General features: G+C 72.4%; 73 protein-coding genes and 4 pseudogenes (1 of these 77 cut by a window edge). 31 read left to right on the top strand and 46 right to left on the bottom strand.

Annotated features, from left to right (window positions below):
- Both ABD299_RS14260 and ABD299_RS14255 read right to left on the bottom strand, forming a co-directional pair.
- Positions 1 to 805, bottom strand: a pseudogene (locus ABD299_RS14260) (hypothetical protein); the annotation flags it as partial.
- Between the two features lie 73 nt (positions 806 to 878).
- On the bottom strand, positions 879 to 2,684 hold the full coding sequence (locus ABD299_RS14255) for a gamma-glutamyltransferase family protein (RefSeq protein WP_344262198.1): 1,806 nt from the start codon (positions 2,682 to 2,684) through the stop codon (positions 879 to 881).
- 39 nt (positions 2,685 to 2,723) lie between these two features.
- Between ABD299_RS14255 and ABD299_RS14250 the strand changes: the two are divergent.
- From ABD299_RS14250 to ABD299_RS14235, 4 genes and pseudogenes are all read left to right on the top strand, one after another.
- A pseudogene (locus ABD299_RS14250) lies at positions 2,724 to 2,876 on the top strand (NAD-dependent deacetylase); the annotation flags it as partial.
- 78 nt (positions 2,877 to 2,954) lie between these two features.
- A complete protein-coding gene (locus ABD299_RS14245; protein WP_344262196.1) occupies positions 2,955 to 3,698 on the top strand; it encodes a hypothetical protein in 744 nt (247 codons plus the stop codon).
- 59 nt (positions 3,699 to 3,757) lie between these two features.
- Positions 3,758 to 4,345 (top strand): GntR family transcriptional regulator, encoded by a 588-nt coding sequence (locus ABD299_RS14240; RefSeq protein ID WP_344262194.1) that lies wholly within the window; start codon positions 3,758 to 3,760, stop codon positions 4,343 to 4,345.
- Entirely contained in the window at positions 4,324 to 4,524 is a 201-nt protein-coding gene (locus ABD299_RS14235) for a UTRA domain-containing protein (protein ID WP_344262192.1), read from the top strand. Before ABD299_RS14240 ends, ABD299_RS14235 begins: the two co-directional genes overlap by 22 nt.
- A 23-nt stretch (positions 4,525 to 4,547) precedes the next feature.
- Here the strand turns inward: ABD299_RS14235 and ABD299_RS14230 are convergent, their stop codons facing one another.
- The 3 genes from ABD299_RS14230 to ABD299_RS14220 are packed head-to-tail and all read right to left on the bottom strand — an operon-like array spanning position 4,548 to position 6,485.
- The gene (locus ABD299_RS14230; protein ID WP_344262190.1) at positions 4,548 to 4,973 is read right to left on the bottom strand and encodes a DUF6278 family protein; all 426 of its coding nucleotides are present in this window, start codon (positions 4,971 to 4,973) and stop codon (positions 4,548 to 4,550) included.
- Positions 4,974 to 5,022: 49 nt separating this feature from the next.
- Positions 5,023 to 5,802 (bottom strand): exodeoxyribonuclease III, encoded by a 780-nt coding sequence (locus ABD299_RS14225; RefSeq protein ID WP_344262188.1) that lies wholly within the window; start codon positions 5,800 to 5,802, stop codon positions 5,023 to 5,025.
- A 38-nt stretch (positions 5,803 to 5,840) separates the two neighbouring features.
- Positions 5,841 to 6,485 (bottom strand): MBL fold metallo-hydrolase, encoded by a 645-nt coding sequence (locus tag ABD299_RS14220; RefSeq protein WP_344262186.1) that lies wholly within the window; start codon positions 6,483 to 6,485, stop codon positions 5,841 to 5,843.
- A gap of 226 nt (positions 6,486 to 6,711) precedes the next feature.
- On the opposite strand from ABD299_RS14220, the gene ABD299_RS14215 reads away from it, so the two are divergent.
- From ABD299_RS14215 to ABD299_RS14195, 5 genes are read left to right on the top strand one after another with little or no spacing between them, the layout of a single operon-like run.
- Positions 6,712 to 7,527: an ABC transporter ATP-binding protein gene (locus ABD299_RS14215; protein WP_344262184.1), complete on the top strand. Its 816-nt coding sequence runs from the start codon at positions 6,712 to 6,714 to the stop codon at positions 7,525 to 7,527.
- A complete protein-coding gene (locus ABD299_RS14210; RefSeq protein WP_344262182.1) occupies positions 7,524 to 8,339 on the top strand; it encodes an ABC transporter ATP-binding protein in 816 nt (271 codons plus the stop codon). Before ABD299_RS14215 ends, ABD299_RS14210 begins: the two co-directional genes overlap by 4 nt.
- Entirely contained in the window at positions 8,336 to 9,226 is an 891-nt protein-coding gene (locus ABD299_RS14205; RefSeq protein ID WP_344262180.1) for a branched-chain amino acid ABC transporter permease, read from the top strand. Before ABD299_RS14210 ends, ABD299_RS14205 begins: the two co-directional genes overlap by 4 nt.
- 4 nt (positions 9,227 to 9,230) lie before the next feature.
- Complete coding sequence (locus ABD299_RS14200) at positions 9,231 to 10,376, top strand: branched-chain amino acid ABC transporter permease (protein ID WP_425581334.1); 1,146 nt, start codon at positions 9,231 to 9,233, stop codon at positions 10,374 to 10,376.
- Complete coding sequence (locus ABD299_RS14195; protein WP_344262178.1) at positions 10,373 to 11,647, top strand: ABC transporter substrate-binding protein; 1,275 nt, start codon at positions 10,373 to 10,375, stop codon at positions 11,645 to 11,647. Before ABD299_RS14200 ends, ABD299_RS14195 begins: the two co-directional genes overlap by 4 nt.
- 462 nt (positions 11,648 to 12,109) lie before the next feature.
- Here ABD299_RS14195 and pssA read toward each other — a convergent pair whose 3' ends face one another.
- The 10 genes from pssA to ABD299_RS14145 form a co-directional block, all read right to left on the bottom strand.
- Positions 12,110 to 12,952, bottom strand: a complete 843-nt coding sequence (gene pssA / locus ABD299_RS14190) for a CDP-diacylglycerol--serine O-phosphatidyltransferase (RefSeq protein ID WP_344262176.1) — start codon at positions 12,950 to 12,952, stop codon at positions 12,110 to 12,112.
- Complete coding sequence (locus ABD299_RS14185) at positions 12,939 to 13,586, bottom strand: phosphatidylserine decarboxylase (protein WP_344262174.1); 648 nt, start codon at positions 13,584 to 13,586, stop codon at positions 12,939 to 12,941. Before ABD299_RS14185 ends, pssA begins: the two co-directional genes overlap by 14 nt.
- Positions 13,587 to 13,753: 167 nt before the next feature.
- The gene (locus ABD299_RS14180) at positions 13,754 to 14,965 is read right to left on the bottom strand and encodes an acyl-CoA dehydrogenase family protein (RefSeq protein WP_344262172.1); all 1,212 of its coding nucleotides are present in this window, start codon (positions 14,963 to 14,965) and stop codon (positions 13,754 to 13,756) included.
- A 1-nt stretch (position 14,966) separates the two neighbouring features.
- Positions 14,967 to 15,488, bottom strand: a complete 522-nt coding sequence (locus ABD299_RS14175) for a MaoC family dehydratase (protein WP_344262170.1) — start codon at positions 15,486 to 15,488, stop codon at positions 14,967 to 14,969.
- A 44-nt stretch (positions 15,489 to 15,532) separates the two neighbouring features.
- Positions 15,533 to 16,492, bottom strand: coding sequence for an HpcH/HpaI aldolase/citrate lyase family protein (locus ABD299_RS14170; protein WP_344262168.1), 960 nt, complete (start codon positions 16,490 to 16,492; stop codon positions 15,533 to 15,535).
- Positions 16,489 to 18,501: a protein meaA gene (locus ABD299_RS14165; RefSeq protein ID WP_344262166.1), complete on the bottom strand. Its 2,013-nt coding sequence runs from the start codon at positions 18,499 to 18,501 to the stop codon at positions 16,489 to 16,491. Before ABD299_RS14165 ends, ABD299_RS14170 begins: the two co-directional genes overlap by 4 nt.
- A complete protein-coding gene (gene ccrA / locus ABD299_RS14160) occupies positions 18,494 to 19,870 on the bottom strand; it encodes a crotonyl-CoA carboxylase/reductase (protein ID WP_344262203.1) in 1,377 nt (458 codons plus the stop codon). The genes ABD299_RS14165 and ccrA overlap by 8 nt, the downstream gene beginning before the upstream one ends.
- A 445-nt stretch (positions 19,871 to 20,315) precedes the next feature.
- Positions 20,316 to 21,098, bottom strand: a complete 783-nt coding sequence (locus tag ABD299_RS14155) for a TetR family transcriptional regulator (protein WP_425581331.1) — start codon at positions 21,096 to 21,098, stop codon at positions 20,316 to 20,318.
- 3 nt (positions 21,099 to 21,101) lie between these two features.
- Positions 21,102 to 22,904 carry a 3-hydroxyacyl-CoA dehydrogenase family protein gene (locus tag ABD299_RS14150; protein ID WP_344262162.1) on the bottom strand — a complete coding sequence of 601 codons (1,803 nt, stop codon included), beginning with the start codon at positions 22,902 to 22,904 and terminating at the stop codon, positions 21,102 to 21,104.
- Positions 22,905 to 23,182: 278 nt separating this feature from the next.
- On the bottom strand, positions 23,183 to 23,866 hold the full coding sequence (locus ABD299_RS14145) for a TetR family transcriptional regulator (RefSeq protein WP_344262160.1): 684 nt from the start codon (positions 23,864 to 23,866) through the stop codon (positions 23,183 to 23,185).
- Positions 23,867 to 23,947: 81 nt separating this feature from the next.
- On the opposite strand from ABD299_RS14145, the gene ABD299_RS14140 reads away from it, so the two are divergent.
- Genes ABD299_RS14140 through ABD299_RS14120 form a run of 5 tightly spaced genes read left to right on the top strand, consistent with a single transcriptional unit; the run spans position 23,948 to position 30,533 of the window.
- Complete coding sequence (locus ABD299_RS14140) at positions 23,948 to 25,675, top strand: ABC transporter ATP-binding protein (protein WP_344262158.1); 1,728 nt, start codon at positions 23,948 to 23,950, stop codon at positions 25,673 to 25,675.
- Positions 25,672 to 27,504: an ABC transporter ATP-binding protein gene (locus ABD299_RS14135; RefSeq protein WP_344262156.1), complete on the top strand. Its 1,833-nt coding sequence runs from the start codon at positions 25,672 to 25,674 to the stop codon at positions 27,502 to 27,504. The genes ABD299_RS14140 and ABD299_RS14135 overlap by 4 nt, the downstream gene beginning before the upstream one ends.
- A 53-nt stretch (positions 27,505 to 27,557) precedes the next feature.
- Positions 27,558 to 28,082 carry a MerR family transcriptional regulator gene (locus ABD299_RS14130; RefSeq protein ID WP_344262154.1) on the top strand — a complete coding sequence of 175 codons (525 nt, stop codon included), beginning with the start codon at positions 27,558 to 27,560 and terminating at the stop codon, positions 28,080 to 28,082.
- Positions 28,079 to 29,677, top strand: coding sequence for a peptide chain release factor 3 (locus ABD299_RS14125; protein ID WP_344262152.1), 1,599 nt, complete (start codon positions 28,079 to 28,081; stop codon positions 29,675 to 29,677). The genes ABD299_RS14130 and ABD299_RS14125 overlap by 4 nt, the downstream gene beginning before the upstream one ends.
- Before the next feature lie 25 nt (positions 29,678 to 29,702).
- Entirely contained in the window at positions 29,703 to 30,533 is an 831-nt protein-coding gene (locus ABD299_RS14120) for a flagellar biosynthesis protein FlhF (RefSeq protein ID WP_344262150.1), read from the top strand.
- A gap of 156 nt (positions 30,534 to 30,689) precedes the next feature.
- On the opposite strand, the gene ABD299_RS14115 is transcribed toward ABD299_RS14120, so the two are convergent.
- Complete coding sequence (locus tag ABD299_RS14115) at positions 30,690 to 31,070, bottom strand: MerR family transcriptional regulator (RefSeq protein WP_344262201.1); 381 nt, start codon at positions 31,068 to 31,070, stop codon at positions 30,690 to 30,692.
- 408 nt (positions 31,071 to 31,478) lie between these two features.
- Between ABD299_RS14115 and ABD299_RS14110 the strand changes: the two genes are divergently transcribed.
- The 4 genes from ABD299_RS14110 to ABD299_RS14095 all read left to right on the top strand — a co-directional run bounded on the left by ABD299_RS14110 (position 31,479) and on the right by ABD299_RS14095 (position 35,810).
- The gene (locus tag ABD299_RS14110; protein WP_344262148.1) at positions 31,479 to 32,984 is read left to right on the top strand and encodes a SulP family inorganic anion transporter; all 1,506 of its coding nucleotides are present in this window, start codon (positions 31,479 to 31,481) and stop codon (positions 32,982 to 32,984) included.
- Positions 32,985 to 33,189: 205 nt separating this feature from the next.
- A complete protein-coding gene (locus ABD299_RS14105) occupies positions 33,190 to 34,404 on the top strand; it encodes an MFS transporter (protein WP_344262146.1) in 1,215 nt (404 codons plus the stop codon).
- Positions 34,405 to 34,560: 156 nt separating this feature from the next.
- Positions 34,561 to 35,196, top strand: coding sequence for a hypothetical protein (locus tag ABD299_RS14100; protein WP_344262144.1), 636 nt, complete (start codon positions 34,561 to 34,563; stop codon positions 35,194 to 35,196).
- Positions 35,193 to 35,810: a hypothetical protein gene (locus ABD299_RS14095; protein ID WP_344262142.1), complete on the top strand. Its 618-nt coding sequence runs from the start codon at positions 35,193 to 35,195 to the stop codon at positions 35,808 to 35,810. Before ABD299_RS14100 ends, ABD299_RS14095 begins: the two co-directional genes overlap by 4 nt.
- A gap of 118 nt (positions 35,811 to 35,928) precedes the next feature.
- Here the strand turns inward: ABD299_RS14095 and ABD299_RS14090 are convergent, their stop codons facing one another.
- Positions 35,929 to 36,954 (bottom strand): Rv2578c family radical SAM protein, encoded by a 1,026-nt coding sequence (locus ABD299_RS14090; protein ID WP_344262140.1) that lies wholly within the window; start codon positions 36,952 to 36,954, stop codon positions 35,929 to 35,931.
- Positions 36,955 to 37,188: 234 nt separating this feature from the next.
- Between ABD299_RS14090 and ABD299_RS14085 the strand changes: the two genes are divergently transcribed.
- The 7 genes and pseudogenes from ABD299_RS14085 (at position 37,189) to ABD299_RS14055 (ending at position 45,290) form a co-directional block, all read left to right on the top strand.
- The gene (locus ABD299_RS14085; protein WP_344262138.1) at positions 37,189 to 38,406 is read left to right on the top strand and encodes an MSCRAMM family protein; all 1,218 of its coding nucleotides are present in this window, start codon (positions 37,189 to 37,191) and stop codon (positions 38,404 to 38,406) included.
- A 112-nt stretch (positions 38,407 to 38,518) separates the two neighbouring features.
- Positions 38,519 to 39,352, top strand: coding sequence for a M55 family metallopeptidase (locus tag ABD299_RS14080; protein ID WP_344262136.1), 834 nt, complete (start codon positions 38,519 to 38,521; stop codon positions 39,350 to 39,352).
- Entirely contained in the window at positions 39,345 to 40,718 is a 1,374-nt protein-coding gene (locus ABD299_RS14075; protein ID WP_344262134.1) for a M20/M25/M40 family metallo-hydrolase, read from the top strand. Before ABD299_RS14080 ends, ABD299_RS14075 begins: the two co-directional genes overlap by 8 nt.
- Before the next feature lie 61 nt (positions 40,719 to 40,779).
- Complete coding sequence (locus ABD299_RS14070; protein WP_344262132.1) at positions 40,780 to 42,783, top strand: S9 family peptidase; 2,004 nt, start codon at positions 40,780 to 40,782, stop codon at positions 42,781 to 42,783.
- 54 nt (positions 42,784 to 42,837) lie between these two features.
- A complete protein-coding gene (locus ABD299_RS14065; protein ID WP_344262130.1) occupies positions 42,838 to 43,794 on the top strand; it encodes a S66 peptidase family protein in 957 nt (318 codons plus the stop codon).
- Positions 43,795 to 43,970: 176 nt separating this feature from the next.
- Positions 43,971 to 44,393, top strand: coding sequence for a CBS domain-containing protein (locus ABD299_RS14060; protein ID WP_344262128.1), 423 nt, complete (start codon positions 43,971 to 43,973; stop codon positions 44,391 to 44,393).
- 164 nt (positions 44,394 to 44,557) lie between these two features.
- Positions 44,558 to 45,290, top strand: a pseudogene (locus tag ABD299_RS14055) (NADP-dependent oxidoreductase).
- A gap of 1 nt (position 45,291) precedes the next feature.
- Here ABD299_RS14055 and ABD299_RS14050 read toward each other — a convergent pair.
- On the bottom strand, positions 45,292 to 45,990 hold the full coding sequence (locus ABD299_RS14050; protein ID WP_344262126.1) for a DedA family protein: 699 nt from the start codon (positions 45,988 to 45,990) through the stop codon (positions 45,292 to 45,294).
- Positions 45,987 to 46,763, bottom strand: a complete 777-nt coding sequence (locus ABD299_RS14045) for an MBL fold metallo-hydrolase (RefSeq protein WP_344262124.1) — start codon at positions 46,761 to 46,763, stop codon at positions 45,987 to 45,989. The genes ABD299_RS14050 and ABD299_RS14045 overlap by 4 nt, the downstream gene beginning before the upstream one ends.
- Before the next feature lie 217 nt (positions 46,764 to 46,980).
- On the opposite strand from ABD299_RS14045, the pseudogene ABD299_RS14040 reads away from it, so the two are divergent.
- A pseudogene (locus ABD299_RS14040) lies at positions 46,981 to 49,069 on the top strand (phage holin family protein).
- Between the two features lie 58 nt (positions 49,070 to 49,127).
- On the top strand, positions 49,128 to 49,433 hold the full coding sequence (locus ABD299_RS14035; RefSeq protein ID WP_344262123.1) for a 4a-hydroxytetrahydrobiopterin dehydratase: 306 nt from the start codon (positions 49,128 to 49,130) through the stop codon (positions 49,431 to 49,433).
- A gap of 41 nt (positions 49,434 to 49,474) precedes the next feature.
- Here ABD299_RS14035 and ABD299_RS14030 read toward each other — a convergent pair whose 3' ends face one another.
- The 6 genes from ABD299_RS14030 to ABD299_RS14005 all read right to left on the bottom strand — a co-directional run bounded on the left by ABD299_RS14030 (position 49,475) and on the right by ABD299_RS14005 (position 56,992).
- Entirely contained in the window at positions 49,475 to 50,632 is a 1,158-nt protein-coding gene (locus tag ABD299_RS14030) for a S1 family peptidase (RefSeq protein ID WP_344262121.1), read from the bottom strand.
- Between the two features lie 147 nt (positions 50,633 to 50,779).
- Positions 50,780 to 51,739, bottom strand: a complete 960-nt coding sequence (locus ABD299_RS14025; protein ID WP_344262119.1) for a LysR family transcriptional regulator — start codon at positions 51,737 to 51,739, stop codon at positions 50,780 to 50,782.
- Positions 51,740 to 51,974: 235 nt separating this feature from the next.
- Positions 51,975 to 53,354 (bottom strand): carbohydrate-binding protein, encoded by a 1,380-nt coding sequence (locus tag ABD299_RS14020; protein WP_344262117.1) that lies wholly within the window; start codon positions 53,352 to 53,354, stop codon positions 51,975 to 51,977.
- Positions 53,355 to 53,442: 88 nt separating this feature from the next.
- A complete protein-coding gene (locus tag ABD299_RS14015; protein WP_344262115.1) occupies positions 53,443 to 54,402 on the bottom strand; it encodes a LysR family transcriptional regulator in 960 nt (319 codons plus the stop codon).
- A 94-nt stretch (positions 54,403 to 54,496) separates the two neighbouring features.
- The gene (locus ABD299_RS14010; RefSeq protein ID WP_344262113.1) at positions 54,497 to 55,900 is read right to left on the bottom strand and encodes a cryptochrome/photolyase family protein; all 1,404 of its coding nucleotides are present in this window, start codon (positions 55,898 to 55,900) and stop codon (positions 54,497 to 54,499) included.
- Between the two features lie 303 nt (positions 55,901 to 56,203).
- Positions 56,204 to 56,992: an aldo/keto reductase gene (locus ABD299_RS14005; protein WP_425581333.1), complete on the bottom strand. Its 789-nt coding sequence runs from the start codon at positions 56,990 to 56,992 to the stop codon at positions 56,204 to 56,206.
- A 144-nt stretch (positions 56,993 to 57,136) separates the two neighbouring features.
- Here ABD299_RS14005 and ABD299_RS14000 point away from each other — a divergent pair, with 144 nt between their 5' ends.
- Positions 57,137 to 58,144, top strand: a complete 1,008-nt coding sequence (locus ABD299_RS14000; protein WP_344262109.1) for a bile acid:sodium symporter family protein — start codon at positions 57,137 to 57,139, stop codon at positions 58,142 to 58,144.
- On the opposite strand, the gene fdhD is transcribed toward ABD299_RS14000, so the two are convergent.
- Together fdhD and ABD299_RS13990 are read right to left on the bottom strand one after the other, a co-directional pair.
- Positions 58,108 to 58,947: a formate dehydrogenase accessory sulfurtransferase FdhD gene (gene fdhD, locus ABD299_RS13995; RefSeq protein WP_344262107.1), complete on the bottom strand. Its 840-nt coding sequence runs from the start codon at positions 58,945 to 58,947 to the stop codon at positions 58,108 to 58,110. The two genes, ABD299_RS14000 and fdhD, sit on opposite strands and share 37 nt — an antisense overlap.
- Before the next feature lie 130 nt (positions 58,948 to 59,077).
- Positions 59,078 to 59,674, bottom strand: a complete 597-nt coding sequence (locus ABD299_RS13990) for a TetR/AcrR family transcriptional regulator (protein ID WP_344262105.1) — start codon at positions 59,672 to 59,674, stop codon at positions 59,078 to 59,080.
- Between the two features lie 118 nt (positions 59,675 to 59,792).
- Between ABD299_RS13990 and ABD299_RS13985 the strand changes: the two genes are divergently transcribed.
- Positions 59,793 to 60,644 carry a class I SAM-dependent methyltransferase gene (locus tag ABD299_RS13985; RefSeq protein ID WP_344262103.1) on the top strand — a complete coding sequence of 284 codons (852 nt, stop codon included), beginning with the start codon at positions 59,793 to 59,795 and terminating at the stop codon, positions 60,642 to 60,644.
- Between the two features lie 74 nt (positions 60,645 to 60,718).
- On the opposite strand, the gene ABD299_RS13980 is transcribed toward ABD299_RS13985, so the two are convergent.
- The 5 genes from ABD299_RS13980 to ABD299_RS13960 all read right to left on the bottom strand — a co-directional run bounded on the left by ABD299_RS13980 (position 60,719) and on the right by ABD299_RS13960 (position 66,702).
- On the bottom strand, positions 60,719 to 61,582 hold the full coding sequence (locus ABD299_RS13980) for a YihY/virulence factor BrkB family protein (protein WP_344262101.1): 864 nt from the start codon (positions 61,580 to 61,582) through the stop codon (positions 60,719 to 60,721).
- A 257-nt stretch (positions 61,583 to 61,839) separates the two neighbouring features.
- Positions 61,840 to 63,297, bottom strand: coding sequence for a GH1 family beta-glucosidase (locus ABD299_RS13975; protein WP_344262099.1), 1,458 nt, complete (start codon positions 63,295 to 63,297; stop codon positions 61,840 to 61,842).
- Between the two features lie 70 nt (positions 63,298 to 63,367).
- Positions 63,368 to 64,294: a carbohydrate ABC transporter permease gene (locus tag ABD299_RS13970; RefSeq protein WP_344262097.1), complete on the bottom strand. Its 927-nt coding sequence runs from the start codon at positions 64,292 to 64,294 to the stop codon at positions 63,368 to 63,370.
- Between the two features lie 3 nt (positions 64,295 to 64,297).
- Positions 64,298 to 65,317, bottom strand: a complete 1,020-nt coding sequence (locus ABD299_RS13965; RefSeq protein WP_344262095.1) for a carbohydrate ABC transporter permease — start codon at positions 65,315 to 65,317, stop codon at positions 64,298 to 64,300.
- 77 nt (positions 65,318 to 65,394) lie between these two features.
- On the bottom strand, positions 65,395 to 66,702 hold the full coding sequence (locus ABD299_RS13960) for an ABC transporter substrate-binding protein (RefSeq protein WP_344262093.1): 1,308 nt from the start codon (positions 66,700 to 66,702) through the stop codon (positions 65,395 to 65,397).
- Between the two features lie 304 nt (positions 66,703 to 67,006).
- Here ABD299_RS13960 and ABD299_RS13955 point away from each other — a divergent pair, with 304 nt between their 5' ends.
- Complete coding sequence (locus ABD299_RS13955) at positions 67,007 to 68,023, top strand: LacI family DNA-binding transcriptional regulator (protein ID WP_344262091.1); 1,017 nt, start codon at positions 67,007 to 67,009, stop codon at positions 68,021 to 68,023.
- Positions 68,024 to 68,047: 24 nt separating this feature from the next.
- Here ABD299_RS13955 and ABD299_RS13950 read toward each other — a convergent pair whose 3' ends face one another.
- The 7 genes from ABD299_RS13950 to ABD299_RS13920 all read right to left on the bottom strand — a co-directional run bounded on the left by ABD299_RS13950 (position 68,048) and on the right by ABD299_RS13920 (position 76,222).
- Positions 68,048 to 68,743, bottom strand: a complete 696-nt coding sequence (locus ABD299_RS13950) for a DUF4389 domain-containing protein (protein ID WP_344262089.1) — start codon at positions 68,741 to 68,743, stop codon at positions 68,048 to 68,050.
- 46 nt (positions 68,744 to 68,789) lie between these two features.
- Positions 68,790 to 69,524 (bottom strand): hypothetical protein, encoded by a 735-nt coding sequence (locus ABD299_RS13945; RefSeq protein ID WP_344262087.1) that lies wholly within the window; start codon positions 69,522 to 69,524, stop codon positions 68,790 to 68,792.
- A 102-nt stretch (positions 69,525 to 69,626) separates the two neighbouring features.
- Entirely contained in the window at positions 69,627 to 70,511 is an 885-nt protein-coding gene (locus tag ABD299_RS13940) for an SAM-dependent methyltransferase (RefSeq protein ID WP_344262085.1), read from the bottom strand.
- 71 nt (positions 70,512 to 70,582) lie between these two features.
- Complete coding sequence (locus ABD299_RS13935; protein WP_344262083.1) at positions 70,583 to 73,501, bottom strand: FAD-binding and (Fe-S)-binding domain-containing protein; 2,919 nt, start codon at positions 73,499 to 73,501, stop codon at positions 70,583 to 70,585.
- Between the two features lie 63 nt (positions 73,502 to 73,564).
- Complete coding sequence (locus tag ABD299_RS13930) at positions 73,565 to 74,038, bottom strand: FmdB family zinc ribbon protein (RefSeq protein ID WP_344262081.1); 474 nt, start codon at positions 74,036 to 74,038, stop codon at positions 73,565 to 73,567.
- Between the two features lie 24 nt (positions 74,039 to 74,062).
- Positions 74,063 to 75,352 carry a hydroxyacid-oxoacid transhydrogenase gene (locus tag ABD299_RS13925; RefSeq protein ID WP_344262079.1) on the bottom strand — a complete coding sequence of 430 codons (1,290 nt, stop codon included), beginning with the start codon at positions 75,350 to 75,352 and terminating at the stop codon, positions 74,063 to 74,065.
- A gap of 60 nt (positions 75,353 to 75,412) precedes the next feature.
- A complete protein-coding gene (locus ABD299_RS13920; RefSeq protein WP_344262077.1) occupies positions 75,413 to 76,222 on the bottom strand; it encodes an N-acyl homoserine lactonase family protein in 810 nt (269 codons plus the stop codon).
- Between the two features lie 239 nt (positions 76,223 to 76,461).
- On the opposite strand from ABD299_RS13920, the gene ABD299_RS13915 reads away from it, so the two are divergent.
- Entirely contained in the window at positions 76,462 to 77,184 is a 723-nt protein-coding gene (locus tag ABD299_RS13915; protein ID WP_344262075.1) for a GntR family transcriptional regulator, read from the top strand.
- 53 nt (positions 77,185 to 77,237) lie between these two features.
- Here the strand turns inward: ABD299_RS13915 and ABD299_RS13910 are convergent, their stop codons facing one another.
- From ABD299_RS13910 to ABD299_RS13880, 7 genes are all read right to left on the bottom strand, one after another.
- On the bottom strand, positions 77,238 to 78,581 hold the full coding sequence (locus ABD299_RS13910; RefSeq protein WP_344262073.1) for a glycosyltransferase: 1,344 nt from the start codon (positions 78,579 to 78,581) through the stop codon (positions 77,238 to 77,240).
- Positions 78,582 to 78,693: 112 nt separating this feature from the next.
- The gene (locus ABD299_RS13905) at positions 78,694 to 80,043 is read right to left on the bottom strand and encodes a glycosyltransferase 87 family protein (protein ID WP_344262071.1); all 1,350 of its coding nucleotides are present in this window, start codon (positions 80,041 to 80,043) and stop codon (positions 78,694 to 78,696) included.
- A gap of 68 nt (positions 80,044 to 80,111) precedes the next feature.
- A complete protein-coding gene (locus ABD299_RS13900) occupies positions 80,112 to 80,798 on the bottom strand; it encodes a transglutaminase-like domain-containing protein (protein WP_344262069.1) in 687 nt (228 codons plus the stop codon).
- A gap of 12 nt (positions 80,799 to 80,810) precedes the next feature.
- Positions 80,811 to 81,950, bottom strand: coding sequence for an acyl-CoA dehydrogenase family protein (locus tag ABD299_RS13895; protein WP_344262067.1), 1,140 nt, complete (start codon positions 81,948 to 81,950; stop codon positions 80,811 to 80,813).
- A 38-nt stretch (positions 81,951 to 81,988) separates the two neighbouring features.
- A complete protein-coding gene (locus tag ABD299_RS13890) occupies positions 81,989 to 83,467 on the bottom strand; it encodes an AMP-binding protein (RefSeq protein WP_344262065.1) in 1,479 nt (492 codons plus the stop codon).
- A gap of 82 nt (positions 83,468 to 83,549) precedes the next feature.
- Positions 83,550 to 84,347 carry a maleate cis-trans isomerase family protein gene (locus ABD299_RS13885; RefSeq protein ID WP_344262063.1) on the bottom strand — a complete coding sequence of 266 codons (798 nt, stop codon included), beginning with the start codon at positions 84,345 to 84,347 and terminating at the stop codon, positions 83,550 to 83,552.
- On the bottom strand, positions 84,344 to 85,380 hold the 3' portion of the coding sequence (locus ABD299_RS13880; RefSeq protein WP_344262061.1) for an MFS transporter. 400 nt of this gene lie beyond the right edge of the window; the window shows 1,037 of its 1,437 coding nt (coding positions 401–1,437); its start codon lies off the right edge, out of view — the gene reads right to left on this strand; the stop codon is at positions 84,344 to 84,346. The genes ABD299_RS13885 and ABD299_RS13880 overlap by 4 nt, the downstream gene beginning before the upstream one ends.

Genomic DNA, 85,380 nt, shown 5'->3' with positions numbered 1-85,380 from the left:
CCGGGCCGGGGTCCGCGGCGGCCGGGGCCGGCGGGCCCGGCTCGGCCGGCGGCTCCTCCTCCAGTCCGGCGAACCGTGCGCCGCCGCGCGGCCGTTTCCGCCCGGGGCGGGGTGCGGCGGCGGGCGGAGCCTGCGCCTGCGGTGCGGGCGTGGACGCCGCCACAGCAGCCGGAGCGGTACGGCCGTGTCCGGCCGCCCTTCCTGCCCCGCCTCCGTTGTCCGGCCGGCCCGCCACGGAGGCGGGCCCGGAACGTACGGCGCCTGTCGGCGCGGCAGCCGGGACGGGTGCTGCCGCCCGCAGGCGGGCCAGCCGGGCCGTGAGCTCCGCGTGCCTGCCGCGGGCCCGCTCCCGGTCGTCCACCGCCCACAGCCGTTCGGTGGCCAGCCGCTGCTCCTCCTCGGCGTCCCCGGCCTGACGGGCGGCCCGCATCGCGGAGACCAGCTGCCGCTCGTGCCGGGCGGCGGCCTCCTCGGCGCGTTCCAGCGAACGGAGCTGCCCGGCCAGCCGTCCCGGGGCGTCCTCCCGGGCGTCCAGCGCGGCCACCGCCTCGTCGTAGCGGGCCCGCACCTCCCGCCCGGCCCGCTCGGCCGCGGCCGGACCGCGCAGTGCGGTCAGGTCGTGCAGCAGATCGGCGATGACGTCCCAGTGCGGCAGCTCCCGGCCGGTCAGCCAGGACTCCAGGCCGGCCCGGTCGCGACGTGCGAAGGCGGCATACCATCCGGCGGCCGGATCGAGCGCCTCGGTCACGGCACGCAGCCCGTCCGTGAGGGATCGCACCCGCGCCGCCAACTCGCTCTCTGCCATCCCGCTACTGAACCGAAGCCGTGTTACCGATCGTGTTACGGGAGTGCTACAGGGAGTTTTCCCCTCAACATCTTCACCTGCCGACCGCGTATCCCTGCATTCCCCGGGGGTTCGCGGCGGCGGACAGCACACCGGTCTCCGGGTCGCGGGCGACCGCGCACAGCCGCCCCTCCGTCCACGCCCCGCCGACGGTGACGTCGTGGCCGCGCCGGCGCAGCGCCGCCACGGTCTCCTCGCCCACCCGGGACTCCACGGTCACGCTGCCGGGCCGCATCCCGCGCGGGTAGAACGAACTGGGGAAACTGTCCTGGTGCCAGCCGGGCGCGTCGATGGCCCCCTGGAGGTCCGGCCCGCCGCGCACCGCGGGCCGCAGCGCGGCGGCGAGGAAGAAGTGCGTCTGCCACTGGTCCTGCTGGTCCCCGCCGGGAGTGCCGAAGGCGAGGACCGGCTCCCCGCCGCGCAGCGCGAGGGAGGGGGAGAGCGTGGTGCGCGGGCGCCGGCCGGGGACCAGCGAGGCGGGCAGCCCGGGCTCCAGCCAGGTCATCTGCAGTCTGGTGCCCAGCGGGAAACCCAGTTCCGGGACGACCGGACTGGACTGCAGCCAGCCGCCGCTGGGCGTGGCGCTGATCATGTTCCCCCAGCGGTCCACGATGTCCAGGTGGCAGGTGTCCCCGCGCGTCTCGCCGGACCGGTCCACGGTGGGCTCGCCCGCGCCGGCACCGGCCGGGTCCTCCGGCAGCGCGCCGGAAGCGGCGGCCAGCGCGTGCGCGCTCAGCCGCGGTGTGCGGCCGCCGGGGCTGCCCGGGCGCAGCTCCGGGGAGGCCGCCGGGCCGACCAGCGTGCGCCGCGAGGCGTTGTAGGACGCCGACAGCAGGGTGTCCAGCGGAACGGTGCCCGGCTCGGCGTCCCCGTACCACGCCTCCCTGTCGGCCATCGCGAGCTTGCTGATCTCCAGCAGGGTGTGCAGGCCGTCGGGGCTGTTCAGGTCGTCGGCCCCGAACCCGTCGTCGAGCAGCGCGAGCTGCTGCAGCAGCACCGGGCCCTGGGACCACGGGCCGGGCTTGCACACCGTCCAGCCGCGCCAGTCGAAGGTCACCGGGTCCTCGTAGCCGGCCGACCAGCCGGTGAGGTCGTCCCCGGCGAGGGGGGAGGCGTGGCGGCGGCCGGAGGAGTCCATCGCCGGGCGCGCGGCGTGCGCGGTCAGTGCCTCGCCGATGAAGCCCTCACGCCACACCCGTCGGGCCGCCTCGATCTGGGTCTCGCGGTCCGGCCCGGCCGCCTCGGACTCGGCCAGCAGCCGCCGCCAGGTGGCCGCCAGGGCGGGGTTGCGCAGCAGCGCGCCCGCGCCCGGAGCCCGGCCCCCGGGCAGGTAGACCTCGGCGGACGCGGTCCATTCGTTCTCGAAGAGTTCCCGCACCCGCTCCACGGTCCGCCCGATCTGCTCGACGGCGGGGTGGCCGTGGGCGGCGTAACCGATGGCGTAACGCAGCACCTCGGCCGGCCGCCTGGTGCCGTGGTCCCGCAGCAGCACCATCCAGGCGTCGAAGGCGCCGGGCACCACGGCGGCCAGCGGCCCGGTGCCGGGCACCACGTCGAGGCCCAGCGAGGTGTAGTGGCCGATCGTGGCACCGGCGGGCGCCGGGCCCTGCCCGCACAGCACCCGGACCTGCCCGCCGGCGGGGGCCAGGATGATGGGCACGTCCCCGGCCGGCCCGTTCAGGTGAGGCTCGGTCACGTGCAGCACGAAAGCGGCGGCGACTGCGGCGTCGTAGGCGTTGCCGCCCTCCTCCAGCACGGCCATCGCGGTCTGCGAGGCGAGCCAGTGGGTGCTGGAGACCATTCCGAAGGTGCCCTGGAGTGTGGGCCGAGTGGTGAACATGCGCCGCAGCCTAAGGGCCGGCCCGTCTGCCCGGTCGATCAGCCCGGGGCCTCGCCGGCGGCCACCGCCGCCGAGCACGGAGCCCGGCTGGTGATCGTCAACGCGGAGCCGACGCCCTACGACGCGCCGGCCGACGAGGTGCTGCGCGAGCCGGTCGGCCGGGCCCTGCCCCTGGCGCGGGGCGGCGGCTGAACGGCCGCCCCCGGCAGGAGGAAGGCGGCCCGGGACCGGCTCTCGGCAAGGAGCCTCGCCGCCGGTAGGGTCCCCGCCATGAACGAAGACGTCTCTCTTCTCGTCATGGCCGTGGCGTCGGCCGCGGCAGCCGCCTCGGCGCTGGGGTGGTTCGTCCGGGGCTGGGTGCTGGAACGGGCCCTGCGCCGCAAGCAGTTCTTCTTCGGGCTGCCCGACAACTCCGAGTGCGCCGTGGTGGTCAGCCGGGACGCCGGTACTGACGGGGCGGTGGCGCGCAACGACGTCTTCGCGCTGCTGGAACTCGCCGCCGTGATCAAGAACTGCCGTGCGCACGCCCAGATCGTCTCGGGGGAGATACCGCAGCAGGGGTTCGGCGAGCGCACCGAGTTCTGCATCGGCGGCCCGGTGTCCAACCGGCGGACGGCGGCGCACCTGCACAGCCTGCTGCCCGGAGTCTCGGTGAACACCGACGCCGAACCCGGCCCGGACCGCGGCTCGTTCCGGATCGGCAGCGAGCGCTACCGGCTGGAGAACGGCTCGGTCGAGCACGTGCTGCTGGCCCGGCTGACGGCGGGCCAGCAGGGCCGGCCGGTGTTCCTGGCCTGCGGGCAGCGGTCCATCACCAACCAGGCGGCCGCCCGGTATCTGGCCAAGCACCACGTCAGGCTGGCCCGCAAGTACGGCTCCGGCGGCAACTTCTGCCTGCTGCTGAAGGTGGTCAACTCCCAGGCGTACGGCCCGGACGTGGTCGAGCTGGTGGGCGACGTCACCAAGGCCGCCACCTCACCGCAGCCCAAGCTCACCGCGCGTGATGATCTTTGACCCCCACGTGACGTAATCTGAACCGCCAGCGGCATCGGCTGTGCGAAGAGGAGAGCAGCATGGGGGATACCCGTCCGGTGTACCAGCGGATCGCCGACGACCTGCGACAGCAGATCGACGAGGGAGCCCTCGCGGTGGGGGCGCGTATCCCCTCCCGGGCCGAGCTCAAGCGGACGTATGCGGCCAGTGACCAGACGGTGGACCGCGCGGTGCGCGTCCTGAAGGCAGCCGGTTATGCCCGCGGGCAGTTCGGGCGGGGAGTGTTCGTCAGTGACCGGATGCCGATCGGGGCGCTGGTGCGCTCCACCGGCGCGGTGGACTCCCCGCTCGCGGCGGACATCGCGATGGACGGCGACGGCCCGGTGCCGGAACCGTCGCTGGCGTGGGAGGCGGCCTCGACCGTGACGGTGGCCCCGCCGCAGATCGCCGCACGTCTCGCGGTGAACACCGGGGACCGGGTGGTGTGCACCCAGTACGAGTACCTCGCCGACTGCCGGCCGCTCCAGCTGTCCACCAGCTGGGAGCCGCTGGCGCTCACCGAGGGCACCGACATCGCCTTTCCGGAGGAGGGACCCTTCGCCCGCCGGGGGTGCGCGGCCGGTACGCCGCCATCGGCGTCCGGGTCGTGCGGGCCACCGAGGCGGTGAGCTCGCGCCCGGCCACCACCGCCGAGGCCGAGGCCCTGGGCTGTTCACCGGGCCAGTGCGTGACCGCGGTCGAGCGCACCCACTACGACGACGCCGGCCGCCCGGTGGAGACCTCGGACACGGTGCTGCGGGGGGACCGCTGGCGACTGGAGTACCGCGTCACCTTCGGCACCGGCTGAGCCCCGGACCGCCGGCGGGCGGGTCAGGACTCCGAGGCCTCCGCGTAGACCTGCGACAGCTCGGGGGATCCGCCGGCGGCCCACTGCTGGCCGGTCGCGACGACATCCATCCGGCGGCCGGAGCCCAGCACCACGACCGGGCCGCCGTCGTGTCCCGGTTCCCACCGGGCGCCGGGCAGCGTCCGCACGAGGACCGTGCCCAGGTAGAGCCCCGCGTCGTTCCCCAGCCGCACCCGCTCCTCCGGGTCCTCGCGCCAGACCGGCAGCAACTGGTCGAGGTCCTCCAGGGATCGCGGACTGCCGTCCAGCTCGATGCCCGTCAGATGGGCGCGGGCCCGCAGCAGTTCGCAGTCCGACAGCAGCTGAGCCACCCCTTCGGGATCGGCCCAGGCCGTGCCGGACGCGGGACGGGGGCCCTTGCGCCAGTTGTCCAGGAAAGGGAGGTTCATGTCTCCCAGGGTCGCACCCCGGACCCGCGCCGGGCCACCGGCACGCGGGTCACAGATCGAGGTCCACCACTACCGGGGCATGGTCCGAGGGGCCCTTGCCCTTGCGTTCCTCGCGGTCGACGAAGGCGTCCGTGACGGCCTTGCCGAAGGGCTCGTTCCCGTAGACCAGATCGATCCGCATGCCGCGGTTCTTGGGGAAGCACAGCTGCCGGTAATCCCAGTAGGTGAACGGACGGTCGTACTTCAGCGGGCGCGGCACCACGTCCGACAGGCCGGTCTCGCGCAGGGCGGCCAGCGCGAGGCGCTCGGCTTCGGTGATGTGCGTGGCGCCCTCGAACTGCGTGATGTCCCAGACGTCCTCGTCGGCCGGGGCGATGTTGAAGTCGCCCAGCACGGCGAACGGCAGCGGACCGGGGGAGTCCGGGGCGACGGCCTCCCGCAGCGCCTGAAGCCAGCGGAGCTTGTAGGCGTAGTGCGGGTGGTCCACCTCGCGGCCGTTGGGCACGTAGACCGACCAGACCCGCACTCCGCCGCAGGTGGCCGCTATCGCCCGCGGCTCGGCCACGCCCTCGTACTCGGGGCCGCCGGGGAGCCCGGTGACAACGTTCTCCAGGCCGGACCGCGAGACCACCGCGACGCCGTTCCACCGGCCGGTGCCGTGCACCGCCGACTCGTATCCCAGTTCCTTGAGCTCATCGGCGGGGAACGCCCCGGCGTCGCACTTGGTCTCCTGGAGACACAGCACGTCGGTGCCGCTGCTCTCCAGCCAGGCCAGCAGCCGGGGCAGCCGGACGCCGATCGAGTTGATGTTCCAGGTGGCGATGCGCATGCGCGGGGCCTTTCGCGGTGGGGACGGAGCCGGGGCGGTCACAGGGAGACGGAGTCGCCCGGGGCCGGCCGGGCGTACTCCGCGCCGCCCAGCCCCGGCCCCTGCGGCCCCAGGTTGCGGCCGTAGACCGCGTGCCCGGCCTCGGAGAGCAGACCGTCGTGCACGGCCAGCGCCCGGGCCGGGGCCACCTCGCGGACGTAGTCGACGATCTCGGAGAACTTGTTCCACGGGGCGTGCACAGGCAGCAGCAAGGTGTCCACGGGCCGGCCGGGAACGGTCAGCGCGTCCCCCGGGTGGAAGACCGCGCCGTCCACCAGGAAGCCGATGTTGGTGACCCGGGGCATGTCCGGGTGGATCACCGCGTGCAGCTCACCGTGCACCTCGATGCCGAAGCCCGCCGCGGTGAACGTGTCACCGTGGCCGACGGTGCGGACCCGGCCGGGGAAGGCGGCCGACAGCTGTCCCGCGACGGCCGGCAGGGTCCAGACCTCCACGGCGGGATCGGCGTCCAGCGCGGCACGCAGCCGCCCCTCGTGGAAGTGGTCGGGGTGCTCGTGCGTGACCAGCAGGGCGTCGGCGCCGACGGCGGCGTCCTCCTCGCTGAAGGCGCCAGGGTCGATGACCAGGGTGCCCCCGTCCCCGGTGAGCCGGACGCAGGCATGACCCTTCTTCGTGAGCTCCATGGGGGCCATTGTGCTACGCGCCGGTGACAGTCCGGCGCATCGCCCGGCGCCCGGACCGGTGACCCACAGCATGCCCGCGGACCCGCACAGGTCAAGGCCCCTGTGCACCGGCACAACGGGGTTGGCTACTCGTTGGTCACCAGCAGCGATTCGCCCATTGACCATGGACGACGGTCCGGCGCGGTGTTGGGGTGGCCCTCACTTCCCGGCGAAAGGGGGACGGTCAATGGTGGCCGCCGTATTGCAGGTGCGGGAGCTGCGTGCCGACTACGGTCCGGTGCGGGCTCTGGCCGCCGTATCGGTCGATGTGCCGCAGGGCGCGGTGACGGCCGTGCTCGGTGGCAACGGGGCAGGCAAGTCGACGCTGCTCCGGGCGATCTCCGGCACGATGCGCTTTCACGGAGGCGCGGTCACGGCCGGCAGCATCACGTTCGGAGAGCAGCGGCTGACCGGCCGCACCCCGGCCCAGATCGTGGCCGCGGGTGTGGTGCAGGTGCCCGAGGGCCGGCAGGTCTTCGCCCGGATGACCGTGGCGGACAATCTGCGGGCCGGGCTGCTCGGTGCGGCCGGCGGCCGCGGTGCCGCGCAGAAGTCGCTCGCCCGGGTCCACGAGCTCTTCCCGGTGCTGGCCGACCGGGCCCACCAGCGGGCCGGACTGCTGTCCGGTGGTGAGCAGCAGATGCTCGCCATGGGCCGGGCACTGATGGCCCGCCCCAAGCTGCTGCTGCTGGACGAGCCGTCGCTGGGGCTGGCACCGATGATGGCGGCGCGGATCGCCGACACCATCCGGGAGATCAACGCCCAGGGCACCTCGGTGCTGCTGGTCGAGCAGAACGCCGCCCTGGCGCTGCGCCTGGCGAGCACCGCCTGTGTGCTGGAGACCGGCACGGTGGCCGTCGCCGGCGACGCGGCGGAGCTGGCCGCCTCCGACGAGGTGCGCCGGCGCTACCTGGGCGTGGCCGACGAGGACGCCGCCGCGGACGCGGAGGCGGGCATCGCGGAGGAAGCCGAGCGTCCGGTGCTGCGGAGGTGGGTCGCTTGACCACCACCGAACAGCGCACCGCCCCGGCACCGCAGCCGCTGGAGGTCAGGGATCTCACGGTGCGGTTCGCCGGCCTGACGGCCCTGGACAAGGTCTCCTTCACCGTCGCCCCGGGCTCCATCCACGCCGTGATCGGCCCCAACGGGGCCGGCAAGTCCACCTGCTTCAACGTGCTGTCCGGCGTGTACCGGGCGAGCGAGGGCAGCGTGCGACTGGGCGAGCAGGAGCTGACCCGGTGCAGTTCGAACGCGATCGCCGACCTCGGGGTCGCCCGGACCTTCCAGAACATCGCCCTGTCCGCGCACGTCACCGTGGCCGACACCCTGCTGCTGGGCCGTCACCGGCTCACCACGTCGGGCTTTGTGGCCACCGGACTGCGGCTGCCGTCCGCCAGGCGGGAGGAGGCACTGCACCGGGACCGGATGCGGGAGATCGCCGCCTTCCTCGGCCTGGAGCCGTACCTGGCCCACCCGGCCGGAGTGCTGCCCTACGGGCTGCAGAAGCTGGTGGAGCTCGGCCGGGCGCTGTGCATGGAGCCCGAGCTGCTGCTGCTGGACGAGCCGATCGCCGGCATGACGCCGAGCGAGCGCCAGCACACCGCCGGGGTGATCTCCTCGGTCCGCGACAGCCTGGGCATCTCGGTGCTGCTGGTGGAGCACGACATGGGTGTGGTGATGCGGCTCGCCGACACCGTCACCGTACTGGATTTCGGCCGCAAGATCGCTGAGGGAACTCCCGCGCAGGTGCAGAACGACCCCGATGTGGTGCGCGCGTACCTCGGTGAGAACGGAGAGACGGGGCATATCTCATGACGACCTTCCTGGAACTGCTGCTGGTCGGCGTTTCGCTCGGATCGGTCTACGCACTGATCGCACTGGGTTTTGTGATCATCTTCAAGTCCACCGAGGTGGTGAACTTCGCCCACGCCTCGCTGCTGCTGGCCGGCGGGTACTTCGCCGTCGTCGCGCAGGACACCGTGGGCTTCTGGGGCGGACTGCTGGTGGGCATCGCCGGCGCGGCCGCCCTGGGCGTGGCCCTGGAGTACCTGGTGATCCGGCGGTACCGGGGCCATGACCACAGCGTCCTGGCGATCGTGACCATCGGTGTGGACATCTTCCTGCTCACCGAACTGGCCCGCCGCATCGGCCCGCGGATCTTCAGCTACGGCGACCCGTGGGGCAACCAGATGGTGACCATCGGTTCGCTCACCGTCCCGCAGACACGGTTCGCGGCGCTGGTCACGGCCGCCGCGCTGATCGGCCTCTTCCTGCTGGCCTTCCGCTACACGAGCTGGGGCGTGGCCATGCGGGCCGCGGCCGAGAACCGGGAGACCGCGGCGCTGATGGGCGTGCGGCTCGGTGTCGTGTCGGCCTCGGCGTGGGCGGTGGCCGGTGCCCTCGCGGCGGTGGCCGCGCTCTTCCTGTCGATCTTCCCCACCGCGGGGCTGGACCGGGACACCGGCGAGGTCGCCCTGAAGGCGTTCCCCGCGGCGATCATCGGCGGCCTGGACTCGACGACCGGTGCGCTGGTCGGCGGGCTGATCGTCGGCATCACCGAGGCGATGGCCACCGGCTACTCGAGCGAGTTGTCCTTCATGGGCAACGGTGTCGGCGAGATGGCCCCGTATCTGGTGATGATCCTGGTCCTGCTGGCACGGCCGGCCGGGCTGTTCGGAACGAGGGAGCTGTCCCGTGTCTGAGCCCATGACACTGTCCTCCCTGCGGAGCCCGCAGGGCCTGGTGGCCTACCTGCGCAGCCCGCAGGGCATGAAGGCGGCGGCCTGGCTGGGCCTCAGCGTCCTGCTGCTGATCCTCCCCTTCTACCTGGAGCGGTTCTGGCTGCAGGCCGGGCTGTTCGCGATGGCCGCGGCCATCGGCGCCATCGGACTGAACCTGCTGACCGGATCCACCGGCCAGCTGTCCCTGGGCCACGCCTTCTTCCTGGCCCTGGGCGCCTACGGGTACTGCGTCTTCGCCGGCGACCCGGACAGTCAGCTGGTCGGCTGGGGCCTGCCGCCCCTCGTGGCGATCGTCATGGCCGTGCTGCTCGCCGGCGCGGCGGGCGGACTGTTCTCCCCGATCGCCGGGCGGCTGCGCGGCGCCTACCTGGGCATCGCCACGCTGGCCCTGATCTTCATCGGCCAGCACGTGCTGTTCAACGCCCACGACCTGACCGGCGGCTACAACGGCCGGTCGGTGCCGACCCTGGAGGTCTTCGGCCTCAGCTTCGACAACACCCGGGTGCTGGTCGGCGGAGTGCCGTTCCAGGCGATGGAGAAGCTCTGGTACGTCGGACTGGTGATGCTGGCGCTGGGCGCGCTGTTCGCCCGCGGCGTGCTGGCCGGGCGTCCCGGCCGGGCGATGAACGCGATCCGCGACCACCGCATCGCCGCCGGCGTGATGGGGGTCCCGGTGGCCCGGTACCGGGGATGGGTGTTCGTGCTCTCCTCGATGTACGCGGGGCTGGCCGGGGTGCTGCTGGCGCTGGTCTTCCAGCGCACCGTGCCGAGCTACTTCGGCATCATCCTGGCCCTGGAATACCTGGCCATGATCGTCATCGGCGGTCTCGGGTCGGTCGGCGGTGCCATGCTGGGTGCGTTCTTCGTGTCCCTGCTGCCGCAGGTGCTGACCAAGTACAGCGAGGCACTTCCGCTCGTCTCCCAGCCGGGGACCGGCGGGGGACTGGCGCCCGGAGAGGCGTCCCGATATCTCTACGGTGCCGCCGTGGTAACGGCGGTGCTGTTCCTGCCGGGCGGACTGGTACGCCTGCCGGCCGTCCTTCGCGCGCGAAGAGCGGCACGAATCAAAGCCAGAGCAGAATCGTCGAGGAACATGGAGGTTCCGACGTGATCAGACAGCGCAAGTCCACGACAGCCGCGGTGGCGACAGCCACTGCTCTGGCCCTGGCTCTGACCGCCTGCAGCAGCAAGGCGGAGGAGACCGGCAAGGGCGACGGCGGCGGCGGTGACGAGGGCGGTATCGCCACCGACATCGGCGTCACCGACGACACCATCACCCTGGGCTCGCTGACCGACATGACCGGTCCGTACGCCACGCTCGGCGCCAGCATCACGCAGGCCCAGCAGCTGTACGTCAAGGAGACCAACGAGGCCGGCGGCATCTGCGACCGTCAGCTGAAGCTGGAGGTCCGGGACCACGGTTACGAGGCCGAGAAGGCGATATCCGCCTACACCGAGCTGGAGCCCTCGGTGCTGGCCTTCGTCCAGTTCATCGGCTCGCCCTACGTCACCGCGGTGAAGGAGCGCATCGACGAGCAGGACGAGGTCGTGGTCCTGCCGCAGGCGTGGTCCGCCTCGCTGCTGGGCAGCAAGTACATCCACATGATCGGCACCACCTACGACTACGAGACGATCAACGCCATCGACTTCCTGATGACGGAGAAGGGCATCGAAGAAGGCGACACCATCGGTCACATCTACTTCGAGGGCGACTACGGCGAGAACGCCCTGGAGGGCTCCCGGCACGCCGCCGAGGAGGCCGGGCTCACCGTGGTCGAGCAGATGATCAAGCCCACCGACGAGGACATGACCGCCCAGGTCGGTGCCCTCGGCCGGGCAGGCGCGTCGGCGATCATCGTCAGCGCCGGCCCGCGTCAGGCGGCCTCGGTCGCCGGTGTCGCCGCGGCGGGTGGCCTGAACGTGCCGATCATCGGCAACAACTCGGCCTTCGCCCCGCAGCTGCTGGCGACGGACGTCGGCCCCGCGCTGATGAACGAGTTCTACATCGCCATCCCGGCGCTCCCGATCGGATCGGAGGAGGACGGTCCCCAGGCGCTGTCCGAGACCTACTCCGCCGAGTACCCCGACGCCGTGCTGGACAGCGGTGTGGTCGCCGGCTACAACGCCATCTCGCTGTTCGGCGAGGCCCTGCAGGTCGCCTGCGACAACGAGGACCTCACCCGTGAGGGCATCGCCGACGCGATGCTGTCGCAGGAGAGCGTGGACAACGGCTTCGGCATCGTGCACAACTTCTCCGACCCGGAGGCGCCGTCCTCCCTGGAGAGCTTCATCACCAAGCCGGACGACTCGGTGCCCGGCGGCACCGTCGTCGTGCGGGAGGCGTTCGCCTCGGACATGACCGGCAGCTTCAGCCGGGAGTGACCGCGCGGATTCCGTGAGACCCGGCCGGGCCGGGGGGTGTGCGTCCCCCGGCCCGGCCGTTCCCGTGCCCGTGGGCCTTCCGGCTCGCGGGCCTTCCGGCTGCCGGGGCCCGTCGGCTGCCCGGGGCCTTCCGGGGGCCACGACGAGCCGGGGAACAGCCGCCGTGGCCGGCAGTCCGGTCCCGGCGAGGGCACCCCGGGCCGTGGCCGGCCGTGCAGGGGGTCCGCCCCGGCTCAGGAGGGGAACGGCTCCGGGGGCCCGCCTCCTCCCTCGCCGGCTGCCCGCCGGACCCGGTGCGCGGACCTCCTCGGGACACGGGGGCGGGTGGCCGGGGCCGCGGCGGTCCCGGGAAGCGGCGGCCTGGGGGAGACGGGCGCCCGGGGGTCCCCGGACGCACCGCGTCCCCGCCACCGGGGGGTGGCGGGGACGCGGGATGGCTGTCCGGGGCGGGCCCGGGACGTGTCAGGACTGGGCGGCGGCGCGGGCCTCGCGGCGGTGGCCGCGGAACGCGTTCACCCGCCGGGCGGTGGCGAACAGCGGGATCACCGCACCGAGCACGACCTGCAGGGAGCAGCCGGTCTGGAGCATCAGCTCGCCGCCGGGCGCGTCGAACGCCCAGGCCGTCAGCATGCCCATGCTGATCACGATCCAGCCGAGCATCGCGATGGCCAGGGTGCCCCGCGGCTTGGGATATTCCACCCGGCTCACCATCAGCCAGGCGACACCGAGAATGGCCAGCAGGGTCGGGACGAACGGCAGCTCCAGCAGCACGATCGACACGACCGTGAGGGCACCGAAGGGGCTCGGCATGCCCTGGAAGATGCCGTCGCGCAGGGTGACGCAGGAGAACCGCGCCAGCCGCAGCACGACCGCCAGCAGTACCACGATGGCGGCGAGCGCCGAGAGCGGCTCGTGCACGCTCCCCACCACCATGCCCCAGACCAGCACGAAGTAGGCGGGGGCCAGGCCGAAGCTGATCAGGTCGGAGAGGTTGTCCAGCTCGGCACCCATCGGCGAGCTGCGCAGCTTGCGCGCCACCAGCCCGTCGAACAGGTCGAAGACCGAGGCCAGCAGCATCAGCAGCACGGCGGTCGCGGCGTTGTTGCGCACCACGCCGACGTCCCCGCTGCCGGTCAGGTGCGGGATGAGCACCCCGGTCGTCGTGAAGTAGACGGCCAGGAAGCCGCAGGTGGCGTTCGCGAGGGTGAGGGTGTCCGCTATCGACAGCCGCATGGACAGCGGCATCTCGTCGTCGTCCTCGGCCTCGTCCACCCAGCTCCGGGTGTTCCGGTCAATCACGGTCAAGGCGTGTCACCCCTGCGGTCGTGGTCTGCCCCACCTCGACGTCCGGCTCGATGCCCTCGGGGAGGTAGACGTCCACCCGCGAGCCGAACCGGATGAGACCGATCCGCTCGCCCTGCTCGACCTTGCAGCCCTGGGGCACGTAGGGAACGATGCGCCGGGCCACCGCGCCGGCGATCTGGATCATCTCCAGGTCGCCCAGCTCGCTGTCGAAGCGCCACACGACGCGCTCGTTGTGCTCGCTCTCCTTGTTGAACGCCGGTACGTACCCGCCGGGGATGTGCTCGACGGAGCTGACCGTGCCCGCCACCGGGGCGCGGTTCACGTGGACGTTCAGCGGGCTCATGAAGATCGCGACCCGGGTGCGGCCGTCGTGCCAGGGCATGATCGACTGCACCACGCCGTCGGCCGGGGAGATGACCCGGCCCCGGCCGAGGTCCCGGTCGGGGTCGCGGAAGAACCACAGCATGCCCGCCGCCAGCGCGGTGGCGGGAACGGCGGCAGCGGCCCAGCGTCCGGAGCGGCGAGCCTTCACCAGACTCACGGCCGCGGTCGCGACGGTCGGCAGCAGCCAGGGGGACGCACCGCGCGCAAGACGGACTCGGCCTTGTGTTTCGGGAGAGGAGCGGTGGGGCATGGAAGACCTTCGTAGCGGAGGAAGCCGCACCTGCACAGTGGTGCGGCTACCAGGAATGCTATCGGCTTTCGGCGGCAATTCGGCAAGACAGCAGGCGGGTCGGGTTCCCGCACCTCGTCCGGGCGGTGTTTTCCCCGCGGGCGGGTGTCCCCCCGAAGGGGGACATGTCACGCTTGCTCGCGGTACTCCTCCAGCAGTCGCCGCCCGATGATCATTTTCTGGATCTCCGCGGTTCCTTCACCGATCAGCAGCATCGGGGCCTCCCGGTACAGCCGCTCGATCTCGTACTCCTTGGAGAAGCCGTAGCCGCCGTGGATGCGGAACGCGTCCTCGACGACCTCCTTGCAGTACTCGGACGCCAGGTACTTCGCCATCCCGGCCTCCAGGTCGTTGCGCTGACCGGAGTCCTTCTTCCGCGCCGCGCCGACCATCAGGGCGTGCGCCGCCTCGACCTTGGTGGCCATCTCGGCCAGCTTGAACTGGATGGCCTGGTGCTGGGCGATCGGCTTGCCGAAGGTGTGCCGCTGCTGGGCGTAGCTGACACCGAGCTCGAAGGCGCGCTGGGCCACGCCGCAGCCGCGGGCGGCGACGTTCACGCGGCCGACCTCCACGCCGTCCATCATCTGGTAGAAGCCCCGCCCGGTGGTCCCGCCGAGCACCCGGTCGGCCGGCAGCCGCAGACCGTCCATGATCAGCTCGGTGGTGTCGACCCCCTTGTAGCCCATCTTGTCGATCTTGCCGGGAATCGTCAGGCCTTCCCGGACCTGCCCGAAGCCGGGCTCCTTCTCGATCAGGAAGGTGGTCATCGACTTGTGCGGGGCGGTGCCCTCGGGGTGGCCCTCGTCGGTGCGGCAGAGCACCGCCACCAGGGTGGAGGAGCCGCCGTTGGTGAGCCACATCTTCTGGCCGGTGAGCACGTACTCGCCGGTCCGCTCGTCGCGCACGCCCTTGGAGGTGATGGCGGAGACGTCCGACCCCAGGCCCGGCTCGGACATGGAGAACGCGCCACGGACCTCGCCGGTGGCCATCCGGGGCAGGAAGTGGTCCTTCTGCTCCTGGGTCCCGTGCTTCTGGAGCATGTACGCCACGATGAAGTGCGTGTTGATGATGCCCGACACGCTCATCCAGCCGCGGGCGATCTCCTCCACGCACAGGGCGTAGGTCAGCAGCGACTCGCCCAGGCCGCCGTACTCCTCGGGGATCATCAGGCCGAACAGCCCGAGATCCCGCAGTCCGGCCACGATGTCGCTGGGGTACTCGTCCCGGTGCTCCAGCTCGGTGGCGACCGGCAGGATCTCCTTGTCGACAAACGCACGGACGGTGCTCAGGATCTCCCGCTGGATCTCCGTGAGCCCTTCGGTCTGCGCCAGACGGCCCATGTCACTTCTCCTTCTGCCGGGCTTCGCGCGGCTCCGGGCGGCCGGGCTGCTCGCCGCCGCGCTCCTCGATGTAGCTGGCGGTGGGCACCATCACCTTGCGCCGGAAGACGCAGACCACGGTGCCGTCCTGCTTGTATCCGCGGGTCTCCACGTACACGATGCCGCGGTCGGACTTCGACCGGGAGGGCGTCTTGTCGAGCACGGTGGTCTCGCCGTAGAGGGTGTCGCCGTGGAAGGTCGGCGCGATGTGCCGCAGCGACTCGATCTCCAGGTTGGCGATGGCCTTGCCGGAGACGTCGGGCACCGACATGCCCAGCAGCAGGGAGTACACGTAGTTGCCGACGACGACGTTCTTGCCGAAGTCGGTGGTCCGCTCCGCGTAGTTCGTGTCCAGGTGGAGCGGGTGGTGGTTCATGGTGAGCAGGCAGAAGAGGTGGTCGTCGTACTCGGTGACCGTCTTTCCGGGCCAGTGCTTGTACACGTCACCGACGGTGAACTCTTCATAGGTGCGGCCGAATTGCATGGATCGACTCCGGGGCGAAAGAAACGGACGGGGCGGGGGCGGGCTCAGTCGGCGGGCGGCTCGAACTTCGTGGTCCGCTTCAGGCCCGCGGCGCGCCCCTTGCCGGCGACGACCAGCGCCATCTTGCGGCTGGCCTCGTCGATCATCTCGTCGCCGAGCATCGCCGAGCCCTTCTTGCCGCCCTCCTCGGAGGTGAACCAGGCGTAGGCGTCCAGGATCAGCTCGGCGTGGTCGTAGTCCTCCTGGGAGGGGGAGAAGATCTCGTTGGAGGCCTCCACCTGCCCGGGGTGCAGCACCCACTTGCCGTCGAAGCCCAGCGCCGCTGCGCGCCCGGCGACCTCGCGGTAGCCGTCCACGTTGCGGATCTGCAGGTACGGGCCGTCGATCGCCTGCAGGTCGTGGCTGCGGGCGGCCATCAGAATGCGCATCAGGATGTAGTGGTAGGCGTCCGCCGGGTAGCCGGGCGGCTGCTCGCCCACGACCAGGGACTTCATGTTGATCGAGGCCATGAAGTCGGCCGGGCCGAAGATGATGGTCTCCAGCCGGGGCGAGGCCGCCGCGATGGCGTCCACGTTCACCAGGCCCTTGGCGTTCTCGATCTGCGCCTCGATACCGATCCGCCCGACCTCGAAGCCCATCGTGGTCTCGATCTGCGTGAGCAGCATGTCCAGGGCCTGCACCTGCTGGGCGTCCTGCACCTTGGGCAGCATGATGCAGTCCAGGTTCGGACCGGCGCCCTCCACCACGGTGATCACGTCGCGGTAGGTCCAGTGCGTGGTCCAGTCGTTCACCCGCACGACCCGGGTCTTGCCCGTCCAGTCGCCCTCGTTCAGCGCCTCCACGATGGTGTGCCGGGCGCCCTCCTTGGCCAGCGGGGCGCAGGCGTCCTCCAGGTCCAGGAAGACCTGGTCCGCGGGGAGCTGCTGAGCCTTCTCCAGGAAGCGCGGGTTGCTGCCGGGAACGGCCAGGCAGGAGCGGCGGGGGCGCAGCCGGTTGACGGTCATGCGGTGACCTCCAGGGGGTCGAGCTTGTTCGCGAGGCGGATCTCGTCGACGATACGGCCGATGATCTCCGTGATACCGAAGTCCTTGGGCGTGAAGACGGCCGCCACTCCGGCGGCGCGCAGCGCCCGGGCGTCGGCGGGGGGGATGATGCCGCCGACGATGACGGGGATGTCGCCCGCGCCGGCCGCCCGCAGCCGGTCGAGGACGTCGGGGACCAGCTCTGCGTGCGAGCCGGAGAGGATGGACAGCCCCACACAGTGCACATCCTCGGCCACGGCGGCCGAGACGATCTGCTCGGGGGTCAGCCGGATGCCCTGGTAGACGACCTCGAAGCCGGCGTCCCGGGCCCGCACGGCGATCTGCTCGGCGCCGTTGCTGTGGCCGTCCAGACCGGGCTTGCCCACCAGCAGCCGCAGCTTGCCGGAACCGATCTCCTCGGCGGTGGCCCGCACCCGCTGCCGGACGTCCGCCAGCGGGCCGCCGTCCTCGGCGGAGACCGCGACCGGTGCGCCGCCGACCCCGGTGGGGGCCCGGTACTCGCCGAAGACCTCCCGCAGGGCCCAGGCCCACTCGCCGGTGGTGACGCCTGCCCGGGCGCACTCCAGGGTGGGCGCCATCAGGTTGGTGTCACCGGCGGCGGCCTTCTTCAGGTCGCCCAGTGCCTGGTGCACGCGCGCCTCGTCCCGGCCGTCGCGCCAGCGGCCCAGCGCGGCGACGACGGCGGCCTCGGTGGCCGGGTCCACCGTCATCACGGCGGTGTCCAGGTCCGCGGTGAGCGGGCTGGGCTCGGTCGACTCGTAGCAGTTGACCCCGACGATCTTCTCCTCGCCGGATTCGATCCTGGCCCGTCGGCGGGCGTGCGAGGCGACCAGCTCGGACTTCAGGTAGCCGGACTCGACGGCGGCCATGGCGCCGCCCATCTCCTCGATGCGCTCCATCTCGGCCAGTGCCGAGGAGGTCAGCGACTCGACTTCGGCCTCGATGACGTGCGAGCCGGCGAAGATGTCCTCGTACTCCAGCAGGTCGCTCTCGTGCGCCAGGACCTGCTGGATGCGCAGCGACCACTGCTGGTCCCAGGGCCGGGGCAGGCCCAGCGCCTCGTTCCAGGCCGGCAGCTGCACGGCGCGGGCGCGGGCGTCCTTTGACAGCGTGACGGCCAGCATCTCCAGCACGATGCGCTGCACGTTGTTCTCCGGCTGCGCTTCGGTCAGCCCGAGGGAGTTGACCTGCACGCCGTAGCGGAAGCGGCGCTGCCGGGGGTCGGTCACGCCGTAGCGCTCCCGGGTGAGGTCGTCCCAGATGCGGGTGAAGGCCCGCATCTTGCACATCTCCTCGACGAATCGCACGCCGGCGTTGACGAAGAACGAGATGCGCCCGACGACGTCGCCCATCCGCTCCGGCTCCACCTGCCCGCTGTCGCGCACCGCGTCCAGCACCGCGACGGCGGTGGACATGGCGTAGGCGATCTCCTGGACCGGCGTGGCGCCGGCCTCCTGCAGGTGGTAGCTGCAGATGTTGATCGGGTTCCACTTGGGGACGTGGTTCACCGTGTAGGCGATCATGTCCGTGGTCAGCCGCAGCGACGGGCCGGGCGGGAAGACGTGCGTGCCCCGGGAGAGGTACTCCTTGACGATGTCGTTCTGGGTGGTGCCCTGCAGCTTGCCCGGGTCGGCGCCCTGCTCCTCGGCGACCACCTGGTAGAGCGCCAGCAGCCACATGGCCGTGGCGTTGATGGTCATCGAGGTGTTCATCTTCTCGACCGGGATGTCCTGCAGCAGCCGCCGCATGTCGCCCAGGTGGGAGACGGGGACCCCGACCCGGCCGACCTCGCCGCGGGCGAGGACGTGGTCGGGGTCGTAGCCGGTCTGCGTGGGCAGGTCGAAGGCGATGGACAGCCCGGTCTGGCCCTTGGCGAGGTTGCGCCGGTACAGCTCGTTGGACGCCTCGGCCGTGGAGTGGCCGGCGTAGGTCCGCATGAGCCAGGGGCGGTCCTTCCGGCGGTCACCCACGGGTGGCCTCGCCGGTGGCGCCGTCCTCGGTGGCACGGAACCGGTTGATGGCGTCCAGGTGCTTGGCGCGCATCTCCGGGTCGCTGACGCCCATGCCCTCGCGGGGTGCCAGGCCGAGGACGCCGACCTTGCCCTGGTGGAGATTCTTGTGCACGTCGTAGGCGGCCTGGCCGGTCTCCTCCAGGCTGTAGGTCTTCGACAGCGTGGGGTGGATCTTGCCCTTGGCGATGAGGCGGTTGGCCTCCCAGGCCTCGCGGTAGTTGGCGAAGTGCGAGCCGATGATCCGCTTCAGGCTCATCCACAGGTAGCGGTTGTCGTACTGGTGCATGTAGCCGGAGGTGGAGGCGCAGGTGACGATGGTGCCGCCCTTGCGGGTGACGTAGACGGAGGCACCGAAGGTCTCGCGGCCGGGGTGCTCGAAGACGATGTCGACGTCCTCGCCGCCGGTGAGCTCGCGGATGCGCTTGCCGAAGCGCTTCCACTCGCGCGGGTCCTGGGTGTTCTCGTCCTTCCAGAACTTGTAGCCCTCGGCGTTGCGGTCGATGATGGCCTCGGCGCCCATGTCCCGGCAGATCTGGGCCTTGGAGTCGCTTGAGACGACGCAGATCGGGTTGGCGCCGCCGGCCAGCGCGAACTGGGTGGCGTACGAGCCCAGGCCGCCGCTGGCGCCCCAGATCAGCACGTTGTCGCCCTGCTTCATGCCGGCGCCGTTGCGGGAGACCAGCTGCCGGTAGGCGGTGGAGTTCACCAGCCCGGGGGCGGCCGCCTCCTCCCAGGTGAGGTGCCTGGGCTTGGGCATCAGCTGGTTGGTCTTCACCAGGGCGATCTCGGCGAGGCCGCCGAAGTTGGTCTCGAAGCCCCAGATCCGCTGCTCGGGGTCGAGCATGGTGTCGTTGTGGCCGTCGGAGGACTCCAGCTCCACGGACAGGCAGTGCGCGACGACCTCGTCGCCGGGCTGCCAGGCGTTGACGCCCTCACCGGTGCGCAGCACGACACCGGCCAGGTCGGAGCCGATGACGTGGTAGGGCAGGTCGTGGCGCTTGGCGAGCGGGGAGAGACGGCCGTAGCGCTCCAGGAAGCCGAAGGTGGGCACCGGCTCGAAGATGGAGGTCCACACCGAGTTGTAGTTGACCGAGCTGGCCATCACGGCGACCAGGGCCTCACCCGGGCCGAGCTCGGGCACCGGCACCTCGTCCAGGTGCAGCGACTTGCGGGGGTCCTTCTCGCGGCTGGGAAGGCCCTGGAACATCTCGGCCTCGTCCTTGTGCACCGTCACGGCCCGGTAGGACTCGGGCAGCGACAGTGCGGTGATGTCCTGCGGTGTGCTGTCCGGCGAGGTGATCGCATCCAGGATGTGCTTCACGGTGATGCCTCCGGCGAGGTGCGGTGCGCGGAAAGCGCTGAGGGACGACAGGTCGGGTACGGAACTGCTGTGCCGTCGGTCCGGCGGCGGTACGCGGCTGCGCGCGGTAGCGCGGGTGCCTGTGACGCAGGCATCCGGAACGCCCGGGGGGAACCCGGTGGGACAGCGCCCGGATGCCGCACACGTTATGGCACGGCGTGCCAGCCCGCAAGACACTCAGTGCCAACAATTTCGCTCAGCTGTCATCTCGTCGACACGGATGAGCGCGGAAGGTGCGGCAGGTCACCCGCCTGCCCGCGCGGCAATGGCCCAGCTCACACGGGANCTCCCCGGGTGCTGGGGAGCCCCCGTCGGTGCAGGCGTCTGCGGGGAGCGGCGGGTCGGAGCGTGCGGCCGCCGTCCGGCACCGGGTGCCGTGGGGCCGGGGCGGTGTCCGGAACGCCGGGCGGGGTCAGGAGCGGGGCTGGGCCTCGGGGCGCAGCGCCTGCTCGATGGTGTGCAGCACGCTCTCCAGCGGAGCGTCGGTGCGGGCCACCGTCACCACCACCTCGCCGCCCGTGCCGGGGGCGCCCGGCCCGCCCCCGGGCGGCGCCGGGAGCGAGCCGAAGGTGCGCCGGACGATGGCGAAGGCCCGGTCCAGCTCCGCCTCCACGTCGCCCTTCCCGCCGCCGCGCAGCCAGCGCCGCAGCACATGGTTGTGCGCGGTCACCACCGCCGACGCGGCGACCTCGGCGAGCAGCGGTTCGTCCCCGTTGTGCGGGGAGTGTTCGTCGAACTGGCCCAGCAGGTACCGGGTGAACAGCCGCTCGTAGCGGGCGACCGAGGCGATCTCCCGCTCCCGCAGGGCGGGCACCTCCCGGGTCAGCTGGTAGCGCTCCACCGAGACCGCGGGGGAGGCCGCGTACATCCGCATGACCTCCTTGATCCCGCGGCACACGGTGTCCACCGGGTTCTCGTGCGGCGGGGCGGCCTCCAGGACCGCCTCGGCGCGCACCAGGGTGTCGTCGTGGTCGGGGAAGATCGCCTCCTCCTTGGACCGGAAGTGCCGGAAGAAGGTCCGGCGGGCCACGCCGGCCGCGGCGGCGATCTCGTCCACCGTCGTGGCGGCGTAGCCCTTGGTCGCGAACAGTTCCATTGCGGCCGCCGCGAGTTGGCGGCGGACCTTCAGGCGCTGCGAGGAGGGCTGGGGGCGGGCGGTCTTCATGGGCGAGGCCATGGAGGGAACGTAACGCATGCCTCAGCGACGGGCATACTCACGGAAACCCCTGCCGGTCTTGCGGCCCAGGCATCCGGCGTCGACCAGCTGGCGCAGCAGCGGGGCGGGCGCCAGCGACTCGTCGCGGAACTCCTTGTGCAGCACGTCCTCGATGGCCAGTGACACGTCCAGGCCGACCACGTCGAGCAGTTCGAAGGGGCCCATCGGGTAGCCGGCGCCCAGCTTCATCGCGGTGTCGATGACGTCGGGCGTCGCGTAGTGCTCCTGCACCATCTTCACCGCGTTGTTGAGGTACGGGAACAGCAGCGCGTTGACGATGAAGCCCGCCCGGTCGCCGCAGTCCACCGCGTGCTTGCGGATCTTCGCGCAGACCGCGTGCACGGTGGCGTGTGCCTCGTCGCCGGTGCGCACGGTCCGCACCACCTCGACGAGCTTCATCGCCGGGGCGGGGTTGAAGAAGTGCATGCCGATGACGTCCTCGGGGCGGGAGGTCGCCGTGGCGCAGGCGATCACCGGCAGCGAGGAGGTGGTGGTGGCCAGCACCGCACCGGGCTTGCACACCCGGTCCAGGTTGGCGAACAGCTCCTGCTTGATCGCCAGGTCCTCGGCGATGGCCTCGACGACCAGATCCACCTCGGCCAGGGCGTCCTGGCTGTCGGCCGGGGTGATGCGCTCCATCGTGGCGTCCCGGTCCTCGGCCCGCATCCTGCCCTTGGCGACGGCCCGGTCCAGCGAACCGGCGATCCGCTTGCGGGCCGTCCCGGCCTTCTCCAGGCTCCGCGCGACCAGCACCACCCGGTGTCCCGAGGCGGCGAAGACCTGGGCGATGCCGGAGGCCATCGTGCCGGAGCCGACCACGCCCACGAGCTCCACCGGCCGTGCTCCGGCCGGCTGCCGGCCCGCGTCCGGGGTGAGCTCGTCGGGCACGACCTGTGCCTGGTCGGACCCGCTGTCCCCGGCGTAGGTGTAGAAGCCCCGGCCGGCCTTGCGGCCGGTCATCCCGGCCTCGCTGAGCTGTTTCAGGATCGGCGCGGGGGCGTGCAGGCGGTCCCCGGAGCGCTCGTAGAGGGCGTCCAGGACGGTGCGCGCGGTGTCGATGCCGATCATGTCGAGCAGGGCCAGCGGACCCATCGGCAGGCCGCAGCCCAGCCGCATCGCCGCGTCGATGTCCTCGCGGGTGGCGTAGCGGGCCTCGTACATCGCGGCGGCCTGGTTGAGGTAGCCGAACAGCAGCCCGTCCACGAGGAACCCGGGCCGGTCGCCGGTGGCCAGCGGCTCCTTGCCGAGGTCGCGGACCAGTTCGGTGACGGAGTCGACGACCTGCGGCGAGGTCAGCACCGAGGAGACGATCTCCACGAGCTTCATGACCGGGACAGGGTGGAAGAACTGCAGGCCCACCACGCGCTCGGGGTGGGCCGTCTCCGCGGCGAGCCGGGTGACCGGCAGCGCGTTGGTGCCGGTCGCCAGCACGGCCGTCGGCGCCACGATCTTGTCCAGCGCGGTGAGGACCTCCAGCTTGAGCGCGTAGTCCTCGGGCACGGCCTCGATGACCAGGTCGGCCTGCGCGGCGGCCTGCAGGTCGGTGAAGGTCCGGAAGCGGGTGAGGATCTCCTGCTGCTGCTGGGTGGTGATCTTCTGGCGCTCGACGGCGTGGGCGGTGGATGCCTCCAGCGCGGCGGTGGCCCGCCGGGCGGCGGCGTCGCTGGTGTCGATGCCGATGACCTCACGGCCGGAACGGGCGAGAACTTCGGCGATGCCGGTGCCCAGGGTGCCGAGACCGATCACGGCGACAGTGGGGAGAACGGGGAACGAGGGACGGTCCATCACGGGACTCCAGGGGTGACGTCAGCAGTGGCCGCGCACACGGGCGCGAGCCGGTTGGTGCGGCGGACCCTGTCCCCGGGGTCCTGCCGTGCTGTACGAGGAGCGCCGGACCGACGGCACTCCGGGCGGCTGCGTCACCAGGCCGCCTGAGCGGGATTCCGCTCTGATGAGCAGAGTAACCCGCCGGTAATCCTCTGGCCATCCCCCTGCCCGCTCCCGGCGTGTGTCACGCGTCACGGCCCTGCCGCCTCGCGCGCTGCGGCTCAAGGAGGCGTGGCTCAGAGCGCCGGGGGCGGGCGGTGCACGGTGTCTGCGGTGAGGGCCACGGCGGCGGGGAGGGCGTCGAAGGCCTCCTCGATCCGGCGGACCAGCTCGGGCCGCCCGCCGTGGCCCGGGCGGTTGCCGTGGCCGTGTCCCCGGCTGGCGACCCAGTTGCGGACCCCGCAGCGCCAGGCCGCGAGCGCGAACTCGCCCAGCATCCGGAGCCGGACGTCCTCCCGGCCGTCCGCGCCGAGGCGCTCCTCCAGGGCCTCGACGACGCGGGACTGCGCTGCGTACCAGCTCAGCGTCGAGTGGTCGCGCAGTCCGGGAGTCCGCGCGGCCAGGTAGCGGCCCGCGATGAAACGCTCCTCCCAGGAGGAGCTCTGCTCCTCGATGGCGGCGATCAGGGACGCGCGCAGCACGCCGAGGAGCGGCCCTTCGGCCGCCGCCGCCGCGAGCCGGCGGGCGAAGGCCTCCTGCAGTTCGGCCTCCGCGTGCAGTGCCACGTCCTCCTTGGACGCGAAGTAGCGGAAGAAGGTCCGCTTGGAGACCTCCGCCTCGGCGCAGAGCCGGTCGAGCGTCACCTCCGCGAAGCCGTGCTGCCGGAACAGCCGCAGGGCCGTGCCGACCAGGGTGTGGCGGGTGCGCCACTTCTTGCGCTCGCGCAACGGGAGGCCGGCGGGCGGGGTGTCGGTCGTCACACCGGCCAGCCTAGCCAGCCGGAAGGCGGGAGAAAACGCTACTCGTTGCCAACTGCCACTGAGGCGCGTAATACTGCCCGGGTGCTGATCCGCTTACTTCGCACCCGGCTCCGCCCGTACACGGGCCAGATCCTCGCTGTCCTGCTGCTCCAGCTTCTCCAGACCCTCACCACCCTCTGGCTGCCGACTCTCAACGCCGGCCTCATCGACCACGGCGTCGCCCGGGGTGACACCGGGTACGTGATCGGGACCGGCGCCGTGATGCTCACAGTCACCGCCGTGCAGGTGCTCTCCACCCTGGCGGCGGTGTTCTGGAGCGCACGGATCGCCGCGGCGCTCTCCCGGGACCTGCGCGCGGAAGTCTTCGGCGCCGCCCAGCGCCTGTCCGTCCACCAGCTGGCACGCTTCGGCCCGGCTTCCCTGCTGACCCGGACCATCCACGACGTCCAGCAGATCCAGTCGCTGGTCCTGCTCGTCCTCACCGTGATGGTCACCGCCCCGGTGATGGGCGTCGGCGGCGTCCTGCTGGCCCTGCGTCAGGACGCCCCGATGTCCCTCCTGCTGATCGCCGTGCTGCCGCTGCTGGTCGGGACGCTCGCCGTCGTCATGGTGCGGATGGCCCCGCTCTCCCGGGCCCTTCAGCTCCGCGTCGACGGCATCACCCGGCTCGCCCGGGAGCAGATCACCGGACAACGGGTCATCCGCGCGTTCGCCCGCGAGCCGTACGAGCAACGCCGGTTCGCCGACGCCAACGACGAACTCACGGACACCGCGCTGCGGCTGGGACGGCTGGCGGCACTCATGAAGCCGCTGATGATGCTCTTCCTGGACGGGGCCGCGGTGCTCGCGCTCTGGTTCGCCGCGCACCGGATCGACGCCGCCGCGATGCAGCCCGGCTCGCTGATCGCTTTTTTGCACTACCTGATGCAGATCCTCCAGGCCGTCGTGCTCGCCCAGCTGGCCCTGCTCATGGTCCCGCGGGCGGCCGTCGCCGCCCAGCGGATCTCGCAGGTCATGGACACCGAACCGGCCCTCCCCGCGCCCTCCGCCCCGGTCACCCGCATGCCGGAACCCGGGCACCTGGAGGTGCGCGGAGTGGGCTTCTCCCATCCCGGCGCGGCACGGCCGGTGCTGCACGGGGTGGACCTCACGGCCCGGCCGGGCCGGATCACCGCGGTCATCGGGCCCACCGGGGCGGGCAAGACCACCCTGCTCGACCTGGTCGTCCGGTTCGCCGACCCCACCGGCGGCACGGTCCGGGTGGGCGGTGTGGACGTCCGGGAACTCGACCCGGCGGTCCTGGCGGCGACCGTCGGCTACGTCCCCCAGAGGGCCCATCTGTTCTCCGGAACGATCGCCTCCAATCTGCGCACCGCCCGCCCAGGCGCCACCGACCGGGAGCTGTGGCAGGCCCTGGAGACCGCGCAGGCACGCGAGTTCGTCGCCGCCGCAGGCGGCCTGCACGCCTCCGTCACCCAGGGCGGCGGCAACCTGTCCGGCGGGCAGCGGCAGCGGCTGGCCGTCGCCCGGATGCTGGTCGCCCGCCCCGCGATCTGCCTCTTCGACGATCCCTTCTCCGCGCTCGACGCCACCACCGAGGCCGCTCTGCGCGACGCCCTGGCGGACGCGCTGTGCGGTGCCTCCGTGGTCGTCGTGGCCCAGCGCGTCCACACGGTGCGGCACGCGGACCGGATCCTCGTGCTCGACCGCGGGCGGGTCGTCGGCTCCGGCACCCACGCACAGCTTCTGGCGGACAACGCCGTCTACCGGGAGATCGCCCGGTCCCAGAACGTCGAGGAGACACCATGAGCGCAGACGGCACGCGCACCCGACCGGATGCCCTCTCGCGCCCTCGTGGCGGAACGGTCCGGTGGCTGCTGCGCGAGATGCGGCAGGAGCGGTGGGCTCTCGCGGCCGTGGTGGCCACAGGCGTTGCGACCGTCGGGCTGACGCTGCTGGTTCCCCTGCTGCTGGGCGCGGTGACCGACCGGATTCTCACCGGCGCGCGGGGCCAGGGAGTGGATTACCCCGCCGTGGCCCGGGCGCTGCTGGTGGTGAGCGGCCTGGTGGCGACGTCCGTGTTCCTTGCCTTCCTCCGGGGCCGGCTCACCGTGCGGGTGGCGCAGCACACCGCCCGCCGTTTCCGCGGGCGCTGCGCCGCCAAGCTCACCCGGCTGCCGGTGCGGGACCTCGGCCGGCAGTCCCGCGGCGACGTCCTGTCGCGGATCACCAATGACATCGACAATCTCGCCCAGGCCCTGCAGCAGGCGCTGGGCGGACTGATCGCCGCGGTGCTCACCGTGCTGGGCGCGATGGCCGCGATGCTGTGGATCTCGCCGCTGCTCACCCTGGTCGCCCTCGGCACGGTCGTCCTGTCCGCCGTGGTCATCCGGGTGCTCGGCCGGCGCGCACAGCCGCGGTTCGCCGAGCAGTGGGAGGCCACCGGACGGCTGGGCGCGCATGCCGAGGAGATGTACACCGGCCATGCCCTGGTGGTGCTCCACCGCCGGCAGCGCGAGGCGGCCGAGGTCTTCGCCGGGCACAACGAGGCCGTCCGCCGGGCCGGTTTCGCCGCACAGTTCCGTTCCGGGATCATCGAGCCGGCGGCCACCTTCCTCGGCCACACCGGCTATGTGCTGATCGCCGTGCTGGGCGGGCTGCGGATCGCCTCGGGGACCATGACGGTGGGCGGCATCCAGGCGTTCGTCCAGTACACCCTCCAGGTCAACCAGCCCGTCGCGCAGCTGGCCGCCTACGCCGACCTGGTGCAGTCCGGCGTGGCCTCGGCCCGGCGGATCTCCGAGCTGCTCGGTGCCCCGGAGGAGCGGCCCGGCCCCGTCCCCGCCGGCCGGCCCGCGACGGTGCGCGGACACGTCCGGTTCGAGGACGTCTCCTTCCGCTACGACCCGGACGTGCCGCTGATCGAAGGGGTCCGCGCGACGCTCGCCCCCGGCCGCACACTGGCCGTGGTCGGGCCGACCGGAGCCGGCAAGTCCACCCTGGCCCACCTGCTCCTGCGCTTCGAGGAGCCGTCCGGCGGCCGGATCACTCTGGACGGCACGGACATCGGCACCATGTCCCGGACGGAGCTGCGCCGCCACATCGGGGTGGTCTCCCAGGACACCTGGCTGTTCGCCGGGACCGTGGCCGAGAACATCGGCTACGGCGCCGAGGGCGCCTCGCGCGAGGACATTGTCGCGGCGGCGCGGTCCGCCTGCGCCGACCCCTTCATCCGCACCCTTCCGGACGGCTACGACACGGAGCTGGACGAGGACGGCGGCGGGCTCAGTGCGGGGGAGAAACAGCTGCTGACCATCGCGCGGGCTTTCCTGGCCCGGCCGGCCGTCCTCGTCCTGGACGAGGCGACCAGCTCGGTGGACACCCGCACCGAGCTCCTCGTGCAGCAGGCCATGACAGCGCTGCGCCGGGACCGCGCCTGCCTGGTGATCGCACACCGGCTGTCCACCGTCCGGGAGGCCGACGAGATCGTGGTCATGGAGACGGGGCGCGTCACCGAGCGCGGCACTCACCCCGAACTGCTGGCCGCGGGGGGCACCTACGCCCGGCTGTGCCGCTCGGCCCTCTCCGGCCCGGTCCCCGCTCCCGCGCCCTCCGGCCCGGCGGCGGCTCCGGCCTGACCGCCGTCGCCCCGGAGGCGGGGAAGGCGAATCCGTGTCCGTACCGTCCGGGCGTGCAAACCTCTCGTGACGAGAGGGTAGATTCACAGCAGGCGGCGGAGCCGGCCGGGGCCCGGTGCTCCCGACAGGACGGCGTGGTGGTCATGGGGCGGATACTGATGCGGATCGGTGAGGTGGCGGAGTGCACCGGGCTGTCGCCGCGGACCATCCGGCACTATGAAGAGGCCGGCCTGACCGGGCCGGGAGGAGATGCCGGGGACGGCGGCACCAGGCTGTACACGGAGACAGAGGTGCGCCGGCCGGCACTGGCCCGCCGGATGCGGTCGCTGGGGTTCCGGACTGCCGATGTCCGGTCCCTGGCCGGACTGCTGGACCGGCTGCCCGAGGCCGGCGACGACCGGCGTGCGTACGAGGAATTGGTGGCGAGGTTGCGAGAGTTCTGGCAGGAAACGGACGCGCGGTGCGAGGAGATGCGCCGTGAGCTTCAGGAGGCGGAGGACTTCGCCCGGACCCTGCACCGGCACCTGGCCCGCCTGACCGGGGCCCCGGCGGCACCGCGGAGCGGGGGTGCGCGATGAGTGCGCGGGCTGTGACGGAGGCCGCCAGGCGCCGCACGTTCGCGGTGATCAGCCACCCCGACGCGGGCAAGTCGACACTGACCGAGGCCTTGGCGCTGCACGCGCGGGCCATCACCTCGGCGGGCGCTGTGCACGGCAAGGGCGACCGGCGCGGCGTGGCGTCGGACTGGATGGAGATGGAGAAGGCCCGCGGCATCTCGGTGACCTCCGCGGTGCTGCAGTTCTCCCACCGCGACCAGGTGCTGAACCTGCTGGACACGCCGGGGCACGCGGACTTCTCCGAGGACACCTACCGGGTGCTGGCGGCCGTGGACTGCGCGGTGATGCTCATCGACGCGGCCAAGGGCCTGGAGGAGCAGACCCGCAAGCTCTTCGACGTGTGCCGGCACCGGGGCATCCCGGTCATCACCTTCGTCAACAAATGGGACCGCCCGGGCCGGGAGGCCCTGGAGCTGATGGACGAGATCGAGTCCGAGTTCCGGCTCCGCCCGACCCCCGTCACCTGGCCGGTGGGCATCGCGGGCGACCTGCGCGGGCTGATCGATGTGCGGGACCCGGAGCACATGCTGCGCTACACCCGGATGCCGGGCGGCAGCAAGGAGGCGGCGGAGGAGACCGTGCCTGCCGCCCGCGCCGCGGCCGAGGAGGGCGAGGACTGGGAGCGTGCCTCCGAGGAGCTGGAACTGCTCGGCGAGAGCGGGGGCCTGCACGACCCGGAGGCGTTCCTGGCCGGGAAGTCCACTCCGGTCTTCTTCGGTGCGGCGCTGTCCAACATCGGCGTCCGGCTGCTGCTGGACGCGGTAGTGGATCTGGCCCCGGCTCCGGCCGCCCGCGAGCTGGCCGACGGCGGCCGGCAGCCGGTGGACGCGCCGTTCTCCGGTCTGGTGTTCAAGATGCAGGCCAACATGGACCGTTCGCACCGCGACCGGATCGCGTTCGTGCGCGTGTGCTCCGGTGTCTTCGAGCGCGGCATGACGGTCACCCGGGCGGCCAGCGGACGGCCGTTCGCCACCAAGTACGCCCACAGCGTCTTCGGCCAGGACCGCTCCTCGGTGGAGACCGCCTACCCAGGGGACGTGGTCGGGCTCGTCAACGCCGCCTCCCTGCGGGTGGGGGACACCCTGTACGACGGGCCGCGGGTGGAGTTCCCGCCGATGCCGACCTTCGCGCCGGAACACTTCTCGGTGGTGCGGCCGGTGGACATCGGCCGGTCCAAGCAGTTCCGGCGCGGCATCGCCCAGCTCGACGAGGAAGGGGTCGTGCAGGTGCTCGTCTCCGATGTGCGCGGCGAGCAGGCACCGGTGCTTGCGGCGGTCGGTCCCATGCAGTTCGACGTGGTGCAGCACCGCATGGAGTTCGAGTTCTCCGCACCGGTGAAGCTGGAGCCGCTGGCCTACAGCGTGGCCCGTGCGACCGACACCGCCGGCGGCGAGGCGCTGAACCGGTCCCGGCTGGTGCACGGTGAGGCCATGGTGCGGGTCAAGGACCAGGTGGTGCTGGCACTTTTCCCCAGCCGCTGGCATGTCAGCTCCTTCGAGCGGGAGTTCCCCGACCATCCGCTGGAGCCGCTGATCGCCGCCCACGAGACCGGCTGAACCGCCGGGAGGAGAGAGGATCGCGATGGCGCACGCCCTGACCTGTCCGTCCTGCGGGGAGACTGAAGAACTGCACGGCGAGCCGCACGAGGGCGACATCCGGGTGCGCTGCGCACGTTGCGGCGCGGTGTGGATGCGCGGCGAGCCGGTCTGCGCGACCTGCGGCGGCGCGGAGATCGTGGAGCGGCCGCAGGCCATGACCCGGCACTCGCGCGGCACCCAGCTGTCCATCATCGGCTGGAGGCAGTTGCCGCTGTGCCGGACATGTGATGCCGAGGCCCTGCGGGCCTCCATCACCGAGAACGTCGCGGTGCCGGACAGCTATGTGTCCGCCGCCCTGCACGCGCCCGGCAGCGCCTCCGGCCCGGCGGGGAGTGCGAGGGACGAGGAGGACGCCGGGGCTCCTGCGCCTTCTGCCGGGCCCCGTCCCCCGGCGAAGGGACGGACACCCTCCACCGTGAAGCCGGAGGCGCGCTCCGCCGTATCCGCGCAGCGGCCTTCCGGAACGGCCAAGGCCCCGGCGGCGAAGAGGCCGGTGCGCCGCGGGCGTCCCCAGCCGGCGCCGACGGCCGTGCCCACCGTGCGGCAGGCGATCCAGGCCTTCCTGTCCGAGGGGTCGGGCGATCTCGACCACACGGCGATGCTGCTGCTGGGCACGCATCTGGGGTCCTACCAGCGGCTCGATGTGCTGGAGGGCGAGCGGGCCCGCGAGGCTCTCACCGAGTGGTTCGCCGGCCACTGGGGCGAGCCCGGGACTCCGGCCGAGCAGGGTGCCCGTGCGACGGTCTGCAGGGCGATGGACTTCTGGGGAGCCCGCGGCTGGCTGAGCAGCGATCCGGCGGCCGGCCTGCGCTGAGCGGCCACCGGACGCGGTCGCCGGGGCCGGCGTCCGGACACTGGCGACACTGCCGTTGCGTGAGAGTGGTCTCGCTGCTCGCCGACGTGTGTCGGCCTGCTTCCGAAGCGCCTTCCGTGGGCTTGTGGCGTCGGTTCACCGCCCCGGAGGGCGCACTCAGTCCTTGGCGTCGAGCCTGTGGCGCAGCGTCGCGGCGAAATCCTCGGCCGCGAGAAGCTGGGCACGCAGCTTTTCGCAGCGGGCCTCGGCCACTTGGTGAAAGGCGCGCAACTGCTGCCGCAGCTGTTCGCGCTCCGCGTCCGAGCCGCCGCCGGACGACAGTTCGTCGAGGACGGTGAGCAGATTCCGCATCTCCTCCAGGGAGAAATCAAGCGGCTTCATGCGGCGCACGACCATCAGCCGGTCGACATCCGCCCGGGTGTAGAGCCGGAATCCGCCCTTGCTTCGCGCCGACGGTGTGACCAGGCCCATCTCCTCGTAGTGCCGGATGGTGCGCAGCGAGAGCCCGGTCCGCTCGGCGACCTGGCCGATCTGCATGTGTCGCTCGTCTGCCACCGTCAGCACCCTCCAGGTGTTCGGCTCTTGTTGTGCCGGAGTTCCGGGCCCAATTCGGATTCGTAAACGCCAGCCTAGCCCGTGAGATGAATCACAGGGGTGCGGCAGGAGTTTTCCTGCAATTCACAGAACAGCGGCGCAGGTCACCCCTTACGTCAGGGTAGAGTCGTCCTCATGGGCGGAACGCTCCGCCCGGCTCCCCGGCCTCACCGGCCGCGGCGCAACCGGACTTCCGGGCAATGATGCCCGACCGGTGGCCCGAGGCGGCCACCGCCCCCGGCGGCACACCGTCAAGGATGACGGCTCGCACGTCGCCGGATTCCCCCGCTCCCCGGAGCCGCACACCTTGTGCGCGCGGTCGTGTCCGCGTGCCTGAACGGAAACGGATGCATGTCCGCTGATACCTCCGCCGCCTCGCGGCGGTTCCCGAAGCTGTCCCGGCCCGACTGGCTCTCCTCCGTGCGTACGTTCCGTACCGAGGTTCTGGCGGGACTGGTGGTGGCCCTTGCCCTGATCCCCGAGGCGATCTCCTTCTCGATCATCGCCGGCGTGGACCCCAGCGTCGGCCTGTTCGCGTCGTTCACGATGGCCGTGGTGATCTCCTTCGTCGGCGGACGCAAGGCGATGATCTCGGCAGCCACCGGCGCGATGGCGCTGGTCATCGCGCCGCTCAACCACCAGTACGGCCTCGGCTACCTGGTGGGTGCGGTGATCCTGGGCGGCCTGATGCAGATCGCCATGGGGGCCATCGGAGTCGCCCGGCTGATGCGCTTCGTGCCGCGCAGCGTGATGGTGGGCTTCGTCAACGCCCTGGCCGTGCTGATCTTCATGGCCCAGGTGCCGGAGCTGCGGGATGTCCCCTGGGCGGTCTATCCGCTGGTGGTCGCGGGCCTGACGATGATGGTGCTCTTCCCCCGGATCACCAGGGCCGTGCCGGCGCCGCTGGTCTCGATCGCCGTGCTCACCGTGATCACCGTGGCGGCGGGCATCGCCGTCCCGACTGTCGGCGACAAGGGCGAACTGCCCTCGTCGCTGCCGGTGCCCGGCCTGCCCGACGTGCCGCTCACCATGGAGGCGCTGGCCATCATCGCCCCCTATGCCTTCGCCTTCGCGCTGGTGGGCCTGATGGAGTCGCTGATGACCGCCAAGCTGGTGGACGACATCACCGACACCCACTCCAACAAGACCCGGGAGTCCGTCGGCCAGGGCATCGCCAACGTGGTCACCGGCTTCTTCGGCGGCATGGGCGGCTGCGCCATGATCGGCCAGACCATGATCAACGTGAAGGTGAGCGGGGCCCGGACCCGGCTGTCCACTTTCCTGGCGGGTGTCTTCCTGCTCGTCCTGGTCATCGTCTTCGGACCGGTGGTCTCGGCGATGCCGATGGCCGCCCTGGTCGCGGTGATGATCATGGTGGCCGTGGCCACCTTCGACTGGCACTCGGTCCAGCCGTCGACGCTGCGCCGGATGCCGAGGAGCGAGACCGTGGTCATGGTCACGACCGTGCTGGTGGTGGTGGTCACCCACAACCTGGCGATCGGGGTCGTCGTGGGCGTGATCGTCGCCATGATCGCCTTCGCGCGGCGGGTGGCGCACCTGGCGCAGGTGTCGGGCGTGGTGGACCCGGACGGCAATCAGGTGGTCTACGCGGTCACCGGGGAGCTCTTCTTCGCCTCCTCCAACGATCTGGTCTACCAGTTCGACTACTCGGGCGACCCGGAGGACGTGGTCATCGACCTGACCGACGCCCACATCTGGGACGCCTCCTCGGTCGCGGCGCTGGACGCCATCGAGACCAAGTACGCGGCACGCGGCAAGCGGGTCACGGTCATCGGCCTGGACAAGCCCAGCGCCGAGATGCGCGAACGGCTCGCCGGCCGGCTGGTCAGTCACTGACACGGGACTGTCCGGCGGGCGGAATGGACGTGCACGGGGAGCGGGTCACCGGCAGGATGTCAGTGGCCCGCGCCCGACTGTCCGCCCTCTCCCGGAGGCCGTCCTGAGCAAGCCCACCGCTCCCCTCACGACCACCGGTGACGGCGGTCCGGCCCCCGTCCCCGGGAAGAAGACCTCCGCAGGAGGGTTCCACGGCTGGCGCATCGTGGCGTTCAGCGCCGTGGTGATGGCGATGACCGCCCCGGGCCAGACGCACGGCGTCTCGGTGATCATCGACCCGCTCATGGCGGACCTGGACATCACCCGGACCCAGATCTCCACCGCCTACATGACGGGCACCCTGGTCGGAGCCTGCGCCATGCCGCTGGTCGGCCGGGCCATCGACCGGTACGGGCCCCGCGCGGTCATGGCCGTGGTGGGCGCCGTGTTCGGAGGAATCCTGCTCGCGCTCACCCTGGTGACCGGCATCGTCGGCCTGACGGCCGGCTTCGTGGGCATCAGGATGGCGGGGCAGGGCGCGCTCTCGCTCGTCGCCACCACGACCGTCGCCTACTGGTTCGAGCGGCGGCGCGGCTTCGCCCTCGGCATCGTCGGCGCGCTCGGCACCGCCGGTATCTCCATGGCTCCGCTGCTGTTCGAGCGGCTGGTGTCCGCTACCGGCTGGCGCGAGGCGTGGGCGATCCAGGGTCTGCTGGTGTGGGCCGTGGTCCTGCCCATCGCGTTCTGGGGCATCCGCAACCGGCCCGCCGACATCGGCCAGCATGTCGACGGCGTCGCCCCGGCCGACGGTTCCCCGGACACCGGCGAGCTGACCGGCTGGCCGCTGCGCGCGGCGATGCGCACCGGGATGTTCTGGGTCCTGCTGGCCTGCATGTCGGCCGCCAGCATGCTGGGCACCGGCCTCGCCTTCCACCAGATCGACCTCCTCGGCGAACGCGGCCTGAGCGCCACCGAGGCCGCCGCCAACTTCCTTCCGCAGACGGCCGCGGTCCTGCTGGTCACCGTCGGAGCGGGAGCACTGCTGGACCGGATCTCACCGAAGTTCGTGCTGTGCGGCGCCATGCTCACCCTGGCCGCGGGCATCATGGCCGCGGGCGTGGTCGCCCCCGGCTGGAGCGCCCTGGGGTACGGCCTGGTCATGGGAACCTCGGGCGGCATGATGCGGGCGGTGGAATCCGCCGCCGTGCCCCGCTACTTCGGGACCGCCCACCTCGGGGCGATCCGCGGCACCGCCTATACGGCGGTGGTCGCCGCCAGCGCGTTCGGGCCGGTGGCCGTCTCCCTCGGCCGCGACCTGAGCGGTGACTACGCCACCGCGCTGCCGTTCCTGGCCGCGATCCCGGTGCTGGTGGCGGTCACGGCCGCGCTGACCCGCGAACCCCGCCCGGCCGGGCGGGACTTGCTGCCGCCAGGAAGGTGAGGCGGTGTCAGGTGGTGCCGGCCGGGGCGGATCCGGGGCACGTCGCGGAAACGCGCCCGGGGCACGCCCGCGATGACTTCGCGTTTGCGCTGAACCGTTCGGGTAACCCGCAGTGTTGACAGCCTCGCACGAGGGGACTTCTGCGAAAGGCAGCACATGTCCACAGACGCGATCATTATCTTCGGCGTGGCGGTCGCCATCATCCTCGGTCTCATCTTCTTCCTGCCGCGGATGCAAGGTGGCGGCGGCAACGTGGAACGTCGTTTCGGACCCGAGTACGACCGGACCGTGGCCCGGCACGACGGCGACACCAAGGCCGCGCGCAAGGATCTGTCCGACCGGCTGCGCCGGCACCGGGACCTGCGGACCCGGCGCCTCTCGGAGCGCGAACGCGACCAGTACGCCGCCCAGTGGGCCGCGATCCAGGAGCAGTTCGTGGACTCTCCGGCTGCCGCGGTCGCCGAGGCCGACCACCTGCTGACCCGGCTGGTCCACGACCGTGGGTTCCCGTCCGACGAGTACGACGAGCAGATCTCCGCGCTTTCCGTGCACCACCCGAAGCGGGTCGACGGCTATCGCCGTCTGCATGCCGTCGCGGGCCAGGAGCACCCCGGCGGCACCGACACCGAAGAGCTGCGTGCGGTGATGATCGAGGCCCGTGAGCTCTTCGAGGACCTGCTGACGAGCGAGCCGGACCGGCCCCGCGGGAAGCGGCTCCGGCTCAGCGAGCGCCTGCACGTGCCCGGGATGAGGAACCGTCATCAGCCCACCACTTCGGGAGGCGGAGCATGACCGACCACCGACTCGACCACCGGAACGACACCGGCCACGACCCGCTCCTGGCCCCCACCGCCGACGAGAGGGACCGGCAGGGGACGGCGGACGGACACGGCGGAGCCGCACAGACGGACCACGGGCAGGCACTGAGCCATGACCCCGACCGCCGAGGGGCCGGCCAGGACCACGGCGACAGCCGGCACGGCAACGGTCAGTACGACGTCGGGAACGGCCAGTACACCGGCGGCCAGTACGGCGACGGCCAGTACGGCGAGAGCCAGTACAGCGACGGGCCGCAGGCCGACGGCCGGCATGCCAGGGAGCAGCGGTACACCGACGGCACCGGACCGTTCATCGCGGAGGGCAGGGCGGAGCAGCTCGCGCTGCGTCTCCAGCACACGGTGAGCGGCTTCGTGGACGCCCCCCGGAAGTCCGTCGAGGAGGCGGATGCCCTGCTCCAGGAGGCGGCCTCCGTGTTCACCGACTCCATCGCCGAGCGCCGGCGCAACCTGCGGGCCGGCTGGAACGGCAACGCCGAGGACGGCGGAGCCGCCGCCGCGGACACCGAGGAGCTGCGCACCGTGCTGCGCGACTACCGCGACCTGATGGACCGTCTGCTCAAGACCTGACGACGGTCCCCCTCACCGGCCCTCGCGGCCACCAGCGGACCCCGCCTGTCCCGTGTCCCACGGGAGCACGCGGGGCTCCGTGCTGTCCGCTGCCGGTGCCCGGCCGCGCACGGTGGCCTCACATGAGGGTGAGCTGGGTGGCCGCCGTCTCCGGCTCGCCGGCCGGCGAGCCGGGCAGGTTCCGGGCGGTTCCCCGGCGGGCGGGGCCGATGCCGTACTCGGCGGCCAGCTCGTGCACCTGGCCGGTGATCCGGCGCTGGTACCACCTGGGGGCGTAGGCGCCATCCGCGTAGAGGGTCCGGTAGTGGCGGACCAGGCCGGGGTGGTGGCGGTGGAGCCATTGCATGAACCATTCCCGGGCGCCGGGCCGCAGGTGCAGGGCGAGCGGGGTGACGGACGTGGCCCCGGCCGCGGCGATCGCCCGCACGGTGCTCCGCAGCCGGTCCGGGCTGTCGCCCAGGAACGGGATCACCGGCGCCATCAGCACTCCGCAGGGGATGCCGTGGGCGGTGAGGGTGCGGACCACGTCGAGCCGGCGGGCGGGTGCCGGGGTACCGGGTTCGACCGTGCGCCACAGCGACTCGTCGAGGAAGCCGACCGAGACCGACACCCCGACATCGGTGACGGCCGCGGCCTCCCGGAGCAGACCGAGGTCGCGCAGCACCAGGGTGCCCTTGGTCAGGATGGAGAACGGGTTGGCGTAGTCGCGCAGCGCGGCCAGGATGCCGGGCATCAGCCGGTAGCGGCCCTCGGCTCGCTGGTAGCAGTCGACATTGGTGCCCATCGCCACGTGCTCGCCCTGCCATCGCCGGGCCCCCAGCTCGCGCCGCAGAAGTTCCGGTGCGTTCACCTTGACCACGATCTGGGTGTCGAAGCCGGTGCCGGTGTCCAGGTCCAGATAGCTGTGGGTGTTGCGGGCGAAGCAGTAGACGCAGGCGTGGGTGCAGCCTCGGTACGGGTTCACCGTCCATTCGAACGGCATCCGTGAGGCCCCGGGCACCCGGTTGAGGATCGAGCGTGCCCGGACCTCGTGGAAGGTGATGCCGCGGAACTCGGGGGAGTCGATCGTCCGGGTGACGGCATCGGTGCCGAAGAGGGCGGGGGCGGCGTCGGTGCCGTCCTCGCCCAGAGTGTTCCAGCGCATGGCGGGCCTCCTTGCTCGTCGCCCCAAGAATAGAACACGCGTTCGACCATCGCGGTCAACCGGTATCCCGGGCGCGCCGGAAGAGGGTCGGTGGGGGGAACGCGTGTGCTCACACTCACCGGTCCGGGTGGTTTGTCCGCCGGGCGGTTTCCTGCGGAGCGTCCGCTTGCCCTCGGTTGCCGCCGGTGGGAGAAAGACGCCGGTAGCACAGCGGCGGGCGAGGGAGCGAGCGGGATGAACGGCAGCACGCCGAGAGGTCCGGACACCGGAGGAACGCCCTTCGGCGGCACCCGTACGGCGGTCCCGGCCCCCGGAGCCGCGGCAGAGGCCCGGGCCGGGCGCGTGACCGTGCCGCGTGCCCGGGCGACCGGGACCCCCGGACGCACCGGCGCCGCCCGGAGCGCCCCCGCCCGGCCCGGCCCCGTCCCGCGGAAAGCGGAGCGGATCTCCGCGGCAACGGCCGTGCCCGCACCGCGGCCCCGGCTGCGGCGGGCACGCGCCGGAGTGACCGCACTGCTGCCGCTGCCGCTGCTCGCCGCCGGCGCACCGGCCGGCGCACTGCCGCAGCTCGCGCCGGCCCTCGCGCTCGGCGTGCTGCTCGCCTTCCTTCCCGAGGAGAAGACCCAGGTGACCGACAATCCCCCCGTCCCCCAGGCCCGCAGCGGCGGGGCCCCCGTTCCCGCCCAGGTGTCCGTGCGCGGCAGCGTCCGGCACGGGGACGGTGCCGGCGTCCCGCACGCGACACTCACCCTCATCGACGCGGGTGGAGGGCAGAGCGCGCGCGGCACCACCGCGGAGGACGGCCGGTACGCCCTGACCGCGCCCGGGCCGGGCTCCTACACGCTGATCGCCGCGGCCTGCGGGCACCAGCCGCGCGCCGTCGGCGTGCTGGCGGGCGACGGACCGGTCGAACTCGACGTCCTGCTCGGCGGCACCGGCCTGCTGGCCGGGCGGGTCCTGGCCGCCGACGGCTCCGGGGTGCCCGGGGCGACGGTGACCCTCACCGACGGACAGGGCCGGGTGACGGCCACCACCCGCTCCCAGGACACCGGCGGCTACCGCTTCGAGGCGCTGGTGGCAGGCCGCTACACCCTTGCCGCTACCGCGCCGGGCCGCCGTCCGGCCGCCGTGCCGGTCACCGTCGGGGACGACCTGCCGACCCGTCAGAACATCGAACTGGCCGGGGGAGCGGTGCTCACCGGAACCGTGCGCACCGAAGGGGACCGCCCGGTTCCGGAGGCCCGGGTCACGCTGCTCGACGCCGACGGCCGGGTACTCGGCACCGCCCTGACCCGCCCCGACGGCCACTACTCCTTCACCGGCCTCGCGTCCGGCGAGTACACGGTCGTCGCGGCCGGCCTCCCCCCGTCCGCCCGGGCGCTCAGAGTGGAGGGCGACCGGCCCGCCGAGCACGACCTCCGGCTGGTCCACGAGGAGGCCCGTCCGGTCTGACGCCCGCCCAGGGCTCGCCGGTGGGCCGTTCGAGGTGCGGCAGAGGACTGGACCTGTGCCGTTGTCCCCGGGTCTTTCACCCGCCCGCCGACGGCGCGTAACGTGGCGCGCCATGAAGATCCTCATCAGCGCGGACATGGAGGGGGCCACCGGGGTCACCTGGCCCGCCGACTGCCTGCCGGGGACCCCCGAGTGGCAGCGCTGCCGGCCCCTGTTCACCTCCGACGTGGCCGCCGCGGTCAGCGGGTTCTTCGACGGGGGAGCCGATGAGGTCCTGGTCAACGAGGCGCACATGACGATGCGCAACCTGCTGCTGGAGCAGCTGGACGACCGCGCCCGGCTGCTCACCGGCCGGCACAAGGCGCTCAGCATGGTCGAGGGCGTCCAGCACGGTGACGTGGACGGCATCGCGTTCGTCGGCTACCACACCGGGGCCGGTGACGAGGGCGTGCTGGCCCACACCTACCTGGGCAACTCGCTGACCGGCGTGTGGGTCGACGGGGTGCGGGCGAGCGAGGGGCTGCTCAACTCCCTGGTCGCCGCCGAGTACGGCACCCCCGTGGTGCTCGTCACCGGGGACGACCGCGCCTGCCGGGACGCCCGGGGATACGCGCCGCGGGCGCGGACGGTGGCCGTGAAGGACTACGTCTCCCGATACGCGGCGGTCTGCCGCACGCCGGCCCGCACCGCCGCCGACATCCGGGCCGCCGCGGCCGGAGCGGTGGCGCTCGCCGTCCGGCACACGCCGGCGCCGCCCCGGGCGCGCACGGTGGAGATCGAGTTCGACGCCGAGCATCTGGTGGGGGCGGCCACCGTCGTCCCCGGTGTCGAGGAGGCCGGCCCACGGCGCGTGACGTTCACCGCGCCGGACATGTACGAGGGAATCCGCTGCTTCAAGGCGGTCACGACGGTCGTCTCGGCGGCGGTGGAGGAATGGTATGGCTGATCACCCGAGCACCCGAGTCCTTCCGGGCGGGCACGTGGACGACCGGGCGCTGGAGGAGGTCGTCCGCTACACCTCCGAGCTGATCCGCATCGACACCACCAACCGCGGGCAGGGCGACGGCGTCGAACGGCCCGCGGCGGAATACGTGGCGGAGCGCCTGACGGAGGTGGGCATCGAGCCGGTCCTGCTGGAGAAGGCCGCCGGCCGCACCAACGTGGTGGCCCGCCTGGAGGGCACCGACCCGGGCGCCGACGCCCTGCTCGTCCACGGCCATCTGGACGTCGTCCCGGCCGACCCCGCCGAGTGGAGCGTGCACCCCTTCGCCGGGGAGATCCGCGACGGCGTGGTGTGGGGCCGCGGCGCCGTCGACATGAAGAACGCCGATGCCATGGTGCTGGCCGTGGTGCGCGCCTGGGCGAGGGCGGGGATCCGGCCGCGCCGGGACATCGTGCTGGCCTTCACCGCCGACGAGGAGGACACCGCCGAGTACGGCGCCGGCTTCTTGGTGGCCGACTGCCCCGAGCTGTTCGAGGGCTGCACCGAGGGCATCAGCGAGTCGGGGGCCTTCACCTTCCATCCCGGCGACGGAAAGCGCATCTACCCCGTCGCGGCCGGCGAGCGGGGCACGGCCTGGCTGCGGCTGACGGCCCGCGGCCGGGCCGGTCACGGCTCGAAGGTCAACGACGCCAACGCGGTCAGCCGGCTGTCCGGCGCGGTCTCCAGGATCGGCGACCACCGCTGGCCGGTCCGCCTCACCCCCACCGTGCGCGCCGCCCTCGCCGGTCTGAGCGAGATCTACGGCCTGCCGGTGCCCGATCTGGCCAACCCGGACGCCGACGAGCTGGCGCGGGACGTCGACGCGCTCCTCGACAAGCTCGGGCCTGCCGCGAGCCTGGTCGCCGCCACCATCCGCAACAGCACCAACCCCACGATGCTGTCGGCCGGCTACAAGGTGAACGTGATCCCCGGCAGCGCCACCGCGGGGGTCGACGGCCGGATGCTGCCCGGCGCCGAGGAGGAGTTCACCGCCACCCTGGACCGGCTCACCGGGCCGCACGTGGACTGGGAGTTCCAGCACCGCGAGGTGCCGCTGCAGGCCCCGGTGGACTCGCGGACCTTCGCCGTGCTGCGCGAGGCGCTGGAGCACTTCGACCCGCAGGCGCACGTCGTGCCGTTCTGCATGTCGGGAGGCACCGACGCCAAGCAGTTCTCCCGCCTGGGCATTACCGGTTACGGCTTCACCCCGCTGCGGCTGCCCGTGGAGTTCGACTACCAGGCGATGTTCCACGGGGTCGACGAACGGGTGCCGGTCGATGCCCTGCACTTCGGCACCCGGGCACTGGACCGGGCCCTGCTCGCCCTGTAGGCCCGGACCCGCCGCTCACGTTCCGTCCCGCACGCTTCCCCCGACCCGAGGAGACGGCACCTTGGCCCGCATTGTGTCCCCTTACGGAACCTGGCCGTCCCCGGTGGACGCCGCGCTGGTCGCCGCGCACGACGGCAAGCCGGAGTATCCCGGAGCGGTGGGGGAGGAGCTGTGGTGGACCGAGCCCCGTCCCGGTGAGGGCGGGCGACGGGCGCTGATGCGCCGGAAGGCGGACGGCGGGCCCGCGAGGGCGGCGCTGCCGGCGCCGTGGAACGTGCGCAACCGGGTGCTGGAGTACGGCGGTCATCCGTGGGCCGGGGTGCCCCGGCCGGCCGGGGGGCCGCTGATCGTCTTCACGCACGCGGGCGATCAGCGGATGTACGCCTTCGAACCGGACGCTCCGGGCGGCCCCTCGCCGGTACCGCTCACCCCGGTGGGCACCGTCGGCGACGGCCTGCGCTGGTGCGACCTGCGGGTCCTGCCCGGACGCGGTGTGGTGTGGGCGGTACTGGAGGAGTCCACCGGCCCGGGCCCGGCCGACGTGCGCCGGGTGCCGGTGGCCGTCCCGCTGGACGGCTCGGCGGCCGGGGACCGCTCGGCCGTCGTCGAACTCACCGACGACCGTCACCGGTTCGTCACCGGTCCCCGGATCTCCCCGGACGGCCGCCGGGCGGTCTGGCTCGCCTGGGACCACCCCCGCATGCCGTGGGACGGCACTGAGCTCAAGATCGCGGCCGTCACCCCGGAGGGCCTGCCGGCCGATGTCCGCACCCTGGCAGGCGGGCCGGGGGAGGCCATCGCCCAGGCCGAGTGGGCGGCGGACGGAAGCCTGCTGGTGGTCACCGACCGCAGCGGCTGGTGGAATCTCCACCGCATCGACCCGGAGACCGGCGAGGCGGTGAACCTCTGCCCGCGCGAGGAGGAGTTCGCCGACGCCCTGTGGAAGATCGGCACCCGCTGGTTCGCCCCGCTCCCCGACGGGCTGGTGGCCGTGACGCACGGACAGGGGTCGTTGCGGCTGGGCATCCTGGATCCGGTCACCTGCGAGCTGACCGATGCTCCGGGGCCATGGACGGAGTGGGCACCGGCGCTGGCCGTGCAGGACACCCGGATCACCGGCGTCGCCGGCGGCCCGGAGCGCGGGTGGGAGGTCGTCCAACTGGACACCGCCACCGGCCACACCCTGGTCGTGGGGGCCGGCCACCGTGATCCGGTGGCCCCGGCCTACTGCTCCCCTCCTGCCGAGCGGGTCTTCGCCGGGCCCGGAGGCAGGGAGGTCTTCGCCCGCGTGTATCCGCCGTGCCACCCGGAGCGCACCGCACCGGACGGTGAGCTGCCGCCGTACGTGGTGTGGGCGCACGGCGGCCCCACCGGGCGCTTCGCCGCGGTGTGGAGCCTGGAGACCGCCTTCCTCACCTCCCGCGGGATCGGCGTGGTCACCGTCGACTACGGGGGCTCCACCGGGTACGGCCGTGCCTACCGGGAGCGGCTGCGCGGGCAGTGGGGGGTGGTGGACGTGGAGGACTGCGCGGCGGTGGCCCGTGCCCTGGTGGCGGAGGGCGCGGCCGACCCGGCCCGGCTGGCGATCCGCGGCGGGAGCGCCGGCGGGTGGACCGCGGCGGCATCCCTGGTCTCGGAAGCGGCCGGGGACCTGTACGCCTGCGCGGCCATCAGCTATCCGGTTCTCGACCTGGCCGGCTGGACCGCGGGGAGCACCCATGACTTCGAGTCGCACTACCTGGAGACGCTGATCGGGCCTCCCGAGGAGGTTCCCGGACGCGGTGCGGAGCGCTCTCCGGTGAACCGGGCCGACCGGGTGCGTGCGCCCTTTGTGCTGCTGCAGGGGCTGGAGGACGCCATCTGCCCTCCGGAGCAGTGCGAGCGGTTCCTGGCCGCGGTGGCCGGGCGGGGGGTGCCGCACGCCTGTCTCACCTTCGAGGGGGAGGGCCACGGCTTCCGCCGCGCGGAGACCATCGAGCGGGCCCTTCAGGCCGAACTGGCGCTGTACGCGCAGACCTTCGGCCTGGAACGGAACGATGTCCCGCATCTGGACCTGCGGCCCTGACCGTTCGGGCCACCGCCCGGTGCCGCCCCCGCCCGCGACAGAAAGGCTCCCGCTGTGACCCCGATATCCGTACCGGACCAGGATGTGCGTACCCCGGTCCGTCCCCCGCGGCTGCGGCCCGGTGACCGGGTCGTCGTCGTCGCCCCGAGCGGTCCGGTGGAGCCCGCGCACCTGGAGGCCGGCATCGCGGTGCTGCGCGGCTGGGGTCTGGACGTCGTCCCCGGGCGGCACGTTCTGGACCGTCATCCGGAGCTGGACCACCTGGCGGGCCGGGACGTGGACCGCGCCCGGGATCTCCAGCAGGCGTGGTGCGATCCGTCGGTGGCCGCGGTGATCTGTGCGCGGGGCGGATACGGCGCGCAGCGGATCACCGGCCTGCTGGACTGGGACGCGATGCGGGCGGCCGGTCCCAAGGTTTTCGTCGGCTACAGCGACATCACCGTGCTGCATGAGGCGATCGCCACCCGGCTCGGGCTGGCCACCGTCCACGGGCCGATGCCGGGCACCGCGGCGTTCGCCCGGGAGCCGCGCGCCCAGGACCACCTGCGGCGCACCCTGTTCGAGCCGGAGACGGTCCGCGAGATCTCCTCGGACGCCGCCGCCGGACTGGTGCCGGGGCGGGCGCGCGGGGTGACGATCGGCGGCTGCGTCAGCCTGCTCGCCGCCGACCTGGGCAGCCCGGCCGCCCGCCCGTCGGCGGCCGGGGGGATCCTGCTGCTGGAGAACGTGCACGTCGAGCCCTACCGGCTGGACCGTTCGCTGACCCAGTTGCTGAACTCCGGCTGGCTGGACGGGGTCGCCGGGGTGGCCTGCGGTTCCTGGCACGACAGCGGGCCCTACGAGCCGCTGCGGGCGGTGCTGCGCGACCGGCTGGCCCCGCTGGGGGTCCCGGTGGTGGAGGAACTGGGCTTCGGTCACTGCCCGGAACCGCTGACGGTGCCGCTGGGGGTTCCGGCGGTTCTGGACGCCGGAGCCGCCACCTTGACCTTCGAGGTCCCCGCCCTGGCCTGAGGCCGCGGCCCGGCGCCCGGGCACGGCGGCTCCTCGCCGCCGGACACTCGGGACTTTCCGGGGCGAATCCGTGTGTGTCTCCCCGGGGCCCGGGTACGCGGGACATCTGCCGTTGACCAGGAGGCCGCGGGCGTTTCCCCGCGTCCGCGGCGGCTCGACCACAGGAGGCACAGACCATGACCACTGCCGCAGACATCATGCACCCGGGAGCACAGTGGATTCCCGCCCACGAGACCCTCGACCGCGCCGCGCAGCTGATGCGGCAGCTCGATGTGGGGGCGCTGCCGGTCAGCGATGCGAACGAACGCATGTGCGGCATCGTGACGGACCGCGACATCGTGATCGACTGCGTCGCGCTCGGCCACGACCCCTCGAAGACCACCTGTGAGTCGCTGTGCGAGGGGACGCCGCGATGGGTGACGACCGACACCGACATCGACCAGGTGCTCCAGGAGATGGAGCAGCACCAGATCCGCCGGCTGCCGGTGATCGACGGTGACAAGCGGCTCGTCGGGATGATCAGCGAGGCCGACATCGCCCGGCACCTCAGCGAGGACCAGATCGCAGCCTTCGTCGAGAAGGTCTACGCGACTCGCTGAGGCCGTGTCCGCGGGCCCCGGTGACGGGAGCGCACGCCCCTGACCCAGCCCCGCCCGGTTCCGTGCCCGGGCGGGGCGGTCCGCTGCGCGGGAGACATGCGTGTGCGCCGACGGCCGGGCCGCTCCGGGGGATCAACCGGTGGGATACCGGTCACGCGGGCGGCATGAAGGCTATCGCGATGAGCAAGTACGGCGGCCCCGAGGACCTGGAGCTCATGGAGCTGCCGGGGCCGCCTGTCGGGCCGGACAGCGTCCGGGTCCGGGTGCGGACGGAGCTGGTTCCCGCCCCGGTGCGGACCCTGGCCCGCAAGCCGGAGGCGCTGAGCCGGGAACAGGCCGCGGGGCTGTCGCTGGCCGGACTCACCGCGCGGCAGTGTCTCAAGCGGCTGGGCCTGGCGGAGATGGCCCGGGACAAGGTGATCCTCGTGCACGCGGCGTCCGGCGGGGTCGGTTCGATGGCCGTCCAGCTCGCCGCGGCGCTCGGCGCCCGGGTCATCGGCACGGCCAGTGAGCACAACCACGGCTACCTGCGAGGGCTGGGAGCCGAACCGGTCACCTACGGCGAAGGGCTGGCGGACCGGGTCGGGGAGCCGGCACCCGACGGCGTGGACGCCGCGCTGGACTTCGTCGGCGGCGACGCCGTGGAGGTCTCCCAGGAGATGCTGAAGAACCCCGGCCGGGTGGTGTCCGTCGTCGACAAGGAGGTGAAGGAGAAGGGCGGGGAGTACCTCTTCGTCCGTCCCGACCCCGAGGACCTCGCCGCGCTGGCAGGTCTCGCCCTCGACGGCGAGACTCACCGTGCACGTGGACCGGGCGCTGCCGCTGGCCGAGGCCGCCGAGGCGTGGCGGCTCAGCCGGTCCGGTCGGACGCGCGGAAAGGTGGTCCTGACCGTCTGACTCAGCCGGACCCCGGGTCGCCGGCGCCGACCGGCAGCCGCTTCCCGCGCGGAGCCCGCGGGGAGCGGCGCAGCCGCCGCCACAGGGCCGGCACCGCCGAGAGCAGCAGCGCCAGGGCGACCGCCGCGGCCAGGCCCTGCCAGGGGTGGGGGAACAGCGAACCGCCCAGCACACCGATCAGCTGGTAGGCCGCCGCCCAGGCCAGCACCGCCGGGACGTTGCCGCGCAGATAGCGGGCGGTCGGCAGCCGTGCCATCAGACAGGCCAGCATGACGGGTATCCGCCCGGCCGGGACCAGCCGCGAGACGATCAGGACCAGCGTCCCGTGCCGCGCCAGCCGTTCCCGGGCCCTGGCGAGCTGGTCGGGCTCCGCCTGCTCCCGCATCCGGGTCAGCCACCGGGAGCCGCTGCGGGAGCGGGCCCCGCGGCGGCCGAGCCAGTACAGCAGCGCGTCCCCGGTGAACGCCGCCAGGGAAGCCACCGCGAAGACCAGCAGCGAGGACACCACCGGGTTGTCCTGGTGCAGTGCCACCACGGCCGCCGAGCTCACCACCGCACCGGTCGGCACGATGGGCATCAGCGCACCCAGCACCACCAGCAGGAACAGCGACGGATAGCCGATGGCCTGCTGCGTGGTGTCCGGCGGGATCTCGGGGGAGAGGGAAAGGGCATGCAGCCACTCGCCGCCCACGCCGGTCACCGGGCCACCGCCAGCCGCACGCTCTCGCCGTGTCCGAGACGGCACACCCGCACTCCCGGTGCGTACCGGGCCGCCTGCCGCGCGAACTCCACGCCCGGGGAGAAGAACGCGTACGGCCGGACCGCGGCCATGCCCACCGGCCAGAACGTGCCGTAGTGCACCGGCACCGCGAGACCCGGGCGCAGCTCCGCGAGCGCGAGGGCGGCCCGCGCGGGATCCAGATGCCCCGGCCCCAGGGTGGGGCCCCAGCCGCCGACCGGCAGCAGCACGGTGTCCACCGGGCCGGTCTCCCGCGCCATCGAGGGGAACAGGCCGGTGTCCCCGGCGTAGTAGGTGCGCGCCTCGCCCTCCAGGACGAACCCGAGTGCCCGCGACGGCTGCGGGCCGAAGGGCACCCGGCGGCCGTCGTGCAGGGCGGGCACCGCTCGCACCGTCAGACCGCCTGCCCGCAGGCGGTCCCCGGGCTCCACCTCGTACACCTCCAGCCAGGCCGCCAGCCTCCGCAGGCCGGGCACCGCCCGCAGCGCCCCGCGCGGGACCACCACCGGGGTGCCCGGCAGCAGCCGGGCCAGCGAACCCAGGTGCAGATGATCGGCGTGCAGATGGGAGACGACCACGACATCGGCCACCGCCGCCCACGGCGGGGGCACCGGGCCGCCGCGCCGGTACAGATGCCCCAGGCGCTGGACCAGCAGCGGATCGGTGAGCACGGTGGTGCCGGAGTCGCGCACCGTGGCGGTGGCATGCCCCCACCATGTGATCTCCACCGGCACCGCGACTCCTCTCACCGGCCCGCCTGTCCGCACCCCCGTGCGGCACGGGCCGCTTGCAGGAAGCCTACGTGCGTCCAGCCCCGCAGGTAGCCCTCGCTGCGGACCGGAAGCCGGGGTGGACAATTGACAGCTCCGGACGCACCGGGCCGGAAACGGCCCGCGGGGGTGGAAAATCGGCGCGAGCACAGCGGGGACACAGCGGGAACGAGGAGCGGACGTGGCCGGAACAGTGTGGCGTGGGCGCGGCGCGGCGGTGCTGCGGGTGCTCACGGTGTGGGCCGTCACCACCGTCGTCATGATCGCGCTGGCGCTGGTGCTGCCCCGGTTCCGTCTCCAGTCCGCCGACGGGGACAGCTTCACCCGGGTCGGCATCACCGCGGCCCTCGGCGCCGGGGCCTTCGGGCTGCTCAACGCCCTGGTGTGGCCCTGGCTGGTGCGGGCGCTGCTGCTCGTTCCGTCCCTGGCGCTCGGTCTGCTGGTCTTCCTGCTGAACGGTTCCCTTCTGCTGCTGGCCCTCAGCCTCATCCCGGACCGCGGCGCGGCGGGCCCGGGCACGGCGGTCGTCGTCGCCACCGTGATGTCGGCGGCCTCCTCGGCCACCAGTACCCTGCTCGCCGTCCGCCACAGCGGCGCGCAGCGCCGGCGGCTGCAACGCCTGGCCGGGCGGCACCTGCGGCGCGCGGTGCCGGCCCAGCGCTCCCACCCGTCCCCCGGGACCGTCATCCTCCAGCTCGACGGTGTCGGACACGACGTCCTGCGCGAGGCCGTGCGGGGCCCCGACCCCCTGATGCCCACGGTCGCCCGGCTGTGCCGGGAAAGCCACCGGCTCGTCCCCTGGCACACCGACTGGTCCAGCCAGACCGGGGCCGCGCAGCTGGGCATCCTGCACGGCAGCAACGAGGACGTGCCGGCGTTCCGCTGGTACGAGAAGGAGACCGGGGAGCTGGTCATCAGCAACCGCCCGTCCTCCGCGGCCGAGCTCCAGCGCCGCGCCGTCGCACGGACCGGCTCTCCCGGGCTGCTGGCCGGGGACGGCGCCAGCCGCGGCAATCTCTTCAGCGGCGGCGCGGCGCAGGCAGCGCTGGTGCTCTCGGTGGCCGCCCGGCGCGGCCGCCGGGAACGCTCCCGGGCCGGATACTTCGCCTACTTCTCCGACCCCGGGCACGCCGGGCGGACGCTGGGCTCCTTTGCCGTGGAGGTCGCCCGGGAAATCGGCCAGTCGCTGCGTTCCCGGCTGCGCGGCGACCGGCCGCGGGTCAAGCGGGGCGGTCTGTACCCGCTGATCCGGGCTTTCGCCACGGTCGTCCAGCGCGACGTGGTGGTGGCCTCCGTCACCGGCGACGTGCTCAACGGCCGCACGGTGGTGTACGCCGACCNCGTCCCCCCACCACTCCGGGCCGCGCAGCCCTGACGCCCGTCAGGTGCTGGCACGCCTGGACCGCTGCGTCGCCGACATCCTCGGCGCCACCGGCTACGCCCCGCGCCCCTACCACCTGGTGCTGCTGTCGGACCACGGGCAGAGTCCGGGAGAGCCGTTCGCGGACGCCTTCGGGGAACGCCTGGAGGATGTCGTCCAGCGCGGCTGCGGGCGGCCTGTGCCGCGGCAGATCCGGCACCCGGAGACGGGTGCGGAGGCCCGGGGAACCGCCCGCGCCGCGCTGCACCGGCCCGAGGAGCCCCCGGTGCCGGAGCCCGCGGGCGCCCAGGGCGCCGGACGCCGGGCGCCGGTGGTGCTCGGGTCGGGCAACCTGGGGCTGGTCTCCTTCCCGGAGATCCAGGGACGGGCGAGCCGGGAGACGCTGGAGGGCAGCTACCCGCAGCTGCTGCGCACCCTCACCGGCCATCCCGGGATCGGCTTCGTCCTGGTGCACAGCCGAGTCCACGGGCCGGTGGTGCTGGGGCCGGGAGGCAGCGAGCACCGGCTGAGGACCGGCGAGGTCCTCGGCCCGGACCCGCTGGCGCCGTTCGGGCCGTACGCGGCGGCGGTGGTGCGCCGCACCGCGGGTTTCCGGAACGTGCCGGACCTGATGGTCAACTCGGCGGTGGATCCGGCCACCGGTGCGGTGCACGCCTTCGAGGACCAGATCGGCTCGCACGGCGGCCTGGGCGGTGAGCAGAGCCGGGCGTTCCTGCTGTCGCCGCTCGCCCTGTCCGAGGCGGACGCCGAAGGGCCGCTGACCGGCGCGGAGTCGGTGCACCGGATGCTGCGGCGGTGGCTGCGCGAGGCGGCCGAGGAGCCACGGGAACGGGACACGCCGTGGGCGGACGGCGCCGCCTCACCGGCCGGACCGTCCCCTCATGCCTAGTCTTGGGGCCCGGACCAGTACCCCGGCATATGCCGGACTGACGCCAGGAGGCCGCTCGATGGCACCTCAGCCGCTGACGGAGACGGACATCGCGGAGGCCCTCAGCGGGCTTCCGGGCTGGACACTGGAGGAGAACCGGCTGGTCCGCAGCTACGGCTTCGACGGTCATCTGCCGGCGGTGGCGATGCTGGTGCACATCGCGGCCATCCACGAGGAGATGGACCACCACGCCGATCTGGCGCTGGGCTACAACCGGCTGGGCGTGGCGGTCCACACGCACAGTGCAGGCGGCCGGGTGACCGAGCTGGACACGCGACTGGCCCGCCGGATCGAGGAGATCGCGGCGGGCCATGGTGCGAGATGACGCCGGGCCGATGACTCAGCCGGTCACCACCTGACGAGAGGTCAGCTGCGGACCAGGGTCAGGCCGTACTGCGAGAGGATCGGGTTGATCGGCTGGTGGTAGGTGGTGCCGCCGGTGCGGCAGTTGCCGGAGCCGCCGGAGGTCACGCCCTGGGCCTGGCTGCCGGAGATGTAGGAGCCGCCGGAGTCACCGGGCTCGGCGCAGACCGAGGTGCGGGTCACACCGGTGATGGTGCCCTCCGGGTAGGTCACCGAGGTGTTGTGCTGCTGGATGGTGCCGCAGTGCCAGCCGGTGGTCGAGCCGGAGCGGCAGATCGAGGCGCCGACGGGCTGCTGGGTCGAGCCGGTGACCCGCACGCCGGTGGTGGAGGAGACGCGGACCCAGGAGGTCGGGGTCCAGTTGCTGTTCACGGCGACCCAGGCCATGTCACGGCCGGGGAACCAGGAGCCGCGGAAGGTGCCCTGGGACACGCGGTTGTAGCCCTGGGTGGAGGCGCCCACGCTGCCGCAGTGGCCGGCGGTGGCGAAGCCGGGCGTGGAGCCCTGGTAGACGGAGAAGCCGACCGAGCAGCGGCCGGAGCTGTTGATGTAGTACGCGTCGCCGCCGATCAGGCTGTAGAGCGGCTTGGGCTGCTCCTTCGACTTGACGACCTTGACGGTCTTGGCGTCCACGCCGCTGGCCTTGACGAAGGCCTTGCCGGCCGCGACGTCGGTCGCCTGGACGACAACGGTGTTGGAGGTGACGTCGACGTACCAGACCGGGACATCGGTGTTGGGGTTGTCCTGGGCGGCGGCGTCCAGGGTGGCCTGGACGCTCTCCAGCTCGGCCAGCGAGTGCTCGACGACCTGGACCTTGGCGCCGGCGGCGCGGATCTCCGCGGCCTCGGCGCGGTCGGCGGTGGCGACCACCAGGTCGGTGGTGCCCTCGGCCAGCCAGCCGCCGGCGTAGCTGTCGAGGTCCGCGAGGGCCTCGTTGGTGAGGGCGGCTTCCTGCTCTTCGGCGACGCGGACCTTGGCCTCGGACGCGGACAGGCCGAGGTCGCGCTCCATGGCCTTGAGCATGCCGGCGGGCATCTCGACGGCCTTGTCGGCACTGACGGAGGAGGGGGCCTCGGCTGCCGCGATCGACGGGATCGCCGTCAGGGTCAGGGCAGTGGCTGCCAGAACGGAACCGATGGCCACACGGCGTCTGTGACGCATGAGCTTCTCCTTGGTGTCGTGGGGGATACGCGAGAGAAGCTAGTGGGTGACGTGAGTGTGTGTGTACCTGTCAATCCTTACCTCTCGTGATGCGATGGAAAGCGCCTGCGCCGTGCCGCGGCCGTCCGGGTGCGGACGGTTGAAGGGTCAGGAAGCGGTTCCGAACTGGGCATTGGCGGCAAGCCACTTGGCGTACCAGGGGTTGCGCTGGGCGGCGTCCCGGTGGATCTGCCGGGCGTGCAGCAGGACGGCCGGGGCCACCCCGGCGGCCTTCGACGCCGGGTGCCACCCGATGAGGTGCCGCCAGCTCAGCGGGGCGCCGGCCAGCGGCAGTGTGACGATGCCGGGGGTGGGCGGAAAAGTGGCGCGGCACAGCGCCACGGCGCGGCCGTTCTGCACCAGGTGCACGCCGCCGCCGGTGTCCATCTCGAACATCGCCTTCGGGGTGAACCCGGCCCGGGAGCAGGCGGCGTAGAAGCAGTCGCCGAAACAGCCGTCGCCGGGGGCGTTGACCCAGCGCTCGCCGGCCAGCCAGTCGAGTTCGAGTTCGTGCTCGCCGGCCAGCGGATGGTCCTCCGCGAGCATGATGAACACCGGGTCGCGGCCCACTGTCCGCCAGCTGAGCTGGTCCGCGGCAGGCGGGGCACTCTCCCCGCAGGTGCCGGCCAGGGCGAAGTCCAGGCGGCCGGAGGCCACCTGCTCGCTGATCTGCTCGACCGACCAGGCCGTGTAGGTGCTGATGGAGGCGGCCGGGTGCACGGTGGCCAGCTGGTCCACCAGGGCTCCCAGCATCGGGCCGTGCGTGCCCCCGATCCGGAACCGCGGCAGGCCTTCCAGGCTGTTGGCGAACCGGACGGCCTCCTCCTGGAGTTCGCGCATGGCCGGCAGCAGCACTCGCGCCCGGTCCAGGACCAGCTCGCCCAGCGGGGTCGGGCTGGCCCCGTGCCGGCCGCGGTCGAAAAGAGGGCCTCCGAGGGCCCGTTCGATTCGTTTGAGCTGTGCGCTGAGCGCGGACTGGGCCAGGCCCAGAGAGGTTGCCGCACGGGTGAGGCTGCCCGCTTCATCGATCGCCTTGATGATCTTGAGATGTCGCAACTCGAGATCCATAGGCGGACGGTACGTGCGCCCCCCGGAGGAGACAAGGGCGGAGCGGCCGCGGGCCCGCCGCGAGGGGGAGCTCGCGACGGGCCCGGTATGCGCGGCCGGTGGGCGCGGGGATGAGGCCGCGCACCGGCAGGGGAGGGCGCCGGTGCGGCCGTCCGGCCCGCCACCGGTGCCCCGGGGCCAGGTGCCCCTCCCCGCCGTGTCTCAGATCACGCGGGCTGTCCGCCACGCGGACCGGTCACAGCCGCTCCCACAGCGCGGGGGTGACCGGAGGCTCCCATCCTCGCTGCGCGGTGTGCCCCTGCAGGCAGCGGTATTCGGCGCCTCCGTAGGTGACCCGGTCGCCCGCCCGGTAGGTGGTGCCTGCCGACCAGGTGCCGCCCGGCTCACCGGGCTCACCGGGCTCACCGGGCTCACCGGGACCGCTGCCGGTGGTCACCAGCGTCAGCCCCCACTGGGAGAGCAGCGGGTTGATCGGCTGGTGGTAGGTGGTGCCGCCGGTGCGGCAGTTGCCGGAGCCGCCGGAGGTGACGCCCTGGGCCTGGTTGCCGGAGATGTAGGAGCCGCCGGAGTCACCGGGCTCGGCGCAGACCGAGGTGCGGGTCACACCGGTGATGGTGCCCTCCGGGTAGGTCACCGAGGTGTTGTGCTGCTGGATGGTGCCGCAGTGCCAGCCGGTGGTCGAACCGGACCGGCAGACGGCGGCGCCTACCGGTGCCTGGGTCGAGCCGGCCACCTGGACACTGGCACCTCCCGCGCCCCGCACCGTCGAGGTCGGGGTCCAGTTGCTGTTGACGGCCACCCAGGCCATGTCCCGCCCGGGGAAGACCGATCCCTGGAAGCTGCCCTGGGCGACCCGGTTGTGGCCCTGGGTGGAGGCGCCCTGCCGGCCGCAGTGCCCCGCGGTGGCGAAGCCGGGGGTGGTGCCACGCCGGACGGAGAACCCGACCGAGCAGCGGCCGGAGTTGTTGATGTAGTACGCCTCACCGCCCCGCAGGTCGTACAGCGGGCGCGGCTGCTCGGCGGAGGGAACGACACGCACAGCAGCCGGGTCCACGCCCGCCGCGGCGACGAACTCCCGCGCGGCGCCCCTGTCCTGGGCATGCAGGACGACGCTGTTGGCGGTCACGTCCACGTACCAGACCGGTGCCTCGGTGCTCCCGTGCTCATCGGCGGCCGTGTCCAGCGCGTCCTTGACGGCCTCCAGTTCGTCCAGGCTGTGGTCCACCACCCGGGCCCGCGCACCGGCCGCCTCGATGGCGGCGGTATCGCCGGACTCGGTGGTGGCCACCACGAGCTGCCCGGAGGTGGTTCCGGTGGTCCAGGCCCCGGCCCAGGAGGCACGGAGCCCGCTCCGCAGCGTCTCCTGGAGCTTCGCGGCCCGGTACTCGTTGACGATCCGGGTCCCGGCCTGCTCCGGGCCGAGCCCCAGATCGCGCTCCAGGGCGTGCAGCATGCCGGCCGGCAGCCCGGCGGCCACCCGCTCGGCGGCGCTCGGTTCCGCTGCGGCCGGTGACCCGGGATCCGTGCCGGTACCGGCCGTCGCGGGGGCGGCGGAAAGGATGAGGGCGGCGCTCGCGATCGTGCTCGCGACGGCCACCGCGCGTCTGCGGTGCATGAGGGGTCTCCTCGCTGTCGGGGGTTGCCCGAAAACGTAGCCACGCCCCCCCAACCCCCGGCACTGTCAGATGCGTTGTGCCGCCGTGTTATGACGCCGTCCCGAAGCCCGGGTGACCGGGCAGCCAGCTCGCGTACTCCGCGCTGCGCGCCACCGCTTGAGCGTAGGAGGCCCGGGCGTGACGCAGTACCCCGGCCGCGGTGGCCGCCGCGTGGGACCCGGGGTGCCACCCCAGCAGATGACGCCAGCTCAGCGGTGCCCCGGTCAACGGGCGCACCGCGACACCCGCGGTCGGCGGAAAGGTCGCCCGGCACAGCCCGACCGCGTCGCCCGCCTGCGCGAGCTGCACGCACGCCGCGACATCCGCCTCGTAGAGCGTCAGCGGAGCGAACCCGGCGGCCGAGCAGGCGGCGCGGAAACAGTCGGCGAAGCAGCCGTCCCCCGGCACACCGGCCCAGCGCTCGCCGGCCAGCAGACCCAGCTCCAGCTCGCGCCGCCCGGCCGCCGGGTGGTTCTCCGGGAGCATTACGAAGACCGGGTCCCGGCCGAGCACTTCCCAGACCAGCCGGTCTCCGGCCGGCGGCGGGCTCTGCCCGCAGACTCCGGCCAGGACGAAGTCCAGCCTGCCCTCGACCACCAGTCCGCTCAGCTCGCTCACCGACCAGGCGGTGTGCAGATCCACCACGGACTGCGCGTGCTCGCCCGCCAGCCGGCCGACCAGCGTCCCCGGCAGTGTCCCGTGTGTGCCCCCGATCCGCAGCCGCCGCGGCCCCGGCTCCCGGTTGGCGAACCGCACGGCCTCCTCCCGCAGCTGCTGCACGGCCGGCAGCAGCACCCGGGCCCGGTCCAGGACGAGTTCACCCAGCGGAGTGAGATGTGCGCCCTTCCGGTCCCGCCGGAAGAGAGGGCCGCCCAGCACCCGCTCGATGCGCCTCAGCTGGGTGCTCAGTGCCGGCTGCGCGACGCCGAGCAGGCCGGCGGCCTTGTTCAGGCTGCCGGCTTCCGCGATCGCCCGAACGGTCCTCAAGTGCCGCAACTCCAGGTCCATACCAATGGAACGTAGGGTGCCGCCGCCCGGGCGGCAAGACACGTGACGTCTCCCGTGCCCGGAGGGCTTCACCCTTCCGCGGGGTGCGGCCGGCTCAGCCGGCCTCCCGGGCCCTGGCGAAGCGGCCCCGGGCGGCGGACAGGTCGACCATCGGCTCCGGGTAGCCGAGCCCGGCGCGCTCGCCGGCCGGCAGCCGCCACGGCTGGTGCACCGCCGCGCCGGGCACTCCCCCCAGTTCCGGAACCCACCGGCGCACATAGTCACCGTCCGGATCGAACCTGCGGGCCTGGGACAGCGGGTTGAGCACCCGGTTGGGCCGGGTGTCCGTCCCGGTGCCGGCCACCCACTGCCAGTTCAGCTGGTTGTTCGCCACATCACCATCCACCAGCAGGTCCGAGAAGTGCCGGGCCCCCACCCGCCAGTCGGTGTACAGCGTCTTGGTGAGAAAGCTCGCCACCAGCAGCCGGCCCCGGTTGTGCATCCAACCCTCGTGGGCCAGCTGCCGCATCGCCGCGTCCACCACCGGATAGCCGGTGAGCCCTGCCCGCCAGGCGGCGACCTCCCGCTCGTCGTGGCGCCACCGGTCGCCCCGCGGCCGGTAGTCGTGTCCGGCCGCCCGCGGCCGGGCCGCCAGCACCTGATGGTGGAAGTCCCGCCAGGCCAGCTGACGCACGAACGCCTCCGCTCCCGGGCCGCCCGCCCTCGTGGCACGGTGCACCACCTCGGCCGCCGACAGGCACCCGAAGTGGAGAAACGGCGAGAGCCGGGAGGTGGCGTCCCCCGCGAGATCGTCGTGCCGGTCGTCGTACCGGGTGATGCCGTCGCGCAGCCAGGCGGTCAGCCGCCTGCGCCCGGTGCTCTCCCCGCCGACCGGGATCCCCGGGGAGACGCCCCGCACCTCGGCCCGGCCGGGCAGCGGCACCCCGGTCACGCCTGCCCCCGCGATCCGGCGGGGTGCGGCCAGCGGCTCCCGCACGCCCACGGCCCGCCACCGGCGGAAGTACGGCGTGAAGACCGCGAAGTGGTCCTTGCCGCCCGGGACCACCGCGCCCGGAGGCAGTGCCGTGACCACCCCGTCGTGCACCCGCAGCGCGCACCGCGCGGACGTGAGGGCCGCACGCAGCCGCTCCTCACGGCGCACCGCGTACCCGCTCACCCCCGCCGCGACATGCACCTCGCGCGCCCCGGTCTCCGCCAGCACCCGGCACACCTCCCGGACCACCTCGCCGCGGCGCACCACCAGAGCGCCCCCGCGCTCGCGCAGCGCGGCGTCGAGGTCGGCCAGGCAGTCGGCGAGGAACGCCCGCCGGTTGGGTGCGTCGAAACCGGCTGCCCGCACCCCGCTGTCCAGGACGAACAGCGGGACCACCGCCGAGCCGGGACCCGCTCCGGCCAGCGCCGCCCGCAGCACGGGGTTGTCGTGCACCCGCAGGTCCGAGGTGAACAGCGCGACCCGCACCTCGCGCGCTGCCGGCCCGCTGCCGTCGTCGTCAGGCATCGCGGACCTCCCTCCCACGAGGCCGCACACGGAGCGGGGGCCGGTGCCGGCAGTGGAGCGGAGCAAGGGGCATGGGTACCTCCCGGGGAGCGGCGGACATGACCTCATCGTCACCGCCGAAGCACTCGGCGGGGCGGGCGCCGTCCGCCATTCGGAGCCGTTCCGGGCGCTTCGTGCTCCCCGGACCGGTCCGTTTTCCGCCGCACGCCCCAGGTCCCCGCCTCATCGTGACGGCCCGGTGGTTCTCACCCCGAAGGGTGAGGGCCACCGGGCCGTCGCGGGAGGATCGGCCACCGGTCCGGATCAGCGCGTGTTCATCTCGTCCGGGTCCGGGCCGATCCGGGTGCCGTTGTCCAGCCCGGCGATGAGCTGCATGTCCTCCGGGGCCAGCTCGAAGTCGGTCACGGCGAAGTTCTCCCGGATGCGGGAGGGGGTGACGGACTTCGGGATGACCACGTTGCCCAGCTGCAGGTGCCAGCGCAGGACCACCTGGGCCGCGGTCCGGCCGTGCTTCTCGCCCAGCTGCGTCAGCACCGGGTTGTCCAGCAGCTTGCCCTGGCCCAGCGGCGACCACGCCTCGGTGGCGATGTGGTGCTCGGCGTGCAGCGCTCTCGCCTCGGCCTGCGGGAAGCTGGGGTGCAGCTCGATCTGGTTCAGCGCCGGCACCACGTCGCAGGTGTCCAGAAGCCGGCGCAGGTGGGCGGGCTTGAAGTTGGACACCCCGATCGACCGGGCGCGGCCGTCGGCCAGGAGCTTCTCCAGTGCCCGCCAGGTCTCCAGGTAGAGGTCCTGCTCCGGCACCGGCCAGTGGATGAGGTACAGGTCGACGTACTCCAGCCTCAGCCTGGCCAGCGAGGCGTCGAAGGCCCGCAGCGCGGCGTCGTGACCGTGGTGGTTGTTCCACACCTTCGTGGTGACGAACACGTCCTCCCGGGGCAGCCCGGAGGCCGCCAGGCCCTTGCCGGTGCCCTCCTCGTTTCCGTAGATCGCCGCGGTGTCGATGCTGCGGTAACCCGCCTGCAGGGCGAGGCGCACGGTCTCGGACGCCTGCTCGTCGGGCACCTGCCAGACGCCGAAGCCCAGCTGGGGCATCTCGACACCATTGTTGAGAGTCACAAGGGGGGCGCTGCTCACGTGCGAATCGGTCCTTCTCTGTTGATTCCGGTTCGGAATTCTCTCGCTTCCCGTCGTCAACGATCTACCCCGCCACCGCATTCCCTCACCCCGGGGGAGAGAATGGCCCGCGTGCGCAGACTGGCCGGCCTGATCGACCCCTACATCCTGCTGCTGCTGGCCGTGGTCGGGCTGGCGGCCCTGCTCCCCGCCCGGGGAGCCGCCGCCGACGCCGCGCAGGGCGCCGCCACCGGCGCGATCGCCCTGCTCTTCTTCCTCTACGGGGCGCGGCTGTCCACCGCCGAAGCGCTCGCCGGACTCCGCCACTGGCGGCTCCACCTCACCATCGTGGCCTGCACCTTCGCCGTCTTCCCGCTGCTGGGCCTGGCCGCCCGCGGACTGGTGCCCTGGCTGCTGCCCCCCGAGCTCTACGCCGGGCTGCTCTTCCTGTGCCTGGTGCCCTCCACCGTGCAGTCCTCGATCGCGATGACCTCCATCGCCCGCGGCAACGTGGCCGCCGCCATCGCCGCGGGCTCCTTCTCCAGCCTCCTCGGCATTCTGCTCACCCCGCTGCTCACCGCCGCGCTCATCGGCGGCACCGGCATCTTCAGCCCCGACGCCCTGCTGCGCATCGGGGCCCAGCTGGCCCTGCCGTTCGCCCTCGGCCAGCTGCTGCGCCGCTGGGTCGGCGGCTTCGTCACCCGGCACCGCGCTGTCCTGTCGCTCGTCGACCGGGGATCCATCCTGATCGTCGTCTACGCCGCCTTCAGCCAGGGCGTCACCGCCGGGATCTGGAGCCAGGTCAGCTGGCAGCGGCTCGTGGCCCTGACCGGTGTCGCCGCGGTCCTGCTCGCGGTCATGCTGGTGCTCACCCACTACGGCGCGGTGAAGTTCGGCTTCGACCGCGGAGACCGGATCGCCATCGTCTTCGCCGGGTCGAACAAGTCCCTGGCCGCGGGCCTGCCCATGGCGAGTGTGCTGTTCGGGGCCCAGGCCGCGATGGCCGTCCTGCCGCTGATGATCTACCACCAGCTGCAGCTCGTCGTCTGCGCGGTGCTCGCCCGCCGGATGGCCCGGGAACCGGGACAGGGAGGTCAGTCCGCCCCCGGCGACGGCAGCCCCAGCCGCTGAGCACCGGTGTAGACGTTCATCGAGGCGCCGCGCAGAAAACCCACCAGCGTCAGCCCGGCGTCCTCGGCCAGGTCCACCGCCAGCGACGACGGCGCGGAGACCGCCGCCAGTACGGGGATGCCCGCCATCACGGCCTTCTGGACCAGTTCGAACGAGGCGCGGCCCGAGACCAGCAGCACCGTCCCGGCCAGCGGCAGCGCGTCCCGCTGCAGCGCCCGCCCCACCACCTTGTCCACCGCGTTGTGCCGGCCCACGTCCTCACGCACGTCCAGCAGTTCCCCGTCCGCCGAGCACAGCGCCGCCGCGTGCAGCCCGCCGGTGCGCTCGAACACCCGCTGCGCCGCGCGCAGCCGGTCCGGCAGCCCGGCCAGTACCCGGGGAGTGAGCAGAGGCCCTTCGGTCAGCGGCCAGCGCGCGGTTGTCCGCACCGCCTCCAGCGTGGCCTTTCCGCACAGCCCGCAGGAGGAGGTCGTGTAGACGTGGCGCCGCGCAGAGAAGCCGGGTACCGGCACCCCGTCCGCGAGCCGGACGTCCACCACGTTGTAGGTGTTGCGGCCGTCCTCGTCGGTCCCCGCGCAGTACGCCATCCGGGCCAGTTCGGCGGCCCGCCCCACCACGCCCTCGCTCACCAGGAATCCCGCCGCCAGCGCGAAGTCGTCGCCCGGCGTGCGCATGGTGACGGCCAGCGACTCGCCGTTCACCCGGATCTCCAGCGGCTCCTCCCCGGCGAGGGTGTCGACCCGCTCCACGGCGGCACCGTCCCGGATGCGCACCACCCGCCGTCGTCCGGTGACCCGTCCCACCGCCGATCACCTCCGCTTCCCGGCCGCCCGCACCTGCAGACCCCCACCCTACGGCGGCCCCGTCCGGCGGCCCCGGCAGCCCGGCGGACGGCCGCGAGGGAGAGGCCGTGAAGGCGGGGGAGACGTGTCGTCACGCCGCGGTGGCAGGGCCGATCACCGCTGCCACCAGATGCTCCACCAGCTGTGTGTCCTGCGACGGGCGGGAGCCGCGGGTCATCAGCAGGTGGTGGACGGTGCCGGCGACGGCCAGGGCGAGAGCGGGGCAGTCGGCGTGGGGAACGACACGGCCCAGCCTCTGCTCCGCCTCCAGGTAGTGGGACATGGCCTGCTCGGCCGTGGCGGGGCCCGGTTCCCCTTCGGCCCAGGCGTGGCGGATCCGCTCGGTGACCTTGGGCCGGGAAAGTGCGGCTGCGGCGATCGCGGGTCCGTGCGAGCCGAGAAGGGCCAGCGCGGCGGTCGTCATGTTCCCGGTCACCGATCCCGAACCCGCCCGCGCGGGCAGCGGACCGACCTCGCCGGCGATCGACCGGAACCGGTTGAGGACGAGCTGGGCCACGAAGTCGTCGAGGTCGGTGAAGTGGCTGTGGATCAGCCCTTTTGCGCAGTCGGCCTCCTGAGTGATGGCCCGGTTGGTGAGTCCGGCCGGCCCCTCGCGGACCAGTACGCGCTCGGCGGCGGCGAACAGCCGCTCGCGGACGTCGGGGATTGCTACGCCGCGGGGCGCCATCGAGAACTCCTCCGGGAGGGCTTGTCAGTATGGGCGTTCGCCCATACTCTATGGGCGTTCGCCCATACTAGCTGTGCGTCCGCCGTCGGCTCTCAACGGAACCCCCTGGAGTGGCCCCATGAACACCCTCGTCAACACCGCACAGTCCCAGGCATGGAACGGCAGTGAAGGCCGGCACTGGAGCGATCACCACGAGCGCTGGAACGCGGTCAACGAAGGGTTCGACGCGCCGCTGCTGGAAGCGGCGGGAATCGGCGCGGGGGACCGGGTGCTCGACATCGGGTGCGGCACCGGACAGACCACCCGCCTCGCCGCTCGCCTCGCGGCCCCGGGGGCGGTCCTCGGCCTCGACCTCTCCGAGCCGATGCTGGCCCGGGCCCGCACCCTGTCCGCCGCGGAGGGGCTGACCGGAGTCGTCTTCCGGCAGGGCGACGCTCAGGTTCACCCCTTCGCACCGGGAAGCTTCGATGCCGCGATCAGCCGTTTCGGGATCATGTTCTTCGAGGACCCGATCGCCGCCTTCACCAATATCCGCTCAGCCCTCCGTCCGGGCGGCAGGCTCGCCTTCGTCTGCATGTCCGATCCCGGCCTCTGCGAATGGACAGGGCTGTTCGGCGCCCTTCACGGCACGGATGAAGAGCATCCCTCCTCCCCCGCAGAGGCCTCCGCGGAGCCGGGGATGTTCTCGCTGGCCGACCCCGGGGAGGTGCGCCGCGTTCTCACAGCGGCCGGTTTCGAGTGCATCGGACTGCGTCCGGTGGAGTACCGGGGCCGCTGGGGGGCCGATGTCGCCGCCACCGTCGGGTTCCTGCTGTCCTCCGGCCCCGTCCGCCACATGCTCGACCACATGGACCCGGTCGCAACCGAGCGGGCGCGGCAGGACTTCACCGACAGGCTGCGGGAGCACGCCCGACCGTCCGGGGTGTACATGCGGACGGCCGCCTGGCTGGTCACCGCGGTCCGGCCCTGAGCACCACCGGCATGCCGCGGCGCACGGGAACTCCCGGTGGGTCCGGTGTCACGTCCCCTGCCCGGGCCGACGGCTCATCGGCCGGGCGGGGAAGAGGGGCGCAGCGGGGGCCTGACGAGTTCGGTGTTGAACTGGGCGCCGGCCAGCAGGGCCAGGTTCGACACCCACAGCCACACCAGGAAGACGATGATCCCGGCCAGCGACCCGTACAGCCGGTTGTAGGTCGTCACCTGCGAGGCGTACAGCGCGAAGCCGGCCGACGCCACCAGCCACAGCACCACCGCGAGTGCTCCGCCGGGCGCGCCGCGCCACACCCGGCGCGCCTGCGGCGGCCCGGTCCGGAAGAGGATCAGCACCAGCCCGGTCACCAGCGCCAGCAGCAGCGGCCACTTCGCCGCGTTCCACGCGGCCACCGCGAGCCCGGCGATGTCCAGCAGGCGCCCGATGGCCCGCACCGCCTCCTCCGTCAGCACCAGTACGGCCGCGCTGGTCACCAGCAGCAACAGCAGCCCCAGGGCGGTCAGCGCCGTCCGCGGCACCGCGCGGCGCGCCGGCCGGCGGTCCGGGATGTCGTGCATCAGGTGCAGCACTCGCCGGAACACGGTCAGATAGCTGTAGGAGGACACCAGCGCACTGGCCGTGCCCACGCCGATCAGCAGCCACGCGGCCGACGACTGGTCCGCCATCTCGCGCAGCACCGACCGCAGATCGCCCCGCGAACCGGCCGGCACCACGGCGGTCACCTGGTCGATGAGGTCCCGGGCCGCGGACGGGAACGCCAGCCCGATCACCGACACCGCCACCAGCAGCGCCGGGAAGACGGCGAGTACCGAGTAGTACGTAAGGGCCGCCGCCCAGTGATCGACGTCGTCCCGCCACAGGGCCACCGGGGTGCGCCGCAGCGCCCGCCGCCACTGCGCGGGTGGCGGCGCGGGCACCTTCGGGTGTGTCGCCGGAGGCGAGTCCACTGTGCCCACCAGGCCCTTTCCGCACGAGAACCCCGGCATCCGCCGGGGCCGTCATTCCTTCCCGTGATCCTAGGCGCGATGCGTACCCGGTGGGGGCGCCCGGGGGCGCCCCCACCCCTCCCGGGGGCGCACCCTGCCGCCCCCGCGCCCCCGGGTGTGTCACGGCGTCACCGCGAAGCCACCGTGACACACCCGGGGAGCCTTCCCCCGCTGTTTCCCCGGCGGGTTCAGCCCCGCTCGGCCGCCGGCGGCAGTACGCCGCCGCGCGCCACACGGGCGTACCAGCGGGCACTCGACTTCGGGATACGGCGCTGCGTCGGGTAGTCCACGTACACCGTCCCGAAGCGCTTGCTGTAGCCGTAACCCCACTCGAAGTTGTCGAGCAGGGACCACAGGAAGTAGCCCCGCACGTCCGCGCCGTCCTGGATGGCCCGGTGCACCGCCGAGAGATGTCCGTGCAGGTAGGCGATCCGCTCCGGGTCCCGGACCTCGCCCTCGGGGCTGACGTAGTCGTCGAACGCCGCCCCGTTCTCCGTGATCATCACCGGAAGCCGCGGGAAGTCCTGCTTCACCCGCATCAGCAGCTCGTACAGCCCGCTGGGGTCGACCGCCCAGCCCATCGCCGTGGTCGGTCCCTGCGGAACGTGGAAGGCCACGTCGTCACCGCCGGGCCAGGGGCTGAACTCGCTCGCACCGTGTCCGTCCGACCGCTTCGACCCCTCGCCCGAGGCGGCCGACACCAGGGTCGGCGAGTAGTAGTTGACACCCAGGAAGTCCAGCGGCTGCCGGATCGTGCCGGTGTCGCCGTCCTGCACGAACGCCCAGTCCGTCAGATGCGCGGTGTCCCGCAGGACATCCTCCGGGTACGCGCCCCGCAGCATCGGGCCGGTGAACACCCGGTTGGCCACCCCGTCGATCCGACGCGCCGCGTCCACATCCTGGGACCGGTCCGTCAGAGCGCGTACGTGATGCAGATTGAGGGTCACCGACACCTTCGCGTCGGCCGGCAACTGCGCCCGCAGCGCCTGGACGGCCATGCCGTGCCCCAGGTTCAGATGGTGCGCGGCACGCAGCGACGCCACCTGGTCGGTGCGTCCCGGCGCGTGCACCCCCGAGGCGTAGCCGAGGAACGCGCTGCACCACGGTTCGTTCAGGGTGATCCAGGTCCGTACCCGGTCGCCCAGCGCCTCTGCCGCCAGGGCGGCGTACTCGGAGAAGCGGAGCGCCGTCTCGCGTTCCGGCCAGCCGCCCGCGTCCTCCAGCTCCTGCGGAAGGTCCCAGTGGTAGAGGGTGGCCACCGGCTGGATGCCCTTGGCCAGCAGCTCGTCGGCCAGGCGGCGGTAGAAGTCCAGGCCCTTCTGTACCGACGGGCCCCGTCCGGTGGGCTGCACCCGCGGCCAGGAGAGGGAGAACCGGTAGGCGCCGACCCCGAGGTCGGCCATGATCCGGACGTCCTCGCGCCAGCGGTGGTAGTGGTCGGTGGCGATGTCCCCGGTGTCCCCGTTGCGGACCTTGCCGGGCGTGCGGGAGAAGGTGTCCCAGATGGAGGGAGTGCGGCCGTCGGTGTCCGCGGCCCCCTCGATCTGGTAGGCGGCGGTCGCCGTCCCCCACAGGAAGTCCTGAGGGAAGACGCGCTCGGTGGAGTCCGCGCCCGCGGGCGCGACGGTGTCGGATGCGGTGGCCACGAAGGTCCTTCCGGAAGTGGGGCAGGAATGGATTCGGGGGAGTGGGGGGAGGTCCGCGCGGGGCGGTCCCTCAGCCCTTGACCGCTCCCTGCATGATGCCGCCGACTATCTGGCGGCCGAACACGACGAACATGACCAGCAGCGGCAGGGTGCCGAGCAGCGCGCCGGCCATGATCACCGACTGGTCGCGCACATAACCGGCGCTCAGCTGGGTCAGGGCGACCGGAACCGTCGGATTGCTCATGTCCAGGGCGATGAACGGCCAGAAGAAGTCGTTCCACGCGTGGACGAAGGTGATCATGAACAGCACGGCCATCGCCGGTCTGGCGACCGGCAGCACGATGCTCCAGAAGATCCGCAGCGAGTGTGCTCCGTCGACCCGGCCGGCCTCGACGAGTTCGTCCGGCAGGGCCTCCTTGAGGTACTGCCGCATGAAGAACACGCCGACGGCGCTCACCAGCGTGGGGAAGATGACCGACGGCAGTCGCTGACCCCAGCCGAGTTCGGACATCATCATGAACAGCGGCACCACACCCAGCTGGGGCGGCACCATCATCGTGCCGATGACCAGCATCATCAGGATGTTGCGGCCCTTGAAACGCAGCTTGGCGAAGGCGAAGCCGGCCAGGGTCGCGAACAGCACGGTGGACAGCGCGATGGTGCCCGCGACGATCAGGCTGTTGATCATCGCCTTGCCCATCGCGGCGTCCTGCCAGGCCGTCGCGAGGTTGGAGAACAGGTTGGGGCCGGGGAGGAACGGCGGAGGCGTCTGGGTCACCCGGGTGTTGTCCGTCGACGCCGCCACCATCGTGAAGTAGAGCGGGAAGAGGGACAGCAGCGAGATGAGGATCAGCAGCCCGTAGGCGACCGGACCGGCGTGGTGCTGGCGCCCCGCTCCCGGACGCAGGGACAGCCGCGGCCGGCGGCCGGCGGGGGAGTCGTCCTCCAGGGGCCGCGCTCCGGCGGCCGCCCCGGCCCGGACGGTATCGGTGGACATGGCTTACCGCTCCTGTCGGGACGAGATCCGCGCGAACACGCGCTGGAGGACGAAGACGAGGATGAGCAGCAGGAACATCGCCCAGGCGACGGTCGCGGCGCGGCCCATCTGGTAGTTGCGCCAGCCCTCCTCGTACAGCAGCAGCCCGAGCGTCTGGTACTGGTTCTCCGCTCCGCCGGTGATGCCGTTCGGGCCCTGGCCGAAGATCAGCGGCTCACCGAACAGCTGGGTGGCGCCGATGGTCGACAGCACGATGGTGAAGACGATCGTGGTCTTGATGCCGGGGATGGTGACCTGCCGGAACTGCTGCCAGCGCGAGGCACCGTCGATCGCCGCGGCCTCGTACCGGTCCTTGGGGATCGCCTGCATCGCGGCCAGGTACAGCAGCGCGTTGTAGCCGGTCCACCGCCAGATCACGATGCAGGAAATGGCGATCTGGGCAGGCCACTTGTTGGCCTCCCAGTCGATGGTGTCCACACCGAACAGACTCAGGAACCAGTTGATCATTCCGAAGTCGCGCTCGAAGATCATGGTGAACACCAGCGCGGCCGCACCGACCGAGGTGGCGTACGGCGTGAGCGCGGCGACCCGGAAGAACGCCGAACCCTTCAGGTGGTAGTTGAGAAGGTGCGCCAGGCCCAGCGCCATCAGCAGCTGCGGAACGGTGGAGATCACACCGATGGTGAAGGTGTTCAGCAGGGCGTTCCAGAACTGCTCGTCCTGCCACAGCCGGACGTAGTTCGCGAACCCGAGCCACTCCCGGGAGTGCAGCGTCGCGAGTTCCACCCGGTGCAGCGAGATCCACGAGGTGTACAGCAGCGGATAGAAGCTGAAGGCGGCGAAGATGACGAAGAACGGCGCGATGAAGGTGTAGGGCGCCGCTCCGAGATCCAGCCGGTGCAGCAGGTTGCGCCACTTCTGCCGTGGACGGTCACCGTCACGGCCGGTGCGGCGGCCCCCCGGCGGGCCGGCCGCGGCATGCTTGGGCCCGGCGGCCTCGGGTGGCGAGGTGGAGGTGGCCACGAGGAGGGCTTCCTTCCCTGAGACGCGTGAATCGNGCCGCCGGCACGGCGGCCACTCGCTCCTCAGGGGCGGCTGGTTCAGCCGACGGCCTTCTCGATGCGGTCGTCCGTGGTGTCCCACGCCTCGTCCGCGCTCCTGCCCTGCGACTCGATCAGCTGCAGGCCCTGGGAGAACAGGTCCTTGATGGTGCCGTCCTTGCGGCCGAGCACCTGCTCGTCGGGGATCTCCTGGGCGGCGGCGCCGAAGATCTCACCGATGGGGGCGTCACTGAAGTACTCGGAGGTCGCACCCGTCACCGCGTCCGACTGCAGGGCCTCCTGGGAGGACGGGAAGTTGCCCAGCTCGCCGAAGAGGTACTCCTGCTGCTCCGGCGCGGTCAGCCAGGCCACCAGCTTCTTGGCCTCCTCCTGCACCGGGCTGTCCTCCATCACGCCGAGGAAGGAACCGCCCCAGTTGGCGCCCTTCGGGGCCTTGGCGACATCCCACTTGCCCGCGTTGTCCGGGCCGGCCTTCTCGCTGATGTGGCCGAGCATCCACGCCGGGCAGACGGTGGTGGCGAAGGTGCTGTTGGCCAGTCCCGGGTCCCAGCCGGGCTGGAACTGCCGCAGCGCGGCGGTCATTCCGGAGGAGGCCGCCTGGGAGGCCAGCTCCCACGCGTCCTGGATGACCGGGTTCTCCTGGTGGATCAGTTCGCCGTCACGGTCGTAGAACTGCTCGGAGTGGCCGTAGATCATGGCGTTGAACAGGCCGGTGGAGGAGTCGATGTAGGAGGCGTCGCCGTCGTAGTTGGCCTGGAACTTCTCGCCGACCTCGACGAACTTCTCCCAGTCGCCGTCCCACAGCGCGGCGACCTCGTCGCGGTCGGTCGGGAGCCCGGCCTCCTCGAACATGTCGCTGCGGTAGCAGACCGCCATCGGGCCGATGTCCGTGCCCAGGCCGATCACCTTGCCGTCGTTCGTGGTGACCTGGCTGAGCTTCCAGGGCAGGAAGTGGTCGGTGCCCTCGACGTCCGACAGGTCGGCGAACCTGTCCGCCTGGGTGTCGACGAGCTCCTTGGCCCGGCCGATCTCGATGCCCTGGATGTCCTTCAGGCCGCTGCCGGCCGCCAGGTGTGTCTGGAGCGCTGTGTAGTAGGTCTGCTCGTCACCGGCGACCTCGGCCTCGATCTTGATGCCGGGGTTCTCCTCCATGTAACGGTCCAGCAGCTCGGTCTCCTTGAAGCCCATCACACCGAACAGGCCCATGGAGATGGTGATGTCGCCGTCACCGGAGCCGGAGCCGCCCCCGTCGTCGGAGCCCCCGCACCCCGCCACGAGAGCGAGAGAGACCACGGCAGCGGCGCCGGCGACGGCTCTCCTGCCGAGTATGTTCCGGACATTGCTCATTACGTCCTCCTTGCGGCGACAATGTCGCCCCGAGACCGAGTGCCGCGCTCGCCAGGGCCACGTGATGGGATCGTTCCCATCGTGGTGGGATCGATCCCACCGAGCTGTGCAAGACTGTCCGCCGAAGACACGCACGTGTCAAGCACGGAAGTCGATCCCGTTGCCGGAATGTGTCCTGGCTCCCACCGCAAGGTGAGGAGCCGGGGACAGGGCGCCGCGATCGGGTTCCGGCCTGCACCGATGACGTACCTGCCGGGCCGGGGGAAGAGGCTCCGCGGGGGGACCGAGAGAGGACGAGAGGACCATGGGCGACAGCCGGCGGCCGACCATCAAGACCGTGGCCGCGCGGGCCGGAGTGGGCCGCACCACGGTCTCCCGGGTCCTCAACGGCTCCCCGCTCGTCAGCCCGGAGGCGAGGGCGGCGGTGATGGAGGCCATAGCCGAGCTCAACTACGTGCCCAACTCCGTGGCCCGCAGCCTGGTCACCAGCAGGACGGACTCCATCGCCCTGGTCATCCCCGAATCGGAGAGCCGCCTGGGCGCGGAGCCCTACTTCTCCGCCATCATCCGCGGAGTGAGCCTGCAACTGGCCACCACCCGTGTCCAGTTGCTCCTCACTCTCGTCCGCGACCAACGCGAGCTGGACCGGCTCACCGAGTTCCTCTCCGCCCGGCGGGTCGACGGGGTGCTGCTGGTCTCGGTGCACCGTGACGACCCGCTGCCCGGGCTTCTGCAGGAACTCGGCCTGCCGACCGTGCTGGCCGGCCGCCGCTCACCGGACGAGCCGCTGAACCACGCCCACTCCGACAACGTCGGCGGCGCGACCGAGGCGGTACGCCACCTGCTGGAACGCGGCCGCCGCAGCATAGCGACGATCACCGGGCCGCTGGACATGGAAGTGGGCAACAGCCGCCTGCAGGGGTGGGCGGACGCCCTGGCCGAGGGCGGCATCGAGCCCGACGACGCCCTCGTCGCCCCTGCCGACTTCACCGAGGAGGGGGGACGCGTGGCCATGCGCGCTCTGCTGGAGCGCCGCCCCGCTCTGGACGCGGTCTTCGCCGCGTCCGATGTGATGGCCGCCGGCGCGCTCGCCGAGCTGAACAGGCGGGGGCGGCGCGTCCCGGACGACGTGGCCGTTGTCGGCTTCGACGACTCCATCGTCGCCCGGCACACCGATCCGCCCCTGACCACCGTCCGGCAGTCCGTCGAGGAGATGGGCCGTACCATCACCCGGCTTCTCCTCCAGGAGATCGCCGAACCCGGGAGCGCGGAGAAGTGTGTGCTGCTGCCCACCTCCCTCGTCGTCCGCGACTCCACCTGAGCCGGGAGAGAGCGCGGCCGGCGCTCAGGGGGTTCCCGGGGCCGGAGGCTGCGGCCCGTCCGCCGGCTCCGGCGCCGGGCCCGGTTCCCGGCCGCCCATGTCGAGGCGGAACGGTGGATAGGTGTCCGTCATCAGCGCCGCGTAGACCTTCACCCGGACCGTCCAGCGGACCAGTCCCGTCAGGAAGTCGAACAGCGGCCGTGGATAGGTGGCGGTGAACGCCAGGACGACCACGGCGACCAGGGAGAGGAACGGCACGAGCCCGGGGTACCACTCCCGCTCCCAGCTGCCGCCCATCAGGACCGCGACCACGATGTACTGCGGAACGGCCAGCAGCCACCACTTGACCAGGACCAGCCCGCGGGAGAGCCGCTGGGGGTACGCGATCTCCAGCCGGAACGGGTAGTCCGGCACGTCCGCCGTAGTGAACGGCGGGTACCGGTCGGTGCCCAGCACGGTGAAGGCGTAGTAGAGAACCCGCCAGTGCCAGCGCAGCACCCCCACGTTGAAGTCGAAGAGCGCCCGGGGGTAGCGGGCGGTGAACAGGATGGCGAAGAACGCCACGATCGTCAGCAGGACGAAGGCGATCCACAGAAAGGCGAGCACGATGTAGTGCGGGATGGCCAGGAACCACTTCACCAGCCACATCCACCGGGTCAGTCCCGGGTCCACCGAGGCTTCCACCCGCAGCGGATGGGGGCGTGCTGCCGCAGCTGCCATCGGTACCTCCAAGGATCCGGTCCCCGGCGGGTGTTTCCCCGCCGGGTCAGCCGGGTGTCACGACCCCGGTCTCCGGGTCCGCACCGGCTGTGCCGCGGACCCGTTCCGCGAGATGACGGAACTGCGCGGTCTGCATGATCACGTGGGCGGGCTCCCAGAAGCCGAGATCCAGTGTTCCCATCAGCAGGCGCGGCCTGCTCCGGTAGCGGGTCCGGACGACCAGACGCGTGGCGCCCTCCCCGTCTCCCTCCACTCCGTCACCGTCCGGCACGCCGGTCAGGTGGAAGCTCCAGACCGCCTCGGTGAAGGCGCGCGGCAGCGGCCCCGAGGGATCGAACGGACGGCCGGACGGCACTTCCAGGTCCGCTCGAAGCACCAGTGCCCGCAGCGGATCCAGCCGCGCGACCGTGAACCAGGACCGGCCGTCGGGTGTGGAGGCGATGCGATCCCCCTCCGCCAGGTCCTGCCACTGCGGCACGAGCCGGTCGGCGCTGGGCCGCCCCGCGTTGTCCGCGCGGTCCCAGCTGTACCAGCCGGCCCGGTCGCAGCCCATCTGCACCAGCCACGGCCACACCTGTTCCGGCGGAGCAGGCAGCGTCGTGGCCATGGTGGACTGGCCGTCGGCGTCCGGCACGAGCTCGTCCCCCGGGTACACCCGGCGCGCCTCGTCGCCGGTCGCGCCCAGACGCAGCAGCCGCTGCCGCGCCGCCAGTCCCATCCCGATCAGTGCCCCGGCACCCGCCCACAGCGGCAGCCGGGCCATACGGTGGTTTCCGCCCATGGCTCCACATTCGCACCCGGCCGTTCCCGCCGCTACCGGAAGCGGCGGGAACGGCCGGGTGCGAATGTGGAGGGGACGGTTCCGGTGCGGACCGCTCGGGGGTCAGGCCTGGGAGCCGGCGGCCTTGCGGCCCATGCCGGCGAAGATCAGCAGTCCGCTGTGGTCCAGCGGTTCGCTGACCGGGCCGTCCGGCCGCCACAGCGGAAGCGGGACGACACCGGGCTCGACGATCTCCAGGCCGTCGAGGAAGCCCTCGATCTGCTCCTTGCTGCGCAGCTGCCCGCGGCCGAGGGAGGCGATGAGGTTCTGCTCCATGGCCCTCGCCTCGGGGAAGGCGTTGCAGAAGTGCGTGACGAAGAGGTGACTGCCGGGCGCCAGCCGGTCCTTGTAGTAGTTGACGGTGGCGGCCGGGTCCTCCTCGTCGAGGATGTGGTGGATGACGGCGACCATCAGCAGGCCGAGGGGCCGGGAGAAGTCGAGGAACCCGTCGATCTCCGGGTGGTTCAGGACGTGGTCGGCGTCCATGAGGTCGGCGGTGACGACCCGGGTGCGGTTGTCCCTGGCGAGCAGCGCCCGGCCGTGAGCGAGGACGATCGGGTCGTTGTCCACATAGACGACCCGGGCCTCCGGGTTGACCGCCTGGGCGACCTCGTGGGTGTTCTGTGCCGAGGGAAGACCGGAACCGAGGTCGAGGAACTGATCGATGCCCTGCTCGGCGAGGTAGCGCACACCGCGGATGAGGGTGTCGCGGTTGACGCGGGCGCTGTCCACCCCGGCCGGGGAGATCTTGCGGCCGGCCTCCACCACCGCGCGGTCCACCGGGTAGTGGTCCTTGCCGCCGATGGCGGCGTCGTAGACGCGCGCGATGCTGGGCTTGCTCGTGTCGATCTCGACGGGGGTGTGGTCGGGGTCCGCCGCGGCCCAGCTCCAGTCGAAGTCGCGCTTCTCGCCGTCCTGCGCCTCGCTGTTGTCCGTACGGTCCGTCATGATGACCCTGTTCCCTCCGACGCCTCGTGAGCCGGGCGGCAGTCTTTCACGTCACAGTGGCCCGCTGTGTATCAACTCCCCTCACCGGAAACAGTTTTCGGACGCCCGGTGTGGTCATCGCGGGTCGGCAGACGGTCGGCCAGGAGTTCCGCGAGGTGCCGGCCGCGGCGGCCGGCCACGTGGTCGAGCTGGGTACGGCAGGAGAACCCGTCGGCCAGCACCACGCCCTCCGGGGGAAGTGCACGGACGGCGGGCAGCAGCGCGTTCTCCGCGATCTTGACCGAGATGTCGTAGTGGCCGCGTTCGGCGCCGAAGTTCCCGGCCAGTCCGCAGCACCCCCCGACCGTCCGGACGGAGGCGCCGGCGGCGCGCAGCAGCTCTTCGTCGGCTTCCCAGCCCATGACCGCGTGCTGGTGGCAGTGCGGCTGGGCAACGGCCTCGACCCCGTCGAGACGGGGCGGGGTCCACTGCGGGCGGTGCCGGGCGAGCAGTTCCGCCAGGGTATGGGTGGCCCGCGCGACGGCCGTGGCCCGGGCGTCGTCGGGGCCGAGCAGGTCGGCGGCGTCCGAGCGCAGAACCGCGGTGCACGAGGGCTCCAGCCCGACGACCGGGACGCCGGCCCGGACGTGCGGAGCGAGCATGTCGAGGGAGCGGTCCAGCACACGGCGGGCCGTGGTGAGCCGGCCGGTGCTGATCCAGGTCAGTCCGCAGCAGACCCCGGGACCGGTGACGCGCACCTCGAACCCGGCGTGCTCCAGCACCCGTACGGCGGCGATGCCGGTGCGGGGGGAGAAGTGGTCGGTGAAGGTGTCCACCCACATCAGCACGGGGGGCCGCTCCCCGGCGCCGGCAGCCACCGGTTCGTGCTCCGCGAACCACTGGCGGAAGGTGCGCGGCGCGAAGCGGGGGAGGGGCCGCCGCTGATCGATGCCGCCCAGGAAGCGGGCGGCGGCCGCCACCGGGGGCAGTGCCAGCAGCCGGTTGACGGCGCGCGGGGCATGTGAGGCGAGCCGGGCCCAGCGGGGGAGTGCGCCGAGTGAGTAGTGGGATGCGGGCCGCAGCCGATGCCGGTAGGCCTGGTGCAGAACCTCGGCCTTGTAGGAGGCCATGTCGACGCCGGTGGGGCAGTCCGAGGCGCAGCCCTTGCAGGCCAGGCACAGGTCCAGGGCCTCGCGGACCTCGGGGGCACGCCAGCCCGCCGGGGTCAGGGAGCCGGAGACCATTTCCTGCAGGACCCGGGCCCGGCCTCGGGTGGAGTCCTTCTCGTCCCCGGTCGCCAGGTAGGAGGGGCACATGACGCCGCCGGCCGCGGTGGTGTCGGCCCGGCACTTGCCGACGCCGGTGCAGCGGTGGACGGCTGCGGCAAGGTCTCCGCCGTCGTGCGGGTAGGCCAGGGCTAGGCGGCGCCGGGGAAGGCCCGGCCGGTTCCCGGGGGGTACGGGGCGCAGGTCGGCGTCCAGCGGCCGGGGGCTCACGATCACGCCGGGATTGAGCAGGTCGCCGGGGTCGAAGACGGCCTTGACCTCGGCGAACGCGTCCAGAGCCTGGGGTGAGTACATCAGTGGCAGGAGTTCCCCGCGGGCCCGGCCGTCGCCGTGTTCGCCGGAGAGCGACCCGCCGTAGGAGGCGACCAGCCGCGCGGCGTCGTGCAGGAAGTCGCGGAACACGGCTGTGCCGCCGGGCCGGTGGAGAGGGAAGTCGATGCGGACGTGCAGGCAGCCGTCGCCGAAGTGACCGTAGGGGGTGCCGGTCAGGCCGCGCTCGGTGAGCAGGGCATCGAAGTCCCTCAGGTAGGCACCGAGGTGCTCCGGTGGTACGGCGGCGTCCTCCCAGCCCGCGTGCGCGGTGGCGCCGGCCGGGGTTCGGGCGGACAGTCCCGCGCCGTCCTCACGGATCCGCCACAGCGCGGCGGCCCGCGCGGGGTCGGTGACGACAACGCTGTCCAGGGCCCCGGCGGCGGCGGTCAGGTCTGCCGCGGCACGCCGTGCCTCGCCGGCGGTGGCGCCGGGTACCTCGGCGAACAGCCACCCGGCGCCGTTGGGCAGCGGAGGAACCGCGGATGTGCCGCGCCGGTCCCGCACCACCTGCACGATCCGGGCATCGATGCCCTCCAGTGCGACCGGTGCGTGGGGCAGCACGGCGGGCACCGCGTCGGCGGCCTCCGCCATACCGGGGTAACCCAGCACGACGAGCACGGTCGCGGCCGGGGCGGCCACCAGCCGCACAGTGGCCCCCAGGGTGACCGCGCAGGTGCCCTCCGAGCCGACGAGCATCCGGGCCACGTCGAAGCCGTTCTCGGGCAGCAGGTGTTCGAGGGCGTAGCCGGAGACCTGGCGGGGGAAGCGGCCCAGTTCGGTGCGGATGACCGACAGGTGGGAGCGGGTGACCTTGCGGAGCCGGGCCAGCAGGGGGGAGAGGTCGTCGTTCCCGCCCGGTGCGCCGACGGTGAGGCGCTCACCGGTGCCGGCCAGGATGTCGAGGGCCACCACGTTGTCGCCGGTCCGGCCGTAGGCGAGGGCCCGTGACCCGCAGGCGTTGTTGCCGATCATTCCGCCGAGTGTGCAGCGGTTGTGAGTGGAGGGGTCGGGGCCGAACCGCAGGCCGTGGGGCGCCGCGGCGCGCTGGAGCGAGGCGAGCACGGCCCCCGGTTCGACCACGGCGGTACGCGTCTGCGGGGCGACGGAGAGCACGGAGTTCATGTGCCGGGAGAAGTCGAGCACCACGCCGGCGCCGACCGCGTTGCCCGCGATCGACGTGCCGGCCCCGCGCGAGGTGAGCGGCACCCCCTCGGCTCGGCACACATCGAGGACCGCAGCGGCCTCGTCGGGGTGCCGGGGGAAGACCACGGCACGCGGCACCACGCGGTACAGCGAGGCGTCACCGGAGTACTCGGCCCGCCGCCGCGGGGTGACGTCGACCTCGGCCACCCCGGCGCGGCGGAGCCGCTCCGCCAGCCCTCCCGTGCCGCCCTCGGGGGAGTTCCTCAACACGTTGTCCTTTCTTCTGTCGTCCTTGCCGCGCGGAGGCGGAGTTGGTGCCGCGTGCGGGTGCCGCTATGCGGAGCCGGTGCCGGTCCCCCCGGCTCCGCTGTCGCCACCGCCCTGCCCGTGCCCGTGCCCGTGCCCGTGGCCGTGCTCGTGCCCGTGGCTGTGGTGGCCTGAGGGACCGGCGGTGGACGGCACCGTGTCGCCGGCACGCAGCGGGGCCCCTTCGAACCGTCCTTCGTGAGCGAGGATCGGGCGCCGGTCGCCGGCCAGTTCGGGATGCTTGTCCTCCAGCTTCCGCCGGGCCTCGGCGGTGCGCTGAAGGGCGGTGACGTACTCGCGGTCACCGCGGTAGGTCCCCTTCCAGGTCTGCGGCATCCGCTCCGGAGGGGGAGGCACGGCGGCCACACCACCGATGCCGAAGGTGCTGGGCACCTTGCGGGTGGTGCCGCCGCAGTGCGGGCAGTGCGGCAGCGCGGCGCTGAACGACTGGATCACCTCGAAGCGGTGTCCGGTGGCGCAGGCGAGTTCATAGATGGCCATGGGGTTCTCCTTTCGCCACGGGGCTCACCACAGGGCGAGGGAACGTTCGAGGATGCCGGCGATGTCGTCCTCGGTGACCTCGCGCGGGGCGGTGGCCAGCAGCCGCTGCTGCTTCATGGCGCCGTCCACCAGGTCCGGGATGTCGCTGTGACCGTAGCCGACACCGCCGATGCCGTTGGGGATGCCGATGTCGCGCATCAGGCGCTGGATCGCGGCCGGAAGGCGCTCGGCGGGGTCGTCCGGCAGGTCCGCGCCGGCAGCCAGGATCTCCGCCGCGCGCAGGTGCCGTTCGGGCTGCGCGGAGAAGGTGAAGCGGAAGGCTTCGGGAGCGGTGAGGGAGACCGCCATTCCGTGCGGCACCATCGCTTCGTCCCGGGGGTAGCCGGAGGGCCTGAAGTCCTTCACCCGGCCGGCGATCGGGTAGGCGTTGGCGTGCGGGATATGCACACCGGCGTTGCCGAAGCCCAGGCCCGCGAAGGTGGCGGCCAGCGCCATGTCGGAGCGCGCGCGGGCGTCGTCGCCGTGGCGGACGGCGGTGCGGAAAGCTCCCGCGAGCAGGTGCATGGCACGTTCGGACCACACGTCGGAGATCGGGTTGGCGCCGCAGTAGGGCACCCGCTGCTCGGGGCGTTTGCGGTCGTAGGCGTCGTACGGCCGGGCCGTGTAGCTCTCCAGGGCGTGGCAGAGGATGTCCATGCCGCTGGCCGCCGTCACTCCGGACGGCTGGGTGGCAGTGAGGTCCGGGTCGATGACGGCGAGGGCGGGTCGCAGCCGGGTGTGGCTGATGCCGGTCTTGACCTTCAGGGACAGGACGTCCAGCACGCAGATGGTGGTGGACTCCGAGCCGGTCCCGGTGGTGGTGGGCACGGCGACCAGCGGCTTGAGCGGCTCGGCCGGAACCCGCGCCCTGCCCACGGGGGCGTTGATGTAGTCCATCAACTCGCCCGGGTTGGTGCTGAGCAGGTTGACGGCCTTGGCGGTGTCGATGCTGGAGCCTCCGCCGACCGCCACGAAGGCGTCCCACGGGCCCGTGGCCCGGGCGTGCTCCACGGCCTGGTCCAGACTGATGTCGGTGGGCTCGATGTGTACGCCGTCGTAGACCTGGGCTTCGATCCCGAAGCCGCTCATCTGGTCGGCGATCCGTTGCGGGGCCCCGGTGGCGGCCACCCCGGCATCGGTGATCACCAGGGCCCGGCGTGCGCCGTGCTGAGCGAGGTCGAAGCCGATCTCACCGGAGGAACCGGGACCGAACTTCAGCGCCGGGGCGCCGTAGGTGAACACCGTCTCGGGCCCGGCCGGATGGGTGGTACTCATGTGCTTCTCCAGGGAGGGGGCGGGCCGGCCGGACGCTGCGGGGCGGCCGGCCCGGGACGATCAGAGGTAGAAGCCGTTCGGGGCCAGGCGCATGGACCGCAGCTGGGCGGCGTCGTGACCGAAGACGACGGTGGCGTCGGACCGTTCGGCGATGCCGCGGATCTTCTCCACCGAGCTGTACCAGGCGGCCAGGTCGTTGACGATGGCGGCGGGGACGGCGGGCGGGCCGTAGGAGTCACCCATGTAGACCGCGTCCGAGGTGAAGATCATGGTCCCGGTCTCGGGCAGGTCGACCTTCATCGCCATCGTGCCCGGGGTGTGACCGGGCGCCTCGATCAGGGTGACGCCGGGGAGGATCTCGACATCCCCGCTGACGGTCTCGAAGTCGTACGCCTCGTAATCGGCCTTGAGGTGCGCGCCGTTGAAGGCTCCTTCGTATCCGAAGGCGAACTCCTTCTCCTTGTCGTTGCAGATCATCCTGGCTCCGGTGCCGGCGAACAGGCCGATGTTGCCCGCGTGGTCGAAGTGCAGATGGGAGAGGACCAGGTAGTCGATGTCCCCCGGCGAGACCCCGAGCTGGCCGAGGCGCGAGTCGAGGTACTCCTCGTCGCTCACCTGGTCGTAGGGGAAGAACTCCTGCAGACCTGTCGGGACCCAGCGGGTCTCCCAGTCGCGAGGGCAGCTGGTGTCCCACAGCAGCATCCCGTCCGGGGTTTCGACGAGCACGCAGTGAGTGGTGCAGGGGTACCACTCGACCGGCTTGTCACGGTCGGCACGGGGCCGGATCGTACGGCCGGGCTTGAGCAGCAGCCAGGTCAAGTCGCAGCTCATCGCGCCGCAGCCGAGCACGTGGACCTTGTTGGCAGGCACGGAATCCACCTCCAGTCCGGGGCGGCCTCCGCTGGCCGGCCCGTCGGAGCAGGACGGTCGCATGTAGCATGCTACCTGTCAAGGGGGTGCGCGACGACGCGCCGCGCGCCACCCGTCCGCGGTGGAGGCGCCGCTGCCGGAGGGAAAGGAACTGCTCCGCGGAGGGCAGAGGACGCCGGAGGAGGGGACGGCGCCGGTGACGGGTAAGCTGCGCAGCGGAACCGAACAGGGGGCTGCGGGTGCGCGAGATCCAGGGGGCATCCTCCCTCACCGACCAGGTCGTGCAGGCCGTTCGTGAGGCGGTGCTCAGCGGTGAGCTCAAGGCCGGTGAGCTGTACTCCGCGTACCAGCTGGCCGAGCGGCTGAAGATCTCCAGGACCCCCGTCCGTGAGGCCCTGCTGCGCCTGGCCGAGGCCGGCATGGTGCGTTTCGAGCGCAACCGGGGTTTCCGGGTGCTCAAGCGTGACCCGCAGGAGATCGTCGAGGTCTTCCACCTGCGTCTGCTGCTGGAGGTGCCGGCAGCCGGACTGGCGGCCCGGAACGCCGACGACACGCTGGTCGCCGCGCTCCGGCAGGAGCTCGACGCGATGCGGGCGATGGCCGACGGGGGCGACGACGCCCGGTTCATGCGGCACGACCGTCAGTTCCACCAACTGCTGCTGCTCGCCGGGGGCAACGCCCGGCTGGCCGCCGTCGTCGACGGGTTGCGCGACACCACCACGACGCTCGGCACCTCGACCGTCGGCCGCTCCCGGAACCTGTGGGAGATCGCCGCCGAGCACGAACCCGTGCTCGCCGCCGTCACCGCCCGGGACCCGGACGCGGCCATGAGCGCGCTGCGGGCGCACATCACGCACACCGCCGATCTGCTCGTCGGGCAACTCACGGACGAGGCCGGCACTCCGCTCAGCCCCGCCCAAGCCGAACTCCTCGGCCGCCCCGGCCCGCCCGCCGGCCGCTGACGGCCGTGCGGACGGGTACCGGGAAGCGGGCAGATGACCCCGGGCTGTAGCGGTCAGCCGGGGCCGCCGCCCGGCCTGCGGCGTTCTCCGTCCGTCGCGGTGCCGCCCCGGTCCGGGGCCGGGGGACGGCCGAACACCGCCGTCCGCAGGACGGTGAACCGGACGGCCGTGACCAGCACGGCGGCACCCGCCAGCACCAGGCTCTCCGCCGCCGCCGAGGCCCCGGGTTCCGCCGCCCGGTAGGCGAGCACCGCCCCGAGCGTCATGAGGTAGCCGAGTACGAAGAGCATGCCGGCCCCGAGGTGGGCGCGGACCGGGCCGGCCCGGGAGCCGCGGAAGGTCCACCGGCGGTTGGCCTCGGTGTTCGCCACGGTGAGCACCACCATGGTGACCAGGTTGGCCAGAGCCGGGGACCACCACGAGCGGAGCAGCCAGTACAGCAGTGCGTGTCCGGCGGTCGAGGCGATGCCGATGGCGATGAAGCAGCTCAGCTCCCAGCTCAGGTGGCCCCGGCGGCGTCCGGGAGCCAGCACCGCGTCGGGGTGCTCCGCGGTCGGCTCCGGCCGGCGCGGCAGGGAGACGGTGGCCGCGCCCGTGGCCTTCATGCGGGTCATGCGCCACAGTCCTCTCAGGTCCTTCACCGCGGTCCCTGCCACGTCGACCCGGGTGTCGAGATCCTCGATCCAGTCGACGGGGACCTCGTGCACCCGCAGGCCGTTGTGCTCGGCCAGGATGAGCAGTTCGGTGTCGAAGAAGAAGCCGTCGTCACGAGTGACTTCCAGCAGGGGCCGCAGGACTTCGGTCCGGGCTGCCTTGAACCCGCACTGGCCGTCCCGGAACCTGGCACCGTGGGTCAGCCGGATGAGTGTGTTGTAGCCGCGCGAGAGAACCTCCCGGCGGGTGCCCCGGCGGGTGCGGGCGCCGGGGGCCAGGCGGCTGCCGATCGCCAGGTCGGAGTGGCCGCTGGCCAGCGGGGCTATCAGGGGCAGCAGGCCGTCCAGGCCGGTGGACAGATCGACGTCCATGTAGGCGACGATGTCCGCGTCGCTGGCACCCCAGACCGTGCGCAGGGCAACGCCCTTTCCCTTCCGTTCCAGGTGGACGACGCCGACGCCGGGCAGTTCCGCGGCGAGTTCGTGGGCGACGTCCAGGGTCCGGTCGGTACTCGCGTTGTCGGCGACGGTGATGCGCCAGGGATAGGGCAGCTCGTCGCGCAGCCGGGCGTGCAGGGTCCGTAAGCAGCCGGGAAGCGCGCGTTCCTCGTTGTGAACGGGGACGACGATCTCGACGGTGGTGGTGTCCGGCGTCGCGGCAGCGGGGCGGGGCGCCGGCTGGAAGCCGGCGGCCCGGCGGAGGGCTTTCCCGGGCGCGCTCACGCCGGGGGATGTGCGTGTCATGGGTACCTCGCGCGGTCGGTGCCGGCGCGGTGCCGGCAGGGGGTGTGCCCGGAAGCGGTCCGGGCCGGTGCGGAAGGAGCGGGCGCGGCCGGTCGGCGGCACCAGCCCCTGATCAGGCCGGCCGCGAGGGCGGGGCCGCGCCGGCGGGAACCCGGTCCGGGACCGGGTCGGCGGCGTCCTCCCGTGGTGGGGTCGGGCCGTGCTGCGGGGGGTCCCCGGCGATGAAGTCCCTCGGCGCGGAGGCGGGCTCGAAGTGGCGCCTGACCCACAACGGGCCCAGCAGCAGGAGCAGCAGACCGGTCAGCGGGAACATGGCGGCGATCACCTGTTCCCAGGCGGCCAGGGCCATCGGCGCGGGCGGGGATTCCTCGATGCCCAGGAGCATGAAGACCCGGACGGTGAAGACGGCCACCAGCACGGCCGTGACCGCGGCGACGGCCCTCGCGCGACGGCGGTGGGCCCATACGGTCAGCCAGATGAGCAGGGGGATGACATAGACCCAGTGGTGCTCCCAGCTGATGGGGGAGACCAGCAGGCCGGTGACGGCGGTCGCGGAGAAGCCGAGGAAGTCGGCGCCGCGCCGGAAGGCCCAGGCCGCGACGGCCAGACCGTAGACGGCCACCACCCCGAGCACCACCAGCCACCAGTTGGCGAACTGCTCACCCGAGAGCACCCTGGCCAGCGCTCCGGACAGGGACTGGTTCGGGGTGTCGAAGACGCCGCCCGCCCGTGAGGAGTGGAAGACCAGTCCGCCCCAGTAGGTGGCGGAGTCGGCGGGGGCGAGAAGGAATCCCACGGCAACGGTGGCCATGAAGGCCGCCACGGCGTTGCGTGCGGCACCCCAGCGGCGGGTGATGACCAGGTACGCGATGAAGATCAGGGGGGTGATCTTCAGTCCTGCCGCGATGCCGATTCCGATGCCCCGCCACTTGCCCGCCGAGCGGCGGAAGTCCATCAGCACGAGCAGCAGCAGGAACATGTTGATCTGGCCCGCGATGAGCTGGACGCGGACCGGGAGGAGGCAGGTGGCCAGGATCAGGCCGGCGAGGGTGAGAGCGACCTTGGCCTTGCCGTCGCGGATGCCGGCGATGCCCAGCGTCAGCCAGACCACGGCCCCGAGGGCCACCAGGGAGACGGTGTTCCAGACCAGGGCGGCCGCCCCGGCCGGGAGATAGGACAGGGGAACGAAGAACGCCATCGCGGTCAGGGGCGGGTAGAGGTACGGCATCTCGCCGTATAGCGGGGACATGACAACCAGGTCGTACAGTGACCCGCCTGCCCGCACGGTCTCGCCACTGGCCAGGTAGACGGTCAGATCGACCGTCCATCGCTGGCTCCAGTACGCGTCGTTGGTGTAGACGTACCAGGCGACACCGGCGAGCAGGAAGGAGACCGCGACAACGGCCGGCCAGGTGAACGCGTGGAGCCGGGCGGAGCTTCGCCGGCGCGGTGGGCTGGGCATGGTCTTCCTCTTTCCGGTTCTCGGGAGGGGGAGGCGGGGTGGGGAGGGCGGACGGCGGACAGTCCGGCTCAGGCGCCCGCGGCGTCGGCGACGAGAGAACCGCCGGCCGTGGTGACGCCGTTCTCGAACAGGCGGGGGTGGGCCTTCCGGAGGCCGTCGATCAGGAAGTCGTAGGGCACGTCGTCGAAGTCGCCGTGGGAACGCAGGAACTCCATGTGCCGGCGGCCGTCCTCGTCGAACGGGTGGTACATGCTGTCGCTGCGGCCGTCGAAGTCCAGTGGGCGGATCTTGTAGAGCTTGCAGAGCAACGCGTTGAAGACCGGAGTCGCCCGCACCCACCGGCCCTCCAAGTACACGGTGGTCAGGCTGTGGAAACAGAACACCTTGCCGCCGACCAGCTCCTCCAGCCGTGGCGAGGCCAGGTGGTTGCGGACGTCCCCGTAGTAGATGCGGCTGGGTATCCCGACCGCGCGCAGGGCGGCCGCGTAGACCACCGACTTGTGGACGCAGAAACCGGTCCCGCGGCTGATGGTGGCGCCGGCCCGGAGTCCCTCACGGGAGAGGTCCGCGCCGTAGACCTCGTAGTGGATGCCGTCCCGCACCGCGTAGTACAGCGCGCAGGCACGTTCCACCTCACTCATGGCGGCGCCGCCGTCCGGCAGCACCTTCCGGACGAACCCGCGTACCTCGGGGCCGTCGTGATCGATGAACTCGGTCGGGCGGAGCAGGTTCTCCTGGATGGTGCGGACAGTCATGGCTGGTCTCCCTCACAGGCCGATCATGGTGGCGATGCGCTGGCGCTGGATGTCGGAGGTGCCCGAGTAGATGGTCCCGGCCACCGCGTTGCGCAGGTCCTTCTCCAGTCCGTACTCGGCGGTGTAGCCGTAGCCTCCGAAGATCTGGACCGCGGCGAGTGCCGAACTGACGTTGCTCTCGCTGGTGATGAGCTTGCTGATGGCCAGGTCGGCCGTGACGTTCCGGCCGTCCTGGAGCTTCCGGGCCGTGTCGTAGAGCCACTTGCGGGAGCTCTCCACGGCGATCTTCATTTCCACGATCCGGTTCGACACCGATTGGTTCGCCCCGATCGGTCTGCCGAACTGCGTGCGCTGGTTGGCGTATTCGATACACCGCTCCAGCCGGTGCTGCATCTCGCCCAGGTTGATGACGAAGGAGCAGAGGATCTCCCACTTCATGACGTGGTCGAGAATCAGGAAGCCGGAGCCGGCCGCCCCCAGCACGTTGGCCGCGGGGACCCGGCAGTCCTGGAGGAACAGTTCGCACAGAGGCGAGGTGCGCAGCCCCATCTTGGCCACCGGACGGCCGAGGGTCAGACCCGGAGTGTCGCGGTCCACGAGGAACGCGGTGAGGGCCGCCGGACTGCCGCGCCTGCCGGTCCGGGCGTAGACCACGAAGACATCGGCCACCGGCCCGTTGCTGACGAACGCCTTGCTGCCGCTGAGCACGAACTCCTCGCCCTCGCGCACCGCCGAGGTGCGCATCGCCATCACATCGGAGCCGCCCTCCGGCTCGGTGATCGCGTGCGCGCCGATCGCCGTCCCGTCGCACACCCGCCGCAGGTAGCGCTCCTTGAGCGCCCGGGAGCCGAACCTGTGGAGCGGCACCCCCGTGCTCACCAGATGGGTGGAGGCGGAGAAACCCAGTCCGCCGTCACGGCACCGGTGTCCCAGACCCTCGAGCACATACATCGTGGTGAGCAGATCCTGGCCGAGACCGCCCCATTCGGTGTCGAAGGGCATGCCGAACAAGCCCGTCTCGCGCAGCCGCTTCCATGCCGCCCCGGGGAACTCCTCGTCGGCGTCCCGTTGCAGGTGGCCTTCCCCGAGCGCCGCGCCCATGTCCTCGATCGCTGCGCGCAGCGCGCGCTGGTCCTCGTTCCACTCGATCACGGTTCACATCTCTTCCTTCGGGGTCCGCGCGGGACCGGTCATCGTGTGGTCATGGCCGCGCCGGGCCTGCCCTCCGGTACCCGAGGCCGTCCGAGAGCGGCCCGGTCGACCTTCCCGGTGGGGGTGCGCGGCAGTTCTTCGTCGGTGATCTCGATCACGCCGGGGATCGCCGTCCGGGGGAGCCGGGAGGCGCAGTGGACGCGCAGCCGCAGTCCGTTCATGCCGGAGCCGGGTGTCCGGCGGACCACCGAATGCAGCACGGTGCCCGCCGCCTCGTCCGGTACCGCGATCACCGCGGCCTCCATCACCTGCGGGTGGGAGAGGACGACCTGTTCGACCTCCTGGAGGTTGGTGCGCACCCCCCGCACTTTGACCTGGTGGTCATTGCGGCCGGTCAGGAACACCAGGCCGTGCTCGTCACGCCGCACCAGGTCACCGGTGCGGAACCACTGCCCGTCCCACTTGTCCCCGGTCAGTTCCGGGTCCGTATAGCCCTTGGCCTGGAACGGGGTGGCCACCACGAGTTCCCCGGCGCACGCGCCGCTCAGCACCCGGCCGTCCCCGTCGACGACGCGGGCCCGCACCCCGTCGACGGGACGCCCGATCGGCACGGGCCCGGGGCCGCGGATCTCCTCGGGCGTGACCTCGTGCAGGAAACTGTCGTTCGTCTCCGTGCATCCGTAGACATTCCACATCCGGGCCCCGGGGAACATGGCGGAGACCCGTGCCAGAAGGGCGGGCGGCGCGGCCTCACCGGTGACGAGGATCTCCCGGGCGCCGGGGAAGGTCTGCCCCGGCGCCGCCGCCCGGTCCAGCAGCCGGAAGAACAGCGGCACCGCCTGGAGTACCCGCGGCGCCCGCTCGGCGCACAGCCGTACCAGGTGCGGTCCGTCGGCCGCCCGGCCGGAGTCGACCAGGTGGACGCAGGCGCCCGCCGCCAGCGAGGTCCACACATCGAGCAGGCACAGGTCGAAGTTGAGGGGCGCGTAGTTCAGCACCCCGGTCCCGGGGCCGATACCGAAAGCGGGTGCGGCCCAGGAGCGGAAACGGTCGGTGCCCTCGTCCGACAGCACGACCGTCTTGGGCGTACCGGTCGATCCGGAGGTGGTAAGGAGCAGGCCGGGGCCGGGCGGCAGGTCCGCCGGCCGGGCCGGGGCCGGGTCCACCGGAGAGCCGCGCACCGCGGCACCGGAGGCTTCCAGCACATGGGTGCATCCGGACGCCGCGCAGACGGCCGACAGTGCCTGCGCGCCCAGGCCGGAGGCCGGCACCAGAACCCGACGGCCCGCCCGGAAGCACGCGAGGAGCAGGGCGACGGTCTCCGGGGACTTGCGCGCCGGGACGCAGACCGGGACGCCGTCGGGGATGGCCAGGGCCGCCAGCGAGCGGTGGGCACGACGGGCCAGGCGGTCCAGTCCGCCGTAGCCGACGACCTCTTCGCCCCAGCTGAGGGCGGGAGCGGCGGGCCGGGCGCGGACCTGCGCGTCGAACGCGTCGACGAACGATCGGGACGGCATGAAGGATTCCTCCAGACGTGGGTGCGGGGCCGTGCCCGGACGCCCGGACGCGGCCCCGCGGGGGGACGGTGACTGCGATGTGTCAGACGGCCGCCGGCCGCACGGACAGCAGACGGCCCGCGCCGGGGACGTCCACGTCGACCCCGGTGAGAGTGAGCAGGCGCCACAGGCAGGCCTGGTTGGACGTCACCACCGGCACGCCCAGCCGGCTCTCCAGGTGGCTGACGGCCTCCCACGACCGGAAGCCGCTCCCGGGAATCAGGACCCCGTCCGCGTCGTCCGGGAAGCGCTCGGAGACCTGCCGGCACACCTCCTCGGGATCCACCTCCCAGCGGCCGCCCCGGTCGAACAGCTGATGCCTGCGGACGCCGCGCCACCGGGAGTCCAGCTGGTACTGGAGCAGGTCCGCCACACCGAACCCGGCCTCGGCGAGATAGCCGCGGGTGGCGTCGAAGGTAGGAGCGGTGAACCAGGGCGGCGCCACCACCAGCGGACGGCTCATGCCCAGCGCGGCCATGGCCCCGCGGATCGCCTCGCCCGCGGTGAAGACCTCGGTGCCGCCGGCCAGCTTCCGTGCCGCCGAGCTGAACCCGCGGTCGAACTCCCGCCCCCCGAAGAAGCTGGCGGAGCCGAAACACAGGCAGATCGCGGACAGGTCCATCTGCCCGAGCTGGACGATCCCTCGCCGGACGTCCGGCGAGGCCGTCATCTCCTGCCAGGGGGTCCCGGTGTACTCGTCGCCGTTGCTGGTGGGGCTCTCGAAGCGGGCGGCGTGAACCGTCACGCCGGACGGCGCCATGCCCGCGAGTTCCGCCTCGACCACCGGATCGTTGTGGATGACCAGGACACCGAGCTGGGCGAGCCAGGAGTGCTGTCTCATGGCTTCTCTCCCCCGGTCACGGGCACCGTTTCCACGGCCGGGGCGGGACGGGGCGGGGAGGAAGGCCGGGCCAGACCGAACCAGGCAAGCACGCCTCCCAGCGCGGCGGCCACCGCGGTGGCGGTGAACGCCCAGCCGAAGTCGGCCTGCTGCGGTGCGGGGCCGAGCACCAGAACCAGCACCGCGATGCCCAGCGCCCCGCTCATGTACTGGGACGTCGTCATCAGCGCCCCGGCGACGCCCTGGTTGCGGTCCTCGACATCGGCCGTACCCGCGATGAACATCGTCACGTAGATGACACCGTGTGCGAAACCGGTGATGAGGAGCCCCGGCAGCAGATCCACCAGATAGCTGTCGCCCCGGGTCTGGAAGGCGAGCAGCAGCAGCCCGGCGGAGGCGACGGCGAAGGCCGAGGTGAGGGTGCGCCGTACCCCGAGGACGGCGACGATGCGGGCGGAGACCGAGTTGGCCAGGGCGATCGCCACGGCCATCGGCAGGAACGCCAGCCCGGCCGCCAGAGGCCCGTAGCCGCGCAGTTCCTGGACGAGCAGCGTCACCACGAAGAACTGGTTGCCGACACTGGCCATGTACAGCGCGGTGGCCCCGCAGCCGACCATCAGCCAGCGGGTGCGGGTCAGCAGCGGATCGACCAGCGGCTTGACGCTGCGCCGCTCACGGGCGAGGAAGGCGACCAGCAGTACGGCGGCCACCGCGAACCCTGCCAGCGTGCTGGGATGCGTCCACCCCTTGCCGGACGCCTGGGTGAGTGCCAGGGCCGCGGACAGCACCGTCCCCGTGCACAGCACAGCGCTCGGCACGTTCAGCGTCGTGGACCGGCGCGCGGCCTTGATTCTGGGCAGCAGCCTCGGCGCGGCCAGCGCGCAGACGACGGCCAGCGGGAGGTTGATGAGGAAGACCCAGCGCCACGACACCGTGGTGAGCAGGCCACCGGTGATGACGCCGGCGGCCAGCCCTGACGCGCCGACCGTGCCCCACACGGACAGGGCCCGGTTGCGTTCCGGTCCGGCGGCGA

This window comes from Streptomyces sodiiphilus (assembly GCF_039529215.1).
GTDB classification, from domain to species: domain Bacteria; phylum Actinomycetota; class Actinomycetes; order Streptomycetales; family Streptomycetaceae; genus Streptomyces; species Streptomyces sodiiphilus.
The sequence above is the reverse complement of the archived record's forward strand: the minus strand, read 5'-3'. Positions and strand labels throughout refer to the sequence as shown.

Bases quoted from the DNA above. Each gene is read 5' to 3' on its own strand.
- ABD299_RS14150 (WP_344262162.1), bottom strand. From the start codon at position 22,904: ATGGACCGTCCCTCGTTCCCCGTTCTCCCCACTGTCGCCGTGATCGGT.
- ABD299_RS14180 (WP_344262172.1), bottom strand. From the start codon at position 14,965: ATGGGCCGTCTGGCGCAGACCGAAGGGCTCACGGAGATCCAGCGGGAG.
- ABD299_RS14185 (WP_344262174.1), bottom strand. From the start codon at position 13,586: ATGCCCCACCGCTCCTCTCCCGAAACACAAGGCCGAGTCCGTCTTGCG.
- ABD299_RS13990 (WP_344262105.1), bottom strand. From the start codon at position 59,674: ATGGCGCCCCGCGGCGTAGCAATCCCCGACGTCCGCGAGCGGCTGTTC.
- ABD299_RS13910 (WP_344262073.1), bottom strand. From the start codon at position 78,581: ATGACACGCACATCCCCCGGCGTGAGCGCGCCCGGGAAAGCCCTCCGC.
- ABD299_RS14255 (WP_344262198.1), bottom strand. From the start codon at position 2,684: ATGTTCACCACTCGGCCCACACTCCAGGGCACCTTCGGAATGGTCTCC.
- ABD299_RS14000 (WP_344262109.1), top strand. From the start codon at position 57,137: ATGGCCCGCGTGCGCAGACTGGCCGGCCTGATCGACCCCTACATCCTG.
- ABD299_RS14220 (WP_344262186.1), bottom strand. From the start codon at position 6,485: ATGGAGCTCACGAAGAAGGGTCATGCCTGCGTCCGGCTCACCGGGGAC.
- ABD299_RS14125 (WP_344262152.1), top strand. From the start codon at position 28,079: ATGAGTGCGCGGGCTGTGACGGAGGCCGCCAGGCGCCGCACGTTCGCG.
- ABD299_RS14010 (WP_344262113.1), bottom strand. From the start codon at position 55,900: ATGCCTGACGACGACGGCAGCGGGCCGGCAGCGCGCGAGGTGCGGGTC.
- ABD299_RS14170 (WP_344262168.1), bottom strand. From the start codon at position 16,492: ATGACCGTCAACCGGCTGCGCCCCCGCCGCTCCTGCCTGGCCGTTCCC.
- ABD299_RS14060 (WP_344262128.1), top strand. From the start codon at position 43,971: ATGACCACTGCCGCAGACATCATGCACCCGGGAGCACAGTGGATTCCC.
- ABD299_RS13905 (WP_344262071.1), bottom strand. From the start codon at position 80,043: ATGCCCAGCCCACCGCGCCGGCGAAGCTCCGCCCGGCTCCACGCGTTC.
- ABD299_RS14230 (WP_344262190.1), bottom strand. From the start codon at position 4,973: ATGAACCTCCCTTTCCTGGACAACTGGCGCAAGGGCCCCCGTCCCGCG.
- ABD299_RS14085 (WP_344262138.1), top strand. From the start codon at position 37,189: ATGAACGGCAGCACGCCGAGAGGTCCGGACACCGGAGGAACGCCCTTC.
- ABD299_RS14080 (WP_344262136.1), top strand. From the start codon at position 38,519: ATGAAGATCCTCATCAGCGCGGACATGGAGGGGGCCACCGGGGTCACC.
- ABD299_RS14025 (WP_344262119.1), bottom strand. From the start codon at position 51,739: ATGGATCTCGAGTTGCGACATCTCAAGATCATCAAGGCGATCGATGAA.
- ABD299_RS14240 (WP_344262194.1), top strand. From the start codon at position 3,758: ATGGGGGATACCCGTCCGGTGTACCAGCGGATCGCCGACGACCTGCGA.
- ABD299_RS13955 (WP_344262091.1), top strand. From the start codon at position 67,007: ATGGGCGACAGCCGGCGGCCGACCATCAAGACCGTGGCCGCGCGGGCC.
- ABD299_RS14015 (WP_344262115.1), bottom strand. From the start codon at position 54,402: ATGGACCTGGAGTTGCGGCACTTGAGGACCGTTCGGGCGATCGCGGAA.
- ABD299_RS14175 (WP_344262170.1), bottom strand. From the start codon at position 15,488: ATGCAATTCGGCCGCACCTATGAAGAGTTCACCGTCGGTGACGTGTAC.
- ABD299_RS14115 (WP_344262201.1), bottom strand. From the start codon at position 31,070: ATGCAGATCGGCCAGGTCGCCGAGCGGACCGGGCTCTCGCTGCGCACC.
- ABD299_RS13970 (WP_344262097.1), bottom strand. From the start codon at position 64,294: ATGTCCACCGATACCGTCCGGGCCGGGGCGGCCGCCGGAGCGCGGCCC.
- ABD299_RS13930 (WP_344262081.1), bottom strand. From the start codon at position 74,038: ATGGCCATCTATGAACTCGCCTGCGCCACCGGACACCGCTTCGAGGTG.
- ABD299_RS13960 (WP_344262093.1), bottom strand. From the start codon at position 66,702: ATGAGCAATGTCCGGAACATACTCGGCAGGAGAGCCGTCGCCGGCGCC.
- ABD299_RS14200 (WP_425581334.1), top strand. From the start codon at position 9,231: ATGACACTGTCCTCCCTGCGGAGCCCGCAGGGCCTGGTGGCCTACCTG.
- ABD299_RS13900 (WP_344262069.1), bottom strand. From the start codon at position 80,798: ATGACTGTCCGCACCATCCAGGAGAACCTGCTCCGCCCGACCGAGTTC.
- ABD299_RS14120 (WP_344262150.1), top strand. From the start codon at position 29,703: ATGGCGCACGCCCTGACCTGTCCGTCCTGCGGGGAGACTGAAGAACTG.
- ABD299_RS14035 (WP_344262123.1), top strand. From the start codon at position 49,128: ATGGCACCTCAGCCGCTGACGGAGACGGACATCGCGGAGGCCCTCAGC.
- ABD299_RS13890 (WP_344262065.1), bottom strand. From the start codon at position 83,467: ATGCCGTCCCGATCGTTCGTCGACGCGTTCGACGCGCAGGTCCGCGCC.
- ABD299_RS14090 (WP_344262140.1), bottom strand. From the start codon at position 36,954: ATGCGCTGGAACACTCTGGGCGAGGACGGCACCGACGCCGCCCCCGCC.
- ABD299_RS14205 (WP_344262180.1), top strand. From the start codon at position 8,336: ATGACGACCTTCCTGGAACTGCTGCTGGTCGGCGTTTCGCTCGGATCG.
- ABD299_RS14225 (WP_344262188.1), bottom strand. From the start codon at position 5,802: ATGCGCATCGCCACCTGGAACATCAACTCGATCGGCGTCCGGCTGCCC.
- ABD299_RS14030 (WP_344262121.1), bottom strand. From the start codon at position 50,632: ATGCGTCACAGACGCCGTGTGGCCATCGGTTCCGTTCTGGCAGCCACT.
- ABD299_RS14155 (WP_425581331.1), bottom strand. From the start codon at position 21,098: ATGCGTTACGTTCCCTCCATGGCCTCGCCCATGAAGACCGCCCGCCCC.
- ABD299_RS14020 (WP_344262117.1), bottom strand. From the start codon at position 53,354: ATGCACCGCAGACGCGCGGTGGCCGTCGCGAGCACGATCGCGAGCGCC.
- ABD299_RS13885 (WP_344262063.1), bottom strand. From the start codon at position 84,347: ATGAGACAGCACTCCTGGCTCGCCCAGCTCGGTGTCCTGGTCATCCAC.
- ABD299_RS13925 (WP_344262079.1), bottom strand. From the start codon at position 75,352: ATGAGTACCACCCATCCGGCCGGGCCCGAGACGGTGTTCACCTACGGC.
- ABD299_RS14245 (WP_344262196.1), top strand. From the start codon at position 2,955: ATGAACGAAGACGTCTCTCTTCTCGTCATGGCCGTGGCGTCGGCCGCG.
- ABD299_RS14215 (WP_344262184.1), top strand. From the start codon at position 6,712: ATGGTGGCCGCCGTATTGCAGGTGCGGGAGCTGCGTGCCGACTACGGT.
- ABD299_RS14100 (WP_344262144.1), top strand. From the start codon at position 34,561: ATGTCCACAGACGCGATCATTATCTTCGGCGTGGCGGTCGCCATCATC.
- ABD299_RS13945 (WP_344262087.1), bottom strand. From the start codon at position 69,524: ATGGGCGGAAACCACCGTATGGCCCGGCTGCCGCTGTGGGCGGGTGCC.
- ABD299_RS14110 (WP_344262148.1), top strand. From the start codon at position 31,479: ATGTCCGCTGATACCTCCGCCGCCTCGCGGCGGTTCCCGAAGCTGTCC.
- ABD299_RS13940 (WP_344262085.1), bottom strand. From the start codon at position 70,511: ATGACGGACCGTACGGACAACAGCGAGGCGCAGGACGGCGAGAAGCGC.
- ABD299_RS14075 (WP_344262134.1), top strand. From the start codon at position 39,345: ATGGCTGATCACCCGAGCACCCGAGTCCTTCCGGGCGGGCACGTGGAC.
- ABD299_RS14095 (WP_344262142.1), top strand. From the start codon at position 35,193: ATGACCGACCACCGACTCGACCACCGGAACGACACCGGCCACGACCCG.
- ABD299_RS14135 (WP_344262156.1), top strand. From the start codon at position 25,672: ATGAGCGCAGACGGCACGCGCACCCGACCGGATGCCCTCTCGCGCCCT.
- ABD299_RS13985 (WP_344262103.1), top strand. From the start codon at position 59,793: ATGAACACCCTCGTCAACACCGCACAGTCCCAGGCATGGAACGGCAGT.
- ABD299_RS14005 (WP_425581333.1), bottom strand. From the start codon at position 56,992: ATGCCCCAGCTGGGCTTCGGCGTCTGGCAGGTGCCCGACGAGCAGGCG.
- ABD299_RS13950 (WP_344262089.1), bottom strand. From the start codon at position 68,743: ATGGCAGCTGCGGCAGCACGCCCCCATCCGCTGCGGGTGGAAGCCTCG.